This is a genomic window from Plantactinospora soyae (genome assembly GCF_014874095.1).
GTDB classification, from domain to species: domain Bacteria; phylum Actinomycetota; class Actinomycetes; order Mycobacteriales; family Micromonosporaceae; genus Plantactinospora; species Plantactinospora soyae.
Map to the genome: position 1 here is coordinate 5,107,355 of NZ_JADBEB010000001.1, position 115,343 is coordinate 5,222,697.

Here is a 115,343-nt window from a genome sequence, read left to right on the forward strand (position 1 = left end):
GGGTGAGGAACATCAACTACCTCCGCAGCGGCGACTCAGCGGATCGTGTCAGTCAGAGATTTCGATGAGGTTACAGGTCGCGTGGCGGCGCGACCGGCGGCCGGGGCACCGGCCGGAGGATCGCCGGAGCGGCGGGCGCGACGCGAATTCTTGACGAAATCCATACACTTTCAAGTTTTCACAAGTTTGTGAAAACGCCATACCATCGGGTTCATGACTACTGCGATCTCGGTCTCCGGCGTAGTGAAGTCCTTCGGCCGGAGCCGTGCACTGGACGGGCTGGACCTGCGCGTCGACGTCGGCGAGGTCCACGGGTTCCTGGGCCCGAACGGCGCCGGGAAGTCGACGACGATCCGGGTACTGCTGGGGCTGCTGCGCGCCGACGCCGGCCAGGTCAGCCTGCTCGGCGGGCATCCGTGGCGGGACGCCGTGGCGCTGCACCGCCGGCTGGCGTACGTGCCCGGCGACGTCAACCTGTGGCCGAACCTCACCGGCGGCGAGGCGATCGACCTCTTCGGGGCGCTCCGTGGCGGCCTGGACAAGCGGCGCCGGGACGACCTCCTGGAGCGGTTCCAGCTCGACCCGACCAAGAAGGCGCGGACGTACTCGAAGGGGAACCGGCAGAAGGTCGCCGTCGTCGCCGCGTTCGCCTCCGACGTCGAGCTGTACATCCTCGACGAGCCGACCTCCGGGCTGGACCCGCTGATGGAGGCGGTCTTCCAGGAGTGCGTACGCGAGGTCAAACGGGACGGCCGGACGGTACTGCTCTCCAGCCACATCTTCTCCGAGGTGGAGGCGCTCTGCGACCGGGTGAGCATCATCCGGCAGGGCCGGACGGTCGAGTCCGGCACCCTCTCGCAGTTGCGCCACCTGACCCGTACGGCGATCTCGGTGGAGACCGCCCGGCCGATCACCGGCCTGGTCGAACTGCCCGGCGTGCACGACGCCCAGGTGGACGGTGCGCACGCGACGTTCGACGTCGACGCCGGGGAACTGGACCGGGTGCTCCAGCACCTGCACCGGTTCGAGCTGCGTGCGCTGACCAGTTCCCCGCCGACGCTGGAGGAACTGTTCATGCGGCACTACGGCAACCAGGAACCCCGCGCGGAACTGGCCGGCGTGTGATGGGCGGCACCCTCACCGGCACCGCCCGGCTCGCCCGGCTCGCGTTGCGCCGCGACCGCGTACAACTGCCACTCTGGATCCTCGGTACGACGGTGCTGCTCTCCGGCACGTACGCCGCCGCACAGGAGCAGTTCCCGACCGAGGCTGACCGGCTCACTGTGCTGCGTACCGCCGTCGAGACCCCGGCGATCCTGATGCTGCGCAACGTCCCCACCGGGACCAGCAACGGCGAGATGATCGCGTTCCAGATCTTCCCCTTCCTGGTCGTGACGGCCGGCTTCATGAGCACCCTCGCCGTGGTCCGGCACACCCGCCAGAACGAGGAGACCGGCCGTACCGAGATGGTCAGCTCGATGGTGGTCGGCCGGCACGCCAGCCTGGCGGCGGCGATGATCGTCACGGCCGGCGCCAACCTGGTGCTGGCCGGACTGCTCGCGCTCACCCTGCTGGGCAACGGCGAGCCGACCGCCGGCTCCCTCACGCTCGGCCTGGCGGTCGGCGCCGGTGGCCTGGCCTTCGCCGCGATCGCGGCGGTCGCCGCCCAGGTCAGCCAGACCGCGCGGGCGGCCAACGGGATCGCCGCCGCCGCGATCGGCGCCGCCTACCTGGTACGCGGACTCGGCGACGCGCTCGGCGAGATCCAGCCGAGCGGGTACACCATGACCACGGCCTGGCCGAGCTGGCTGTCCCCGATCGGCTGGACGACCCTGACCCAGCCGTTCGCCGGAAACCGCTGGTGGGTGCTCGGGCTGCCGCTGGCGCTCGCCGCCGCCGGAACCTGGCTGGCCTTCGCGTTGACGAACCGCCGGGACATCGGGATGGGCATGATCGCCGCCCGGCCCGGACCGGCGAAGGCCGTCCCCGGACTGCTCAGCCCGCTCGGCCTGGCCTGGCGGTTGCAGCGCGGCACGCTGCTGGGCTGGGCCATCGCGATCGGCCTGTTCGGGGTGACCATCGGCTCCCTGTCCGGCGCGGTCGAGGCGGCGTTCGACGGCAACGAGGGCGCGACCCGGACCATCCGGGAACTCGGCGGCGACGGCAGTCTGATCGACTCGTTCTACTCCGCGATGCTGGCCATCATCGGCGCGATGGTCGCCGGCTACGTGGTCCAGGCGCTGCTCCGGGTCCGCGCCGAGGAGGTCGGTGGCCGGGCGGAACCCACCCTCGCGACCGGCGTCGGCCGACTGCGCTGGCTGGGCAGCCACCTGGTCGTCACGGTGTTCGGCGCGGTGCTGCTACTGGCGATCGCCGGGATCTCCGCCGGCCTGGTGGCCGGAGTCAGCGCGGGGAACACCGGCGACCGGCTGGCCGACCTGACCATCGCCGCCCTGGCGCAGCTCGCGCCGGCACTGATCATGGTCGGGTTCGTCCTGGCGGTCTTCGGGCTGGTGCCCCGGCTGACCGTCGGGATCGGCTGGGCCGGGTTCGCGATCGCCCTGATCTTCGGCCAGCTCGGCGAGCTGCTGAACCTGCCGCAGGCGGTCCGCGACATCTCCCCGTTCAGCCACGTCCCGGCGCTGCCGGCCGGCGAGGCCAGCGTAACGCCGCTGGTGCTGCTGGCCGTGGTGGCGGTGGCGCTGGGCGCGGCCGGAATGGCCCTGTTCCGCCGCCGCGACCTCGCCCTCTGAATGTAAGGAAGGGGCCCTTCTTATCGTTTTCTGTAGAAGAAGGGCCCCTTCCTAACACCCCGCTCCGCACATCGCTGCGGCGACGCGTTGGCTCGGTGACGCGTTGTTGAGGCAGAATTACCCGATCTTCACAAACTAAAGAAGGATGATGATGACCCGAACCGAGGGCCAGCGGGACGAGGAAGCGGTCCGTCGCTTCGTCGAGCAGTTCGCGCTGACCTTCAGCGATCTGGGCGTACCCCGGATGCCGGCCCGGGTGCTGGCCGCGCTGATGGTGACCGACCAGCCCGGACTCACCGCCGGCGAGATCAGCGAGGGGCTCGGGGTCAGCCTGGCCGCCGTCTCCGGAGCGGTGCGCTATCTCCAGCACGTCGGCCTGGCGGTCCGCGAGCCGGTGCCCAACTCCCGGCGGGACCGCTACCGCGCCCTCGGCGACGCCTGGTACGCACAGAGCATCCGGGACGGGCTCTACCAGAAGCTCGCCGACATGATGCACCAGGGCGTACTGGCCGTCGGCGACGAGACCTCGCCGTCGGGCGAGCGACTGGCCGAGATGCGGGACTTCCTGCTCTTCGTCCAGGCGGAGATGGGCGTGCTCTTCGAGCGCTGGGACAAGCTCCGCCAGGCGAGACGGGAACAGCAGGCAGAACACTCCTGAGCCCGACCCGCTCCGATCCACGCCGGCTCCGCCGCCCCGCCGCCCCGCCGCCGAGAGTCGGCACGTCCCTCCGGCGCCCCGCCGCTCAGCCGCCGAGGATCGACGCGTCCTGCGGTGCCGGACGCAGCCCCGGGACGTACGGATCCAGCTCCCCCGGCTCGAACCGGCACAACTTGATGTTCCACCACAACACGTTGCCCGGATTGCCGTTGATCCGGTACGAGCCGTCGGGCAGCAGTACGGCGTACCCGTCGTCGGGCAGGGCGACCAGAACCGCGCACTCCTGGCCGGTGGTGGTGTTCCAGATCCGGACGGTGTTGTCGTAGGAGCCGGTGGCGAGTCGGGTGCCGTCGGGGGAGTAGGCGAGGGCTCTGATCTCGTTGATGTGGCCGGTGAGGATTGTGGTGGATTCGCCGGTGGTGGTGTTCCAGATCCGGACGGTGTTGTCGTTCGAGCCGGTGGCGAGTCGGGTGCCGTCGGGGGAGTAGGCGAGGGCTCTGATCTCGTTGATGTGGCCGGTGAGGATTGTGGTGGATTCGCCGGTGGTGGTGTTCCAGATCCGGACGGTGTTGTCGTTCGAGCCGGTGGCGAGTCGGGTGCCGTCGGGGGAGTACGCCAGCGCTCGCACCCAGCTGGTGTGGCCGGTGAGGGTGAGGGTGGATTCGCCGGTGGTGGCGTCCCAGATGCGGGCCGTGTTGTCCCAGGAACTGGTGGCGAGCCGGGTGCCGTCCGGGGCCCAGGCCGCGACGGACGCGTCGTTGCTGTGGCCGGTGAGGGTGATGGATTCGCGGGTCGTCGGGTTCCAGATCCGCGCCGTGTCGTCGTCGGAGGCGGTGGCGAGGCGGGTGTCGTCGGGGGACCAGGCGACGGAGGCGACCGGCCCCTCGTGCCCGACCAGGGTGGTGGTGCGCTGCCCGGTCGCGGTGTCCCAGATCCGGGCGACGTTGTCCGAGGAGGCGGTGGCGAGGCGGGCGCCGTCGGAGGTGTAGGCGAGACCGGTGACCCACCTGCTGTGGCCGTAGACGGTATCGACGCGGCCGGTGGCGGTGTTCCAGATGCGGACGGTCCGGTCCCTGGAGGCGGTGGCGAGGCGGGTGCCGTCCGGGGACCAGACGACGCCGGTGATCGACGCCCGGTACCCGTCGAGGACACCGGTCAGCGCACCGGTGGCGGTCCAGATCCGGGCGCTGTTGTCGTACGAGGCGGTGGCGAGGTGGTTGCCGTCCGGGGAGTAGGCGACGTCGGTGACCCAGTTGAGGTGTCCGGTGAGGGTGGCGGTGGTCTGGCCGGTGCTGGTGTCCCAGATCCGGGCGGTCCGGTCCCTGGAGGTGGTGGCGAGGCGGGTGCCGTCGGGAGAGTAGGCGACGGACCTGACCAGGTCGCCGTGCCCGGTGAGCGTGGTGATGGGCTGGCCCGTGTCGAGGTCCCAGATCCGGACGGTGTTGTCGTAGGAGCCGGTGGCGAGGTGGTTGCCGTCGGGGGAGTAGGCGACGTCGGCGACCCAGTCGGTGTGTCCGGTCAGGGTGAGGATGGTCCGGCCCGTGTCGAGATCCCAGATCCGGACGGTGCTGTCGTAGGAGCCGGTGGCGAGGTGGGTGCCGTCGGGCGACCAGGCGACGGTGTTCGCGGCCCGGCGGTGCCCCCTGAGGGTGGCGGTGGTCTGCCCGGTGCCGGTGTCCCAGATCCGGGCGGTCCGGTCCCGGGAACCGGTGGCGAGGTGGGTGCCGTCGGGGGACCAGGCGACGTCGGTGACCGAGTCGGTGTGACCGGCGAGGATGCTGGTGGCCTGGCCGGTGCCGATGTCCCAGATCCGGGCGGTCCGGTCCTTGGCGGCCGTGGCGAGGCGGCTGCCGTCCGGCGACCAGACGAGGCGGTCCACGTCGCCGGCGTGGCCGGTCAACAGCGCCAGGGTCCGGTGGTCGTTGCGGTCGACCAGTTCCACCACGTTGCCACGACTCAGCGCGATCAGCGGGCTGGTCGGCGAGAACGCCACACAGTGCAGCGGACCACCCGGCGCCACCGTCGCGGTGGCCCGGTCCCGGCCCGGTATCGACGCGGCCGCCAGGGCGGCCGAGGTCGTGGCGGAATCTGCCGGAAGTTCGGTGCCGAGCAGGGCCGCCCGACTCCACTGGCTGCCCTCGAGTGCCGCCTGCGCCAGTCTGCCGCCGAGCAGGCGGGCCGCCGTGAAGTCGGCAACCCGCAGGTCCGCACCGGTCAGGTCGAGGCCCTCCAGCCGCATGCCGCGTAGGTCGGCACCGCGTAGGTCGGCACCGCGCAGGTCCTGCCCGGCGAGGTCCTGCGACCGCAGGTCGACTCCGGCCAGGCTCTGCCGGGCCGGGCCGGCCGCCGTCGTCGGGCTCATCACGCCGACCCGCTCCCGGACGTCGAGGGCGTTCCGCTTGGCGATCGTCGAGGCGGCCGAGTCCGCCAGGACGGAGCTGGCCCAGGCGGCGGCGGGGCCGTGTCCGGCGAGGTCGCAGAAGAATCCGACCATCAGCGGCGAGAACCGGCGGGCCCCGAGCACCACGGACGGATCACCGTCCGCCAGGGCCTGGGCGGCGGCGTCCGCCACCAGCCATTCCATGATCGACTGATGCACGAAGGCGAAGGCGTCGTCGTCGGCGCGTACCAGCAGACTGCCCGAGGCGACCGAGTGGGCCGCCTGGTCGGCGTCGTAGCCGCGCTCGGCCAGCCGGGTCAGCGTCGCGCCCACCTCGGCCGAGAGGGTGTTGAGCGGAATGGAGGCCTCCGTCGAGGCCCACAGCCGGAGCGCCAGCGCGGTACAGGCGGTGAGTCGTTCCCGGTCGTCCAGCGAGGGCTTGCCACGCCGGTGCTGCTGCCGGTTGGCCTCACCGACCAGCCAGAAGTCCACCAGCTCCCGGTACAGCTCGGCGGCGCTGATCCGCCCCTGGCGACGCTGCACCTCCCGCAGCCGTTCCTCGTCGAGTCCGGCGATGAAGGCGAGCATCCGTGGATTGCGGGCCAGCCCGAGCAGGTCGTCGATCTCGGTGAGCAGACCGTACCGAGCCCGTGCCGCGGCGGCGTCCCCGTCGTAGAGGTTGGTGAGGAACTGCATGATCTGCTCGGGCGTGAAGTCCTCCAGGACCACGACACGGCTCGCGGTCAGCCCGGCGACCCGGTCGCCGAGGGCGGTACGCACCTGGGTGGTCGACCGGAAGTGTTGGGTCCGGCTGGTCAGCACCACCTTGGCCCGATCGGTGACCGATTCCAGCAGGGTCCGCAGATAGTCGGTCGCGTTGTCGTAGCCGAGCCGCAGTTCCAGTTCGTCGAAGCCGTCGAAGAGCAGAGCCAACCGACCGCTGCGGATCATGTAGCGGAGCTTGGCCGGATTGATGTCCTCGACCTGGTGCCGGATCAGATGCTGGGCCAGCAGTTCGTCCAGGGACGGGGCCTTCTCCAGGCTGCGCAACTCCACCAGCACCGGCTGGAGATCCGGCAGCGAGTCCGACAGGGTGTACGCGAGATGGCGGAGCAGGGCGGTCTTGCCCCGGCCGAAGTCGCCGAGCACCATGACCAGGCGGGCGGTGTCGTCGCCGAGCCAGCGGACGACGCGCTGGTCCAGTCCCTCGTGCACCTCGTCGTCGGCGTACGCGTCGATCAGGCGGTACCGCTGCGGCAGGTACATCGCGGGCGGATAGACCTTGTCGCCGACCAGCCGGGCCGCCTGCCGGTCCAGCAGCGGCCCGAGGTCCAGCAGACCCTGGTACGCCACGAAGTTACGCAGGTGGACGCCCTGCCGCCGGGCCAGCCCGACCAGTTCCTTCGGGGCGGGCGGGCCGGGGTGGACGAGTTCGGAACGGGCCTTGAGATCGGCGGCGGCGAAGGTGGCGTGCACCGTACCGGCGAAGTGTGCGATCACCTCGGCGGTGGGTGGCCCGTCGAGCACGCCCACCGCCCACTGCTCGACGCCGTCGCCGTCCGGCAGCGGATTCGAGACCCGGAGGTAGTTGGCCCCGGGGCGGGCGACCACCGTTGCCCGGGGCAGCCGGACCCGGGTGGCCTCCAGCACCCGGCCGAGGAAGTCGTCGTCGGAACGGCCCGGGTCGTAACCGTGGAGATCCGCCGAGACGGCGACGTCGCCGAGTTCCACCCCACGGGGTCCCGACTCCGGCTGATCCTCCACCGATCCTCCGGCCGGGAGGCTGGCGTCCACGTTGGTCAGCTCGTACGGCTGATGCTGGCGCCAGTCCGAACCCGTACGGCTGATCCGGGTGTCGCCGATCCAGCGGCGCTGCCCCACGGCGTACTGCCGGGCGTACCGGGTGAAGCCGGTCCGGCCGATGGTGACCAGCTGGTACTGGTTCGGCACCTCGGCCGGTCGGGCGTCGGCGTCGACCGCCGCGCTGCCGGTGGAGAGGGCGACCAGCCCGGACGGCAGCCGGTGCAGCCGCCCGTCGTGGGTGTGCCCGTGCAGCAGCAGGTTGACCAGTCCCGGTTCGCCGAGGATCCGGTCAAGGTCGTCGGCGTCGCGCAGGTTCTCCTCGTCGTCGACCGCCCCGCGTACGACGTTGTGATGCACCGCCGCGAGCCGCAGCCAGCCCCGCGACCGGTAGTCGGCCAGCCGGTCGGCGAACCAGCGCAGTTGCGTCTCGCCGACCCAGCCGTAGTGATCGGCGTCGCGATGGCTCTCCGCCATCGTGGAGTTCAGCCCGGCGACCACCACCGCCAGGCCGGGTACCTCGAACAGGGTCCACGGCTCGTCCGGGGTGAAGCTCACCCCCGGTACGTCGGCGTAGAAGTCCTCGAACGCCGCGGTGAACTGCTTCCACTTGGGGAAGTACGGCGGAACCGGTACCCGCTCCTCGCCCTCCTCGCTGATGAAGTAGCCCTCGCAGGACTTCCGGTTGACGTCGTGGTTGCCGGGAACGATCACCACTCTGTCCCGGGGCAGCTCGGCCGCCTCGGACAGCGCCGCAAGGAACTCCGTGACCTGGACGAACTCGCTGCCCAGCCCCCACTCCGCGAGGTCGCCGGTGACCAGCAGCAGGTCCGGCAGCAGGCCATGCTGCTCGGCCAGTCCGGTCAGGTCCTGGTGCAGTCGGGTGTGCAGGGTGTCGTACGTCTGGTCGGCCGGGGTCTGGCCGTTGCCGCCGAACAGGTGGTGCCGGCCGAACTGCGGATCGGAGACGTGCAGCACCGTCAGTCGCTCGTCGCCGTTGCGGCTCTGCGTACCGGCCGGCCGAGGGTCGCCCGACCTGCTCGCCGCCCCGCTCCGGCTCCGCTGCCGGACCACGGTCCGGGGATCGAGGACCTCCGGCCAGGTCAACCGGAGCCGGTCGGCCGCGATCGCGTAGCTGTCCCGGTCGCCGGAGTGGGCCGGCGCGGCGAGGGCGAGCATGCCGACCACCCGGCCGGACGTGTCGTCGTACACCGGGCTTCCGCTGTAGCCGGGTTGGACCCGCAGCGCCGCGTCGGCGCCGGAGTCGAGCTGGATCCGGCCGCCGCCGACCAGGCCGCGCAACACGGTCGGTACCCACGCCCCGGACCGCCGTGGCGGGGTGCCCGGATAGCCGAAGACGGAGAGGGCGTGGCCGGCCCGGGGCAGGTTCACCGCCAGCCGGGCCGGGTGGGCGCCGGCCGGTGCGTGCCCCTCCAACAGCACCAGTCCGGCGGTGTCGTCGCCGGGGCTCCGCTCGCCGGGTGGGGGTGTCCAACGCTCGACCCGAGCCTGCCGACCCGGTCCGTCGTCCTCGCCGGGTAGCAGCGGGAACTGCACGAGAACGGGTGAGTCGGGCAGCGGCTGGGACCGCAGCGGCAGGCCGAGGGCGACGTTGACCACGTGCGCGCAGGTCAGGATCTCCCGGGGCCCGACCAGCGTGCCGACGCCGACCGGTTCACCGGCCGGGCCGAGGATCCGGACGACGAACGGCTCCGGTCGGGGTACGGCGCCCGGGAGCGGCGTGTCGGCCCGACTCAGCCTGGCGTCACCGCCGAGCATGGTCGTCCGACACCGCAGGGGCGCCCGCAACCGCCGATTCCGCCGGTCCGGCCGCTGAGGTGGTATCGGGGGCCGGCGGATCGGGGCGCTTCCAGCACAGCGTCACCGTGAAGTGCACCTCCGTGCTGCCCTTGGCCACCACGATGCCGGTCTCCGCCCCGAGCTTGATGCCGAACTCGACCGTCACCTCGTCCGGGGCCATCGCCGCGAGTCCGTTCCGTACCGCCTGAACCGCCGGCCGGAGCTGGTCCAGGGCCTGTTCGAGGGTCTGTCCGGCCCGGGCGAGCACCTCACCGGGACGGGCGGCGAGGACCAGGTCGGCCGGCAGGTCCACCTCGGTCGCCTCGACCAGCAGTTGCCCGCCGCCCTCCACCGGTACGTCGATCAGGTACGTCATGCGTCCGGTCACCTTCCGCTGTGGTCACTGGCCGGCATCACCCTAATCGGCGGGTGCGATCACCAGGAGTCGACGTGACGGTGACGGGTAGACCGAACGCCGATCCGGCCCTGGCAGGACGACGTCCATCAGGGAGGACGGTTCCCGCCCGGGCGGGCGCTCAGGCGACGCCGACGGGTCGGAACTGCACGCTGACCCGGGGGCCGACCGGTCGGGACGTCTTCGGGATGGCGTGTTCCCAGGTCCGTTGGCAGGAACCGCCCATCACGACCAGGTCGCCGTGGCCGAGCGGGAACCGCAGGCTCGTCCCGCCGCCGCGCGGACGCAGCAGCAGGGGGCGGGGCGAGCCGAAGGAGACGATCGCCACCATCGTGTCCTCGCGGGCCGAGCGACCGGTGGTGTCACCGTGCCAGGCGACGCTGTCCCGCCCGGTGCGGTAGAGACACATCCCGGCGGTGACGAACGGCTCGCCCAACTCGGCGGCGTAGTGCCGGGTCAGGGTGCGCCGGGCCGCGGTGAGCACCGCGTGCGGTAGCGGCTCGTCCCCGGCGTACCAGCGGAGCAGGCGCGGGACGTCGACCACCCCGTCGTACATCCGGCGGCGTTCCGCCTGCCAGTCGACGTCGGTCAGCAGCGTGTGCAGTACCGCGTCGGATCCGTGGACCCAGCCGGGCAGGTGGTCGACCCAGGCGCCCCGGGTCAGCACGTGCCGGCGGATCCGTCCGGCGAGTGGGCCGAGTCCGGCGCCGTCGCCGACGATGCCGTCATCCGTGGCGAGGTCCAGCATCGAGGGCTGGTAGGCGCCGGCTGTCATCCGGCCATGGTAATCCTGCTCGAACGCCAGTACGAAGAGGTGGCGATGTGTCGAGTAACCAGCTGTCCACGGGCCCGGCCGCTCCTCGTGGTGGCCGTTCCGTCGGTCATCGGCGCCCTGCTCGCCGGCATCCTCGTCCGGAGCAGGCCAGCACCGGTCCACCGGACGAGTTGACCGGGTGGGACGCCGGGTGGTTCGGGCCGCCCTGACAGAATGTCGGGGCAGCAGTCCGGACCGCCCGGTTACTTGTGAGGAGACAGTTGTCGTGATCCGTACCCATGACGCCGGCACCCTGCGTGCGGCGCACGCCGGCACCACGGTGACCCTCGCCGGTTGGGTGGCCCGTCGACGGGACCACGGCGGCGTCATCTTCGTCGACCTGCGGGACGGCTCCGGCGTGGTGCAGGTGGTGTTCCGCGAAGGCATGGACTCGGCCCACGCGCTGCGCAACGAGTTCTGCATCAAGGTCACCGGCGAGGTGACCCGCCGCCCCGAGGGCAACGACAACCCCGAGCTGCCCACCGGCGAGATCGAGGTCACGGTCAACCGACTGGAGATCCTCTCCGAGGCGGCGCCGCTGCCGCTGCCGGTGGACGACCAGGTGGAGGCCGGCGACGACGTACGGCTCAGGTACCGCTACCTCGACCTGCGCCGGAGCGGTCCGGCCCGGGCGATGCGGCTGCGGTCCCGGGCCAGCCACCTCGCCCGGGGTGTGCTGCACGACCGCGACTTCCTGGAGATCGAGACCCCGACCCTGACCCGCTCGACGCCGGAGGGCGCGCGCGACTTCCTGGTCCCGGTACGCCTCCAGCCCGGAACCTGGTTCGCCCTGCCGCAGTCGCCGCAGTTGTTCAAGCAGCTGCTGATGGTCGGCGGGATGGAGCGCTACTACCAGATCGCCCGCTGCTACCGGGACGAGGACTTCCGGGCCGACCGGCAGCCGGAGTTCACCCAGCTCGACATCGAGATGTCGTTTGTCACTCAGGACGACGTGATCGAGCTCGGCGAGGAGATCGTCAGCACGCTCTGGCGGGAGCTGGCCGGACACGAGATCAGCCAGCCGATTCCACGGATCACCTGGCACGACGCGATGGACCGGTACGGCTCGGACAAGCCGGACCTCCGGTACGGCGTCGAGTTGACCGAGCTGACCGACTACCTGCGCGGCACCGAGTTCCGGGTGTTCGCCGGGGCGATCAACGCCGGTGGGTACGTCGGGGCGGTGGTGATGCCGGGCGGCGCCGGGCAGACCCGCAAGGAGCTGGACGGCTGGCAGGACTGGGCCAAGGCGCGCGGTGCCCGTGGCCTGGCGTACGTGGTGCTGGACGCCGAGTCCGGCGAGGCCCGGGGACCGGTGGCCAAGAACCTCTCCGCGGACCACCTCGGCGGGCTGGCCGACGCCGTCGGCGCCAAGCCGGGTGACGCGGTCTTCTTCGCCGCGAGTACCCAGCGACGGGAGGCTCAGGAACTGCTCGGCGCGGCCCGGATCGAGATCGCCAAGCGGGCGGGACTGATCGACGAGAGCGCCTGGGCGTTCTGCTGGGTGGTCGACGCGCCGATGTTCGAGCAGGTCTCCGACGCCGAGAACGGCAGGGCGGGCGGCTGGACCGCCGTCCACCACCCGTTCACCTCGCCGAACACCGACTGGCTGGACCGGTTCGAGGAGGCTCCCGACCGGGCGCTGGCGTACGCGTACGACATCGTCTGCAACGGCAACGAGATCGGCGGCGGCTCGATCCGTATCCACCGGGCCGACGTACAGCGTCGGGTCTTCGACCTGCTCGGGATCAGCCCGGACGAGGCGACCGACAAGTTCGGGTTCCTCCTGGAGGCGTTCAAGTACGGCCCGCCGCCGCACGGCGGCATCGCGTTCGGCTGGGACCGGGTCTGCATGCTGCTGGCCGGCGCGGAGTCGATCCGCGAGGTGATCGCGTTCCCGAAGACCCGGGGCGGGTTCGACCCGTTGACCAGCGCACCCACCCCGATCACCGCGCAGCAGCGGGCGGAGGCGGGCATCGACGCCAAGCCGAAGGCGGCTGCCGCGCCGACCGGCGGAACCGCCGGGGTCGCGGCTCCGGTCGAGCCCTCCTGACCGACTCGTGCCGGCTCGTCCCCGGCCGACATCTTCTCGGCCGGGGGTGGGCGGCAAAAGACTTGCCTCGGATGCTCATACTCGGACCATGGCGCCCAACCCTGATCTGATTATCGACATAGACCCGAGCGAGGCCGGGTCGGAAATTGTCCGGACCGTTGTCCTGCCGTGGTCCGGACAGAGCATGCCGCTGCGGATCCCCGGCGGACTCAGCGACGGCACTGTCCTCCGACTGCCGGGCATCGGACCGGCGACGATGCCCGGGGGACCACCCCGGGACGCGTACGTCCAGGTCCGGATCGTGCCGGGCGGAGGCGGTGCGGTCCCACCACAGTTCGGTGGCGTGCCGTTCGGTGCGACTCCGCCGCCGACGTCGGCCCCGCCCACGACGCCTTTTGGCGCCACCCCGCCGCCCACGTCGGCCCCGCCCACGACTCCGTTCGGCGCGCCGCAGCCGAACCCGTACGGCGGGCCGCCCACGACGCCGTTCGGTGCGACTCCACCGCCGACGTCGGCCCCGCCCACGACGCCGTTCGGCGCGGGCCCGGTGCCGCCCATGTCGGGGCCGCCCATGTCCGGGCCGCCCATGTCGGGCCCGCCCATGTCGGGCCCGCCCATGTCGGGGCCGCCCATGTCGGGGCCGCCCATGTCCGGGCCGCCCATGTCGCCGTACGGTGCGGGTCCGTTGCCGCCGAACGCCCCGTTCGGTGGGCAACCGCCGCAGTTCGGTGGACCGCCCCAGTTCGGCGCCTTCCCGCCACCGCCCGCCAAGTCCGGCCGGGGCAAGATCCTCGCCATCGTTGGTGGTGCGGTCGCCCTGGTGCTGCTGATCGCGCTCGCCGTGCCGCTGCTGTTCTGGATGAACGGCCGGGACTCGGACGGCCCCGGGAAGAACGCCTCGGGCTCCGGCGGTAACACCCCGGCCGCCGCCCAGCCGATCAGCGCGCAGGAATACCAGGCCCTGCTGGCCGAGGTCGACAAGTCGGTGACGCCGGCCTTCACCAAGCTCAGTGGAGCGAAGAACCCCAAGGCGGTCGGTTCGGCGGTGGACGGCATCGAGACCGCGCTGAACCAGCAGATCGAGGCGCTCTCCAAGGTGGTGCCGCCGGCGAACGCCGCCACGGCGCACGCCGACCTGCTCCGTGGGCTGGAGGGCCTGGGCGACTCGGTGGCCGAGACGGGTTCGGCCGCCGGTGCCGGGGAGGTCTGCCTCGGCTCGTCGGCGCTCGCGCGGCTCAGCCGGGAGGCGGCGAGCGACGACGTGCGGTCCGCGCAGCAGGCGCTCGCGTCGGCGGATCCCGCGCAGCCGTACCAGGTCGGCTCGTTCGTGCCGAAGAAGACCACGGACACCAACCGGCGGATCAAGAACGGTACGTTCCTGAAGCGGGTCCGCAGCGGTCAGGGTCAGCTCAAGATCGAGAACGGTGGCAGCACCGACGCGGTGATCAACGTCGTCCTCGGTAGCGCCAAGACCCCGACGGTGAGCGTGTACGTCCGGGCCAAGGGGAAGCTCACGGTCTCCAGCATCAAGGACGGCACGTACCGGATCTTCATGACCAGTGGTAAGGACTGGGATGCGAAGGCCAAGGCGTTCAGCCGCGACTGCGACTTCTCGCGTTTCGAGGACACCTTCAAGTTCACCACCACCTCCAGCCAGTACACGATCTGGACCATCACGTTGACTCCGGTGGCGGGCGGCAACGCGCGTACCAGCGATGTCGACCCGGACGCCTTCCCGGGCGGCTGAGCGGTACCGGGGTCGCCGGTCGCGACGAGATGAGTACGGCGCCTGCTGACGGTGTGCCGGTCGGGTCCACGGACCCGGCCGGCACGTCCGTGCGGTGCCGGCGGAGGTCGGGCCGGTGACGTTGCTCGTGGTCGGGGCCAGCGGCCACCTCGGCGGCGAGGTGTGCCGCCGGGCGCTGGCCGGCGGGTGGCCGGTGGTCGGGACGTACCACCGGGCGGCCGGCGTCGTCGACGGTGTGGACTGGCGCCGGCTGGACGTCCGGGACTCCCGCGCGGTGCGGGCGCTGGTTCACCGGGTCCGGCCCCGCGCGGTGGTCAGCGCCAGTTACCTGTACGGGGACTGGGCGGTCACCGCCGACGGTGCCGCGTACGTGGCGATGGCCGCCGCCGACGTGGGAGCCCGGCTGGTGCACCTGTCCAGTGACGCGCTGCACGGCGGGCGCCCGGAGCCGTACCTGGACGACGAGCCGCCGACCCCGGTCTACCCGTACGGTGCGGCGAAGGCGGCGGCGGAGACGGCGGTCCGGCTGGTCCATCCGGCGGCGGCGGTGCTGCGCTGCTCGTTGATCGTCGGCGACGCGCAGAGCAAGCAGGTTCGGCTCTGTCTCGACGCCCTCGCCGGGGTGCCCGGGGTGGCGGTCTTCCGTGACCTGGTCCGGTGCCCGGTGTCGGTGGTGGACCTCGCCGAGGCGGTGATCGAACTGCTCGACTCCGACGTTGCCGGCCCGCTGAACCTGGGCGGCCCGGAGGCGGTCGACCGGGTCGAACTCGCCAGGCTGGTCGCCCGGCACCACCGCCTCGATCCCGGTGGACTCCAGATCTCCAGCACCGCCCTGGCCGGGTCGCCCGTGCCGGCCGAGGTACGCCTCGACAGCACCCGGGCCGGGGACCTGCTCAAGACCCGGCTCCGCGGCGTCAGCGAACTGTTTCCGGCCGGCTGAACCCTCCGCACTCTCCGTTCGACAAGACTCCCGTGGGTCGGGGAGCTTCGCCGTGTGCGCCATGCATAACTATTGTGCACAGAGCTTATGCACAAGTATTGTGCAAGCATGTCGAGTTCATCATCGAGCCCCGAAGACAGCTCGTCCCAGGTCCGGCTGGGCGGCGCGCAGATCCGCGTCCTGGCCCATCCGCTCCGGGCCCGGCTGCTGGTCGCGCTACGTGCCGACGGCCCGGCCACCGCGACCGGACTGGCCCAGACGCTGGGGACGAACTCCGGGGCGACCAGCTACCACCTGCGTCAGCTCGCCGACGCCGGGCTCGTGGTGGAGGAGCCCGACCGGGGTGCCGGTCGGCAGCGTTGGTGGCGGGCGGCGCATCAGCTGAGCAGCTGGAGCGCGAGCGACTTCGACGACAATCCGGACGCCCGCGCGGCGGCGGACTGGCTCCACCGGTACGCGCTCCGGACCCACGCGGACCAGGCCGAGCGCTGGGTGGCCGGCCAGCACCGCTATCCCGCGCAGTGGCGGGACGCCGCCAGCCTCTCCGACTTCCTGCTCCGGCTGACTCCAGCGCAGCTCCGGCAGCTCAACGACGATTTGTACGCCGTGGTCGACCGCTACCGGCACACGTTCCCGGCGATCGACACCCCGGCCGAGGCCGATGACGGCACCGAACAGGTTCTCCTCTACTTCCACAGCTTTCCGGTCCGTGGCCCGATCGCGCTGGCCGGCTCCGACGACCTCGCCCGTTCCGACGAAGAGGAGCAGCCGTGACCACACTGACCGGTCGTCAGGCCCGACGCCGCTACCTGGTACTGCTCGGACTCCGGTGGCTGCCGGTCGGATTCATGATTCCCGTCATGACCCTGCTGCTGCTGGAGCGAGGGCTCAGCCTGCCCGAGATCGGCCTCGTCGCCGCCGCGCAGGGCCTGGTGGTGCTGGCGCTGGAGCTGCCGACCGGCGGCCTCGCCGACGCACTGGGCCGCAAGCCGGTGCTGGTCGCCGCCGGGCTGATCAATCTCGGCTCGCTGGCCCTGTTCATGGTCGCCGACTCGTTCGGCCTGTTCGTCCTGACCTTCGTGCTGATGGGGATCTTCCGGGCCCTGGACAGCGGCCCACTCGAGTCCTGGTACGTCGACGCCGCGCTGGCCGCCGATCCTGACACACCCATCGAGCAGGGGCTCAGCGGCGGGGGAGTGGTCCTCGGCGTCTCCATCGGCGCCGGGGCACTGGCCAGCGGCGGCCTGGTCGCGCTGGGCCCGATCGGCCCGGTCAGCGCGCTCACCCTGCCGCTGGTGGCCGCGATCGCCCTGGAGATCGTCTGCCTGGTCGCCCTGCTCCTGCTGCTGGTCGAGGTGCGCCCGGCCGGCGGGGTCGGCACACTGCGCAGTTCGCTGCGGGCGGTACCGGGCGTGATCGGGGGCGCGTTCGGGCTGCTGCGCCGGTCCCGGATCGTGCTCGCGCTGGTCGCCGTGGAGTTGTTCTGGGGCTTCGGCATGGTCACCTTCGAGGTGCTGCTCCCGGTACGCCTCTCCGAGGTGCTCGGTGATCCGGACCGGGCGGCGGCGCTGCTCGGTCCGACCGCCTCGGCGGCCTGGCTCGCCTCCGCGGGGGGCGCGGCGCTGATCGCGTACGCCAGTCGGTGGCTGGGGGTGCCGCTGAGCGCCGCACTGCTCCGGATCCTCCAGGGGGCGACCGTGGTCGGGATGGCCCTGCTGGCCGGTCCGGTCGGGATCATCGCCGCCTACCTCTTCTGTTACGCCGTGCACGGCGCGTCCAACCCGATGCACATGGGACTGCTGCACCGGCAGGTCGACGGCCCGTACCGGAACAGCGTCGTCTCGCTCAACTCGATGGTGGCCCAGCCGGCCGGTGCGCTCGGCGGGGTGCTGCTGACCGCGCTGGCCGGTGCGACCACGGTCAGCACGGCGATGCTGGTCGGCGCCGTGGTGCTGGCCGCCGCCGCCCCGCTCTACCTGCCCGCCTGGTGGGCGGCCCGGCGCTCGCCCGCAGCCGCCGCACCGGACCTGGTCCGCCAGCGGGTCGCCGAGCCGGAGCACGGGGGTGAGTCGGTGAACCCGAGCCGCGGCTGACGCCCCGGCCGGCGCGGGCTCGCCGGAGCGATTCCCGGAGATCCGTTCGGAATCTGGTCCCGCGGGGTGGATTGGCGGACCTCACCGTCGGGTACATCCTGGCCGACCTACTGGAACCCCCGCCGGGAGGAATTCATGCTCGCCTACATCGCCGCCGGCGTCTTCGCCTTCGCGCTGTTGCTGGATCTGTTCGACGAGAACCTTGGTGCCCCTGACCTGTTCAACTTTCCCACTCTGGTGCTGATCGGTCTGCTCTGCCTCGCCCTCTACCTCGCCGGGGTGGGACGTGGCCCGGGCACCGCGGGTGGCGGCGGGCGGTGGCGGGGCCGCCGGCCAGGTCGGGGCTGATTTGCGCCGGATCACGACCGGCCCGGGTATCGGTGCATTTCCGGCACCGATAACCGGGCCGGTAATGTCTTCGTGATGGAGTCCGACGGCCTATTCTCTCTCGTCGATCCCGCCGGCGGACGTACCGCGCCGGCCGGGAGCGGCGCCGACGGCTTCACCGTACCGTCCGCGGACTCACCGCTGCCGGTACGGATGCGTCCGACCAGCCTGGACGAGTTGATCGGGCAGGACCATCTGCTGGCGCCGGGCGCACCACTGCGCCAACTGGTGACCGGGACGTCGCCGATGTCGGTGATCCTGTGGGGCCCGCCGGGCAGCGGCAAGACCACCATCGCGCACCTGGTGGCGAGCGCCACCGAGCGGCGGTTCGTGGCGATGTCGGCGCTGTCGGCCGGGGTGAAGGACGTGCGGGCGGTGATCGAGACCGCTCGTCGCGAGCGCCGGGCCGGCGGCCGCCCCACCGTGCTCTTCATCGACGAGGTGCACCGGTTCAGCAAGACCCAGCAGGATTCGTTGCTGGCCGCGGTCGAGGACCGGACGGTGACGCTGCTCGCGGCGACCACCGAGAATCCGTACTTCTCGGTCATCTCGCCACTGCTGTCCCGGTGCGTACTGCTCACCCTGCAGCCACTGGACGACGAGGCGGTACGCGGACTGCTGCGCCGCGCCGTCGTCGACGCGCGCGGGCTCGGCGGCACGTTGACCCTCGCCCCGGACGCCGAGGACCACCTGGTCCGGCTGGCCAGCGGAGACGTACGCAAGGCGCTCACCGCGCTCGAGGCGGCGGCCGGTTCGGCGCGGGCGTTGGGCGGGACCGTGATCGACCTCGCCACCGCCGAGCAGGCGGTCGACGTGGCGGCGGTCCGCTACGACCGTGACGGGGACGCGCACTACGACGTGGTCAGCGCGTTCATCAAGAGCATGCGGGGCTCCGATGTGGATGCCGCGCTGCACTGGCTGGCCCGGATGCTGGTGGCCGGCGAGGACGCCCGGTTCATCGCCCGCCGGATCGTCATCTTCGCCAGCGAGGACGTCGGGATGGCCGATCCGGGTGCGCTGAGCGTGGCGACCGCCGCCGCGCACGCGGTGGAGTACGTGGGCCTGCCGGAGGTGCAGCTCAACCTCGCCCAGGCGGTGATCCACATGGCCACCGCACCCAAGTCCAACTCGGCGACCACCGCGATCGGCGCTGCCATCGGGGACGTACGCGCCGGTCGGGGCGGCTCGGTGCCCAGGGCGCTGCGCGACGCCCACTACGCCGGATCGCGGGGACTGGGACACGGCACTGGGTACCGCTATCCGCACGACGACCACCGGGGCGTGGTGACCCAGCAGTACGCGCCGGACGACCTGGTCGGGGTCGACTACTACCAGCCGGGCGCACACGGCGCGGAGCGGGCGGTCGGTACCCGGCTGCCGCTGCTGCGCCGGATAGTCCGGGGGCAGCCCACGCCGCCGCCCGACGACGGCGTACGCCCGGCGAACGGGGTACGTCCGGCGAGCGACGACGTACCGACCGGCGAGCAGGCCGGCGCGGGCAAGGTGACGGAAGGGGCCGTGAACGGCACGGTGACGGCAGACGGCGGCGGGACATCCGCGGGGGAGGAACACCAGTGAAGTCGCGCGGTTCGGAGCGGGGCGAGGAAGGCCACGACGAGCGGCGGGAACCACGGGGCAAGGGCCGCCGATGGGGTCGGGGAAAGCCGGAGGCGGCGGCGGCACCCGAGGAGCCGGAGGTAAGCGGCGAGGAGCTCGGTTGGATCGCCGACCTGCGTACCGCCAAGGAGCAGCAGGCCGACATCGGCCCGGCCGGCGGTACCTCCGCCGACCCACCCGTGCGGCCGCCGAGCGCCTACGACCTGTTGCCGGATCTCGGACCCGACGGCGACGGCCCGATGGCGCCGCCGGGGGCGGCTCCGGCGGTCGAGCCCGTCCGGGGCCGGGGTGCCGACCCGTCGCCGCCGCCCGGAGCACCGGCACCCGACCGGCGCGCGGCGGACTCCGCCGAGCCAGGTCTGCCCGCCCGGCCCGGCGAACCCCGGCCATCGGCGGTGCCGCCCGGCCCGCCGGACCGGCCGTCGGTCGTGCCGGCCCCACCACTTGGCCGTCCCGGCCGGATGAACGATCCGGCGGCGACCGAGCCGGGCCGTCCGGGAGCCTGGCCCGGCCCGGCCCCGGACCGGCGTCCACCGGCCGAGCGCGTCGAGCCGACCAGCACCGGACCGGTTGCCGGGCCCTGGCCCGGTGAGCCGGGTGCTTCCCGGCCCGGTGCCACCCCCTGGCCGGGTGAGCCGGGCGGCAACGATCCGGGTGCTGCCCGACCCGGTGCCGCGCCCTGGCCGGGCCAGCCAGCCGGCAACGATCCGGCGGACACCGCCGCACACCGGCCCCGGCACGGGACCGCGCCGGTCGAACCGGCGGGACGGCGGGCGGCGCCACCGCCACCTGCCACCGGGCCGGTCGGCGGTCGGCACGGACGTCCGCCGGTTTCCCCGGCCGGCGACTTCGGTCCGCCGGTCCCACCGGGCGGCGAACCGGGGCTGGGCAGCGGTTCCGCGTCCCCCGGGGGCCGGTTCGGAGTCCCCACCGGACCGGCGGCCGGCGACGTCGTCGTACCCGGTTCGGGAAATGCGCCACCGCTCCCGACCGGACCGGCCACGTCCGGACGGCCGGACCACGACGACGCGGCGGCCCGCTCGGCCGGACCCACCGGAGGACATCCGGCCCGGCCGGCGGACTGGATCCGCAGGGCCGGTCGGGGCGGTTCCCGGTCGGCCACCCCGACTCCGACCGGCGGTTTCGAACCGCCCGTTCCGGGTTCCGGAGCCGGACCGACCGGATTTCCGCCGGCGTCCGGTGTTCCGGCCGGTCCCGGCCAGCCGGCCGGCCCCGGCAGGCCTCTCGACCGGCCCTCGGCCGGCCCGGACGCCGAGCGTCCCGGACGCGAGGGCGGTCGGCACGGGGCACCACCGAACGTCGATCCAGAGACCCTGGGCAGGGTTCCCCGGGGTCGACCGGCCGGCCCACTGTCGACGGACGACGGCCCGGGCGGCGGCCGGCACAGCGGGCCACCGCCGGTCGTACCCGGCCGGCACGGCGCCGTGTCACCGCCCGGCGGTACCGGCGCCCGGGCCGACATCCCGGCGCCCGGCGGTCCCGGGCGGTCGGTTCCGCCGGTTCCGGGCGGTCCCCGGGGCGGCGCCCCGGTGGGCGGTCCGGCCGCCGCCGGCGGCCTGCCGCGTGCCGGTGCCGACCCCCGGGCCGACGTGGCGCCGACGAGCGGCGCCGCGACGCCGCCGGGTGTCGCACCACCTCGTCGGTCCCCGATCGAGCCGGCCGGACGGGATGCCCTGCGGGGTGCCCGCTCGCCGGTCGAGCCGGCCGGACGGGATGCTCTGCGCAGTGCCCGCCCTCCGGTCGACCCCGCCGACCGGGGTGCCGTCCGGCCCCCCGGACCGGGGCGCGTCGACGGCGGGCCCCCCGGCCGCGCGCCAGGCCCGGCCGGTGGTCCGGGCGAGGGTCCGGGCGGACCCGCCCGGGCGCCGGGTGGCCCCGGCGGACCCGCTGGTCCCGTCGGGTCGGGGCGGGCAGCCGCCCCCGTCCGACTTCCGGCGGCCCCGCCCCGGACCGGGCCGGTCTCGGCGCCGACCGGCGGGGCGTCCCCGGCCGGTCCGGGTGCGGCTCCCCGGCCCGCGATGGGCGAGGTCGGCCGCCCGGTGGCCGCCGCGGCCGCCGTCCGGCCCGCCCCGGGGGTACGCCCCGACGGTCTGCTCCGGCCCGACGGCCCAGTCCGACCCGACGGTCCGGGCGTACGCCCCGACGGTCCGGGCGTACGCCCCGACGGTCCGGGGGTACGACCGGACGGCCCAGCACGACCCGACGGCCCGGTACGACTCGACGGCCCGGCTCGCCCGGCGCTGCGGCCGGAGGGTCCGGGGCGGCCCGACGGTCCAGGACGCCCCGAGGGTGCGATCCGGTCCGCTGGCATGCCCGCCCGTACCGAGTCGTCCGTCGGCGTGCTGCCGGACCGGCCGCCGGGCACCGAGGAGTCCGATCCGGCGTCGGCCGGTGTGGAGCCGGTGCGGGGTGCGCGGGCCGAGATCCGCCGTCAGCTCCGGGAGCAGCGGCGGTTGAAGGCCATCGCCCTGCTGCTGGCGAGCCTGCTGGTGCTGGGCGCGCTGCCGATGTACTTCGGTCTCCGGGCCGCCACCCGCGACCCCGTGTTCAACTCCCTCGACGCGTTGGCGGTGCCGTCCTGGGCGGCGACCGACCCCGTCGACGGGGTGAGCGGCAGCCGGTGGTGCTTCATCGAGTGCCGGTTCCGGGAGCGGACCGCGCAGTCTGACCGGGCGTGGGAGGAGACGGCGGAGGTCTACCGGACCGCGCTGGGGCGTGAGGGTTGGCAGCCGTGGAAGGTGGCCTACTGCCCCGAGCAGGAGGTGCAGGGGCACTACACGTGCTGGCGCCGGGACGAGTTGACGCTCGACCTGTGGGTACGGCAGCCCGCCTGTCAGGCCGTCCCGGCGGGGCAGCCCGTTCCCGGTACGACACCGGACGCGGCCGCCCCCGAGGCCGAGAACTGCGACGGATCGCAGGTATCGATCAAGGTCAGGAACGCGATCGCGGACGAGCGGTTCGGTCCCCAACCGAGCACGGATCCGTCGCTCACCGGTGAGGACCCCGATTCGCTCCTCACCGGTGATCCGCTGGGTGGGCTGACGCCCACACCGACCCCGTCGTGAGGCCGGCGATCGTCACCGACGGTAGGGTTGGATATTGGTGCTCCGATGGACGCCCCGGGCCGGTCGCCGGCCGGCGGCGGGTGTCCGGGTGAGACGGTCGCGCGATTCGAGACGGTGCATAGAGGAGGACACGGGTGGACGCTGGAGAGATCGGCCAGATCGCCGCGCTCGTCGCGGCCGGGGCATTCCTGATGCTGGTGTTGGTGCTGGCCAGGCCCATCTGGCGGCTGGGTAGCACCGTGGACGCGGCCACCCGGGCGATCAACGACATCAACGACCGCAGCGCCCCGCTGCTGGCCAACATGAACGTCACCGTGGAGAACGTGAACACCGCACTGGGACAGGTGCACACCTCGCTGGACGGGGTGAACATCCAACTCGCCAAGATCGATACGATGACCGGCCACGCCCAGAACGTCACCGCCAACGTCGCCAACCTGGCCACCGTGGTCTCCGCCGCCGCGGCGAACCCGCTGGTCAAGGTCGCGGCGTTCGGCTACGGCGTCCGCAAGGCCGCCTCGGCGCGCCGGCACGCCGAGCAGGAGCGCGAGGTCCGTACCACCCTCAAGCAGCAGCGCCGGGCCAGCCGACGCGGCGAGCGCTGAACCCGCCGCGCCCGGCACCGGGGGTACGAGGAAGGATGAGGCCATGAAGCGACTGCTCTGGTTGGGCATCGGGCTCGCCGTCGGTGCGCTGGTCGTCCGCAAGGTGACCCGCACGGCGCAGGCGTACACCCCGGGTGGCATCGCCAGTTCGCTGTCGGAGTCCGCCGGCGGCCTGGTCCAGGCGCTGCGGGAGTTCGCCGACGATGTCCGCGACGGCATGGCCGAACGTGAGCAGCAGATCCACGAGGCGTTCGCCGAGGGCGTGGCGTTCGACGACCAGTTCGCCGAACTGCGCGAGGACCCCCGGATCGGCGACCGCGAGTTGTTTCCGGAGGAAGACACCAGATGAAAACGGCGGAAGTCAAGCGGCGGTACCTGGCGCACTTCGAGGCCAACGGGCACACCGTGGTCCCGTCCGCTCCGCTGCCGGCGATCGACGACCCGAACCTGCTCTTCGTCAACGCCGGCATGGTGCAGTTCGTGCCGTACTTCCTCGGTCAGCAGACACCGTCGTACCGGCGGGCGGTGTCGGTGCAGAAGTGCATCCGTACCCCGGACATCGACGAGGTGGGAAAGACCTCCCGGCACGGCACGTTCTTCCAGATGAACGGCAACTTCTCGTTCGGTGACTACTTCAAGGACGGCGCGATCTCGCTGGCCTGGGACCTGGTCACCAAGCCGCTGGCCGAGGGCGGGTTCGGGCTGGACCCGGAGCGGATCTGGCCGACCGTCTACCTCGACGACGACGAGGCCGAGGCGATCTGGCGGAAGATAGGGGTGCCGGCGGAGCGGATCGTCCGGCGGGGCAAGGCGGACAACTTCTGGTCGATGGGGATCCCGGGTCCGTGCGGGCCGTGTTCGGAGATCTATTACGACCGGGGCCCGGCGTACGGCGCCGAGGGCGGTCCGGCGGTCGACGAGGACCGGTACCTGGAGTTCTGGAACCTCGTCTTCATGCAGTTCGAGCGGGGTCCGGGCACGGACAAGGAGAACTTCCCGATCCTGGGCGACCTGCCGGCGAAGAACATCGACACCGGTATGGGCCTGGAGCGGATGGCGTCGATTCTGCAGGGCGTCGACAACCTGTACGAGATCGACGAGGTGCGGCCGATCCTGGACCGGGCGGCCGAGCTGACCGGGAAGCGGTACGGGGCGCACTCCGGGCACGCGGCGAGCGAGTCGCATCCGGACGACGTACGGCTGCGGGTGGTCGCCGACCACGTCCGGACCGCGCTGATGCTGATCGGTGACGGGGTGACTCCGGCCAACGATGGCCGGGGCTACGTGCTGCGCCGGATCATGCGTCGGGCGATCCGGGCGGTACGGCTGCTGGGCTGGCAGGACCGGGTGCTTCCCGAGCTGCTGCCGGTGGCCCGGGACTGCATGTCCCCGTCGTACCCGGAGTTGGCGACGGAGTTCGCGCGGATCTCGTCGTACGCGTACGCCGAGGAGGACGCCTTCCTCTCCACGCTGCGGGCCGGTACCACGATCCTGGATACGGCGATCGCCGAGACCAGGTCGGCGGGGGGTGCCCGGCTCTCCGGGGACAAGGCGTTCCAGCTGCACGACACGTACGGCTTCCCGATCGACCTGACCCTGGAGATCGCGGCCGAGCAGGGCCTACAGGTCGACCAGGACGGGTTCCGCCGGTTGATGGCCGACCAGCGGAACCGGGCGAAGGCCGACGCGCAGGCCCGCAAGACCGGGCACGTGGACCTGTCCGCGTACCGGACGGTGCTGGATGCCGGCGGGCCGGTGCAGTTCACCGGGTACACCGAGGTGTCCCGGGAGTCGTCGGTGCGGGCGCTGCTCGGCGCCGGTGGCAGTCCGGTCGAGGTGGTCGGCGAGGGCGAGACCGTCGAACTGGTGCTGGACGTGACCCCGTTCTACGCCGAGGGCGGCGGTCAGCAGCCCGACGTCGGCCTGATCACGGTCGGTGGCGGCCAGCTCGAGGTGCTCGACGTCCAGCAGCCGGTGCCGGGCCTGATCGTGCACCGGGCCCGGGTGGTACGCGGCGAGGTACGCGCCGGCGAGGCCGGGCTGGCCGAGATCGACGTGACCCGGCGCCGGGCGATCTCCCGGTCGCACACCGCCACCCACCTGGTGCACCAGACGATGCGGAACTTCCTCGGCGAGTCGGCGACCCAGGCCGGTTCACTGAACGCCCCGGGCCGGCTGCGGTTCGACTTCAACACCGCGACCGGGGTCTCGCCGAGCGTGTTGACCGACGTCGAGCAGCAGATCAACGAGGTGCTCCTCGCCGACCTGGAGGTGCACGCCTTCATCACCTCGCAGGAGGAGGCGCGTCGGATCGGCGCGATGGCGCTGTTCGGCGAGAAGTACGGCGAGGAGGTCCGGGTCGTCGAGGTGGGTGACTACGCCCGCGAGCTGTGCGGCGGTACCCACGTCGCCCGCTCGGCGCAGCTCGGCCTGGTCAAGATCCTCTCCGAGTCGTCGATCGGCTCCGGGGTACGCCGGGTCGAGGCACTGGTCGGCCTGGACGCTTTCCAGTTCCTGGCCAAGGAGCACCTGCTGGTGTCCCGGCTGGCCGAGCTGTACCGGGTGCCGGGCGACCAGGTCGCCGACCGGGTCGAGCAGACCATCGCCCAGCTGCGGGACGCCGAGCGCGAGTTGGAGAAGCTGCGGGCGCAGATGGTGCTCGGTGGTGCGGCGGCGCTCGCCGCGGCGGCCCGGGATCTGAGGGGCGTCGCCTACGTCGGTACCGAGGCGCCGGAGGGCGCGGCGGGCAACGATGTCCGGACTCTCGCCCAGGAGATCCGTGGCAAGATCGACCCGGCCCGTCCGGCGGTGGTGGCGGTGGCCGCCCGCTCCGGCGGTAAGGCGTCGCTGGTGGTCGCGGTCAACGCCGCGGCGAAGAACCAGGGCGTGTCGGCGGCCGCCCTGGTCAAGGGGGCGCTCTCCGGTCGGGGCGGTGGCAACGCGGACCTGGCCCAGGGCGGTGGTCTGCCCGCTGGCGAGGCGCCGAGTCTGCTGGCCGCGGTCGAGAAGGCGCTCGCTGAGGCGTGACTTCCCGGTTCTGTTGCTCCCCGGCGGGCCGTTGTGATTGGATCTCCAGCCACGACGGCTCGCCGGTTCGGGCTGACCCTGGCCGTGACCCGGTGAAGCGGAGGATGTGAATGACCGGACCTTCCCGTGGCGTACGGCTGGGCGTGGACGTCGGCCAGGTGCGGGTGGGCGTGGCGGTCTGCGATCCGGACGGGATCCTCGCCACCCCGCTGGTCACGCTGGCCCGAGACCTCAAGACCGGTATTGATGCGGTTCCTGCCGATATCTCGGAAATCGCGCGGCTCGTCGAACTGCACGAGGTGGTCACGGTCGTGGTGGGTCTGCCGGTGACACTCGCCGGTGGACACGGACCCGCGGCGAAGCACGCGACGGCGTACGCCCAGCGGGTCGCGGCGGCGGTAGCCCCGGTGCCGGTGGATCTGGTGGATGAGAGGATGTCGACGGTCGTGGCTTCTCGTAGGCTGGCCGAGCGGGGCGTCCGAGGAAGACGGCAACGGGCGGTGGTCGATCAGGCGGCCGCGGTGGAGATTCTGCAGAGCTGGCTAGACGGGCAGCGGAGGCGGACAGGATGATCGACGACTTGGAGCTCGCGTTCGACGAGCGCGCGGAGAAGGGACGGCATCGACCCGGCGCGCGGCGCAAGCTGAACAAGAAGAAGAAAAAACGTGGTGGACGCGGGAGGACCATCACCGCGCTACTGATGGCGTTCGTGCTGCTCGGCGTGCTGGGCGGGGTCGGCTGGTACGGCTTCGACCGGGTGCAGGGCTACTTCGTCACCCCGGACTACGACGGCGGTGGTACCGGCGAGGCCCAGATCCAGATCCAGCAGGGGCAGAGCATCGCCGAGATCGCCAACACCCTGGTCGTGGCCGGTGTCGTGAAGAGCCCGAAGGCCTTCATCGAGGCGGCCCAGGCGAACTCGCGCAGCCAGAACATCCAGCCGGGCGTGTACAAGGTCCGCAAGGAGATGAACGCCGAGGCGGCGCTGGGCCTGCTGCTGGACCTGAAGAACAAGCTCGTGAACGGCTTCCTCGTCAAGGAGGGCGCCACCTCCACGACGATCTTCAAGGCTCTGGCGAAGGAGACGAAGCTCCCGGTCAAGGACTTCCAGGACGCCGCGAAGGACCTGAAGGGGCTCGGCATCGCGGACTTCTGGTTCAACCGCAACGACGGCCAGCCGGTCAAGAAGTCGATCGAGGGCTTCCTGTTCCCGGACACGTACGAACTCGCGCCGAACGCGACCGCGGAGGCCATCCTCAAGGAGATGGTGCAGCGGTTCATGTCGGTCGCCGAGGACATCGACTTCGTGAAGACGGTCGAGACCAAGCGGGGCGGAATCAGCCCGTACGAGGCGCTGATCGTGGCCTCGCTGGCCCAGGCCGAGGCGGGGAACGAGGTCGACCTCGGCAAGGTCGCCCGGGTGGCGTACAACCGGATCTACAGCGAGAACCACTACTGCAAGAACGGTAACGGCCTGATGAACTGCCTCGAGTTCGACGTCGGGGTCAACTACTACTGGGAGTTGACCGGCAAGAAGACCAAGACCTCCGGGCAGATGACCAACGCCGATCTGTTCGACAAGAAGAACCCGTACCGGTTGCACGGCAAGAAGGGCCTGACGCCCACCCCGATCAACAATCCGGGCAAGAAGGCGTTGGAAGGGGCGATGAACCCGCCGCCGGGCAAGTGGCTGTTCTTCGTCGCGGTCGACAAGGAGGGCCGCTCGGAGTTCGCGGAGACGAACGAGCAACACGAGCGGAACATCGCGAAGGCCAGAGAGAACGGCGTGCTCTGAGGTGACGACGACGTGAGCGTGGAGCGCCGGGCGGCCGTGCTCGGAACGCCGATTGCCCACTCGCTCTCTCCGGTGATCCACAACGCCGGCTACGCCGCGGCCGGGCTGACCGGCTGGTCGTACTCCGCGATCGAATGTGCCGAGGCCGAGCTGCCCGACCGGGTGGCCGGCCTCGGCCCGGAGTGGGCCGGGCTGTCCCTCACCATGCCGCTGAAGGAGGCGGCGCTCGCGGTGGCCACCGAGGTCTCCCCGGTCGCCGCCGCGATCGGCGCCGCCAACACTCTGGTACGTCGTCCGGACGGCACCTGGGCCGCCGACAACACCGACGTTCCCGGCATGGTCGACGTGCTGACCGGGGCCGGGGTGCCGGCCGGAGCCGAGGTGCTGCTGCTCGGCGCCGGTGGCACGGCGCGGGCCGCGCTGGCCGCCGCCCTCGAGTTGAAAGCCAGCGGGGTCACCTGCCTGGTCCGACGACGCGCGGCCGGCGAGGAACTGGCCCGGCTGGCCGATCGGCTCGGGGTGCCGTTCGAGATCAGGGACTGGGTCGACCCCGGTGACCCGGGCCGGGCGGAGCTGGTGATCTCCACCGTGCCGCGTGGCGCCGCCGACGGTTTCGCCGGGGCGGCCGGTTCCTGGCGTCCCGAGACCGTGGTCTTCGACGTCGTGTACGACCCGTGGCCCACCCCGCTCGCGGCGGGCGCGGCGGCGGCCGGTTGCCGGATCGTCTCCGGCCTCGACCTGCTGCTGGCCCAGGCGGTCGGGCAGTTCGAGCAGTTCACCGGCGTCGCTGCCCCGGTGCCGGCGATGCGTACCGCACTCGAGGCGGCCCGCGCGGCGCGCTGAGTCGTCGCCCGTCGGCGCGCGGCGGGTCACCTGTCGCCGCTGACCCGACGGTCCTGCCGTCGACCCCCTGGACCCGGCTCGCGTACGGCTATCCGGAGACGGTGGAGGCGGCCGGGCTCGGCCGGCGGTCCGGTTCCGGATCGGCCGCCGTACGCCCACGGGCGAGGGTGAAGACGACCAGCACCGACAACGCGGTGCTGCCGAGTACGACCATCGCCATCGGCGTCGCGCTGTCGTCGGGTCCGAGCCCGGTCAGCGGCGCGATGGCGGCGGCGATGGCCAGTTGGAGTGCGCCGAGTACCGCGGCGGCGGTGCCGGCGTGCCCGGGGTGGCGGTCGAGCGCCAGGGCCAGCCCGTTGGGCAGTGTCATGCCGACGCAGGCGACGAAGACGAAGAGCGCCGCCACCACCGCCGGCAGGTTGTCCGCGACCGCTCCGACGAGCAGGACGGCGCCGGCGACCAGGCTGGCCAGCAGGGCGGTGCCGAGTAGTCGGCGGGTGCTGAACCGGTCGAGCAGCCGGGCGTTGAGCTGGCCGACCGCGGTCATCGCGGCGGCGTTCACCGCGAAGATCAGGGTGAACACTCCGGCGGAGAGCGCGAACACGTTCTGGATCACGAACGACGATCCGGAGATGTAGGCGAAGAGCGCGGCGAACGCCAGGCCCTGGGTGAGCACGTAGCCGAGGTAGATCCGGTCGGTGAGCAGCGCCCACATCGCGCGGACCGTACCGGGCAGGCCGGCGGTGTTGCGCCGCTGGGCGGGCAGCGTTTCCGGCAGCCACCAGGCGACCGCCGCGAGGAGCAGCGCGCCGATCACCGCCAGGGCGACGAAGGTGACCCGCCAGGAGCCGAACCGGAGTACCAGGTTGCCGAGGGCCGGCGCGGCGACCGGTGCGACCCCGAAGATCAGGATCAGCCGGGAGAAGTACTTCGCCGCCGCCACCCCCGAGTAGAGGTCCCGGACGATGGCCCGGGCGACGACGACGCCGGTGCCGCTGGCCACCCCCTGGGCCAGTCGGAGCGCGGCCAGCGACTCGGGCGACGGCGCGAACGCACAGAGCAGACTGCACACCGTGTACGCGGCGACGCCGATCAGTACCGGCCAGCGGCGGCCCCACCGGTCACTGAGTGGTCCGGTGACCAGTTGCCCGAGGGCGAGGCCGAGCAGGAAGGTGGTGAGCGAGAGCTGCACCTCGGCCTGGGTGGCGGCGAGATCCTCGGTCATGTCGGGAAATGCCGGCAGGTACATGTCCAGCGACAGTGGACCCACGGCGGTGAGGGTGCCGAGCAACAGCAGTAGCGGAACGCCTCCGGTCCGTGCTGCCGTGCGCGGTGTGCCCACCAGTTCCCCCTAGTCTTGGGATAGACGACACAATAGCTCTGTCGACAGAGCTATTGCGATGTGAAGTAGCTGACGCCGGCCCCCGACGCCGCGCGGCTGACCGTGGCGTGACGCGCCATGACGGCGCGTCAGCACAGGACGAGGCGGCGGGAGCCCGAGATGACCGACGACGGTACGGCCGGAGCGGCGGCGGCGCTCGGCAGCGCCCTGGCCGACCTGAACCGGGTGCTGCGTCGCTCCACGAGTCGCCGTACCGGCCGGCCTCCGTTGTCCGACGCCCAGGTCGAGGTGCTGCGACTGGTGGAGCGGTGGCCGGAGATCAGTGTCAAGGAGACGGCCGAACGACTCCACACCGCCGCCAACACCGTCAGCACGCTGGTCGGCGATCTCACCGGAGCCGGGCTGTTGGAGCGCGACCGGGATCCGGACAACCGCCGGGTGGTCCGGCTCCGGCTGACCCCGGCCGCGCGCGGCCGGATCGGCGAGTACGTCGCACACCGCCGCGACCTGCTGCTGGACGCGCTCGACCGGCTCGACGACCAGGCCCGGCGGGACATCCTCCGGGCCGCTCCGCACCTGCACCGGCTGGCCGGTGTGCTCGCCGACCAGGAGGGCGGCGAGCAGCAGCGCACCGATACCGCGCGCCGAGAACCGGAGCGCCGGCCCTGAACCGTCGACGCCACGCGGCCGGCCCTCGGGAGCCTGCCGAAGCGACGTCGTCCGTAGAGCGGGACGGTCCGGGCGGTGCGCAGTGGCGGGCGCGCTCCGTGCCAAACTTGACCGGCGGACGGCCGGCCCGGCCGCGGCGAGGAGAGGGTTGGTCGTGTTGCGCTGGTTGACCGCAGGAGAGTCCCATGGCCCCGCCCTCGTCGCGCTGCTCGAAGGGCTGCCGGCCGGGGTCGAGGTGACCAGCGAGGAGATCGTCCGCGAGTTGGGCCGCCGACGGCTCGGCTACGGCCGGGGCGCCCGGATGGCCTTCGAGCGGGACGAGGTCGAGATCATCGGTGGTCTCCGGCACGGTGTCACCCTGGGCAGCCCGGTGGCGGTCCGGGTGGGCAACTCCGAGTGGCCGAAGTGGCGCACGGTGATGTCCGCCGATCCGGTGGATCCGGTGGAACTGGCCGGCCAGGCCCGCAACGCCCCGCTGACCCGCCCCCGCCCCGGGCACGCCGACCTGGCCGGCATGCAGAAGTACGGCCACACCGACGCCCGGCCGATCCTGGAACGCGCCAGCGCCCGGGAGACCGCGGCCCGGGTCGCGGTCGGCACCGTCGCCCGGGCCCTGCTCCGGCAGGCGTTCGGCATCGAGATCGTCTCGCACGTGGTGGAACTCGGTTCGGTGGCGGCCAAGCCGGGCCTCCAGCCCCGTCCGGAGGACGCCGAACGGCTCGACGCCGACCCGCTGCGCTGCCTGGACCCGGAGGCCAGTGCCCGGATGGTCGCCGAGGTCGACGCGGCCAAGTCGGACGCCGACACGCTCGGCGGCATCGTCGAGGTCCTCGCCTACGGCGTACCGCCGGGCCTGGGCAGTCACGTCCAGTGGGACCGCAAGCTCGACGCCCGGCTCGCCGCCGCGCTGATGTCCATCCAGGCGATCAAGGGAGTGGAGATCGGCGACGCCTGGCAACAGGCCCGGTCCCGGGGCTCGATGGCGCACGACGAGATCGTTCCCACCGCCACCGGGGTACGCCGGGTCACCGACCGGGCCGGCGGTCTGGAGGGCGGAATCAGCACCGGCGAGCCGCTGCGGGTACGCGCCGCGATGAAGCCGATCTCCTCGCTGAACCGCGCGCTGTCCACCGTCGACGTCAGCACCGGAGAGCCGGCGACCGCGATCAACCAGCGTTCCGACGTCTGCGCGGTGCCCGCCGCCGCGGTGGTCGCCGAGACGATGGTCGGGCTGGTGCTCGCCGAGGCGGCGATGGAGAAGTTCGGTGGCGACTCGGTCGCCGAGATCCGCCGCAACCTCGCCGGTTACCTGGACAACCTGGTGATCCGCTGATGGCGCCGGTGTGCGTACTGGTGGGCGTGATGGGCGCCGGCAAGACCAGCACCGGACTGCTGGTCGCCAGCGGCCTCGGGGTCGACTTCCGGGACACCGACAGCGACATCGAGGCGCGGGCCGGCAAGCCGATCCCGGAGATCTTCGTCGACGACGGCGAGGAGCACTTCCGTACCCTGGAACGGGACGCGGTGGCGACGGCGCTGGCGTCCTTCGACGGGGTGCTGGCGCTCGGCGGCGGCGCCATCCTGGCCGAGGAGAACCGGGCGGCGCTGGCCGGACACCGGGTCATCTACCTGTCGGTGGAGCTGACGGACGCGGTCAAGCGGGTCGGTCTGGGCACCGGCCGGCCACTGCTCGCGATCAACCCCCGCGCCACCCTGAAACACCTGCTCGACCAGCGGCGCCCGCTCTACACCGAGGTGGCCAGCCAGACCGTGGTCACCGACGGCCGGACCCCGGAGCAGGTCGCCGAGGAGATCCTGGCGGGGCTCGCCAACGACCGCGTCGGCTGACTGGCCGACCGCCCCGAGGGACGGCCGGCCAGCCAGCCGGGACCGGGCACTACTCGGTGCCGACCGGGACCTTCCGCCCGATCCGGTCCAGCAGCTCGGTCAGACCCTTCGGCTCGCTGAACATCGGCCAGTGCCCGGTCGGCAGGCCGTAGAGGTCGGCACCGGTCAGCCCGGCGAAGAACGGGTTCCCCTGCTCGATCATGTCCCGCACCATCTCGACCGGAAAGGTGCAGGCGATCAGCGCGGTCGGCACCGTACCGTCGCCGGACAGTCGTACCGGGGCGGTGGCGGTACCCAGCGGTTGCCCGGTGGCCCGGCTCCGGAGCAGGTCCAGGATCTCGTCGTCCAGCCCAGCGAGGTTGGTCGGATCCTCGGCCGGATTCCAGGCCGGCGGCGGCACCAGCTGGCCATCGCCGATCAGCGCCCGGAGCCGCTCCTGCTCCTCCGGCGGGTTGGTGTCGAACTGCGCGACGCCGTCCGGCAGCGGCCCGCTGTCCAGGTAGACCACCCGGGCCAGCCGCTCGGGAATCCGGTCCGCCGCCTGCTCGACCGGCATCCCGCCGCCGGAGTGCCCGACCAGCACCACGTCGCGCAGGTCCTCCACCTCGATCAACCGGACGATGTCGGTGGTGTGGGTGTCGAGGTCGACGTCGGGGCCGGCGAGGTGGGCCCGCTCGGCCAGCCCGGTCAGGGTCAGCGGGTGGACGTCGTGCCCGGCCGCCCGCAGCCCGGCGGTCACCTCGCGCCAGGCCCACGCGCCGAGCCAGAAGCCGGGGACGAGAACGAACGTCGCCATCTGTATCTCCTTCGATCTGCCGTTGTGCCCTAACGGTAGAGTCGAATCCGGACGACTTCCGCCCGGATTTGGAGTGTGACCCGTGCCACATCCGGCCGCTCGGGTGCTGGGCATGCTGGAACTGCTCCAGAGCCATCACCGGCTCACCGGCCCCGACCTCGCCGCCCGGCTCGACGTCGACGAGCGGACCGTCCGCCGGTACGCCCACACGCTGGTCGAACTCGGCATCCCGGTGCTCGCCGCCCGGGGCCGGTACGGCGGGTACCGGTTGCAGCCCGGCTACAAGCTGCCGCCGCTGATGCTGACCGACGACGAGGCGGTCGCCGTCGTACTCGGACTGGTGGCCGCCGAACAGTTGGGCCTGGGTACCGCCGCGCCGGCCACCGGGCTCGCCCAGGCCAAGATCCGCCGGGTGCTGCCCGCGCCGCTCGCCGACCGGCTGGACGCCGTACAGGAGACCCTCGGGTTCAGCCTGCGACGGCGGGCGGACAGCCCGAGGCCGGCCACCGCGACCCTGCTCGCCCTGGGCGCGGCAACCCGGTCCCGGCACCGGGTCAGCATCGGCTACCGGTCCTGGGGCGGCGAGCCGTCACAGCGCGACCTCGACCCGTACGGCCTGGTGTTCCACTCCGGCCGCTGGTACGTCACCGGCCACGACCACCTACGCGGCGAGATCCGTACCTTCCGACTCGACCGGATCGGCTCGGTCGACGTCGGCACCACGACGTTCTCGGTGCCGGACGGGTTCGATCCGGTCGGCCACGTCACCCGGTCGCTGGCCGGAGTGGCGTACCGGTGGGAGGTGGAGGTGCTGCTGGAGACCGAGTTGGAGCAGGCCCGACGCCGGGTGCCGCCGAGTGTCGGCGAGCTGACCGCCACCGAGGACGGCATCCTGCTGCGGACCCGGGCCGAGGACCTGACCGGGATGGCGCAGTTGCTCGCCGGCCTGGGCTGGCCGTTCACGGTCGTACGCCCCGACGAGCTGCGCACCGCCGTCACCGGGTACGCCGCCCTGCTCGCCGGCTACGCGCAGCGACCGCCGAGGCCGGTCACGCCCGCCTGATCCGTGGCCGCCGCCCGACGAGTCCGGCCGAGGAGATGGTTCCCGGTCGAACGGCTCGACGGGATCGTCTGCGGGCACGCCGGGGCGACTCCCGTCGGTGCGGGCCACTACGCTCTGAGCCGATGGACGACTTGACCCGCATCCCGGTCGGCGGCGATCGACCGTACGACGTACTCGTCGGCCGGAAGCTGCTGGCCGCGCTGCCGCCGCTGCTGGACGGCGCCGAGCGCGTCGCCGTGCTGCACGCCCCGCCGTTGCGCGCGCAGGCCGACGACCTGGCCGAGCGGCTGCGTGTCGCCGGGATCCGACCGCTGACCGTGCCGGTTCCGGACGCCGAGGCCGGCAAGAGCATCGAGGTCGCCGCGGCCTGCTGGGACCGGCTCGGCGCGGCGGGGTTCACCCGGACCGACGCGGTGGTCGGGGTGGGCGGTGGTGCCGTCACCGATGTCGCCGGCTTCGTGGCGGCCTGCTGGCTGCGCGGGGTGCGCTGGGTGCCGGTGTCGACGTCGCTGCTCGGCATGGTCGACGCCGCCGTCGGCGGCAAGACCGGGGTCAACACCGCAGCCGGAAAGAACCTGGTCGGCGCCTTCCATCCGCCCGCGGGCGTGCTCTGCGACCTGGCGATGCTGGACTCGCTGCCGCCGGTCGACCTGGTGGCCGGCCTGGCCGAGGTGGTGAAGTGCGGCTTCATCGCCGACCCGGTCATCCTCGATCTGATCGAGGCGGATCCGGCGGCGGCCGTCGACCCTGCCGGTCCGGTGGTCCGGGAGCTGGTCGAGCGGGCAATCCAGGTCAAGGCGGATGTGGTCACCGGCGATCTGCGCGAGGCCGGGCAGCGGGAGATCCTCAACTACGGCCACACCCTCGGGCACGCGATCGAGAAGGTCGAGGGGTACCGCTGGCGGCACGGCCACGCGATCTCGGTCGGCCTGGTCTACGCCGCCGGGCTGGCCCGGCGGGTCGGCCGGCTGGACGAGGCGACCGCGGCCCGGCACCGGACGTTGCTCACGACGCTGGGCCTGCCGACCTCCTACCGGGCGGACGCCTGGCCGGAGCTGCTGGCGGCGATGCGGGTGGACAAGAAGACCCGGGGCAACCGGCTGCGCTTCGTGGTGCTGGACGGGCCGGCCCGGACCGGCGTCCTCGACGGCCCGGACGACGACCTGCTGCGCGACGCGTACGCGGAGGTGGCGGCATGAGGGTGTACGTGCTCAACGGGCCGAACCTGGGCCGCCTCGGCACCCGGCAGGTCGACGTGTACGGCGTGACCAGCTACGCCGACCTGGTGGCGAGTTGTCAGGCCGTCGGTCGGGACTGGGGGCTGGACGTCGAGGTACGGCAGACCGACGCCGAGTCGGAGATGCTCGGCTGGCTGCACGCGGCGGCCGACGAGGAGGCGGCGGTGGTGCTGAATCCCGGCGCCTGGTCGCACTACTCGTACGCGGTCCGGGACGCCTGCGCCCTGCTGCGCGGCCCGTTGGTCGAGGTGCACATCTCCAACATCCACGCCCGGGAGGAGTTCCGGCATCACTCGGTGGTCTCCGCCGTGGCCACCGGGGTGATCTGCGGCCTCGGTGTCGACGGTTACCGGCTGGCCCTGATCCACCTGGCCCAGCGTCTGGCCGGAACGTCTGGTCCGGTGCCGCCGACGGGCGGTTGAGCGGCGTCACGGCCGAGGCGATGGCCCGGCGGGAACCCCGGCGAGAACCGAGACAAGATCAACTGGACTCTCCTTGTAGACTTGCCGGATCTCCGTCCGCCTAATTGAAGATCAAGGCAGGAAATGGCCACCACCAACGACCTGAAGAACGGTCTGGTTCTCAACCTCGACGGCGAGCTGTGGGCCGTCGTGGAGTTCCAGCACGTCAAGCCCGGCAAGGGCGGTGCGTTCGTGCGCACCACGCTGAAGAACGTGCTGTCTGGCAAGTCCGTCGACAAGACGTTCAACGCGGGTACCAAGGTCGACACGGCCACCGTCGACAAGCGCACGATGCAGTATCTGTACGCCGACGGCGAGGACTACGTCTTCATGGATCTGGAGACGTACGACCAGATTCCGGTCCCCGGCGGCACGGTTGGCGAGGCGGCCAACTACCTGCTGCCCGAGGCGGAGGCGATCGTCGCCACCCACGAGGGCGTGCCGCTCTACCTCGAGCTGCCGACCAGCGTGGTGCTGGAGATCACCTACACCGAGCCGGGTCTGCAGGGTGACCGGTCGACCGGCGGCAACAAGCCGGCGACGGTCGAGACCGGCGCGACGGTCCAGGTGCCGCTCTTCATCACCACCGGTGAGAAGATCAAGGTCGACACCCGCGACGGCCGCTATCTCGGCCGCGCCTGATGGCGGAGGGCCCCAAACAGCAGATGCCGGCCCGCCGTAAGGCGCGGAAGCGGGCACTGGACGTGCTCTACGAGGCGGACATGCGGGCCCGCCCTCCGGTCGAGGTGCTGGCCGGCTATCTCCAGCGGTTGGAGCAGCCGCGCCCGGAACACCTCGGGTACGCGATCGGCCTGATCGAGGGCGTGGCGGCGAACCAGGCGCGGATCGACGAGCTGATCGACAGTTACGCCGAGGGCTGGACCCTCGACCGGATGCCGGCGGTCGACCGTAACCTGGCCCGGATCGCCATCTACGAGCTGCTCTACGTCGACGAGATCGACGACGCGGTGGCGATCAGCGAGGCGGTCGAGTTGGCGCGGCAGATGTCGACCGACGACTCGCCCCGGTTCCTCAACGGCATCCTCGGCCGGATCGCCGAGTACGCGACCCGGTAGCTCGGGGCGCCCGTCGTTTCCGGCCCTGACGTCCGGTCTGCGGCCCTCCGTCCGTCCCGTCCCGTCTGTCCCCGTCCGGGTGGCTGGCGCGGCGTGGGCGCGGTGGCGGAGGGTCGCGGGCGAGCGGCGACGAGGCGTGCCGGAGTGATCTCCGAGCCGGGGCGTCCGGTGTCGGCGTTCTTCGGAACACGACGGGCGGCCTTCCCGGGCACGATCGTGCGACGTACCGGCCCGAAGCGCGCCGTACCGGTCCGAAGTGCGGCGCATCGCCCCGGAATGGCACAACGGGGCCCGTGCCGGCTCGGCACGGACCCCGACAGTGGGGGATCAGGACGCGAAGAGCGCCCGGGGGTCGGCGACGAGGACGCCGTGTTCGGTGAGCCGCTCGATCAGCCCGGAGGGTGACGAGTCGTAGACGATGGCGAGCGCCCGAAGGTCGTCCGCGCGAATCGACAGCACCCGCCCGTTGTAGTCACCCCGCTGCTGCTGGATGGCTCGGGCATAGCGAGCGACGTACGCGAGGTCCTCGGACGCCTCGTCGTACAGCCGCTCAAGGTCGAGCACGATCTTGTTCGTCGGCTCGTGCCGGACACCGCTGCCGTCCGGCAGCAGTTCCGAGACGGGCACCCGGTAGAAGTCGGCGAGCTCGGCGAGACGCGACACCGTGACGGCGCGGTCCCCCCGCTCGTACGAGCCGACGACGACGGCTTTCCACCGCCCGTTTGACTTTTCCTCCACCCCCTGCAGGGACAAACCCTGCTGCTGACGGATAGAGCGCAGACGCGCGCCCAACGACTTGGCGTATTCAGAGGGCATTCGGCACTCCCAGTGCTGGTCGGGGATCTCCCCAGCGATCGCTACGGAGCGTGACGGTACGGGGATTGCGACACGTGGTCAAGTGCTAGTTACCTACCTATTACAAAGATCGTGTTCTCAAGGGCGGTTTCGTCTCGCTGATCCGACGGTCAGTGACCCGCCACGGCCGGCCCTGTGGCCAGTGGTAACGTGGCTGGAGCCCCGGCCCGCGCCGTCCGCTGGTGAGCGCCGGAATCCGACGTCCTTTAACGACCCGTCCCGTGAGGCGGGGAAGGGGGTCCGCCGTGGCGTACCCGCAGGCTGCTCTACCGCCGCCGGTCTCACCACCGTCCGTGAAGGTCATCCTGACCAGCGCCGAACTGGCCCGGGTGGTGGACCGGATCGCACACCAGATTCTCGAGAAGACCCAGGGCGCCGCCGGCACCGTGCTGCTCGGCATTCCCACCCGAGGGGCCCCGCTGGCCCACCGGCTGGCCGCCCGGATCAACGCCTTCGAGGACATCGACGTACCGGTGGGTGTGCTCGACATCACTCTCTACCGCGATGATCTCCGCCGCCACGCGGTCCGGGCGATCGGACCGACGGAGGTGCCCGCCGAGGGGATCGACGGCAAGCGGGTGATCCTGGTGGACGACGTCCTCTTCTCCGGCCGTACCGTGCGGGCCGCCCTCGATGCGCTCAGCGACATCGGGCGGCCGAGTTCGGTGCAGCTCGCCGTGCTGGTCGACCGGGGCCACCGCGAGCTGCCGATCCGGGCCGACTACGTGGGCAAGAACATCCCGACGGCGCTCGCCGAGAGCGTCAAGGTGACGCTCGCCGAGACTGACGGCGCCGACGAGGTCAAGTTGATCGGAGGCGCGGCGTAGTGCTGAAACACCTGCTCAGCGGGGCGGATCTGGACGCCGCCACCGCCACGCTGATCCTGGACACGGCGGGTGAGATGGCCCGGCTGGCCGGCCGCGAGGTGAAGAAGCTCCCCGCGCTGCGTGGCCGTACCGTGGTCAACCTCTTCTACGAGGACTCCACCCGGACCCGGATCTCCTTCGAGGCGGCGGCGAAGCGGCTCTCCGCCGACGTGATCAACTTCTCGGCCAAGGGCTCCAGCGTCTCCAAGGGCGAGAGCCTGAAGGACACCGCGTTGACCCTCCAGGCCATGGGCGCCGACGCGGTGGTGATCCGGCACCCGGCCTCCGGTGCGCCGCACACGCTGGCGAACTGGGTCGACGGCTCGGTGCTCAACGCCGGGGACGGCACCCACGAGCACCCGACGCAGGCGCTGCTCGACGCGTACACCATGCGGTCCCGGCTGGGTCGGGTCGCCGGGCTGTCGGTCGCGGTGGTCGGCGACGTGCTGCACAGCCGGGTGGCCCGGTCGAACGTGCTGCTGCTGGCCACCCTCGGCGCCAAGGTGACCCTGGTCGGGCCGCCCACGCTGATTCCGGTCGACATCGGCACGGCGCTGGCCCCCGGCACCGAGGTGTCGTACGACCTCGACGCGGTGCTGCCCACCTCCGACGTGGTGATGATGCTGCGGGTGCAACGGGAGCGGATGGCCGACTCCTACTTCCCCTCCGCCCGGGAGTACGCCCGGCGGTACGGGCTGGACGGGCCACGGATGCGACGACTGCCGGACCACGCGATCGTCATGCATCCCGGCCCGATGAACCGGGGGATGGAGATCGCGCCCGAGGTGGCCGACTCACCCCGGTCCACGATCGTCGAACAGGTCACCAACGGTGTTTCCGTCCGGATGGCCGTGCTGTACCTGCTGCTGGGGGGAATGAACCGATGAGCGACTCAACTGCCGGCGGTGGCCGGTCCGCGTACCTGATCCGGGGGGCCAGGGTGGTCGGCGCCGAGCCGACCGACCTGCTGGTCACCGGCGGCGTGGTGACGCAGGTCGGGCGGGGGCTCGACGCCCGCGGCGCGACGGTCGTCGACGCGGACGGGCTGGTCGCGCTGCCCGGCCTGGTCGACCTGCACACCCACCTGCGCGAACCGGGCCGGGAGGACGCCGAGACGGTCGAGTCGGGCTCCCGGGCGGCGGCGCTGGGCGGCTACACCGCGGTGTGCGCGATGGCCAACACGTCACCGGTCGCCGACACGGCGGGCGTGGTCGAGCAGGTCTGGCGGCTCGGCCGCGAGGCGGGCCTGGTCGACGTGCAGCCGATCGGCGCGGTCACCGTCGGGTTGGCCGGCGAGCGCCTGGCCGAGCTGGGCGCGATGGCCGACTCCGCCGCCCGGGTCCGGATCTTCTCCGACGACGGGCACTGCGTGGCGGACCCGCGGCTGATGCGCCGGGCGCTGGAGTACGTCAAGGCGTTCGACGGGGTGATCGCCCAGCACGCCGAGGAGCCCCGGCTGACCGAGGGCGCCCAGATGCACGAGGGCGAGGTGTCGACCCGGCTGGGTCTGACCGGCTGGCCGGCGGTGGCCGAGGAGGCGATCATCGCCCGGGACGTGCTCCTCGCCGAGCACGTCGGCAGCCGGCTGCACGTCTGCCACCTCTCCACCGCCGGCAGCGTCGAGGTGCTCCGGCACGCCAAGGCGCGCGGCGTCCGGGTCACCGCCGAGGTGACCCCGCACCATCTGCTGCTCACCGACGAACTCGTCGGCGGCCGGCGGGAGATCGTCAGCCCCGCCCTCGCCGACCCGGCGGGCCCGGCCCTGCGCAACGCCGGGATCACCGGGGCCGGCTACGACCCGGTCTTCAAGGTCAACCCGCCGCTGCGGACCGCCGCAGACGCCGCCGCGCTGCGGGACGCCCTGATCGAGGGGATCATCGACGTCGTCGCCACCGACCACGCCCCGCACGCGCTGGAGGACAAGGAGTGCGAGTGGGCGTACGCCCGGCCGGGCATGCTCGGCCTGGAGACGGCGCTGTCGGTGCTGCTCTCCGTACTCGGCGAGCGGTGGGACCTGATCGCCGAGCGGATGTCCCGGACCCCGGCCCGGATCGCCGGGCTGGTCGAGCACGGGCGTGACCCGGCACCGGGCGTACCGGCCAACCTGACCCTGGTCGACCCGGCGGCCCGCCGCACGGTCGATCCCGGCGAGCTGGCCAGCCGCAGCCGCAACACCCCGTACGCCGGAATGACCCTGCCCGGCCGGATCGTCGCCACCTTCCTGGCCGGCGAGCCGACGGTACTGGACGCAAAGGCGGTGAGGTGATGCGAGCGAGGAGTGAGCTTGCGAGCCCCGCAGTCCGGATCGGAGGCATGAAGTGAACCGGAGACGACCGGCGATCCTGGTCCTGGAGGACGGGCGGACCTTTCGCGGCGAGGCGTACGGCAGCGTGGGGGAGACCTTCGGCGAGGCCGTCTTCAACACCGGGATGACCGGCTACCAGGAGACGCTGACCGACCCGTCGTACCACCGGCAGGTGGTGGTGCAGACCGCGCCGCACATCGGCAACACCGGGGTCAACGCCGAGGACGACGAGTCCGGCCGGATCTGGGTGGCCGGGTACGTCGTCCGGGACCCGGCCCGGATCGGGTCGAACTGGCGCGCGACCGGAGGTCTGGAGGACCGGCTGGCCACCGAGGGCGTGGTCGGGATCTCCGGGGTGGACACCCGGGCGCTGACCCGGCACCTGCGGGACCGGGGCGCGATGCGGGTCGGCGTGTCCAGCATCGACGACGACCCGTCGGCCCTGCTGGCCCGGGTCCGCGAGTCACCCCGGATGACCGGCGCGGACCTCTCCGCCCAGGTGAGCACCGCGAAGCCGTACACCGTCGCGGCCGAGGGCGAGCACCGGTTCACCGTCGCCGCGCTGGACCTGGGGATCAAGCGCAACGTGCCGCGCCGGCTCGCGGCGCGGGGTGTCACCACCCACGTCCTGCCGGCGTCGTCGAGCATCGAGGACCTGCTGGCCACCGGCGCCGACGCGGTCTTCTTCTCGCCCGGCCCGGGCGACCCGGCCACCGCCGACCACCCGGTCGGGCTGGCCCGCGAGGTGATGCGCCGGCAGGTTCCGCTGTTCGGCATCTGCTTCGGCAGCCAGATCCTCGGCCGTGCGCTCGGCTTCGGCACCTACAAACTGGGGTACGGCCACCGCGGCATCAACCAGCCGGTGCTGGACCGGAGCACCGGCAAGGTCGAGGTGACCAGCCACAACCACGGCTTCGCCGTCGACGCGCCGCTCAACCAGGTGATCGACACCGACTTCGGCGGCGTCGAGGTCAGCCACGTCTGCCTGAACGACAACGTCGTCGAGGGGCTGCGGGCCAGGGACGTGCCGGCGTTCACCGTGCAGTACCACCCGGAGGCGGCGGCCGGCCCGCACGACGCGGACTATCTCTTCGACCGCTTCGCGGAACTGATCGAGGGCCGGCCGAGTGCCGGGCCGACCGAAAGCGGGAACCATGCCTAAGCGGACCGACCTGAAGCATGTCATGGTGATCGGCTCCGGCCCGATCGTCATCGGCCAGGCCTGCGAGTTCGACTACTCCGGCACCCAGGCCTGCCGGGTGCTGCGTGCCGAGGGACTGCGGGTCAGCCTGGTCAACTCCAACCCGGCGACCATCATGACCGACCCGGAGTTCGCCGACGCCACGTACGTCGAGCCGATCACCCCGGAGTTCGTCGAGCTGGTCATCGCGAAGGAGCGGCCGGACGCGCTGCTGCCGACCCTGGGTGGGCAGACGGCGCTGAACACGGCGGTGGCGCTGCACGAGTCCGGCGTACTCGCCAAGTACGGGGTGGAGCTGATCGGCGCCGACATCGACGCGATCCGGCGGGGCGAGGACCGGCAGCTGTTCAAGGAGATCGTCGCCAAGGCCGGCGGCGAGACCCCGCGCAGCCGGGTGTGCCACTCGATGGACGAGGTCCGGTCCACCGTCGGCGAGCTGGGCCTGCCGGTGGTGATCCGGCCGTCGTTCACGATGGGCGGCCTGGGCTCCGGGATGGCGCACAACGACGAGGACCTGGACCGGCTCGCCGGTGGGGGACTGGCGGCCAGCCCGGTGCACGAGGTCCTGATCGAGGAGAGTGTGCTCGGCTGGAAGGAGTACGAGCTGGAGCTGATGCGGGACCGGAACGACAACGTCGTGGTGGTCTGCTCGATCGAGAACATCGACCCGATGGGCGTGCACACCGGGGACAGCGTCACGGTCGCTCCGGCGATGACCCTGACCGACCGGGAGTACCAGCGGCTGCGTGACCTCGGGATCGCGGTGCTCCGCGAGGTCGGGGTGGACACCGGCGGCTGCAACATCCAGTTCGCGATCAACCCGGACGACGGCCGGCTCGTCGTGATCGAGATGAACCCCCGGGTCTCCCGCTCCTCGGCCCTGGCCTCCAAGGCGACCGGCTTCCCGATCGCGAAGATCGCCGCGAAGCTCGCCGTCGGCTACACCCTGGACGAGATCCCGAACGACATCACCCTGAAGACGCCGGCGGCGTTCGAGCCGGCGCTCGACTACGTGGTGGTCAAGATCCCCCGGTTCGCCTTCGAGAAGTTCCCGGCCGCGGACCGGGAACTGACCACCACGATGAAGTCGGTCGGCGAGGCGATGAGCCTGGGCCGGAACTTCCCCGAGGCGCTGAACAAGGCGATGCGGTCGATGGAGACCAAGGAGGCCGGGTTCTGGACCGTCCCGGATCCGGAGGGCGCCACGCTGGACTCGACGCTGGCCGCGTTGCGGGTGCCGCACGACGGGCGGCTCTACACCGTCGAGCGGGCGCTGCGGCTCGGCGCCTCGGTGGCCGAGGTGTCGGCGGCCTCCGGCGGGATCGACCCCTGGTTCCTGGACCAGATCGCCGGACTGATCGAGCTGCGCGCGGAGATCGTCGGTGCGGCCGTACTGGACGAGGAGATGCTGCGTCGGGCCAAGCGGGCCGGCGTCTCCGACCGCCAGATCGCCGCGCTCCGGCCGGAACTGGCCGCCGAGGACGGTGTCCGTACCCTGCGGCACCGGCTCGGGGTACGGCCGGTCTACAAGACCGTCGACACCTGCGCCGCCGAGTTCGCCGCCGGTACGCCGTACCACTACTCGGCGTACGAGGGATACACGGCATCCGACGGCGAGACCGAGGTGACCCCGTCGGACCGGCCCAAGGTGCTGATCCTCGGCTCGGGGCCGAACCGGATCGGCCAGGGCATCGAGTTCGACTACTCCTGCGTGCACGCGGTGATGGCGCTGCGTAGCGCCCCGCTCGGCTCGTCCGTCGCGGCCGGTTCCGAAGGCGTCGGCTACGAGACCGTGATGGTGAACTGCAACCCGGAGACGGTCTCCACCGACTACGACACCGCCGACCGGCTCTACTTCGAGCCACTCACCTTCGAGGACGTGCTGGAGGTCTGGCACGCCGAGGACAGCTCGGGCCGGGCCGCCGGTGGGCCGGGCGTCGTCGGCGTGATCGTCCAGCTCGGCGGCCAGACCCCGCTCGGCCTGGCCCAGCGGCTCAAGAACGCCGGAGTGCCGATCGTCGGCACCAGCCCCGAGTCGATCCACCTGGCGGAGGAGCGGGGCGCGTTCGGCGCGCTGCTGGACCGGGCCGGACTGCGCTCTCCGGCGCACGGCACCGCCACCTCGTACGACGAGGCGCGGGCGATCGCCGAGGAGATCGGGTACCCGGTGCTGGTCCGGCCGTCGTACGTGCTCGGCGGGCGGGGCATGGAGATCGTCTACGACGACCCGACGCTGCGCGGGTACATCAATCGGGCCACCGACATCTCGCCGGACCATCCGGTGCTGGTCGACCGGTTCCTCGACGACGCGATCGAGATCGACGTGGACGCGCTCTGCGACGCCGACGGCGAGGTCTACGTCGGCGGCGTGATGGAGCACATCGAGGAGGCCGGGATCCACTCCGGCGACTCGTCCTGTGCGCTGCCGCCGATCACCCTGGCCAGCTCCCACCTGGACGCGGTACGCCGCTACACCGTGGAGATCGCCCGGGGGATCGGGGTACGCGGCCTGCTCAACGTCCAGTACGCGCTCAAGGACGACGTCCTCTACGTCCTGGAGGCGAATCCCCGGGCCTCCCGGACCGTGCCGTTCGTCTCCAAGGCGACCGCCGTACCGCTGGCCAAGGCGGCGGCCCGGATCATGCTCGGTGCGACCATCGCGGAGCTGCGCGCCGAGCGGCTGCTGCCGCCGACCGGTGACGGCACGACCTCGCCGCCCGACGCCCCGGTGGCGGTGAAGGAGGCGGTGCTGCCGTTCAAGCGGTTCCGGACGCCGACCGGCAAGGGCATCGACTCGCTGCTCGGTCCGGAGATGAAGTCGACCGGTGAGGTGATGGGCATCGACACCTCGTTCGGGTACGCCTTCGCCAAGTCACAGGCGGCGGCGTACGGGTCGCTGCCGATCCGGGGCAAGGTCTTCGTGTCGGTGGCCAACCGGGACAAGCGCGGCATGATCTTCCCGGTCAAGCGCCTCGCCGACCTCGGGTTCGAGATCGTCGCCACCACGGGCACCGGTGAGGTGCTGCGGCGGCACGGGATCTCCTGCGAGCTGATCCGCAAGCACTACGAGGAGGGCGCGGACTCTCCGGACGCGGTGGCGCTGATCTCGGCGGGCGAGGTGGCGCTGGTGATCAACACCCCGCAGGGCTCGGGGGCGAGCGCCCGGTCCGACGGGTACGAGATCCGCAGTGCGGCGGTCGGCGCCGACATTCCCTGCATCACCACGGTGCCGGGCGCGGCGGCGGCGGTGATGGGCATCGAGGCGCTGATCCGGGGCGACATGACCGTCCGTCCGTTGCAGCAACTGCACGCGGCGCTGCGGGCGGACGAGTGACCACGGGAACGACGACCGGGCCGGGGTCGGCCCGGCCGACCGGTGGACCGGTCTTCGACCGGATCGTCCGGCCGGCGCTGTTCCGGCTCGGCGGCGGGGACGCCGAGACGGCGCACGAGTGGACACTGCGACGGCTGGCCGCGCTCTCCCGGCGACCGGCCGCGCTGGCCGTGCTGCGCGCCCGGTACGCCGTGCCGGCCCCACGCACGGTCTTCGGGGTCGACTTTCCCAACCCGGTCGGCCTGGCCGCCGGGATGGACAAGGACGGTGCGGCGTTGCCCGCCTGGCCCGCGCTCGGCTTCGGCTTCGTCGAGGTGGGTACGGTCACCGCGCACGCGCAGCCGGGCAACCCCCGGCCGAGGCTGTTCCGGTTGCCGGGAAGCGCGGCGGTGATCAACCGGATGGGCTTCAACAACGCCGGTGCGGCGGCGCTGGCGGCCCGGCTGGCGGCACTGAACCGTCCGCTGGGGGTGCCGCTGGGCATCTCGCTCGGCAAGTCCAAGGTGACCGAACTGGACGACGCGGTGCAGGACTACCTGACCTCGTACCGGGTGCTGAATCCGTACGGCGACTACTTCGCGGTGAACGTCTCCTCGCCGAACACCCCCGGGCTGCGCGCGTTGCAGGACCGCGAGCACCTCGACGGACTGCTGGCCGCGCTGGTCGGCGAGAAGCCGATCCTGGTCAAGATCGCCCCGGACCTGACCGAGGCGGCCATCGCGGAGGTGCTGGAGGTCTGCCTGAGCCGGGGCGCGGCCGGGATCATCGCCACCAACACCACCCTCGGGCGGGACGGTCTCGCCCCGGCCGACCAGCCCCGGGCCGGTGAGGCCGGTGGGCTGTCCGGCCGGCCGCTGACCGAACGCACCCGCCGGGTGGTCTCGTTCGTGCACACCGAGACGGGCGGCGCGCTGCCGGTGATCGGGGTGGGCGGCATCCTCGACCCGACGGACGCCACCGCGCTGCTGGACGCCGGGGCCAGCCTGGTGCAGCTCTACACCGGATTCGTCTACGGCGGCCCGGGGCTGGTCCGCGCGGTGGCCCGGGCGACCCGGCAGTGACCCGGGGGCGGGTACCGGCGGATCCGGGAAGCCCCCGATGACCCGCGAGGAGGGGCGGTGACGCCGGAGGAGATCGTCGCGGTCGACCGGGCCCACGTCTGGCACCCGTACGCGCCGATGCCGGCCAGCAGGACGCCGTACGTGGTGTCCAGCGCCGCCGGGGTCCGGTTGCGCCTGGCCGACGGCCGGGAACTGGTGGACGGCATGTCGTCGTGGTGGGCGGCGATCCACGGGTACCGACATCCGGTGCTGGACGCCGCGGTAACCGACCAGCTCGGCCGGATGAGTCACGTCATGTTCGGCGGCCTGACCCACGAGCCCGCCGTCCGGCTCGCCGGCACCCTGGTCGAACTGACCCCGCCCGGCCTGGAACACGTCTTCCTCAGCGACTCCGGCTCGGTGGCCGTCGAGGTGGCGGTGAAGATGGCGTTGCAGTACCAGCGCGGCCGGGGGCGCCCACAGCGGCACCGGCTGGCCACCTGGCGGGGCGGCTACCACGGTGACACCTTCCATCCGATGAGCGTCTGCGACCCGGACGGCGGGATGCACTCGCTCTGGACCGACGTGCTGCCCCGGCAGGTCTTCGCCGACGTACCGCCGTCCGGGTTCGACGCCCCCGTCGACGAGGCGTACGCCGCCGCGCTCGCCGACGCGGTGGAGCGGCACGCCGACGAACTGGCCGCGGTGATCGTGGAACCGGTGGTGCAGGGGACCGGCGGCATGCGTTGGCACAATCCCCGGTATTTGCAGTTGCTGCGCGAGTTGACCATGCGGCACGGCATTCTGCTCATCTTCGACGAGATCGCCACCGGCTTCGGCCGGACCGGTGCGCTCTTCGCTGCCGAGCACGCCGGTGTCACCCCGGACGTGATGTGCCTCGGCAAGGCACTCACCGGCGGCTACCTCAGCCTGGCGGCCACGCTCTGTACGCCGGAGGTCGCCGAGGGCATCTCGGCGACCGGGGTACTGGCGCACGGGCCGACCTTCATGGGCAACCCGGTCGCCTGCGCGGTCGCGAACGCCTCCATCGGGCTGCTGAAGACCGGAGACTGGGCGGGGGAGGTCGCGAGGGTCCAGGCGGCCCTGTCGGCCGGCCTGGCGCCGTTGCGGGGCCTTCCCGGGGTCGCTGACGTCCGCACGCTGGGGGCGATCGGGGTGGTGCAGCTCGACCACGACGTCGATCTGGCCGCGGCGACCGCCGCCGCCGTGGCGCACGGGGTGTGGCTGCGGCCGTTCCGGAACCTGGTCTACACGATGCCACCGTACGTCACCGGGGACGAGGACCTGGCCCGGATCTGTACGGCGATCGGCGCGGCCGCCCGGGCCGGCTGAGCGGGCCGACGGGCGGTCTGGGTGTCCTCGGGCCGGGACCCGAGCGGGCGCCCCTCGGGCTCGACCCGACCGGGCGCCGCGACCGGGCGCCGCGACCGGGTTCGGGTTCGGGTTCGGGTTCGGGTTCGGACGTTCCACGACAGGAATCGACCGGCGCGGCAGGACAGGGAACCGACTGCGCGCGGCACGACAGGGAGATCGACCCGGCGCCCCGACAGACGGTCGGGGCGCGCGCGGAGAGGAGAGCCAATGGAGACCTTCGGCAGCCGGCTGCACCGGGCGATGGCGGAGCGTGGACCGCTCTGTGTCGGCATCGATCCGCACCCCGCCCTGCTGACCCGGTGGGGCCTGTCGGACGACCTCGACGGGCTGACCCGATTCTGCCAGATCGCGGTCGATGCGCTCGGTGACCGGGTCGCGGTGGTCAAGCCGCAGTCGGCGTTTTTCGAGCGGTTCGGCTCTCGGGGACTCGCCGTACTTGAGTCAATTATCCGACAGTTACGGGGCGCCGGCACCCTCGTCCTGCTTGACGTCAAGCGCGGCGACATCGGGTCCACCGTCGCCGCGTACGCCGACGCGTATCTCGAGCCATCCAGTCCGATGTATGTCGACGCGGTCACCGCCAGCCCGTTCCTGGGGGTCAACTCGCTCGCTCCGATGTTCGACGCGGCACGCAAGCACGGCGGCGGCGTCTTCGTGCTGGCGCTCACCTCCAACCCGGAGGGCGCGAGCGTGCAGCGGGCCCGTGGCGCGGACGGGCGCACCGTGGCGCAAACGATCATCGACGAGATTTCGCAGCTCAACAGGGGTGCGGAGCCGCTCGGCAGTTTCGGGTTGGTGGTCGGCGCCACCATCGGTCAGACCGGGCACGACCTCGCCGGGGTGGGCGGTCCACTGCTTGCTCCGGGGCTCGGCGCACAGGGCGGCCGTGCCGCCGACCTGCGTACGGTCTTCGGAAACGAGCTCGCCGCGGTGCTCCCGTCGTACTCCCGGGAGGTGCTCGGCGCGGGTCCGGACCCGGCCGCGCTGCGGGCCGCGACGGACCGGGTTCTGGCCGATTGCCGGGCCGCGCTGACCGCTGCCGGTCAGTGATCTCGTGGTCACGCTGACATGATCATGGCGTGCCCACGTTGCCGAAAGCTCCGTTGACCGCTAGTTTTCCCGGCGCTGGGAACCACATACCCCTTTGGTGCCCAGGCACACCACGTTTCACAGATGCGACGGCGCGTCCCGCCCGTCGCGATAGGGACCTGAGGAGAACTGGTGCCGCTCCCCCAACTGAGCCCCGAGCAGCGTGCAGCCGCGCTGGAAAAGGCCGCGGAGATCCGCAAGGCCCGTGCCAAGCTCAAGGAAGAGCTAAAGCAGGGCAAGACCACCCTCGCCGCCGTCCTCGACCGGGCGGAGGCGGACGATGTCGTCGGCAAGCTGAAGGTATCGGCCGTGCTCCAGGCCATGCCGGGAATCGGCAAGATCCGGGCGACCCAGATCATGGAGAAGCTCAAGATCGCCGACAGCCGTCGCCTGCGTGGCCTCGGTGAGCAGCAGCGCAAGGCACTGCTTGGAGAATTCGCGGCGAACTAGTTCCACTCGCCGTGTAGAAACAAGCAGTGGGTACGCATGACGATGTCCGCACTGCGGCTCGTCTCACGGTCCTTGCCGGCCCTTCCGGGGCCGGCAAGGACAGCGTGACAGAACTTGTCCGGGCCCGATCGCCGCGGCTGTGGCGGTCCGTCCCGGTCACCACCCGGCCGGCGCGGAAGTACGAGATCGACGGTGTGCACTATCGTTTCGTCGATCGGGGCGAATTCGCGCGACTACTCGACGACGGACAGTTGCTGGAGTGGTCGGAGATTGGCGTTCACCGCTACGGAACGCCGTGCGAGCCGCTACGGAGCCGTTTGTCGGCCGGCTTACCGGTGCTACTGACGATCGACCTCCGGGGCGCCCGACAGGTGCGGACGGCGATGCCCGGGGCCCGACTGGTGTACCTCGCCCCGCCCGGGACCGACGTCCAAGGCGTCGGTCGAGAATTCGACGCAACGGTCGTCAACGACGTGGTCGGGCGTGCTGCTGATGAACTGGTAGGCTTGCTCGGTTCGTCCTTCTTGACACCGACCTGAGGCCGATACCGACCTGAGCCCGACGCAGACCTGGATCTGACGCGGACCCGATCCAGCTCCGATCCGATCCGATCCGGTTCCGACCTGAAGCTTGATCGAGTTCCGGCCTGACGTCGGTGTCGCCCCGGGCCGACACCAAACCGAGTCAACTCCGACCTGACCGCCTGGCGCGGTCGAGAGACACCGAGGTTTATCTCCGTGGGATCCATCGCCAACCCCGAGGGCATCACCAACCCGCCGATCGACGAGCTGCTCGAGAAGACCACCTCGAAGTACGCCCTGGTCATCTTCGCCGCCAAGCGTGCCCGCCAGGTCAACGCCTACTACAGCCAGCTCGGTGAGGGCCTGCTGGAGTACGTCGGCCCCCTGGTGGAGACCACGCCGCAGGAGAAGCCGCTCTCGATCGCGATGCGGGAGATCAACGCGGGTCTGCTCACCGCCGAGCCGACCGACCAGCCGTAGGGCCGGTCAGGCGTCGTCCGATGACCGCGGTCGTGCTCGGGGTCGGCGGAGGCATCGCCGCGTACAAGGCGTGTGAACTGCTGCGGCTGTTCACGGAGTCGGGCCATCGGGTCCGGGTCGTGCCGACCGCCTCCGCACTCCGGTTCGTGGGCGCGCCGACCTGGGCGGCGCTCTCCGGGCAACCGGTCGCCGACGACGTCTGGGCCGACGTGCACGAGGTGCCGCACGTCCGGCTGGGGCAGGGCGCCGACCTGGTGGTCGTCGCGCCCGCCACGGCCGACCTGCTGGCCAAGGCCGCGCACGGACTCGCCGACGATCTGCTCACCAACACGCTGCTGACCGCCCGCTGCCCGGTGCTGCTCGCGCCCGCCATGCACACCGAGATGTGGGAGCACCCGGCCACCGCGGAGAACGTCGCCACGCTGCGTCGGCGCGGGGTCCTGGTGCTGGAGCCGGCCAGTGGCCGGCTGACCGGGGTGGACACCGGCAAGGGCCGGCTACCCGATCCGGCCGAGATCTTCGCGGTGGCCCGCCGGGTGCTCGCCCGGGGCGTCGAGGCACCTCGGGACCTGGCCGGTCGTCGGGTGGTGATCACCGCCGGCGGAACCAGGGAGCCGCTGGACCCGGTGCGGTTCATCGGCAACCGGTCGTCGGGCAAGCAGGGCTACGCCTTCGCCCGGACGGCCCTGGCCCGTGGTGCCCGGGTGACGCTGATCGCCGCCAACGTCGGGTTGCCCGATCCGGCCGGAGCGGACCTGGTCCGGGTCTCGACCACCGAGGAGCTTCGCAAGGCCACCCTGGAGGCGGCCGAGGCCGCCGATGCCGTGGTGATGGCGGCGGCGCCCGCCGACTTCCGGCCGGCGACGTACGCCGCCGACAAGATCAAGAAATCGGATCGTGGCACGACGCTCACCGTCGAACTCGTGGCCAACCCCGACATCGCGGCCGAGTTGGGCGAGCGTCGGCGCCCCGGGCAGGTGCTGGTCGCCTTCGCCGCCGAGACCAGCGACGCCGAGGCCAACGCCCGGGGCAAGCTGGCCCGGAAGAAGGCCGACCTGATCGTCGTCAACGAGGTCGGGCCGGACAAGGTCTTCGGGGCCGACACCAACACCGCCGTCGTGCTCGGCGCTGACGGTTCGGTGACAGCGTTTTCTGAGCAATCCAAGGAAGATCTCGCCGATGGCGTGTGGGATCTGGTAACAACGCGCTTAACCAGCTCGTCATGAGCGAAAACGACGCCAAGGGTGTTGGCCTTCAGACCAGGCGGCGGTGACTACACTGCCGCGCAACGTGTATTCGAGATCTTAGGAGCACCGTGGTACGCCGCTTGTTCACATCCGAGTCGGTCACGGAAGGCCACCCGGACAAGATTGCTGACCAGATCAGCGACGGTATCCTCGACGCGCTGCTGGACCAGGACCCGCGCAGCCGGGTCGCGGTCGAAACGCTCATCACGACCGGCCAGGTGCACGTCGCGGGTGAGGTGACCACGAAGGCGTACGCCGACATCCCGGCGATCGTCCGCGAGACGATCCTCGGCATCGGCTACGACTCGTCGAAGAAGGGCTTCGACGGAGCCTCCTGTGGCGTCAGCGTGTCGATCGGGTCCCAGTCGCCGGACATCGCGCAGGGTGTCGACAGCGCCATCGAGTTGCGGTCCGGCTCGTCGGAGAGCGCGTTGGACGCCCAGGGCGCGGGCGACCAGGGAATGATGTTCGGCTTCGCCTGCTCGGAGACGCCCGAGCTGATGCCGCTGCCGATCGCCCTGGCCCACCGGCTCGCCCGCCGCCTGTCGGCCGCCCGCAAGGACGCGACCATCGCGTACCTGCGCCCGGACGGCAAGACCCAGGTCACCATCGAGTACGACGGCCTGCGTCCGGTCCGGCTGGACACGGTAGTGGTGTCCTCGCAGCACGCCGCCGACATCTCGCTGGAGTCGCTGCTCACCCCGGACGTCCGCGAGCACGTCATCGCGCCGGAGCTGGAGGAGCTCGGTCTCGACATCGACGGCTACCGGCTGCTGGTGAACCCGACCGGCCGGTTCGAGATCGGTGGCCCGATGGGCGACGCCGGGCTGACCGGGCGGAAGATCATCGTGGACACCTACGGTGGGTACGCCCGGCACGGCGGCGGGGCGTTCTCCGGCAAGGACCCGTCCAAGGTCGACCGTTCCGCGGCGTACGCGACCCGCTGGGTGGCGAAGAACGTGGTGGCCGCCGGGCTGGCCGAGCGCTGCGAGGTGCAGGTCGCGTACGCGATCGGCAAGGCGCACCCGGTGAGCCTGTTCATCGAGACCTTCGGCACCGAGAACGTGCCGGTGGACCGGATCGAGCGGGCCGTGTCCGAGGTCTTCGACCTGCGCCCGGCCGCGATCATCCGGGACCTGGACCTGCTCCGGCCGATCTACCGGCAGACCGCCGCCTACGGCCACTTCGGCCGTGAGCTGCCCGATCTGACCTGGGAGAACACCGACCGCGCCGCCGACCTCAAGTCGGCTGCGGGAGCCTGACCACCAGCAAGCGCAGCGACCGGCAGCCCGCTCCCGGGTTGCCGGTCGCTCGCGTCTGCGTGGATGTGCCGCTGGCCCACCTGGACCGGCCCTTCGACTACCTGGTCCCCGCCGAGCTGGACGAACAGGCCCAGCCCGGAACCCGGGTACGGGTGCGCTTCGCGGGTCAGCTGGTCGACGGGTGGTTGCTGGACCGGGCCGAGATGTCCGGGCACGACGGCAAGCTGAGTTATCTGGAGCGGCTGGTGTCGCCCGAACCGGTGCTGACTCCGGAGATCGCCCGACTGGCCCGTGCGGTGGCCGACCGGTACGCCGGCAACCTCGCCGACGTCCTGCGGCTGGCCGTCCCGCCCCGGCACGCGCGGGTCGAGCGCGAACCGGCTGCCGCTGCCGGGGCCGGGGCAGCGGACGGGAAGGACGCCGGACAGGTGGTTGCCGCCGCCGGGGCCGAGGCCGGGACGGATGCCGGGCCGGTCGGTGCCGATTCCGGGGCGACCACGGGTGGAAGCGGTAGCGGACCGGTGGTGCCGGACGGGGCCGACGGCGGTGTGGGCGACCCGGGCTGGCGGAGCTATCCGGCCGGACCCGGGTTCCTGCGGGCGCTCGCCGACGGGCGGGCGCCCCGGGCGGTCTGGTCGGCGCTGCCGGGGGAGGACTGGGCGGCCCGGTTCGCGGACGCGGCGGCGGCGACGGTACGGAGCGGACGCGGGGTGGTGGCGGTGGTGGCCGACTCCCGCGATCTCGACCGGCTGGACGCGGCACTGACCGGCCGGCTCGGCGCCGGCCGGCATGTCGCGCTGTCGGCGGCGCTCGGACCGGCCCGGCGGTACCGCGCCTTCCTGGCCGCCCGCCGGGGTCAGGTGCCGGTGGTGATCGGTACCCGGGCCGCGATGTTCGCCCCGGTCACCGAACTCGGGCTGGTGGCGATCTGGGACGACGGCGACGACCTGCACGCCGAGCCCCGGGCGCCCTATCCGCACGCCCGGGAGGTGCTGCTCACCCGGGCCCAGCTCGGCGAGGCGGCGGTGCTGGTGGCCGGGTACGCCCGGACCGCCGAGGCACGGCTGCTGGTGGAGACCGGCTGGGCGAAGGAGATCGTGGCCGACCGGGCGACGCTGCGGGCCCGTTCCCCGCAGGTGACCCCGACTGGTGACGACCCGCAGTTGGCCCGGGACCCGGGTGCGGCGACGGCGCGGCTGCCCAGCCTGGCCTGGGAGGCGGCCGGAGCCGCGCTCAAGGCCGACGCGCCGGTGCTGGTCCAGGTGCCCCGGCGCGGCTATCTGCCCTCGGTCTCCTGCGCCGAGTGTCGGGCACCGGCCCGCTGTCCGCACTGTGCCGGCCCGCTCGCCCTGCGCTCGGCGACGTCCATCCCCGCCTGTCGATGGTGTGCCAGGGTGGCCGCCGGGTACGCCTGTCCGCACTGCGGTGGGCGGCGGCTGCGGGCCGCCGTGATCGGCGCCCGGCGTACCGCCGAGGAACTCGGCCGGGCGTTTCCCGGGGTGCCGGTGCGGACCTCGGGTCGGGAGGAGGTACTCGCCACCGTGCCCGCCGGCGCCGGGCTGGTGATCTCGACTCCGGGCGCGGAGCCGGTGGCCGAGGGTGGCTTCGGCGCGGTGCTGCTGCTCGATTCCTGGGCGATGCTCACCCGGGCCGACCTACGGGCCGGCGAGGAGGCGCTGCGCCGGTGGCTGGCGGCGGCGGCGTTGGCCCGGCCCGCCTCGGCCGGTGGTCGGGTGGTGGTGGTCGCCGACGGGGCGCTGGCGCCGGTGCAGGCGCTGCTGCGCTGGGAGCCGGGCTGGTTCGCCGGTCGGGAGTTGGCCGAGCGGCGCGAGCTGGGCTTCCCGCCGGCCGCCCGGATGGCCAGCCTGACCGGGGGCGCGGCGGCGGTGGCGGACCTGCTCGACGCGGCGCGCCTGCCCGAGGAGGCGGAGCTGCTGGGTCCGGTGCCGGCGACCGAGGGGCAGGAGCGGATGCTGGTCCGGGTGCCCCGGTCCCGGGCGGCCGCGCTGGCCGCCGCGCTGCACACGGCGGTGGCGGTCCGGACCGCCCGCAAGGCCGGTCAGCCGGTGCGGGTACAGATCGATCCGCATGACATCTTCTGATCGGATTTCGGGTCGGGAACCTACACGGAGTGTTGTTTTGCCGACGCTGTGAAGTGGGTACCAATGTGCGGACGCACTCCGAGTCCGACTGGCCGGCCAGGATTCGAGTGATACCATCGCCCCTCATGCTCCACTCGGGTGGTGTGACGGTGAGTGATCGCGCCGGTTCGGTGTTCAAACTATTGATCTTGAAAAATCTGGGATCAGGGGTGGGTAGGGCGTGACCGGTCGTCAATCGATCGTCCTCAATGGCGATCTGGGTAGCGGCAAGAGCACCGTCTCCCACGAGCTCGCCAAGCGACTCGGCGTACGGCGGGTCAGCGTCGGTGATCTCTATCGGGAGATGGCGCAGCAGCGGAAGATGACCGCCCTTCAGCTCAACCTGCACGCCGAGCTGGACCAGGCGGTCGACGGCTACGTCGACCAGCTCCAGCAGGACATCGCCGACTCTGGCGAGCAGCTGATCGTCGACAGCCGTCTCGCCTGGCACTTCTTCAAGAACGCGCTGAAGATCCACATGATCACCGAGCCGACCGAGGCGGCCCGTCGGGTGCTCGCCCGGCCGTCCGGTCCGGCCGAGAGCTACTCCTCGGTCGAGGAGGCGAGAGCCAAGCTCCACGAGCGCAGCGAGAGCGAGCGCAGCCGGTTCCTCGTCCGGTACGGCGTCGACAAGGCGAAGCTCCGCAACTACGACCTGATCTGCGACACCACGAAGGCCTCGGCGGCCGAGGTGGTGGAGCACGTGATCGCCGCGTACGAGGGCTCCTTCGGGCAGGAGGTCCTGCGCGACAGGCCGCCGCTGCTGCTGCTCGACCCGGCCCGGATCTTCCCGTCGCAGGAGATCCAGGGGCTGCGTGGGCTCTGGGAGTCGGACTTCGTCGAGCAGATCGGCCAGGCCGGCGAGGAGGCGTTGGAGCCGCTGCGGATCGGCTACACCGGCGAGCAGTTCTTCGTCGTCGACGGGCACCGGCGGCTCAGCGCGGCGCTCCGGAACGGCTTCAAGCTGGTCCCCGGCCAACTCGTCGCCGAGTGCGACGAGCCGGTGGTCGGTGGCCTCAGCGCGATCGACTTCTTCCGGGCCGAGGTCGGGCTGAGCGTGATCTACGACTGGGACGCCGCGCACGGCACCCAGTTGCCGCTACCCACGCACATCCTGGAGCGCACCGACGCCGTACTGGCCGGCGAACCGGGAACCCAGCCCTAACCGGGCAGCGACGTCCCGGCCGGTTCGGCCGGCCGGTTCCGACGCCTCCGAACGCCGCTGGTCGCCCGGCGCCGGACCGTGACCGCCGTCACCGCGGCTGGCATCCGGTCGCCGTACGCCAGCCGGCCCGGCGTTCGCCCGTCAGCCGGCACCCGCGCCCAAGCCCGACGACCGCGCCGAACGGCGTCCGCGCCGGCCCAGGACCACGTCCTCGGCACGACCGTAGACTGGTACGGCACCGCCACTCCCGCCCGTTCGTGAAGGAGCCGTCCCGCGTGACCGTCCAGCCCATCCGTCTGTTCGGGGACCCGGTGCTGCGCACCCCGGCCGAACCGGTCGTCGACTTCGACGCCGAGCTGCGCAGACTCGTCGCCGACCTGACCGACACGATGCGCGAGCAGAACGGCGCCGGCCTCGCCGCGCCGCAACTCGGCGTGGGCCTGCGGGTGTTCTCGTTCGACGTCGACGACGTGGTCGGGCACCTGGTGAACCCGGTACTGGACTTTCCCGACACCGAGGAACAGGACGGCCAGGAAGGCTGCCTCTCGATCCCCGGGCTCTACTTCGACACCAAGCGCCGGCTGAACGTCGTCGCGAAGGGCTTCAACGAGTACGGCGACCCGCTGCAGATCGTCGGCACCGGCCTGATGGCCCGGTGTGTGCAGCACGAGACCGACCACCTCGACGGTGTGCTCTTCCTCGACCGGCTGGACGCCGAGGCGCGCAAGGAGGCGATGCGGGCGATCCGGCAGGCGGACTGGTACGACCAGGACGCGCCGCCGGTGGTCAAGACCAGCCCGCACGATGCCCCGATCGGCCGGCGTCAGGCCCTGGCCAGCCGCCTCGGGTTCGGCTCGGAGCGTTCCGGCAATCCCTTCGGTCTGGGTCGGTGACGGCCCGGTGCGTCTGATCTTCGCCGGTACGCCGGCCGTCGCCCTGCCCGCGCTGGATGCCCTCGCCGCGTCGTCGCACGAACTGCTCGCCGTGGTGACCCGGCCGGACGCCCCCGCCGGGCGGGGCCGAGGGCTGGCCCGGTCACCGGTGGGCGCCTGGGCCGACGAGCGCGGCATCGAGGTGCTGACCCCGGCCCGGCCCCGGGAGCCGGAGTTCCTCGACCGGTTGCGCGAACTCGCCCCGGACTGCGTACCGGTGGTCGCCTACGGCGCGCTGGTGCCGCCGGTGGCGTTGGAGATCCCGGCCCACGGCTGGGTCAACCTGCACTTCTCGCTGTTGCCGGCCTGGCGCGGCGCCGCACCCGTACAGCACGCGGTGCTGCACGGCGACGAGTTGACCGGCGCCAGCGTCTTCCAACTGGAGGCCGGACTGGACACCGGTCCGGTCTTCGGCACCCTGACCGAGGAGATCCGGCCGTCCGACACCTCGGGCGACCTGTTGGAGCGGTTGGCCATATCCGGCGCCGGCCTGCTGGTCGCGGTGCTGGACGCGATCGACGCGGGGACCGCGCGGGCGGTGGCGCAGCCCGCCGAGGGGGTGTCGCTGGCGCCGAAGCTGACCGTCGACGACGGACGGGTCCGCTGGGCGGAGCCGGCCTTCGCCGTGGACCGCCGGATCCGGGCCGCCACCCCGGCGCCGGGCGCCTGGACGGGGTTCCGTGATGCCCGGGTCAAACTCGGGCCGGTTCAGCCGCTTCCCGAAGGTCCGGATCTTAAGCCGGGCGAACTTCTGGTCGAGCGGGGCAGGGTGCTGGCGGGTACGGCCACCGGACCGGTGGCGTTGGGCGAGGTACGAGCGGCAGGCAAACGGGCCATGCCGGCACCGGACTGGGCTCGCGGGGTCCGGGTAGCGGGTGGGGAGCAGTTCGAGTGAGCGAGCGTAGCGGGCAGATCGAGGGCACCGAGCGGGCCGGAGCCGACCGAGGGTGGGTCGACCGGGATCGTGCCGGCCAGAGCGGCGTCGACCGGAGCAGCGGGGCACCGGCCGGCGCAGACCGGGGTCGCAGTGGTGGCCAGGGCGGTGCCGACCGGGGTCGCCCGGACCGGGACCGGCGGGCCGGGCAGGGCGGTGCCGACCGGGGCCGGCCGGACCGGAGCCGTGGCGGTCCGGGTGGTGCCGACCGGGAGCGCGCCGGACGGCCGCCGCGACGGGAGCATCCACCGGTGGATCTGCCCCGGCAGGTGGCGTACGAGGCGATCGAGGCGGTGCACCGCGACGACGCCTACGCGAATCTGGTTCTGCCCGAAATCCTGCGGGAGCGGCGGCTGCACGGCCGGGACGCGGCCTTCGCCACCGAGCTGACCTACGGCACGCTGCGGTTGCGGGGCACCCTGGACGCGATCCTGACCGCCGCCGCCGGCCGGGACGTCGCGCGGATCGACCCGCAGCCGAGGGACGCGTTGCGACTCGGCGCCTACCAGTTGCTCTACACCCGGGTACCGGCGCACGCTGCGGTCTCCTCGACCGTCGACCTGGTCCGTTCGGTGGCCCCGGGCGCGACCGGGTTCGCCAACGCCGTGCTGCGGGAGGTGTCCGGGAAGGATGCCGACACCTGGATCGCGGAGCTGGCGCCGGCGGCCGACGCCGACCCGGTCGGGAACCTGGCGCTCACCTACAGCCATCCGCCGTGGATCGTACGGGCGTTCTCCGAGGCGCTCGGCGGGGACCTGGGGGAGACCACCCGACTGCTGATCGAGGACAACCACCGGCCCTCGGTGCACCTGTGCGTCCGGCCCGGTCGGGCGGACGCGGCCGAGGTCGCCGACGAGGTCGGTGGCGCGCCGGGCGCCTTCTCGCCGTACGCGGTCTATCTGCCCGGCGGTGCCCCCGGCGAGCTGGCCGTGCTGGCCGACGGCCGGGCGCACGTCCAGGACGAGGGTTCCCAACTCGTGGCCGCCGCACTGGTCAACGCCGAGCTGGACGGCACGGACGAGCGCTGGCTCGACCTCTGCGCCGGGCCGGGTGGCAAGGCCGGCCTGCTGGGCGCGCTGGCCGCGCAGCGGGGCGCGACGCTGACCGCGGTGGAGATCGCCGAGCACCGGGCCCGGCTGGTGTCCCAGGCGGTCCGGGGCCTGCCGGTCACCGTGCTGACCACCGACGGCCGCACCGTCGGCAGCGATCCGGACCTGCCGGCGGACTCCTTCGACCGGGTACTGGTCGACGCGCCGTGCACCGGGCTCGGCTCGCTGCGGCGGCGACCGGAGTCGCGCTGGCGCCGCCAGCCCTCCGACCTGCCGGCGCTGACCCGGTTGCAGCGGGAACTGCTCGGCGCCGCGCTGCGGGCGGTCCGTCCCGGTGGCGTGGTCGGCTACGTGACCTGCTCGCCGCACGTGGTGGAGACGCACGTCTCGGTCGGCGAGGCGGCCCGGCGCTCCGGCGTACCGGTGGACTTCGTCGACGCCCGCCCGCTGCTGCCGGCGGAGATGCCCGGCCTCGGCGACGGCCCGACGGTCCAGCTCTGGCCACACCGGCACGGCACCGACGCGATGTTCCTGGCGATGCTCCGCCGCGGCTGACCCCCTGATTGGTTAGGAAGGGGCCCTTCTTCTACAGAAAACGATAAGAAGGGGCCCTTCCTTGCATCTAGGTTGGACGGATGACGACGCCGGCTCGGGCCATCGGCACCCCGCTGGACCGGTTCGACGGGCCGGAGAAGGTCACCGGCACCGCCCGGTACGCCTTCGAGCATCGCGTGGAGCGGCCCGCCTATCTGCACCCCGTGCAGGCGACGATCGCCGTGGGTCGGATCGTCGGGGTCGACACCACGGCCGCGCTGGCCGAGCCGGGGGTGCTGGCGGTGCTCACCCACCAGGACGCGCCCCGGGTCGCCTCGACCGAGGACCTGGAGGTGGCGATCCTCCAGGACGCCGAGGTGCGGTACCGGGGGCAGTTCGTCGGTGGCGTCGTTGCGGAGACCTCGGAGATCGCCCGCCGAGCCGCCGACCTGGTCCGGTTGGACTACCAGGCCCGGCCGCACGACGTCGAGCTACGGGCCGACCACCCCGACCGGTACGCCCCGGAGGTGCTCAACGGCGGGTTCGCCACCGACAGTGTGCGGGGCGACCCGGAGCGGGCGCTCTCGACTGCGGCGGTACGCCTCGACGCCACCTACACGACGCCCAGATACCAGCACAATCAGATCGAGCCGCACTCGACGATCGCGGTCTGGGACGACGGCCAGCTCACCCTCTATGTCGCCAGCCAGGGCGTGCACCGGCTGCGCGACTCGATCGCCACCCTGTTCGGGCTCGCCCCGGAGCGGATCCGGGTGATCTCGCCGCACGTCGGCGGCGGGTTCGGCGGCAAGCTGCACGCCCATCCGGACGTCGCGCTCGCGGTGCTGGCCGCGATGGCCGTCCCCGGTCGGCCGGTGAAGCTCGCGCTGACCCGGCAGCAGATGTTCAGCCAGGTCGGCTACCGCACCCCGACCATCCAGCGGATCCGGCTCGGTGCCGATGCCGACGGGCGACTCGTCGCCGTCGCCCACGACGTGGTGCAGCAGACCTCGCGGATCAAGGAGTTCGCCGAGCAGACCGCCTCATCGACCCGGGTGATGTACGCGGCGGCCACCCTGGGCACCACGCACCGGATGGTCGCGCTCGACGTACCGGTTCCGACGATCATGCGGGCGCCGGGCAAGACCCCCGGGATGTACGCCCTCGAGTCGGCGATGGACGAGATGTCGATCGCCTGCGGACGGGACCCGGTCGAGTTCCGGATCGCCAACGAGCCCGCCGAGGATCCGGAGCGGGGCCTCCCGTTCTCCAGCCGCAACCTGGTGGCCTGCCTGCGTGAGGGCGCCCGCCGGTTCGGCTGGGACGGGCGGGATCCGACGCCCCGGGCCCGTCACAGCGGGGGGTGGCTGGTCGGCACCGGGGTCGCCGCCTCGATGTACCCGGTCTACCGGCTGCCCGGATCGTCGGCCATGATCCGGCTCGGCCCGGACGGCCGGTACGCGGTGTCGATCGGCGCCGCCGACCTGGGTACCGGCACCTGGACGACGCTGACCCAGATCGCCGCCGACGCGCTCGACGTCCCGGTCGGGCGGATCGAGCTGCGGATCGGCGACACCCTCCTGCCACCGGCGATGGCGGCCGGCGGCTCCTCGGGGATGACCTCGTGGGGCTGCGCGGTGGTCGAGGCGGCACGGCGGCTGCGGGCCCGGCTCGCCGACGGGTACGCCGGGGTGGTCCCGGCCGAGGGGATCGAGGTCAGCGCCGACATGCCGGCCAATCCGCACGGGGACAGCTTCGCCATGTACGCCTTCGGCGCCCAGTTCGCGCAGGTCCGGGTCTGCGCGGAGACCGGTGAGGTCCGGGTGCCCCGACTGCTCGGCGTGTTCGCCGCCGGGCGGATCATCAATCCGAAGACCGGCCGGTCCCAACTGCTCGGCGGAATGAGCATGGGGCTGTCGATGGCGCTGCACGAGCGGGCCGTCGTCGATCCGCGGTTCGGGCACGTGGTCAACCACGATCTCGCCGGGTACCACATCGCCACGAACGCCGACGTCGGCTCGGTCGAGGTGCACTTCGTCGAGGAGGACGACCCGTACGTCAACCCGATGGGCTCGAAGGGCATCGGCGAGCTCGGCATCGTGGGTACGGCCGCGGCGATCGCCAACGCCGTCCACCACGCCACCGGAGTGCGGGTACGCGACCTGCCGATCACCCCGGACAGGTTCTTCGCCGAAGGAACTCCGAGCCGGGCGTGAATCCAACTCCGAGCCGGGCGTGAATCCAACTCGGATCCGGTGTGGGGCGGGTCGGATCCGGCGTGGATCTGGTCGGAGTCGGGCGTGGACCCGATCTGAGCTGGTGGGAGGGTGAATCTGACCGGAGGGTGACCGGATCCGTATCCGGCGACGGTCGGGGTGACCGGCATTCGTACACTGGCGCGGTGACCGTACCAGCGCCGATCGTTGCGCCCAGTATTCTCGCCGCAGACTTCGCCCGGCTCGCCGAGGAGGTCCACGCGGTGGAGTCGACGGCGGACTGGCTGCACGTCGATGTGATGGACAACCACTTCGTGCCCAACCTGACCATCGGGCTGCCGGTGGTGCAGAGCCTGCTGGCCGTGACCGCGCTGCCGTTCGACGTACACCTGATGATCGAGGATCCGCGACGCTGGGCGCCGAGCTACGCCGACGCGGGGGCGTACAACGTGACCTTCCATGCCGAGGCGTGCGACAACCCGGTCTCGCTGGCCAAGGACCTGCGCTCGGCCGGGGCCAAGGCCGGGTTGGCGATCGACCGGGACACTCCGATCGAACCGTACCTTGACCTGTTGCCCAGCTTCGATACATTGCTGATCATGACTATCAAGGCGGGCTTCGGAGGGCAACGGTTCATCCCCGAGCTGCTCGACAAGGTCCGTGCCGCCCGCCGGCACGCCGACGCGGGCCACCTCGAGCTGCGGATCGAGGTGGACGGCGGCATCGCGGCCGACACCATCGAGCAGGCGGCGGTGGCCGGCGCGGACGCGTTCGTCGCGGGCACCGCCGTCTATGCGGCGGCGGATCCGGCCACGGCGGTGACGCAGCTGCGACAGCTCGCCCAACGCGCCGTGCCACGGGCATGAGCGATCGCCGCGAGCGAATTGGCCAGTTCAGTGCGGGCATGAGCGAGCGCCGCGAGCGAATCGGCTGGTTCAGTGCCGGGGAGCCTCACGACCGCACGAAGCGAAGCGGAGTGCGGGCATGAGCGTCGACGGGGTCGAGGAGCGGCCCGACCTGATCCTGGTGGTGGACGACGACGAGGACATCGTCCGGTTCGTCGCGTTCAACCTGCGCCTGCACGGTTTCGAGGTCATGCAGGCCGGAGACGGCCAGGAGGCGCTGGAGCTGATCGAGCGGCGGCGTCCGGATCTGGCCGTGGTCGATCTGCGGATGCCCCGGGTCGACGGGCTGGAGCTGACCCGACGGCTTCGGGCCAACCCGATGACCTCCGCCCTGCCGGTGATCATGCTGACCGCCAAGGGCCTGACCGTGGACAAGGTGCACGGCCTCACCGCGGGCGCGGACGACTACCTGGTGAAGCCCTTCGACACCGCCGAACTCATCGCCCGGGTCAGCTCGACCCTGCGGCGCAACAAGGAGTTCCGCGAGGTCTCCCCGCTCACCGGGCTGCCCGGCAACACCCGGATCCGGCGCGAGATCGGCGACCGGGTACGCAGCGGCGTCGACTACGGGGTCGGCTACATCGACATCGACCGGTTCAAGAGCGTCAACGACCGGTACGGCTTCGTCCGGGGCGACGAGTTCATCAGCGCCCTGGCCCGCAGCCTGCACCGCGCGGTGGTCTCGGTCGGGCTGCCCCCGGCCTTCCTCGGGCACATCGGCGGCGACGACTTCGTGATCGTCTGCGCTCCCGAACAGGTCCGGCCACTGACCGAGCGGGCCGTGGTCGACTTCGAGAAGACCGCCGACGAGCTGTACGACCCCGAGGACGCCAAGCGCGGCTACGTCGAGTTGAAGGACCGCCGGGGCAACGTCCAACGCGCCCACCTGGTCACCCTCTCCATCGGGGTGTCCCTGTCGGTGCCGGAGCGGCGGTTCACCGACCCGCTCGAAGTGATCGCGGCGGCCTCGGAGATGAAGACGGTGGCCAAGAGCCAGCCCGGGTCGTACGTCGCGATGGACCGGCGCCGCCCCGGAGGATGATCGGGGTGACCGCGGTCACTCCGCTGTGAGGTGGGTCGCCTCACTGGCACTCGACCCTCGGATCCGTGCAACACTCGACGGTACCCACCACGCGCTGGCGGGACTCGGTGAAATTCCGAACCGGCGGTGATCCGGGCGAAAGCCTGGTAAGCCCGCGACCCGGACGGCTCAGAGCCGCCCGGTGGACCTGGTGAGAACCCAGGGCCGACGGTTGAGTGCGGGCAACGCCCACGCTCAGACAGTCCGGATGGGAGACAGCGCGCGGGACGGACAGGCCTGACGGCCGGCAGCTGCCTGCCGACCGTGCGGGCCCGCCGGGGTCGGCTCTGCCGTCCCCGTGTTCCGCCTCCGCTCGCCCGGCCATCCGGCCGGTACCGCTCCCGCCCCGCCCGCGCGTCTGCGAAGGACGAGCGAGGAAGAGGGCGGAGGATCGGCATGGGGAGCGTCTCCACCGACGAGGCGATGCGCCGCGCGATCGCGCTGGCGGCCCGCGGTATGGGCACGACGAGTCCCAATCCACTGGTCGGCTGCGTGCTGCTGGACCCGAGGGGCGAGGTCGTCGGCGAGGGCTTCCACGCGTACGCCGGCGGACCGCACGCCGAGATCGTCGCACTGGCCCAGGCCGGTGAGCGGGCTCGGGGCGGCACCGCGGTGGTCACCCTGGAGCCGTGCGACCACGTCGGGCGTACCGGCCCGTGCAGCGGTGCGCTGATCCGGGCCGGGGTCCGCCGAGTGGTGCTCGGCGTGCCCGATCCGAACCCGGTCGCGTCCGGTGGCGTCGAGACGCTGCGCGCCGCCGGTGTCGAGGTCGAGATCGGGGTCCGGGCCGCCGAGGCGGAGGCCGGCAACCTGGCCTGGCTGACCGCGGTACGGCGCGGCCGGCCGTACCTGATCTGGAAGTACGCGGCGACCCTGGACGGGCGGATCGCGGCGGCCGACGGCACCAGCATGTGGATCACCTCCGAGGCGGCCCGGATCGACGTGCACGCGTTGCGCGGCACCGTCGACGCGGTGATCGCCGGGGTCGGCACGGTGCTGGCCGACGATCCGAGACTGACCGCCCGGAACCTGCGCAACGGCACCCTGGCCATCCGGCAGCCGCTGCGGGTGGTGGTGGACAGCGACGGCCGTACCCCGGTCGACGCCAGGGTCCGCGACGGTGCCGCGCGGACCTGGATCGCGACCTCGGCGGAGGTCGGCACCGGCCCGGACGGGCGGGTCGACCTGCCCCGGTTGCTCGCGGAGCTCTACCGGCGCGGGGTACGGGCGGCGCTGCTGGAGGGCGGTCCCACCCTGGCCGGTGCGTTCCTGGCCGCCGGCCTGGTGGACAAGGTGGTCGGCTACCTGGCGCCCAAGCTGCTCGGTGCCGGCCCGGCGGCCCTGGCCGACGCCGGCCCCCGGACCATCTCCGAGGTTATCGACCTGGAGTTCACGGATTTCACACCGGTCGGCCCCGATCTGCGGGTCACCGCGTTTCCTCGGAAAACGGAGGGCTGAACAGATGTTCACCGGCATCGTGGAGGAGCTGGGCGAGCTGGTCCGGCGGGTCGAGACGGGTGGGGACTCGGCGCTGGTCGCGATCCGTGGCCCGCTGGTCACCTCGGACGCCCGGCACGGCGACTCGATCTCCGTCAACGGGGTCTGCCTGACGGTCGTGGAATCCGACGACGGCGTCTTCACCGCCGACGTGATGGGCGAGACCTTCCGCCGGACGTCGCTCGGGGCGCTGCGTCCCGGCGACCCGGTCAACCTGGAGCGGGCCGCGACGCTCGGCAGCCGGCTGGGCGGGCACCTGGTACAGGGGCACGTCGACGGCGTCGCCGAGATCGTCCGCCGGGAGCCGGCCGAGCAGTGGGAGACGGTCACGTTCACGCTGCCCGCCGCGCTCGCCCGGTACGTGGTGGAGAAGGGGTCGATCACCGTCGACGGGGTGTCGCTGACCGTCGCCGCGCTGGCCGACGGGCTGTTCTCGGTCGGGCTGATCCCGACCACGCTCGCGGCCACCACGCTGGGGCGCAAGGGGATCGGCGAACCGGTGAACCTGGAGGTGGACGTGCTGGCCAAGTACGTCGAACGACTGTTGACGACCGGCGGGCGACTGCCGGTCGGTGGACTGGAGGCCGTGGCATGACAACCGACTTCGGCACCATCGAACAGGCGGTGGCCGACATCGCGGCCGGTCGCCCGGTGGTGGTGGTGGACGACGCCGACCGGGAGAACGAGGGCGACCTGATCTTCGCCGCCGATCTGGCCACTCCCGAGCTGTTGGCGTTCATGGTCCGCTACACCTCCGGCTACATCTGCGCGCCGCTGACCGAAGAGGACTGCGACCGGCTCGAGCTGCCGCCGATGTACCACACCAACCAGGACAAGCGGGGTACCGCGTACACCGTGACGGTGGACGCACGCGAGGGGGTCAGCACCGGTATCTCGGCGGCGGACCGGGCGCACACCATCCGGCTGCTCGCCGACCCGGCCACCGACCCGACCGACCTGAGCCGGCCCGGACACGTCGTACCGCTGAGGGCCAAGCCCGGTGGGGTGCTGCGGCGCCCCGGCCACACCGAGGCTGCCGTCGACCTCGCCCGGCTCGCCGGACTCCGGCCGGCCGGGGTGCTCTGTGAGCTGGTCAACGACGACGGCACCATGATGCGTCTGCCCGATCTGGAGAAGTTCTCCGCCGACCACGGACTCACCCTGATCACCATCGCGGACCTGATCGCGTACCGGCGACGTACCGAGCAGCAGGTGCGGCGGGAGGCCGAGGCCCGGCTGCCACTGAAGGTCGGACTGTTCCGGGCCGTCGGCTACCGCGTCGAGTACGACGCGACCGAGCACATCGCCCTGGTCTACGGCGAGATCGGCGACGGTCAGGACGTACTGGTCCGGGTGCACTCGGAGTGCCTGACCGGGGACGTGTTCGGCTCGCTGCGCTGCGACTGCGGCCCACAGTTGAACGCCGCCCTCGCCCGGGTCGCCGCCGAGGGCCGGGGCGTGGTCCTCTACATGCGGGGACACGAGGGGCGGGGCATTGGGCTGGTGCACAAGCTTCAGGCGTACCAGTTGCAGGACCTCGGCCGGGACACCGTCGATGCGAACCTGGACCTCGGGCTGCCCGCCGACGCGCGGGACTACGGCACCGGCGCGCAGATCCTGTACGACCTCGGTGTCCGATCGATGCGGCTGCTGACCAACAATCCGGCCAAGCGGGCCGGCCTGGAGGGCTACGGACTGACCGTGGTCGGCCGGGAGGCGATGCCGGTCGGCGCGACCCCGGAGAACCTGCAATACCTGCGGACCAAGCGGGACCGGATGGGCCACCTGCTCAGCGAGTTGGACGAGCCGCTCGAACCGGTCCAGGCGCTCGACCCGGTCGAACCGGTGGAACTGGTGAAGACGACGGAAAGGTTGGCCTGACGATGGCGGGGTTCGGAGAGCCGGGATCGTCCACGGTGGATGCGTCCGGGTTGACCGTCGGGGTGGTGGCCGCCCGCTGGCACGGGGAACTCACCGACCACATGCTGGACCGTGCGGTGAACGCGGCGAAGGCGTGCGGCGTGAACGACGTGCTGGTGGTCCGGGTCGCCGGTTCGGTGGAACTGCCGGTGGTGGCACAGGCGCTGGCCCGGCGGTGCGACGCGGTGGTGGCGCTCGGCGTGGTGATCAAGGGCGCCACGGCGCACTTCGACTACGTGTGCCAGTCGGTGACCGAGGGGCTGACCCGGGTCGCGCTGGACACGGCGACGCCGGTCGCGCACGGCGTGCTCACGGTCAACAACCTGGAGCAGGCCCGGGACCGGGCCGGCCTGGCCGACTCGGCCGAGGACAAGGGCTGGGCCGCCACCACCGCCGCGCTGGAGGCGGCCGTGGCGATCCGCGACATCGCCAGCCGGCCGTAACCGACCGCCGCGCCGATCGACGGCGGTCCTGCCGCTGATGCGGTGGGACCGCCGCCGTCCGCTCTGGTGATCGCAGTGCGGTCCCTGGTTGGCGAACGGGGGAATGGTCGGTCTCAGGTTGCCTTGTGAACCATGGCCAGCCGGGTCAGGTACCGCTTGCTGATCTGGCCGCGGTGGTCGCGGTCGATCAGGTTGGCGATGCAGGCGAGGAGACCGTCGCGTGCCGGTTGAGGCAGCGTACGGTGGCCGGAGTAGGTCATCAGCAGGTCGCGGTATTCGCTGGTGGTGTAGCCCTGCTCCCACTCGTAGCGGCGGAATCGCGCCGGCCCGAAGCGTGTAGAGCGCTCGAACTCGGTCGGGTCGTCGGGAATGTCCGCGGCCGGTGTCGCGCGCAGTCCGGGTGGAGTCCTGGGGTCGAAGGTCTCGTAGCACGCTTGCATGTCTGCGAAGAAGTTCTCCGTGCCGCCAGCGACGTGTTCGCTGTGCACCACGGCAAGAGTTCCGCCTGGAAGGAGCACGTCCGCCGCTTTGTCGACGCGGATATCCGGATCGATCCAGTGGAACGCGGTCGCCGAAAATACCAGGTCGAACGGGGTGGTCGGTGGTGTCCACCGCTCGAAAGGGGACACCTCGACGGTCACGTTCGGGAATTCCTGGAGGTTGCGTCGGGCCACGGCTGCCAGCTCGGGGCTGAGTTCCACCGCGATGATGGTGCAACCGAGCCGGGCCAGTGGTCGGGTGGCCTGGCCGGTGCCGCAGCCGATTTCCAGCACCCGGGACTGCGGGCTCAGACCAGCGAGTAGGACCAGATCGTCGAACAACTGGTCCGGATAGCCAGGGCGCGCGTGGTCGTAGAGGTCGGCGTCCTCGCCGAATGTGGCACGCAGGAGTTCGCGATCCGTCTCGGTCACGGAGGCACGTTACCTCCCAAACTCGGCCGCCGGACGTCACCGGTCCGGCGCTGACCCGGCCGCCCGCCCATCGATGATCAACGAGCGACAGGAGAGAGCCCGATGTGGCTGCGGCCCACCGTCTATCCGATCCCGGCGCCGTCGCCGGTGCGGCTGAGCATCGTGGCGCGTCCGCGCGGGGATGACTGGCTGGACGACGAGATGGCCGGGCTACGCCGTGCCGGGGTGGACGTCCTGGTCTGCCTGCTGACCTCGGCGGAACGCGACGAGTTGGGGTTGACCGGCGAGGATACCGCCGCTGTCCGCGCCGGTCTCGACTTCCACGCCTATCCCGTCATCGACCGGGGAGTCCCGGAACATGCCGCGATTCGTCCGCTGATCGACGTGCTGGCCGGCGACCTCGCCCGGGGACGGCACCTCGCGGTGCACTGTCGGGCGAGCATCGGCCGGTCGTCTCTGCTCGTCGCCGCGTTGCTGTCGCGGCTGGACGTTCCGGTCGATCGGATCTGGGACGTCATCGGCGGGGCCAGGGGATTGCCGGTGCCGGAGACGGAGGAGCAGCGGCGCTGGCTGGGTGAGCATCACCGTTAGGTCGCCTGGTGCGGCGGTGGATGCCGGCGGCGTCGGTACTCAGCCGGTGGGCGCCTGAAGCCGGCCGGCCTCGATGATCCGGCGCAGGAACTGCCGGGTACGGGGCTGGGTCGGCTCGCCCAGCACCTGTTCGGGTGGCCCTTCCTCGATCACCCGTCCACCGTCGAGGAAGCAGATCCGGTCGGCCACCTCGCGGGCGAACCCCATCTCGTGGGTGGCCAGCACCATGGTCATGCCGTCCGCCTTCAGATCCCGGATCATGGTCAGCACCTCGCCGACCAGCTCCGGGTCGAGCGCCGAGGTCACCTCGTCGAGCAGGATCAACCGGGGTGAGTTGACCAGCGCCCGGACGATCGCCACCCGCTGCTGCTGGCCGCCGGAGAGCCGGTCGGGATAGTCCTCGGACTTCTCGGCCAGTCCCACCCGGGCGAGCAGCTCCCGGGCCTGCGACTCGGCCTCGGCCCGGTCCCGCCGGTACACCCGCCGGGGCGCCAGCGTGATGTTGTCCAGCACACTGAGGTGCGGAAACAGGTTGTACGCCTGGAAGACGATGCCGATCCGCCGGCGTACCAGGTCGGGGGAGACCCGTGGGTCGGTGATGTGCTCGCCGTCCAGGTGGATGGTGCCGTCGTCGAGGTCCTCCAGCAGGTTGACGCAGCGCAGCAGGGTGGACTTGCCCGACCCGGAGGCGCCGATCAACGCGACCACCTCGTGCTCGGCCACGTCGAGGTCGAGATCGTCGAGTACGACGTGCCCGCCGAACACCTTGCGCAGCGAGCGGCAACTCAGTACGGGACGGCTCGGCACGGCCACCGGTGGTTCGTGATCGCCTGGTCCGGGCGTCGGCGGCTCCGGTGCGGTCATCGTGCCGCCTGGCGGCGGGCGGCGCGCAACGTCACCCAGTCGGTGACCGCGATCAGTGGAATGGCGAGCAGCACGAAGAGCACCCCCGCGACAATGTACGGCGTGTAGTTGAAGCTCTCGGCGGTGGCTATCTGGGCCGCCCGTACCGCGTCGATCGGACCGGCGAGGGAGACCAGACCGACGTCCTTCTGGAGCGCGACGATGTCGTTGAGCAGGGGTGGGGCGACCCGGCGTACCGCCTGGGGCAGCACCACGTACCGCATCGTCTGCGGGTAGGTCAGGCCGAGCGAGCGGGCGGCGGCGAGCTGGCTGGCGTGCACCGACTCGATGCCGGCCCGGAAGACCTCGGCCAGGTACGCGCCGAAGGTGAGGACCAGGGCGATCCCGCCGAGTACCAGCACCGACGGCATGCCCTCCAGGCGCAGGCCGGGTACGCCGAGGGTGAGCACGTACAACACGATGATCACGGGCAGCCCGCGGAACGTGTACGTGTAGCCGGTGGCCAGCGCCCGGACCGGGAAGAAGACCGGGCCCCGCAGGGTACGCAGCACCGCCAGCAGCAGCCCGAGGGCGAGCGCGCCGAGGGCGCAGAACACGAGCAGTTGGACGTTGAGCCACAGTCCGGTGAGCACGTCGGGCAGGGCGTCGCGGGCGATCCGGGGATCGAGGAAGGACTGTTGCACCCGTTCCCAGCCCGGCGCACCGGTCACCGACACCACGAGCAGGGTGCCGAGCACCCCGGTCGAGGTCGCGGCGATCAGCACCGAGCGGACCGTCTGCCGCTTCCGGTAGGCGGCCCGCTCCCGGGCGATCGTGGACGGTTGGTGGTCGGCCAGCCTCACGTGAGCTCGGGGGCGCCCGCCACCTCGGCGAGCCAGGTCTTCTCCAGCTCGGCGAGTTTGCCACTTTCCCGCAGCGCGTTGACGGCGTTGCTGACGCAGCCGGTCAGCGGAGAGTCCTTGTCGAGCAGCAGGCCGAAGGTCTCCGGCAGTCCCACCTGGGGCAGTTGGCCGACGATGGTGGCGTCCTTGATCTCTGCCGAGGTGATGTAGAAGGCGGTGGGCAGGTCCACCACGATGCCGTCGAGCTGACGGTTCTGCAGGGCCTTCTTCGCGTCGTCGTTGCTGTTGTAGACCTGGGGCTTGACGGTCGGCTTGATCAGGTCGGTGATCGCCTGGTAGCTGGTGGTGCCGACCTGGGCGCCGAGCTTGGCGTTCTTCAGGTCGGCGAGGGTCGACCTGCCGGTGATCTTCGAGCCCTTGGCCGCCACGACGGCCTGCCGGACCAGGTAGTACGGCGAGGAGAAGTCGACCGCCACCTTGCGATCGTCGGTGATGGAGAACTGGTTGATGTCGAAGTCGAACTCCTTCGGCCCCGGGGCGATCGCGTTGTCAAACTTGACCCGCGTCCACTCCACGTCGACCCGGGCGTACCCGAGCTGTTTCGCCACCTCGTACGCCACCGCCGACTCGAAGCCCTTGCCGTTGGCCGGCAGATTCTCGCTGAACCACGGCTCGTACGCGGGATCGTCGGTGCCGATGGTCAACTTGCCCGGTGTCCTGGTTTTCATGTCCGCCTTGGTGCAGGCGGCCGGGGCCGGACCCGGCGGGGGTTGGTTCTGCGGGGCGCAGCCGGCGAGGGCTGCGAGAAGAACGGTAGCGGTCGTGAGCGCGACCGGCAGAGATCGGCTAGCCATGGCCGACAGCATAGGCACACGTCGACGTCCGCCCATAGATTTTCCCAGTGGTCCGATAGGGATATCCGTCGGGTATCGGCCCGTCGAGTGGTGCCGACCGGGCTTCGGCGGTAAACCGGACCGGGGGGTCGCGCGTCACCCTGCTGTGACAATCCACCTGGTCTCCGACCCGCCCGGCGGGAGGATCATGACACAACCCGTGCCCCGGGAGTGGGCGGCGGACGAGGCGGTCACCCGCCTCTTCGCCACCCACTACCGACCGCTGGTACGACTCGCCACGCTGCTGCTGCACGACCAGGGCGCGGCGGAGGAGATCGTCCAGGACGGCTACGTCGCGCTGCACGGTCGGTGGTCCCGGCTGCGCGATGCCGACAAGGCCCTGGGCTACCTGCGGACCAGTGTGGTCAACCGGTGCCGGTCGGCGCTGCGGCACCGGCGGGTGGTGGAGACACACCTGGCCGCGACCCGGCCGATGGCGGACGCGCCCAGCGCGGAGGCCGGCGCGCTCGACCTGCTCCAGCACGACGCGGTGATCGCCGCGCTGCGCGCCCTGCCGGTCCGGCAGCGGGAGGCGATCGTGCTGCGGTACTACGCCGAACTGTCCGAAGCCGAGACCGCCGAGCTGATGGGAGTCAGCCGGGGTGCGGTGAAGAGCCACACCTTCCGGGGGATGGCGGCGCTCAAGCAGACCCTGGGGGCGGAGCGATGAACGAATATCGGCAGTCGAGGGACGAGGACCGGGGCCCGATGGACGAGGACCTGCTGCGCCGGGTGCTCGGGGCCGAGGCCGACCGGATTGAGCCGGCGCCGGGCGCGTTGCCCCGGATCCAACACCGGATCCAGACCGGTGATTCGGGCCGGGCGCGGCCGGGCTGGTGGACCGGCCTGAGGCGGTCACGCCGCCGATTCTGGGTCGGTGGGCCGTCCGCCGGAAACGGTCTCGGCCCGTCGCCCGCCGGACCCGGCGTCCGGGGGCCGGCTACGGAGAACGGCGTCGGCGGGTCGGCGGCCGGTGCCGGCCGGCGCCGCTGGGCCGACTGGTCGCCGCTCGCGGCCGGTGCCGTCACGGTGGCCACCCTGGCCGTGGCCGTGGTGGGGGTCGGCCTGGCCGGCAGCATCGTGCCGACACCGTCGGACCGCCGGACCGGACCTCCGGCCGGCGTGCTCCGCGGGGAGCCGAGCGGGGGGCCGGCGGCCAGCCCGGCCGCACCGTCGGCGGACGTACAACCCGGCCTCACTCCGCCCGGCGCACCCGTACCGTCGATCGGCAGCACCAGCGGTACGGCGACGACGGCCAGCCTCGCCGTCTACTACCAGGGCGGCGACCCGAACCGGCCCCGGCTCTACCGCGAGTTCCACCGGCTCTGGCTGCGGGACGGCTCGGCCGCCGACCGGATCACGGCGGCGGTGCGGAACCTGCTGGACGGGCCGACCGGGATGGACCCGAACTACCTCAACGCCTGGCCGGTCAGCACCGACCTGCGCGGGGTGTCGGTCAGCGGCGGCACCGCCACCGTCGACCTCGCCGGGGCGGCCCGGAACGAGGTCGGCGAGGCCGCGGCGCGGATGGCCGTACAGCAACTGGTCTGGACGGTCACCGCCGTGCCGGGCGTGTCCGGGGTACGGCTGCGGCTCGACGGAACGCCGGTCGACCGGCTCTGGGGCACCGTCGACGTCTCCGGGGTACTGCGCCGAGGAGCGGCCGTGGAGGTGCTCGCCCCGGTGTGGCTGATCGCCCCGCAGCAGGGGGACACCGTCGGGCGTACCTTCCAGGTGCACCTTGCCGGAATCCTGCCCGAGGCGACCGCGCAGCTCCGGATCCAGCGCGACGGCCGTACGGTGAGCGAGCGAACGATCACGTTGTCGATCGCCGGGCCGACCCAGGGCGAGTACCGGCACAGCGTCACCCTGCCGCCGGGCAGGTACACGCTGACGGCGTACGCGATATCCCTGGCCGACGGTCGCGAGCAGCACCTCGACGACCACGTCATCGAGGTGCGCTGACCTGCCCGGCGGTCCACCTGATGGGCGGTACGCCGACCCGGCGGCCAGGCCGGCGCCGGCCGGCTGGGAGAATACGGTCCCGTGAAGACGTTCGAGGAGCTGTTCGCCGAGCTGCAGGCGAAGGCCGCCGCCGGCACCCCAGGCTCGGGGACGGTCGCGGCGCTGGAGCGCGGCGTGCACGCGATCGGGAAGAAGGTCGTCGAGGAGGCGGCCGAGGCGTGGATGGCCGCCGAGCACGAGGGGCCGGAACGGGCCGCCGAGGAGATCTCCCAACTGCTCTACCAGGCGCAGGTGCTGATGCTCGCCACCGGTCTGGAACTCAAGGACGTCTACCGACATCTGTAGTGCCCCGCCGCGTCCCGGCCGCCGCTTCCGGTGGCCGTGGACGCGTCCGTCCGTCAGTCCGACCCATCTGACCTGACCGCGAGGAGCACTTCCGATGCTGCGCATCGCCATTCCCAACAAGGGCACCCTGTCCGGACCGGCCGCCCAGATGCTGCGCGAGGCCGGCTACCAGCAGCGCGGCGACGACCGCGACCTGATCTGCCGCGACGAGGCCAACGACGTCGAATTCTTCTACCTGCGTCCCCGGGACATCGCCACCTACGTCGGCTCCGGCGACCTCGACCTCGGCATCACCGGCCGGGACCTGCTGGTCGACTCGGCGAGCCCGGCCGAGGAGATGCTCGACCTCGACTTCGGTGCCGCGACCTTCCGGTTCGCCGCCCGACCGGAGACCGTCTCCGACGTCGACCAGATCGCCGGCCGGCGGATCGCGACCGCGTACCCGGGCGTGGTCGAGCGGTACCTGGCCGAGCACGGGACCACCGCCTCGGTGATCCGGCTCGACGGCGCGGTCGAGAACGCGGTACGCCTCGGCGTCGCCGACGTGGTCGCCGACGTCGTCTCCACCGGTGCCACGCTGCGCCAGGCCGGCCTGGCGATCATCGGTGAGCCGATCCTGCACTCGTCGGCGGTGCTGATCCGCCAGGGCGAGGCACCGGCCAACGGCCAGGTGGATCAACTCGTCCGCCGGTTGCACGGGGTACTGGTCGCCCGCCGGTACGTGATGCTGGCGTACGACGTCCGGGCCGACCTGCTCGACCAGGCGACCGCGCTGACCCCGGGGATCGAGTCGCCGACGATCTCGCCGCTGCACCGGGAGGGCTGGGTCGCGGTCGAGGCCCTGGTACTGCGTCAGGACGTACACCGGATCATGGACGAGCTGTACGACGTCGGCGCCCGGGCGATCCTGGTCACCGTCCTGCACGCCTGCCGGCTGTGACCCGCCCCCGCGACTGACCGGCCGGGGCCCCGGCCACCGTCTGTCCTTCGGGTCCGCACCGGGACGCGAAGGATCGTCAGACGGTGGCCGCCCCCGTTCCCCCTTCAGCCGCAGGACCACGGTACGGCGGATCGGAACCCGCTGGTGAGAAGCGATCTGCACAGCGATGGCCGCGCCGGTGCTGTCCCGCACAGCGACCGGGCTACCGGGTCCGGAGTCCCGAATGGGGGTCCCGGGGTTCGTGGGGTTCAGGCGGGCAGCATGTCGAGCGCGCGCATGGCGAGCCACAGCTCGTGCCGGACACTCGGTACGTCCAGCAGTGAACGACCCAGCGCCTGCTCGGCCCGGTAGAGCCGCTTGCGGGTGGCCGAGGGGGAGATGCCGAGCACCGCCGAGGTGGTGGCGAGGTTCGTCTCCGAGTCCAGCCAGATCCTGACGGTTTCGAGCGTGTGCGCATTGACCGCCGGCCCGTCGCGCACGGCCGACCGGTCGGCTCGCTCCAGCGGTCGGAGCCGGGCCCTGGCCCAGCTGGTCACGACGGGGGTGGCCAGCAGCCGGTCCAGTGTGCCGGCGGGCGGCGCTGTGCCCTGCGTGCCGGCATCTCCACGTCCGACACCGTCCGCATGTCCGGATCCGGCGCCGGCGGTTGGCGTCCTGTCCGGCGTGCCGGCGGGTGGCATCTGGTCCGGCGTGCCGCGTAATCGCAGGGCCAGCCAGGCGGCCGACTGGTCCCGGATCCGGAAGAGGTCGAGGCCCAGCAGACTGTTCAGCAGCCGCAGCCGGCCGGCGAGGGTGTTGCGGTGGATCTTGAGGTGGCGGCTCGCCGCACGGTCGAAGGTGAGCCAGGAGCTGAGCGTGCCGAGCAGTTCCGGTGCGCCCGGGTCGGCCCGGCGGGCCGGGACGTGGAAGAGGCAGGGGCGCAGGAGTTCGTGTGCCCAGGCGTACCCGTCGGCCCCGGTCAGCGGCACGAGATCCGATTGCCGGTCGAACCGCGCGTAGCCCTCGGGTGTGGCACGCGCCACGGCGAGCGCGTGGAAGGCCTGCTCGTAACCGGTCGCGGTATTGTGCAGCGCGACCTGTTCGCTCATCCCGACGCGGCAGCGGGCCACCCGGGTGGTGATCAGTCGCCCGATCCGGTCCGCCGGATCGACCCGGCCGCCGACCCGGTCGGCCGACTCGGACGGCATCAGCGCGATCAGATGATTCGACCGGACGGGACAGGGGACGACCCAGGCCCGCCCGGAAAGGGCACGTTCGATCTCCGCGGCGATCTCGTACCGCTGGGAGCCGGCACACTCGATGACGCCGACCCGGAGCGCGTCGGGCAGTGGCGGGCGCAGCGCCGAGGCGACCCGCCGGGCCGGTGGAACATCGCCGACCATCAGCAGGTGCAGGACGGCCTCCCGGCCGTGCGCGTCGGCGGTGGCGATCCGCTGCCGGTTCCGGTCCGCCTCCGCGAGTCGCCAGCACAGGGACAGCGTCCGCGCGGCGTCGGCGAGCAGATCGGCGTACCGCTGGTCGGGCCGGCCGACCACCGCGAGGTACGGGGTCTCCGCCCCGAAGAGCACCGAGCGGGGCGTACCGCCGCGATCCGGGGCCGCGCCGCCGAGCGAGATTACATGGATGGCGGACGAATGGTCGCGGTCGAGGACGGCGGCGGTCGCGCCCCGCTCACGCAGTCCCGACACGGCCGTCGAGGCGGCCCGGAGTACGCCGGGATCGGGTTGCTGCCGGCCGACCGGTCCTACGAGGGTCCTGCCGCCGGCACCGATCAGGAAGACGACTCCGCCGGTCCGCTGCCCGAGCCAGTCGAGTACGGCCCGGACGGCGTCGTGCCGGACCGACAGGCGGGCGAGCGTCAGCAGGTCCTGCGTCCGGTTCGCATCCGCGACGTCCATCGACTCCGGGCTCATCAGACGGCGACTCCTCGGTACGTCCTTCCGGCTGTGGGACACTCCGGCACCGGTCCACACCTGCGGAGACCACCGGTCCACACCTGCGGAGACCACCGGTCCACACCTGCGGAGACCGGGCCGGGGAAGGCTAAAGAGTACCGGGCGGCTCCTGGACCCGCTCGTTCTCGGCACGGAGGCCGGACGCGGCGACTACGCTGCCGGAGTGCAGGTTGATCTCACTACCCTCGTCGTCGAGGAGTACGAACCGGCGATCGATTTCTTCACCCAGGCCCTCGGCTTCGACCTGGTCGAGGACTCGCCGTCGTCGACCAACGACGGACGGCCGAAGCGCTGGGTCGTGGTCCGCCCACCGGGGGCCGAGACCGGAATCCTGCTCGCCCGCGCCGACGGGGAACGGCAGCGCGCGGTCATCGGCAACCAGGTCGCCGGACGGGTCGGGTTCTTCCTCCGGGTAGCCGACTTCGACGCCGCGTACGACCGGATGACGGCGGCCGGAGTCGAGTTCGCGACCGCGCCGCGCACGGAGCCGTACGGCCGGGTCGCCGTCTTCCTCGACATCGCCGGAAACCGCTGGGACCTGCTCGGTCCGGCCTGACCGACACGGCGGCCGCCGTACGGCACCGGGTACCCTTGCCGCTTCGAACGCGCCGTGACCGACATCAACGTTCCGGCGCCGAATTCGTACACTCGGTCATGCCCTTCGATGCACAGCCCGTGCTGCTCGGCGAATCGCTCGGGGTCAGGCCACTACGCGCGACCGACTTCGACAATCTGTACGAGGTCGCGCGGGATCCGCTCATCTGGGCGCAGCATCCCGTCAGGGACCGGCACCGGCGCGACGTCTTCACCCGGTTCTTCGTGGAGTCCCTCGCGTCCGGCGGTGCCCTGACGGTCGTCTCCGCCGAGGGCGACGTCATCGGGTCGTCACGATTCCACGGGTACGACGAGCAACGCGGCGAGGTCGAGATCGGGTGGACCTTTCTGGCCCGGTCGTACTGGGGTGGGCAGGCGAACGGAGTGCTCAAGGCGCTCATGCTGGAGCACGCGTTCCGCTTCGTCGAACGGGTCGTCTTCCTCGTCGGTCCGGAGAACCGGCGCTCGCAACGCGCTCTCGAGAAGATCGGTGCGGTACGCGCCGGAACCCGCCCCGACGCCACGGGTCAGGAGTCCGTCCTGTTCGAGGTCCGGCGGGGACGTACCCGATGATCTGTAGCTGGACCGGGGAGCGATCTCCGCGAGGATCAGACGGCCGCCGTACCGCCGGTGGTCCCGGTGCGGGCGTGGTGGACCAGTCGTTCGTAGCAGACGAGCGTGACGAGCAGTGCGGTGATCAGGCCCAGCGCGGCCAGGGCCGGCAGGACCCGGCCCACCGGTAGCAGGAGCAGGGCCACGCCGACGGCGACGAGGTGTGCCGGCGGCGGAGCGGCTCGGACGGCGAACCACAGCAACAGCGGTCGACCGGCGAGGTAGAGGATCACGCCGCCGTACAGGGCGACCGTCGAGGTCCAGCCCAGCGGCACACCTGCGAGGCGGTGGGGATGACCGTGGGCCACGTGCGCCACGACCTGCTCGACACCGAGTGCGAGGTAGATGATCCCGGCGATCAGGAGCATGTAGGCCAGCCCGTACGCGTCGCTGGCGATCCTGTCGCGCCGATCCGTCGACGCCCGCGTCAGTGCGCGGGCTACCGTCGGTCCGAGGTTCTCGAAGTAGAGCCACCACAGACACACCGTCGTCGTGAGGCCCAGCAGGGCTGCCACCAGGACCGGGCCGCGCGTCATGGCGGCTCCGGCACCGGTTCCGAGGGAGATCAGGGACTCGCCGAGCGCGATGATGAGTACGAGGCCGTGCCGTTCGGCGAAGTGGCTCGGACTCCGCAGTCGCCATCCTCCACGGAAGGTGAACGAGGCACGCTGACCGCCGATGTCGATGACGAATGCCGCCGCCCAGAGCAGGGTTTGCGTGTCGCCGCCGAGCAGCGCGCCGAGGACGAGCGGTATCCATGCGAGCGTGATCGGGATCGCGAACAGGCGCAGCCGGGCGCGCAGCACACGGTCCTCGACCGCCGAGTAGTAGAAGAGGCTGAGTTGCACCCCTCGGAGCACGATGTAGGCCAGTACGAGAGTCAGTGGGGCGTCGATGACTGCTTCGCCGGTTCGCCAGGCGTCGGGGATCACCAGGGCGGCCACGAAGGTGGCCGCCATCGCCAGCAGCGTGCCGGCCCGGACCAAGCCCACGTCGGCACGGGCCTGATTACCCAGCCAGGTGTAGGCAGCCCAGGAGAACCACAGCAACACCAGCAGTAGCAGTCCCCGCACCATCGTGCTGAACGTGGGCGGCTGCCCCATGAAGGCGATGATCCGGGTGAGGGCGAAGATGAACACGAGATCGAAGAAGATCTCGAATGGGGTCGCCCGGTGGGTCTCCTCGGTCAACACCGGCCGGGACCGGAAGATACGCCACCGGCCGCTCTTTCCCCCGAGCCAGCAGGGTAAACCGGGCCGGGGTTGTGGGTTCGGGCCGCTCACCCGGAGTCGACCGGGCGGTGGGTAATGCGGTTGCGGACGTACCGGCCCTCTGTTGTCCTGACGACTGCGTCCGGATGGCTCAGGGCGCCGACGAGGGGAGACGACCATGCCGCGAGCGTCGATGTCCAGTCAGAGGGGAATCGCCGTCTACCCACAGAATACGAGGCTCCATGAGTACGTCGATCGAACCGATCACGATGCAGTTGGGCATCGGTAGCGCGGGACTGCGCGAAACGTCCCGTACCGGCTGCCCGAACGGGCGCGAGGATGATCTCTGATGTCCATACTCGACGATCCCGGGCTCTTCGGCCGGCAGTGGGCCGCCGGATACGACACCGGTGCCAATCCTGACCCGAAGCCGGCGGTGGACTTCCTCGCCGAGCTGGCCGACGGCGGTCGGGTACTGGAACTCGCGATCGGCACCGGCCGGGTCGCCGTACCCCTGGCCGCCCGTGGTCTCGTCGTCGAAGGTGTCGAGGCATCCGAGGAGATGGTGGCGTACCTCCGGGCGAAGGCGGGCGGCGAGCAGATCCCGATTGCGATCGGTGACATGGCCGACGTACCGGTCAGCGGTTCGTTCCGTCTGGTCTATCTGGTGTACAACACTCTGTTCAACCTCGTCGACGTCAACCGGCAGGTGGACTGCTTCCGGAACGTCGCGCGGGTACTGGCCCCGGACGGCGCGTTCGTCATCGAGGCCTTCGTACCCGACCCGGCCGATTTCGACCGGGACGAGCAGGTCCAGATGCGCGACGTGACCGAGGACTCGGCCACCATCCGGCTGCACCGGTACGACCGGGAAGCGCAGACGTCCATCCGCCAGACGATCACCTTCGACAGTCGGGGCGTACATCTGAAGCCGTTCGGCATGCGGTACTCCTGGCCCGAGCAGATCGACGAGATGGCCGCCCAGGCCGGTCTCCGGCTCGCCGAGCGGTACGCCGACTGGCACCGCCAGCCGTTCGACGCCGACAGCAGAAACCACATCTCCGTCTACCGTCGGACATAGGCACCGCCGGCTCAGTCAGCGGCTCAGGGACCCGATGCACGCGTCGCAAGCACGTGCCGGCCCCTGGCATGCGGACCTACCGGTACGAAGGATCGGTGGCTCAGGTGGCGCCAGGCCAGAGGCTGGTGGTGGGCCGTTCGGGAGGTGTCACGGGTCAACTCCAGGCATAAGCTACCGATCGGGCCGGCACGACGGGCCGGCCCGATCGGTCAGCCGTTGAGTGAACGACGGCTTCCAGGGCAGTGCTGTAGAGATGCCTTCCGGTGGTTCAGATGTACGGGATGCCAATGACTTCGACGTCAACGTCCTCGTTGCGTAGCGCCTTTACCGCGCGGTAGAGCGCGACTTGGGCGAAGGTGAAGAGGGAGCTGACGGTGAGCGCCTTGCCCGAGCTGAGGGCGATGGCGTAGACCACCTTGCGGGGCCGGAAGTCGAGGTCGATTCGGCGACCCGGGTTCTGCCGTCGCACCATCTCGACCAGGGCCTTTCGGGCGTCCGCCTCGTACTTCAGGGCGTCCATCGAGATCATGCCCTGGGCGAAGAGGTGGCTCAGGGGGGCGCTGCGATCGACTCGCTTGACATGGATCAGCTCGCCGTTCGATCCGAGCAGGTCGCAAGCCTCGATCCCTCGGTGGTGCTGGGCTGTGGTCAGCAGCTTCCGGTCCAGCAGTACGAGCCCGGCTCCGCTCCGCTCCGCCTTCCTGTTGTACGACGCCTCGTCCTCGCCGTGGCGCCATGGCGGCAGGACGAGGCTCGTCGGTCGGGCGAGAATCTGCACAATCTCGTCCCGGAGGAACTCCCGATGCTTGTCGCCGACCTCGAACCAACGACCGTCGTGCAGCAGTAGTTGGCTTTCCCCCGATGCGAGTTGAGCGGTGATCCAACGAGAAACGGGCGCCTCGCCGATTTCCTCGCTCGCCGCCTCGTCGGCATAGGCGGTGAGGCTGCTGCCGCTGCCCAGCGACTTCCACCGTTTACCGGCCGGCACCTGGTTTGTCCGGGTGAGGATGTCGGCCAGGCTGAGGTCGCTGCGGTGGTGTGACCGGCGCGTGGCCGACCTGGGCACGTAAATCTCGTACGACTTCATCAGCGCGAAGTCGCCGGCGAGCCGGTCCGGCACCGCCAGGCCGACGTCGGGCGGGTCGGCCAGCCCGAGTCGTTCGTCGAGCTGATCCTCCAGTTCCGGCAACCGAGGGTCGTGGGACTCGACGGGACGGATCTGGGTGATGAACTCCAGGTCGGTGTGCGGCGCCTCTGTCCGGCAGACCCGGTCGATCTCGCGCAGATCGGCGAGTAGCTGTTCGGGCTCGGTGGCGAGGTGGATCCGTAGGGCGTTGCTGCCCTCGACCGGGGTCGGTCGACCGGTGGACCGGCACGCGGTCAGGTTCGAGTTATGAGCCTTTCCGGAGATCTGACCGACGATCTCGCCCCACTTGTCGATGCCGTACATCCGGATGTGCGTGCCGCCCGGCACCAGATTACGGTCCACCCGGCCGGACGTGCCGAAGACGCGGCGCCGTACCTGTTTGATCGCGTCGGGTGCGAGCGAGCGGACCGCGAAGCCGATCCCGAAGCCGGGGTTGACCCGTTCCAGGTCGATCATGAACCGGCCCAGGGTGCCGTACGTCAGTGCGTACACCTGGTCGTCAACGGCAACGAGCAGTACGGCCCCGCCGCTGCTGAAGCCCAGTTCCACGGGTCCGTCGGTCAGTGAGGTGAGGACATCACACCAGTCGGCCCGCTCGCGTGGCACCGTGCCACGCACCAGCAGCGCCGGCTTGCCGGCAACCAGCCGCGGCTCAGGCACAAACTGGTTCTCGCGAACATAGCGGTGGTTCAGACCTTCCTGCAGACCGTCGATGGTCGACGGCACCCGATCGAGCTGGTAGACCGAGGTTTGATAGGTCCCGGTCGGCTGTTCCGGCACGGCCAAGTCGAACAGCGCGGGCTGCTCGTTCGGGGGTCGCCGGGCGTCCTTCCGGGCCGCCGGGCGGTTGGGTGGTCTTGTCCGGGGGCGGTGTCTTGCACTCTGCATGCCGATCTCCTTCGCGGCGAGAGCCATGCGGCAGTTGGTGCGGATGTGGGAAGCGGACTTCGGGAGGGGCCTGGGGCGGGGCCGGGGACAGGGCTTCGCGGGTCCTGTCCCCGGCCCGTGCGGCGCGCATGGCCCAGCGCGTGCCGGTCCGGTGGCGCGACGTCCGGCAAGGGAGTGCCGGCGCCCGCTCAGGCGAGGGCGACGGTCACGCCGCCGGAGAACGGTGAGTCGTGCAGCTCGAGCTTGCTGAGCTTCACCTTCTTGGGGATGTCGAAGACGAGTACGCCAGCCACCTGATTGCCCGGGTTGATCTCGTTGAACAGGGTGGCGGCGTCCTCGTTGGCATAGATGCCGGCGGTGGAGTCGGTGGAGTATTCGGTGCCGGCTGCGTCGTACGCCTTCTGGCTGCCGTCGCTGAACATCTGCGACTCCTTGCCGATGTTCCTCACGTTGACCGTGACCAGGCAGAACTGGCCCTGGGCCTTTTCGCCGAGCAGGTCGTTGCCGACCTTGGCAGTTCCGCACTTGGCCGACTTGACCGTGAACTCGAACTTCCCGTCCCGCACCTTGTCGCCGAGCTTCGCCGTCTTGGCCGGCTCCTTCTTGTCGTCCTGGCCCGCGTCGTCCTCGCCGCTGGCGTTGCCGCCGGCGGCGCCGGAACCGGCGGTGTCGGTGGTACCGGCGCCGCAGCCCAGAGCCACGGTCGTGGCGAGCAGCAGCCCAAGGATGGTCGTCTTACGCATGGTGGAGTCCTCTGCTATTGGGGGAGCGTGGTGCGACGGCCTGGCTCAGTTCGGCCGGCGCGTCGATGCCGTTTGATGGAAGCAGCGGCAGGGCATCGATGGCGAGCAAGTAACAACATCCGGCCTGATAACCCGGGTTATCAGCCAACAGACTGGCTCGATACCCCGTCATTCCCTTACGCTCAGCGCACAAAGATCAACCGGCTGGGATGGATAGGGGTGTGGTCATGCGGGACGGGGCACTCACCCAACTCATCTCGATGCCGGAGATCGCGGATCTGGTCCAGGTACGCCGACCGGTCGTGACGACCTGGCGCCGCCGGCATCCGGGCTTCCCGACCCCGGTCGAGAACGATCGCGGTCGTCCCTTGTTCGACGCGGGGGAGGTGTTGGACTGGCTGGTGGAGACCGGTCGAGCCAATCGGGCCGAGGTCGAGCCCGATCTCCGGCTCCATCTGCTCGCGTGCCTCACCGGGCCGGCCATCTCCACTCCCCGGGTGGGCGGTCGACGAGCCCCGCTGCCGGCCCGCGAGATGTTCGCGGCGGTCACCGCGCTGATCTGTCTGCGTCACCTCGACGACGAACCGCTGTGCCCCGAGGGCCAACCCGAACGACACATCGTGCCTGCCCTACGGGAGCGGGCAGCGGAGGTCGACTGGGATGACCGCTTGTTGCGCGCGGAGGTTGACGGGCTGTCGGCGTACCCGAGTTGGTTGGCCGGCGTGGTGGACGAGCTGATCGAGGCCGCCTGGGACTGCCCACGGGCGTACGAGCGGGTGCTCGCCGCTCGGCAGCGGTTCGACGTACCGGAGCTCTACGCGGACGCCACCGTCCCGCCGCTCGGCCGCCTGATAGCCGGACTGTCCGGTGCCCGGGAGCACGCGGACCGGTACGGGACCGTACGGGTGACCGATCAGGTCGCCGGTGTCGGCGATCTGCTGATGGCGGTACGGAGTGAGCTGTCCGAGGACACCTCGATGCTGGTACGGGCCGCCGAGGCGGATCCGTTCCTGGCGCGCATCGCGCGTCGTCGGCTGGTTGTGCACGAGCTGCCGGACGCTGAGTGGTCGACCGACGACGCACCCGATATGGCGCCGGACCATTCCGACATCCGCATACTCCGTCTGCCCTACGAGCCGTCGGAGCAGCGGGTCAGGATCGACATCGACCCGCTCGCCGCGGTTGCCGACGCCGCGGGGACGCTCGGGCCGGAACAGACCATGGTGGTGTGGGGGCCGGCGGATCTCCTGGTCGACGGGCTGGCGCCGTACCGGTCGTCTGCCCGTACCCGCAACAAGCTGCTGGCCGCGAATGTTGTCGAGGCGGTAATCAAGCTGCCAGGCGGACTGCTGCCGTTCCGGCCCGGCCACCAGACCGCGCTCTGGGTGTTGCGGGCCGAGAAATCGCCGGAGTCGCAGGGCCGGGTGCTGCTGGCCGATGTCTCCGATCAGCCACTGACCGACCAGGTCGTGGAGACGCTGGTCTGGGACATCGTGACCTGGCGCCGGGACGGCTACCGACCGCGCGATCACCTGCGGGCGTACGCGAGCCAGGTTGCCATCGAAGATCTCCTGGTCGTGCCTCGACTACCGCTGACTGTCAACCGTCCCGTCGGCATCCGGGCCAAGTTGCAAGGCCGGCAACTGATGGTGGCGCAGGTCACCGAGTTGGAGGTCGCGCTCAACCAACTCACTCAACCTCGCGAGCCCTTCCACAGCGGTCTGGCTGCCCAGGAGGAAGATCGTCGGACGCCGACGAAACCCATCGGGGCGCTGATCGGCGAAGGCCAACTGTTGCTGCGCAGCGGCGCGCGGATCGCTGCCGGCGATATCCGAGCCGAGGGGCAGCACCCGGTGCTGGGACCGCCCGAGCTGACCGGGGGAAGCCGGATCGGTTCGCGGCGGATCGACTGGCAGGTGCTCGCCGAGCGGTATCCGCACGTGCGACTTACCGACCCGGACGACATCGTGGTCACCCTGGCGCCCCGGCTCGGTGTCCACCGGGACGAGTCGGGTTTCTCCGTTGTCGAGTTTCCGACCCGGGTACTCCGGGTGCCGAAGACCGAACGTGACCGGTTCACTCCGAGGGTCCTCACCGCCTTGCTCAACGCGCTGAATGGAGCCCGGCCGGCAGGCGCGGTGCGCGGCCCGGCACGCCTGGTCGACCTGCAACTTCCCGTACTGTCACCGGCTGAGGTTGCTCGACTGGACGGCCTGCTCGCCTCGGCCGACGAGCGCCGCGCCCTGGCCCGCCGGGAGTTGGAGCTGCTCGACGAGTTGTGCCAACTCGCCGTCTCGGGCGTCACCGAAGGAAAGCTGACGGTAACGGTAAGCCATCCGACGGATGGACCCTCACGAACGAACCCGAAACACTAACTAACCCGCAACACCGACAAGGAGCACCATGCCCCCCAGGAAGAGAGCCGGCCAGGCCGCGCTGCCCGGCATGCCCACCATGGCCGATCTGCGCGACACGCTGTGGAAGGCCGCCGACAAGCTGCGCGGCTCGATGGACGCCGCGCAGTACAAGGACTTCGTCCTGGGCCTGGTCTTCCTCAAGTACGTCTCCGACGCGTTCGAGGAGCGTCGCGAGCAGATCCGGCAGGAGGTGCTCGACCAGGGCATCGCTGAGTCGCGGGTCGAGGTCTTCCTCAACGACATCGACGAGTACGCCGGGCATGGGGTCTTCTGGGTACCGGACGAGGCTCGCTGGTTGTATCTGGCGGAGCGCGCCAAGGGCGGGAGGATCGGCGAGTTGCTCGACGCCGCGATGGACGCGGTAATGAAGCTCAACGACCCGCTCAAGGGCGTACTCCCGAAGATTTTCAACCGGGACAACGTGGATCAGCGGCGGCTCGGTGAACTGGTCGACCTGATCACCGACGCCAGGTTCACCGGGCACGGCGACCGGCCGGCGCGGGACGTGCTCGGCGAGGTCTACGAATACTTCCTGGAGAAGTTCGCTCGGGCCGAGGGTAAGCGCGGCGGTGAGTTCTACACCCCGGGCAGTGTGGTCGAACTGCTGGTCGAGGTGCTGGAGCCGTATTCGGGGCGAGTCTACGACCCGTGCTGTGGCTCGGGTGGCATGTTCGTGCAAGCGGAGAAGTTCGTCCTCAACCATCGGGGCCGGCGCGACGACATCGCCGTCTACGGCCAGGAGGCCAACGAACGCACCTGGCGGCTGGCGAAGATGAATCTCGCCATCCACGGCATCGGCGGCGACCTCGGGCCGAAGTGGGAGGACACCTTCTACGCCGACAAGCACCCGGACGTGAAGGCCGACTACGTGCTGGCCAACCCGCCGTTCAACATGTCGGACTGGCACCGCAAGGTGGACGACAAGCGTTGGCACTACGGCGTGCCGCCAGCCGGCAACGCCAACTTCGCCTGGTTGCAGCACATCGTGTCGAAGCTCGGGGAGCGCGGCGCGGCCGGGGTGGTGCTGGCGAACGGCTCGATGTCCTCCAAGCAGTCCGGTGAGGGCGAGATCCGCGCCGCGATGGTCGAGGCAGACCTGATCACCTGCATGATCGCGCTGCCGCCGCAACTCTTCCGTACGACGCCGATTCCGGCCTGCCTATGGTTCTTCGCCAAGGACAAGGGACCGCAGGGTGCGAAGAAGTTGGCGGACCGGCGCGGCGATGTGCTCTTCATCGACGCCCGCAACATGGGCACGATGGTCGACCGCACCGAGCGCAAGTTGATGCCCGAGGACATCAAGAAGATTGCCGGGGCGTACCACGCGTGGCGCGGCACGGCTTCGGCTCGAGTCGAGAACCTGAATTACGAGGACGAGGCTGGCTTCTGCTACTCGGCGACTCAGGACGAAATCCGTCAGCACGATCACGTGCTGAGCCCGGGCCGCTATGTCGGCGCCGCCGAGGTCGACACCTCCGACGACGAACCGATCGCTAACAAGATCGAGCGCCTGAAGAAGGAATTGTACGGCCACTTCGATGAATCGTCCCGCTTGGAGCAGGAAGTCCGTACGTGGCTGGAGCGGCTTGATGTCTGAGTGGACGATGCTTCGGCTTGGTGATGCGATTACCGTCAAACACGGCTACGCCTTTAAGGGTGAATATTTTTCCGACGTTGGACCCGGGGGTCTCCTGGTTACTCCAGGCAATTTCGCTATTGGTGGCGGGTTCCAGATAGGGAAGGCGAAATATTACGATGGCCCGATGCCCGATGGCTTCATACTTGACCCCGGCGCCATTGTCGTTACGATGACGGATTTGAGTAAGGGCGGGGATACTCTTGGCTATTCTGCGAAAGTTCCAAATGATGGTAGGATTTATCTCCATAATCAGCGAATCGGCTTGACGCAGATCGTTAGACCCGACCTCGTCGACAGGAATTTCCTTTACTACTCGTTGCAGACTCCGCTCTATCGTTCCCATGTGCTAGCTGGGGCCACGGGAAGCACTGTTCGGCATACAAGCCCATCGCGGATCTACGACTACGTTCTGCGGCTTCCTGGTCTTGACATTCAAAGGATGATTGCTGCGATACTTGGAATAATTGACGAGAAGATCGCCGTAAACGAGCAGGTTGCTAGGACGGCCTTCGGGCTTGCATCCGCCATGTACCGCCGTTATTCGGAGGAACGCTCCAGTTGGCGAGCTATTCGTCTGGCTGATACTGCGCGATGGTACTCGGGGGGCACTCCGACAACATCGGAGCCCCTCTATTGGGGCGGTGCCACTCCGTGGATCTCTGCGGCAAGTCTCAAGAGTTCGTGGATTGATCACTCTGAGCGTCGAATTACGGCGCTAGGTGCGGTTAATGGCACTCGTCTGGTCCCAGCTGGCACGGTGATATTCGTTGTTAGGGGTTCCAGTCTTAAGGATGAGTTCCGAATTGGGATTACGCAACGCGAAGTGGCGTTCGGGCAAGATTGCAAAGCCCTTCTTCCTGTTGAAGGCGTCTCGGCGGACGTACTCTTTCATGCGATTAAGAGTCGCAGCGCGCAAATCCTGGAAATGGTGGATGAAACAAGCATCGGGGCTGGTCGACTGGCGACGGAGCTTATTCAAGAGTTACCGGTGATGCTCCCATCATCAACCGAAGATCGCGTAGTAGACGAGCTCCGCATGTTGAACAGGCTTGCGGCCGCCCGCCAGGGCGAGAGCCGGTTGATGCTGTCTCTTCGCGATGCACTGCTGCCAAGGTTGATGTCGGGGGAGATTCGCGTACGGGATGCTGAGCGGGAGGTGGAGAACGCGTTATGACTGGCGACACCCCTCAACTGCGTGACATGTCCGAGGCCGATTGGGAGGCGTTCGCGCTGGACGCACTCGGAGAACTGGGTTGGGAGCCGCTACCCGGAACGGCGATTGCGCCCGGCACTGGTGAGCGCGAGTCCTGGGCCGAGCCGATCCTGCCGGGCCGCCTCCGCGACGCCATCGCCCGGCTCAACCCGCAGCTTTCGCCAGCCACTGTGGACGAGGCGGCAGGCGTCGTGCTCACTGCCCGCTCCCGAGACGCTTTCGCGGAGAACAAGCGGCTGCACGGGTTGATCGTCGGGGGCATCCGGTCGATCGTCTACACCGACGAACACGGGGCCGAGCACAACCCGACGATCCGGCTGGTTGACTTCCGCGACGAGGGCGCCAACGAATACCTGGCGGTCAACCAGGTGATGGTGGTCGAGGGTGACCACAAGCGCCGTTTCGACATCCTCTGCTACCTCAACGGGCTGCCGGTTGGCTTCATCGAACTGAAGAAGGCCGGCGACGCGTACGCGGATCTGCGCGGCGCGTACCAGCAGCTTCGTACCTACCTGACGGAGCTGCCGCTCGCCTTCCGGGGCAACGTCGTCAGCGTCATCTCCGACGGAATCACGGCACGCTACAGCACGATCTTCGCGCCGCTGGAGCACTTCGCGCCGTGGAATGTGGATGATGCGGGTGAGCGGGTGCCGCAGCCACCGACCCGTAGCGAGGACGTCGCGCTCAACCTCGCGATCTACGGACTTTTCACCCCTCGCCGGTTCCTGGACCTGCTGCACGGCTACGTCGCGTTCGGGGAGGCCGGCGGGCGGCCGGCCAAGCGGATGGCGAAGCCGCACCAGTACTTCGCAGTGGAGAAGGCGGTGCGCAAGACGGTCGAGGCGACCCGGAGCCACGGCAAGGCCGGGGTCGTCTGGCACACCCAGGGCTCCGGCAAGTCGATGGAGATGGAGTTCTACTCGAACCAGATCGCCGCCCATCCGAGTCTCGGCAACCCGACCATCGTCGTCATCACCGACCGGACCGACCTCGACGAGCAGCTTCTCGACTCGTTCCTGGGTAGTGAGTTGCTGCCGGAGGCGCCACGGCAGGCGATGACCCGGGATGAGTTGCGTACCGAACTGACCAACCGTCGGTCCGGCGGAATCATCTTCACCACGTTGCAGAAGTTCGGACTCACGCGTCAGGAGCGGGACGCCAGGCGTCGGCATCCGCTGCTCTCCGACCGCCGCAACATCATCGTCATTGTCGACGAGGCGCACCGGAGCCACTACGACAGCCTGGACGGCTACGCCCGCCACCTGCGGGATGCGCTGCCCTACGCCACCCTGATCGCCTTCACCGGTACGCCGATTTCCGATGTCGAGCGCAACCGCAACACCCAGGACGTCTTCGGCGACTACATCGACGTCTACGACCTGACGGACGCGGTCGAGGATGGCGCGACGGTACGGGTTTATCACGAGAGCCGGTTGATCCCGGTCGACCTGCCCCAGGACGTGGCGCCAGAGACGATCGACGAGCGGGCCGACACGGTGACCGCCGGGCTCGATGACGCCGAGCGCGCCCGGATTCAGCGGGCGGTCGCGGTCATGAATGCGGTGTACGGCGCTCCGGCGCGGCTGGAGACTCTTGCCGCCGACCTCGTCGAGCACTGGGAGACCCGGTCCGGCGAGATGCGTAAGTTCATCGACGGTTCCGGCAAGGGAATGATCGTCTGTGCCACCCGGGACATCTGCGCCCGACTCTACGACGAGATCATCAAGCTTCGCCCCGACTGGCACGACGACGCCGACGACAAGGGCAGGATCAAGGTCGTCTTCACCGGCAATCCGGGCGACGAGGAGCACATCCGGCGGCACGTCCGGCGTCCCTCAAGATCGAAGGTAATCCAGAAGCGGATCAAGGACCCCGACGACGACCTGGAGCTGGTCATCGTGCAGTCGATGCTGCTGACCGGCTTCGACGCGCCACCGCTGCACACCATGTATCTCGACAAGCCGATGCGGGGCGCGGCGTTGATGCAGGCTCTCGCCCGGGTCAACCGCACGTTCCGTAGCAAGCAGGACGGGCTTCTCGTCGGGTACGCCCCGATCACCCAGAACCTGCACGACGCGCTGGCCGAGTACACCGACCAGGACCAGGACAGCAGGCCGGTCGGCCGGGACATCGACGAGGTGATCGGCCTGCTGCGCGACCTCCACTCCGTGCTCTGCGGGACCATTCTCGCCGGCTACGACTGGCGAGCCACCCTGGCGGGCAAGACGAAGGCTCCGGTTCTGGACGCGATCCTGGGCACCCTCGAACACCTGCGCAATCCGAGCCTGCCGGAGAACCAGCCCGAGCCCGGTGTGCTGACCCTCGCCGAGCGGTTCCGCCGGGCCGTGGCCAAGATGGACCGCCTCTTCGCACTCTGCGCCAGTAGCGGCGAGATCAACGACCTGCGCGACGACATCAAGTTCTTCCAGGCCGCACGGGTCTACATGGCCAAGTTCGATGTGGAGGACCGACGCTCGCGTGGCCTGCCCATCCCGGCCGAGATCGCCCTCTACCTGCGGCAGCTCACCGCTGGGGTGATCGAGGCTGGCGGGGTGACCGACATCTACGCGGCTGCCGGGCTGGAGAAGCCGGACCTGTCCCACCTCGACGAGGCGTACCTGGAGCGGCTGCGCGCATCCAAGACCCCGAACCTGACCATCGAGGCCCTGCGCCGCGCCATCGAGGAAGCGATGCGCCGATCGACACGGCACAACGTCGTACGCCGGGAGGCGTTCTCGGCCCGGCTGATCGAGTTGATGAACCGGTACACGAACCAGCACCTCACTGCGGCCGAGATCCTCGGCGAGCTGGTGAAGATGGCGCACGAGGTGAGCGCCGAGGGTGACCGGGGCCAACGGTTCAGCCCGGCGCTCAACGACGACGAGCTGGCCTTCTATGACGCGGTGGCCGCGAACGAGTCGGCGGTCACCGAGATGGGGGAGGGCGCGCTCGCCGACATCGCCCGGGACCTGGTGACCTCCGTCCGCCGGTCCATCACCGTCGACTGGACCTCCCGCGACGACGTACGCGCCAAGCTTCGCTCCACCATCAAGCGGCTGCTCGCCGTGCATGGCTACCCACCCGATGCGGCCGAGGAGGCGATCAAGCTCGTCCTGCGCCAGACCGAAACCCTGGCCGAAGAGTGGTCGACTGATGCCGGCCGCTGAGGTTGCCGTCATCGGCGAGGACCAGGCCCCGGAGCGGCAGAGCGTTCCCTATCGCACGGCCTTCGAGGCGCGGCTCGATTTCAACGAGTCGGTGGCGCGAGTCCGGGAGCAGATCCGGGTCTGGCTCCGCCAGAAGAGGTACGACGTAGAGCGCTTCGACGCGGGCACACCTGAGATTGCCCACCAGGTCATTGCCCTGACAGCCTCGACGACGACCGCTCATGGCTGGCAGTTGCGTGAGCGGCGACCGGACGGCGTCACCTGGGTGAGCACTGCGGCGGTCACCCAGGGCAAGGGGAGAAGGCAGAGCTGGATCTCCCTCAACGTCGAACCGGCAGCACCACCGGGCGTTTCCCTCCCTGCCGCCGCGCACCCGCCGAGGCTGATTCGACTGCTGCTCGACGCCGTTGACGCCCTGGATGGTGAGACTCCACTACGCAGTCGGGCAGAGGTCGTGGCCGTCGCGGGCGTTGACGATCTACTCGAACTCGTCTGTGCCGAGGATCGTCGGCTGCCGCTGGTCGTGGCAGCCGCGCCGCACGACGTCGCCTTCGAGGACTGGCGGCGCGACATCGACCGGTTGATGCAATCTCTCCCTGGCCTGGCCAGCCTGTTCCTCCTCGATCCCGCCGCCGTGTCTGCCTTCAACGCCGGAATAGGCGAAACGCATTGGATCGGATCGGCAAGTATCCGGACGTACCTGCCCGGTGTCGATCCTGCGATCGCTGAGGACGCACTGCGGCATCGTGTCCTCAGCCGTCGCCGAATCGAGGCGGAACCGCAGCGGGCCGGTCGGGTCCTGGCGGCCCTGCCCCGACAGTTGGCGGCGAACTCCCTTCCTCCCGCAGCGCTGCGCGGGTTGGAGCTGTCGTTGCGCGACTTCACACGCGGCACCAGCGAGCGGCGGGCCTCCGAGGACAGGCTGACGGCGCTCGCCGAAGAGGTCGAGATGCTGAACGAGCTTCTCAGCACGGCGGACGACAACGAGCGGCAGATGCAGGCCAAGCTGAGCCGCCACACCGACGAGCTGCTTGATCTGACCTCCGACCTGGAGATTCTCCGGAACGATCTGGAGAGACGTGACGCAACGATCCGTGCGTTGCGGCAGCGGCTGGCGGCACTCGGTCGACATGCGGACGCGTACGTGCCGGTGGAGCAGCCGCCGCCACTTCCTACCTCGTTCTCGGAGGTGCTCGACCGGCTCGACTCGCTCGCACCGTTCGTGGTCTTCACCGGTGACCCCGCCGTCGCGCTCGACCTGGACGAGCATCCGCCCCACTCGAACTGGGCGCAGCTTGCCTGGCAGGCTCTGCTCGCGCTTGCCGACTATGCGCGGGCGAAGCGTGACGGCTGGTCCGGCGGTGACTTCAAACAGTGGTGTGAGTCGCCGGCAGAGGGTGGCAAGGCGATCTCGATCGCGAAGGTGGCTCGGGACGAGTCCACCTCGGTACGCAACAATCGCCGCTTCGCCGCAGAACGGAACCTGCCGGTGCCACGGCAGATCGACCGGTCGGGTTCGGTGTTCATGGGCGCCCACATCAAACTCGGCACCTCCGCAACCGTGTCACCTCGCCTCCACTTTCACGACGCATCTTCAATCGATCAGACCATCTACGTCGGCTACATCGGCCGCCACCTGTCGAATACCGCGACCTCTCGATCTTGACTGGTCGCCTCAACGCCGATGGCATCCCGCCTTGCAGGAGGTGACGAAACTGGCCCAGCGGCCGGGCCGGAAGGTCAGTGCCGGGACCCGCCGGATCCTTGCTGTCACGTACGGCGACCACGTCTGGAAGGTTGTCGGCGATCTCGATGCAGTTGCCGCCGTTGTCGCCGCTGCGGGTGCTCTTGCGCCACTGGGCGCCGGCCGGGTCAGTCATGGCGGGCAAGTCGGCCGGTCTTGACGGCCGTGACGAAGACGCCCCAATTGCTCGGGGCGAGGGTCAGCGCAGGCCCGAGTGGGTCCTTGCTGTCGCGTACGGCGACTACGTCTGGAAGGTTGTCGGCGATCTCGACGCAGTCACCTCCGTTGCCGCCGCTGCGGGTACTCTTGCGCCACTGGGCGCGGGTCAAGTCAGTCATGCCGTATCTCCCCAATGATTCCTTTGATCATTTGCTTCGATTCTGACTCATTAAGGGCCAGTGCATCCAGGCTCTTCCAGGCGTCCTCGTACGCCCGCAGCTCATCCGGCTTCTCAAGGTAGAGCGCCCCGGTCAGCGACTCGCTGTAGAGCACTGAGGGCTCGGCCTCGGCTCGGCCGCCCTTGCCGGCCGGGAAGTCCAGGATCACGAAGGAGCCTGCGACGGCACCGGCATGCGGACCGGCGGCGAGCGGTGTTACCCGGATGGACACGTTCGGCAGCTCGACCATCTCAAGCACATGTTCGAGCTGGTCGGACATTACCCTTGGACTCCCGACGGCTCGGCGTAACACCGACTCGGAGAGCGCTGCCTCCAGCCGGGGCGGCTTGGGCAGTCGACGAGTGAGTAAGGCTTGCCGCTGCAGTCGGACCTCCACCAAGCGGTTCAGCTCCTCCTCGCTGATCGTGGGTCGGTCGAGTCGGTAGATCGCCTCCGCATACTCCTTTGTTTGCAGCGGACCGGGAATCAGGCTCTCGTCATACCGCCGGAGGTGTGAGGCGGCAGCTTCGAGGCCGACGTACAGCTCGAACCAGCTCGGGACGGCGTCCCCGTACGCGTGCCACCAGCCCTTGGACCTGGTCTCGACGGCGAGCCCGCGCATCGCGTTGGTCATCTCTGCTGTCACCCCGTACAGCTCGCACATCGCCTTCACGTCCAGTACCCGGACGGCGCCCATGCCGGACTCGATGCGCCAGATCTTCTGCCGACTGTATTCAAGCTCGTCGGCGGCGGCGTCCAAGGTGACCCCGGCCTCGGTCCGAAATTGTCGGAGCAGTCGGCCAAGCTGTCTGCGGGGCACGGTCGAACCAATGTCCTCTGCCATCTGGACCCTCCCTGGTTCCATCCAGCAACGTCATGACTCGCCCCTCTGCAACATTTAGGGGTTTCAGTAAAAAAAGTCAAGTTCTGGAGGAGAAATTACGGTTTAGAACGTTGCGAAGCTACTCCGGACTGTCACAGGATGGCTACCGGCGCGGCGGTCATCCTTCGACTCCCCCGATTGGCCGCCGCGCTCCGCACCTATCAACCGTGAAGCAGCCCTGCCTCCCATACAGCGGGCGGAGCTGTGGGGCAGAGCGGAATGGGCCGGCCTTCCAGGGGCGGGCGGACCCATCCGATGCGACGACAGGAAGGCGGTCCGGCAATGGGTGAGCACAGCCACCGACCAGCGCGAGGGCGCAGCGGGGTTCCCTACCCCGGCACCGGCCGTCCGACCCTGATGCCTTGGCAGGTGCGCGAGCGGCGGTTCCGGCCGGCGCGGTTCGGCAAGCGCGGACTCGACCCGGCCGAGGTGCGCGAGTTCCTGGAGCGGGTGGCCGTCGACCTGGCCGCCGTGCACGACGCCCTGGCCCGCAGCCAGCAGGAGACGGCCCGACTCGGGGAGACGCTCCGACGGTGGCAGTCCCGGCAGGCCGGAACGGGCAACAGGTGGGAAGGCCGGTGATGCGCTACGTCGTACACCTGCCTGTGGTCGCGGCCGACCTCGGTGCGGCGATCCGGCTGGCCCGGGTGGTGGCCCGGTCGGTGACCTTCCTGCCACAGGTCGACCCGCGCGCCACCACCGTCTCCGAGGAGACGGACCCGGGCGTACGGCATCGCACCTTCTGCGACACGGTGCTGCCGAACGGGCGGCATTGCCTGTTGCGGGCCGACCATGACGGCCCCTGCACCCGCCGGATCCGTCGATGAACGGCACCCGTCGAGCGGAAGGCCACCGGGCGGCACGGCGACGCACAGCGAACTTGTCACCGCACCCGTCCCCGACGGGGGCGGGAGCGGACCGTGCCGCAGCGGGTGGCGCGGGTCTGGTGCCGCCGGTTGACGGCCGAACCAGGGAGGGGACGACAGTGGACTCGTTAATCATGCTGGCGGCGGTCGCGGTGCTTGCCTTCGCCGCTGGTCTGTTCCTGTTCAGGGTGAAGTCGCGCTGGTGCGGGCAGTGTGGGGCCACGCTGAGCTGCCCAGACTGCCGCAGCCGCGCCCACCGACCGCAGCTGCGGAAGAATCGCGGAAGCGGCTGGCGGTGACTCCTTGGCGGCTCCATCGCACATGTGCGTCTCCCCGGGGCGTGGTGGGGCTCTGCCCCGGGGAGACGTCGTTGGTCCACTCCGATACTGCGTCACCGGCTAGGAGAGGCGACCACCGCTCGCAGGTCAGCGGCGGCTGCGTCCCGAGCCACCATTTTAGCTGGAGAGTCGTCCCAGCGTCTTTCCAGAGGCGTCATGAGTCCAGTTGGCCCAACCATTGATGGATGTTCCTAGCAGTTGACCGAGAGCGGGGGACGGGTTTTTGTAGCGGTCGACCTCGGTCTTTATCCAGCCATCTCCCTCGACCACCCCGGAGAACTTCCGGCCCTTGCGTACCTGAACGTGGCTGAGGGTGTCCCCGGGGTTGATTGCTCCCTTCGCAATTAGGTCCGCGAGCGCCCCCGGCACGGATGACGAGGAGGTATGTGCTGGGCGGGGGCGAAAACTGCCAGTGGGTTCCAGCAGTCGACGTCGCAAGACGTCATTGGGCTGCTCGAAACCCCGAGCGTGCTCTTCCAGATGTGCGTAGACCTCGTCGTCGATCTCGATTCGACGCACTGTGAACTCCCAACTCTTCTCCCAGATCTCGGAGATCTGGGAGGCTTGATAGGAGGATAGAGTCGTCGCCGGGATGCATGTCGAGGCCCAGGTCGTCGCGCCGACGTCGTGACCGCAGGGCTTCTTGGCAGTGCAGAGGTGGAAGGGCTGACGTCTGGTACTGCTGAAGACGGCTGTCGGTCAACCCGCCGGGTCGACCAGCGAACCGTTCAACCGGACGCGTAAGGCGATCGCTCGGGAGTCGTCGAACCGGGCCAGGCGCGACCGGGCCTCGCGCCGATGGCGGGCTGCCTCCTCCGACCGCCCAGCGTCGACGAGGGCGATGGCGAGGTGATCGAGCGTGATGGCCAGCTGCCAGTCGTCGCCCAGTTCGCGATGGACCGCCGCCGCGCGCAGGTGGAACCTGACCGCCTCGCCGGGCTGGCCGAGATCCCGGTACGCCTCGCCGGTGCCGTCGAGAGCCATCGCCTCGCGGCCGCGGTCGCCGATCGCTCGTTGCCGCGTCGCCGCCTCGTGTAGGGATTCCAGCGCCTCGGTCGGCCGGCCCAGTGCCCGTAGAACCCGGGCGTACTCCACCAACCAGTGGGCGAGCCAGACCGCGTTGCCGGCCTTCCGGGCGATCAGCAGCGCCGCCTCGATGGCGGTCAGCGCCTCACTGACCCGCCCCTGCTCCCGCAAAGTCATACTCAGGAAGAACAGCGAGTTCCCCTCCTGGCCACGGTCGCCGATCTCCCGCTGTACGACGATCGCGCGGTCCAGCAACTCGCCCGCCTCGGTCAGATCGCCGACCTCGTAGTGGGCCTCGGCCAGGTTGCTGTGCAGCAGCGCCGTCCAGCGTCGCTCGCCGAGCTGCTCGAAGATTCCCAGACTGCCTCGGAAGTGGACGAGAGCGTCGGCGAGTCGGCGGTGCCGCAGGCCGAGCAGCCCAAGAGCGTTGATGGAGACGGCAATGCCGAACCGGTCTCCGAGTTCGCGCCGGATCTCCAGCGCGGCCCGGTGGTACTCGGCGGACTCCGCCAACTGACGCGCCTGGAAGTGGGCCTTCCCGAGGCCCTCTCGCATCTCCGCCTCGGCGTACCGGTCGCGGAGCGCGCGGGCGGCTGCCAGACCGAGGCGGCCGGTCGTCAGCCAGCTGTCGAAGGCGTTCTGGTGCATGAAGACGTTTCGCAGCACGGCGGCGAGCTGCCAGGTGATGTGGTGCAGGTCCGCCGTCGCTGCGGACCGGGTCGAGGCGACAAGGTTGTCGTGCTCCACCTCGAACCAGGCTGCGGCCTCGGCGTTGCCGGCGAAGGTCAGTGCCGTGATGTCGGTGGGAGGAGTCGTGGGCGGCGTCCGGCTGAAGGGCAGGACCTTCGCCAGCGCCGAGTCCGCAGTGTGTAGGTACCAGTCGAGTACCCGTCGCAGGGCGGCCTGCGACGCCTCCTCGCTTTCGTGCTGTCGCACCTGGTCCAAGGCGTAGGCGCGGAGCAGGTCATGTAGTTGATAACGCCCAGGCGCGTGTTGTTCGAGCAGGTGCACTCCGACGAGTACGTCGAGTAGCTGTCGGACCTCGGGGCCCGACGCGCCGCAGAGTGCCCCTGCCGCCTCCGTGCTGAAGTCTGGTCCGGGGTGTAGCCCCAGCAGCCGGAACAGCCGGGCTGCCCCGTCCGGCAGTGCGCGGTACGACCAGGCGAAGACCGTACGAACCGCGTCCGCTTCCTCATCGTCCTCGGCAGTCAGGGCGTCCCAGAGCGCCGACTCGTCCCGCAGATCCCGGATCAACTCCTGAAGCGGCATGAAGGGTCGGCTCGCTGCCCGCTCGGCGGCGATGCGGAGCGCGAGCGGCAGTCGGGCGCAGAGCCGCGCCAGCTCACCCAGGTCGTCGGGATCGTCGTCGCGGCGGTAGTTCGCCGTGACATTGTGGAGTAGGGCGACGGCGTCATCCTCCGGCAAGACACGCAGGGTCAGCCGGCGTCCACCATCGCGGGCCACGAGCCCGGAGAGCCGGCTCCGGCTGGTGACGATTACCAGGCAACTGTCGGTGCCGGGGAGCAGTGGACGTACCTGCCCGACGGTGGCGGCGTTGTCCAGCACCACCAGCACGCGTCGGTCGGCGATCCGAGAGCGGTACAGGGCAGCCCGGTCCTCGGGATCCGGCGGGATCGCCGTAGCGGGGACTCCGAGGGCGCGGAGGAAGCGGTCGAGTACCTGTGCCGGCGTCACCGGTGCCCCAGGGTCGTATCCCCGCAGGTTGACGTAGAGCTGCCCGTCAGGGAAGCGATCGCGGACGCTGTGCGCCCAGCGCAGGGCGAGTGAGGTCTTTCCTACCCCGGCGGTGCCGGCGATCACGAAGAGGGTGAGGTCGGGAGCGTTCCCTTGTTCGTCGGTCAGCACCAAGTCGAGGACCGACAATTCGTCGAGCCGGTTCACGAAGCCTCGTACATCGCCGGGAAGCTGCCGTGGAGGAGGCTCGGATGCTTCCCGCTCCGATCCGTGGAAGTGCACACCGCCGTGGACATCTCGGGCCTGCACCAGATCGGCCGGCCCGGTCAGTTCGGAACGGTTCACCTGATGGGCGTCCCGCTCGTCGCCGCCCGGCGTCCCGAGGCCCATCCGTCACTGCCCGCCGGGTGGCTCCAGGGACGCAACCTCCCGGTCGAAGAACTCGTCCAAGGGCTCTCCGTCGCGGTAGAGGTCGGCGACGAACCGCTGACACCGAACCACCAGGTCTCGGTCCAGCCACCGCTGAGCCGCTGTCAACACCCCGTCATCGTCGTAGATCGCCTCGTACATCACGTCGCTGCCGAGCGTGTAGATCTCCGGCAGCGGCCCGCTCGCCTCGTACCCGGAGACCCGATCTGGGCCGACCACCCGGGTCAGCCCGCCGTACTCATGACGCAGCCGGAGTACGTGCAGTTCCCACTGGAGGTAGGGCGTGAACGGCTTCTCGACCACCCGGACCCGGCGAGTGTGGAATCCACGCTCGGCGATCCCGCGGTAGTAGTCCGCGAACTCGGCACGTCGGCCGTCGAGGATCCCGAGCGATTCCGTCCACCGCCCGGCGGCGAATGCCTGCCAGCCGTCATCGCCGGGTTCCTTGAACGTCTGCTGCCGTTCCAGCTTCCAGAAACCCGGTGCGGTGATCGCCCAGAACCGTTGCTCGAAGTCGGCCCAGTACTCCCCGAGGCTCAGCCGCTCGCCGGGAGCACCGGCAAACAGGTCATGCATCAGGTATGTCCACCTTGGCCGCGATGATCGTGGATCGCGGGATGATAACCAGCCGTTCACCAGGATCGACCGAAACCCCGTCGGGAAGCCTGGTCCGGTATGCCTCCGTCAGGTCCTGCCCGATCACCGCGACGTCACCGTTGGCCAGCTCCCAGATGTCCGGGCAGCTGCCGTCGCCGGACGTGTTCCCCAACTCGTGCGAGGACTTTCCCCAGCGTCGGGACAGCTCCGCTGATGGATCCGCCTCCCATCGCCTTTCACCCATTGCGACCTCCGAGGATGTGTCATTGAGTGAGCACCTAACGTAACATTGATGAGCTGACTGCCCGCGCCGACAGGGCTGTGGTGATGTCCAGGCGGGCCACCCTCCGGAGGTGTTGCGAATGGCAGATCCCGTCACGGTCACCGCAGTCGCAACGCTGGTCTCCTGGGCGACGACCGAACTCGCCGAGGGCGGTCGGTCCGCCGTGCAGTCGTTGATCTCGTACGTACGGGAGCGGTTCCGGGATCGGCCGGTCGAGCGGGCGGTGGTCGACGTCGCGTTCCGTGAACAGCCGACTCCGGCCGCCCTGAGCCGACTCGCCGATCTCCTGGGCCAGGAGTCTGGCGCCGACCCGGCCTTCGCGGAGGAGTTCCGCAGTCGCTGGGTCCGGGCACATGCGGCCGTCACCGTAGAACAGGGCGGCGTGGTCAACTCGGTCTCGGGCGACGTCAGCGGAAACGTGGTGCAGGCGCGGGACGTACACGGCGGAATCAACCTCGGCGGCCCTCCGACACCAGGGAGCCGTCGTACCTGATTAACCGACGGGCGGCCGGTGACGCTCGACGTTGCTATCGTGCCTGCGATGAGCCCAGAGCAACCACGACGTAGCGTAGGGCGACGAGGTTCCAAGTCGGGACAGGACCCCCTCCAGAGGTATCAGCAGGAGGTCGCGGCACTGCGGGAGAGTTCCCTTCGTCTGTTTCGCAACGCGCTCGCGAACGTCCCGATCTTCTTCGCGGTTGTCTCAGGGTTCCTGATTCTCTCGGGCGACGTCACGCCTACGACGCTGGTCCCGATGTCGTTGAGTGTTGTCGGCGGGGCCTTCGGCATCGTCACCTATCTGGTGGGCGACCAACCCGCGCTGGCCCGTCGCCTGCTCGTCGCCGCGGTGGTCTTCGCCGCGATGGGCCTGGCCGGCATGATCCTGGTGAGAGTGGTGATCGAAGCATGACCTGTTTGGATCACGTACGCGGGCTCTGGCCACAACAGCAGACGGGACTGACGGCTGTGCTGCATCGCTGACCCGCCTCAGCACGGTGGCTACGCGACGCCTACACCTCGTCCACCATTGGGTGGAGTTCCTGTCCTGACGTACGTTGCCACGCGGACCACCACCTGATTGTCTTGCCCCGGCTCGAAGGCATGTCCACACGAGACGGGAGATCAATATGGTGGCGGCACGGGAGACGACGCTGCAAGAGTTGTTGGAGGGCTCGAAGCAGTATCAGGTGCCGCTGTACCAGCGTACGTATTCGTGGACCACGGAGCAGTTCGAGCGCCTGTGGGAGGACATCCTCAAGATGGTGGAGGACCGGGCTGCCGGAGCGAGCGGAACGCACTTCATCGGCTCCGTTGTACTGGCGCCCAGCCCCGCGAACGGTCCGGCGGGCGTTCAGGAGTTTCTGGTGGTGGACGGCCAGCAACGGCTCACCACCCTGTCCCTCCTGCTCTGCGCCATCCGCGACCACCGCGCCGAACACGAGCACCCCGAGCACCGGGACCGGATCGACCAGCAGTACCTGATCAACAAATGGAAACCGGAGCAGCACCGCTCAAAGCTCGTACCCACCCAGGCCGACCGGGCCGCCTACCTGGCCTGCCTGGACGCGACTCCACAGGCGGGCGGTAGCGACCAGGTCGGTGCGGCGTACCGGTTCTTTACCGCGCAGCTCGCCGCCGCCGACGACCCGGACGACCCCCTCGACATCGAACGCATCGAGGACGCCGTCATCTCGGGACTGGGACTGGTCTCGGTCACCGCGCAGCCGGGCGACAACGTTTATCGGATCTTCGAGTCTCTCAACAACACCGGGCGGAAACTCACCCAGGCTGATCTGCTGCGCAACTACCTCTTCATGCGGCTGCCCACCCGAGGCGAGGCCGTCTACCACTCCCTGTGGCTTCCACTCCAGAAGAAGCTGACCTCCAACGAGCTTGAGCTGCTCTTCTGGCTCGACCTGGTGCAGCGGGACGCCCGGGTCAAGCAGACGGACATCTACTCCGGGCAGCGGGACCGGCTCAACCGGATGCGATCCGAGGAGGAGATCGAGGCGGAGGTGCGGCGTTTCAGCCGCCTCGGAGCCCTCCTCGGGACCATCCTCCATCCGAGCGAAGAGCAGGACCCCGGCGTACGGCGGCGACTCGAGCGACTGAGCGCCTGGGGTACGACCACCGTCTACCCGCTCCTGCTGCACCTGCTCGACCGTCGGGAGCAGCAGACGGCGACCTCCGCACAGATCGCCTCGGCGATGCTGTACGTCGAGAGCTTCTTCGTCCGGCGTCTCGTCATCGGCCGGGCCACCGCCAACATCAACCGTATCCTTCTCTCGATCGTCACCGAGATGAGCGAGGAACTGCCGGTCGACGAGGCGGTTCGGGCATACCTGTCGGCCGGCCGGAAGCACTACGCCACCGATTCCAGCGTCCGTACCGCAGTGCCGTCGATGCCCTACTACCTGAACGGCCGCCCGCATCAGCGCAATCTGGTGCTCCAGTGGCTGGAGGAGTCGTACGGCAGCAAGGAAGCGGTGGCGCTGGACTCGCTGACCGTCGAGCACGTGATGCCGCAAACAGCCACCACGGAGTGGCGGCAGATGTTGGGCAGCGACCTCGGGCCCGAGGAGAACTTCGCCGAGGCGCATGACGCCCTGGTCCACACGCTCGGAAACCTGACCCTCACCGGCTACAACTCCGAACTGAGCAACAGCTCGTTCGCGGTGAAGCGCGTCAAACTGGCAAAGAGCGGGATCGCCCTGAACCAGGAGATCGCCGCCCAGGTCCGCTGGGGACGCGGCGAGATCCACGCCCGCGCCGATTCCCTGGCCGACCGCATCATCTCGATCTGGCCGGGGCCCAGCACCGAGGAGGCGGACAACAGGTCGGCGGTGCTCTGGGACCTCATGCACAAGGCACTCGCCGAGCTTCCCGCCGGTTCCTGGACCACGTACGGCGACGTTGCCGCACTGATCGGCAGCCACCCGGTGCCTGTCGGCGCCCGGCTCGCCACCTACCCGGCCCCGAACGCGCACCGGGTCCTCCAGGTCGAAGGCACCGTCTCACCCGGCTTCCGGTGGGCAGACCCGACCCGTACCGAGGATCCTCGGGATCTGCTGCGGGCCGAAGGCGTGGAGTTCGACAGGTATGAGCGGGCCAACCAGGCGCAGCGGATCGTCGCCGAGGAGCTGGCGCAGTTGGCCGGCATGACGCCGGGGGATCTGCCCGGTCCGCGCTCGAATCGGGACCTCCCGTACGCCGACCGGTTCGTCGAGCAGCTGACAGACCTACAGAGTCCGAAGGTGGCCAACGCGACCCTCGCCGTTCTCGAGGCCTGGACCGGGATGGGCGGGACCCTTGGCTACGGCAGCGGCGGGGAAACCTCGTGCTTCCTGCTGGCACGGGGCAAGGAGCACGAACTCGGCAACATCTGGCCCGCGGCGATCTACCCGAGCGGAAAGTTCGAGATCGTGTTCCAGCACCTGAGCGTCCGTACGCCGTTCGACGACGTCACCCTTCGGGAGGAGCTTCGGCAGCGGTTGAATCAGCTTCCGGGCGTGGATATCGCCGCCGCGAAGATCGCTCTTCGCCCTGGCTTTCCCTTGGAGGTCCTCGTTGATCCGACGGCCCGCGACGCGTTACTCGAACATCTCGGCTGGTTCTACGAACAGGCCCAGATGCCTACCCCGGACGCATCGGTCGCGGTCTAGGCGGTACGTCCAGCCGCACCCCGTCGGCTGCCCCTTCGGTGACCGTCGGTAGAGGACAGTGACTCTGGACGCCGGCTGCTATCTTTGGCTCAACTCTGACGCAGGGAGCGCTTCATTGTCGGACGAAAGTGAGTACATCCACGCGCTTCGAAGAAGGGCGGCGGATGTTTCAATAGCGTTCGGCCTCTTGATGCTCTACATCATGATCGCCCCGGGCGAGATCTCGCCTGCTCTGCCGGGGCAGATTGCGTGTGTCATTGGCGGGGGACTGGCAATTGGTGTCTACCGTGCACCCGAAACGTCCCAGTCGCGCCTGTTCAGCCTGTGGTCGGCGGTCATGACAGTTGTGGGACTAGTTGGGGTCGCGCTGGCTATATCGCTTGCCAAGTAGGGATACGGGGAGAGGGCATGAGCCTTGCGGTGCAACCGGATTCATTGGACGGCTACGCGAGGCAGGTGAGCCGGGCCGCGGAGGACAGTGCCGCCGTCAAGGACTACCTCGGAGGCTTTCCGACCCCGACTGGTCTCGATGGCGGCGGTCTCATCTATGCGATCGGATCTTCTCACGGCGAAGCTATGACGGCTGCGATCGGTGCGACGACCAGGGTCTCGGAGGTACTGGGGGCTAGTGAGACCGGCTTGATGTCTGCGGCCAGATACTATCGGACTGCGGATTCGGCTTCCGCAGCTCGGATGGACGGCTCGCTCACCGCGGGCCGACCTCCGGCCAGAGACTCCCGGCTCGACCAGCAGTGGGCGGCAGATCCCTGCCCACCGTCCTTCACAGACAGCCGCGACCCGAACGGTCGGCTTATTCCGGTCGCAGACGTCGAATACTCCCACCCGCTGGGGTTCATGGACAACCTCAGTATTTCGAGCTGGGCGCTGAAGGGTTTCCAGGAGGTGCTCGGGTTCAACCCCCTGGAGCGGGTCCTGGAGCACTTCGCCGGTGACTGGCAGTCCATCGCCAGAGGTGGAGTGGCGCTCGGTCGTGCCGGCGAGGCCATGCAGGACCTGGGCTACAACGTCCAGGGCGGGGCGATAGCGCTTCGCGACGACTGGACTGGCCGGGCCGCCGACATGGCCTTCACACACTTCACCCGCCTGGCGCACGGGGCCGCCGACATGCACGATCCGTTGAAAGAAATGGCCAAGAGGTTCGGCGAGATCGCACATGGTGTCTGGAGCACGTGCGAGGCCGTAAGCGGCATTATCAAGTCGATGATCGACGCGGCGATCGTTGCCGGGATCGCGGCGGCGGCCGGAACGGTCACGGCGGTGTCGGGTGTGGGGGCGGTCGTCGGTTACGGGGTGGCCGCCGTCGAGGTGGCCAACATTTTGCATATGTGGGCGCAGGCCACCAAGGCGATACAGGCCCTCTACGGACTTGTACAGGGTGCTGTCGGAATGATCGAGGCGCAGGTCACCCGTCTGCGGGATGTGACGATCCAGAACATGTCCGGATACACCTCCTACCGTCACCCGATGGTCCCCGACTCAGTGGGGGTGCACTGACCATGCATGACAGCGTCTATGAGATCGCCGGTGACGATCCACGGATCGCCAAGTTGCTTCGGGCCAGTCTCACCAAACTTGCCGACGGGCCATCGGGCCCGCTCCGGGAGATGGCGGAGAACGTGCTCAGCGGACAGCAGGATCTACGCGTCGCCGCCACGTCCGACGCGTACGGCTCCGAGTTGGGTGATGCCTTCGGCCGGTTCTGGTCGCACTACGAAACGCTGGACGAGACGCAGCGGCAGGAACTGGTCGAGCAGACCGAGGGGCAGCTCGACGATCTGCTCGCGGAGCCCAGCGACAGATCCCACGGCACCGATCGCTGATCGGTAACGAGGCCCACCTGCCATCTCACCGATTGTCCACAAATTTTTTCCGGGCCAAGGGTGAGCGAGAGCGGTGCCGGCAGTGCGAGGCCGATCGACGTACTCCGACGGGCGCAGCCGCCCCCCCGCCCGTACCCCCGGAACAGTCGCGATAGCTGGTGGTGACCTGGAATCGCATCACCGCACCCCAACTGACGACGGTCCGGGCGGGGCCGGCTGCTGGCCGGACGACCTCAGCCTCAGGGACTGGTACAGGTGGGCGAGGCCGGTGGCGTGTTGCTGCCGTTCCAATTGGCGAGGAAGCCGAACGTGGTGCTGCCGTTCGCGCTCAGGCGGCCGTTGTAGGCGGCGTTGCGAACCGTGACGTCGTCACCGTTGCCGGCGACTGAGCCGTTCCAGAGTTGGCTGATCCGTTGACCGCCGGGGAAGGTCCACCGTACCGTCCAGCCGTCGACCGCGGCGGCGCCGGCCCGCACCGCCACTTCCCCCTGGAAGCCGCCCGGCCACTGACTGACGATCCGGTACGCGACCGTGCAGGCCGAAGCCGGGGCAGTGGTCGGGGGAGTGGTGGGCGGCGTTGTCGGGGCTGCCGTGGGTGGCGTGGTCGGCGGCGTGCTGGGTGGCGTGGTCGGGCCGGCGGGGAGCGAGAATGCGTAGAACGTGGTGCTGGTGGCGCCGAGACGTTGGTAGCCGTTACCCCAGTAGAGCGTGCCGTCGACGATCGCGGGGCCGGCATTCGAGGCGCCCGCGCCCTGGTACTCCCACAGCACCTCACCCGTGGCGGCGTCCAACGCGTACATGTAGCCGTTCAGGGAGCCGTAGTAGACCACCCCGTTCGCCGTGGTGGCGGGACCGACCGCCAGGCCGCCGTGTGGTTCGGGTACCTGCCAGAGGATCTCACCGGTCGCCACGTCCAGCGCCCCGAAGGAGCTGTAGTCGATGGTTTCGCCGTTGGGCAGCTCGTACGGCTCCCGGTCGTAGTCGGTCTCGGCGAAGAAGATCCGCTCGCCGTCGTTGGCGGTGCCCCACTCGATGCCGCCCAGCACCGAACCCGGCCCGACCGACGCGCTCCAGATGATCTCTCCGGTCACGGCGTCGAGCATCCAGAACTCGCCGCTCTTCTGACCGGCGCCGACGGCCCGGCGGGGCTGACCGTCCGGACCGGGAATGGTGAACAGGTGGGTGCCGTCACTGGTGTCGTGGTCCGGGCCGGGGTTCGGGCAGTTGTTCGGCGGAAAGCCGGGTATGCAGGCCAGGTTCCAGGCGTCGAAGCGGGACGGCCCGGTCGACCACTTGATCTCACCCGTGGTCAGGTCCATCGCGAGAATCGAGTCCTTGGCGTTCCATGGCGGCAGGCACTCCTGCGGGGTACCGCCGTTGGTCTGGCACTCCTGGGCGCTCTGCGGGATCGAGTAGTTCTGGCCGGTACCGACGAAGACCGTGTTGCTTCCCGGGTCGATGGTGGGGGTACTGCCCCAGACCGACGCGCCGCTGAAGATGTCGCCGCCCGGGCCCTCCTGTTCCGGGAGGGTGTGGCTCTTCCACAGCACCTCCCCGCTGGCGGCGTCGATCGCCACCAGGCTGCCCCGGAACGTGCAGCAGTCGTACGCCGGGTCGCCGGCCTGGAGGAACTCCAGTGAGGAGACGCCCTGGTAGATGACACCCGCGTAGATGGCCGGCGACGAGGTGAGTATCGCGTCCGGGTGCGGGTCCATCGCGGTGTTCCAGCGCAGGTCGCCGGTCTCGGTGTCGATCGCCAGCAGGCGGCCACCGGCCTGGGTGCCGATGTAGGCGGTGTCGCCCGCCACGAGCGGGCTGGTCCGGGCGAAGGTGTCCGGGATGCCGGCGTACTCGGGAACCGAGCGGGACCAGATCACCTCGCCGGACTCCGCGTCGACCTTCCAGAACGTCCCACCCCAGTCGGGGAAGTAGACGGCGCCGTCGACGACGGCCGGCGTCGCGGATACGTCGCCGCTGGTGGTGGCGGTCCAGTCGACCTCCAGGTCGCCCACGCTCGACGGGTCGAGAAGTTGTTCGGCCGGATTCGACCGGGTGTTGCTGATGTCGTGTCCGCCCATCGCCCATTGTGCGCCATCCTGGGCGCTTGCTGGTGGTGCGTGGACCACCGGTACGAGCGCCACCACGCATGCCATGGTCAGCGCGGACGCGCCCACGGCGCGTCGAATTGTGCTCATCGTAGACCCCCTTACGAGTGAGACATATCCATAGACATATCTCAATGTAGAGGTCGATTCAAGAACGTTGGCGCCGATTTACGCGATATTCACGCACGCAGGGCCGGGCAATGCGCTCTGCCCGGGTTGACGCGTCGACGGGACCCGGCCGGGTCAGGTCCCGTCCGGCAGCCACCCCGAAAGGACGCCAGGATCGGCGACGGCGTGTTCCACCTGCTGCCGCTCCTGCGCGCTCAGCGGGATCTCCCGGAGCTGGGAACCCCATCCGGGTACCCGGTCGGGCTCGTTCAACGCGATCGACAACTCGATCAGCGCGGCCAGCGCCGTGGCCCGTTCGACGGCGGAGGCCGTTCCCGCGTGCCGGCGCAGCCCGGAATTGAGTGCCCGGAACGCGGCCAGGTCGTCGGTCTTGAACTCACGCAGGATCCGCGCGTTGTCCAGGACCTTGGCCAGTCCCGTCAGCCGCTTCGAGCCGCCGTACTCCAGTTCCTGCGGTTCGTCGCGCCGGATGAAGATGATCGAGTTCCCGGAGGGATCGACGATGCTGAATCGGGACGCGCCGGGCCGGTAGCGGGTGATCCGGGGCAACCCCTTGCCAAGAACCTTCCCGTACGTCTTCCGCATCGCCGCCACGAACGCCGCGTGGTACGGGGCGACCGCCCCGACCATCACCATGCAACCACCGGTGTTCTCCAACGACGGATCGAGGCCGGCGGACGCGGACCCGTAGTGCAGCTCGAACCCGCTCCACCGGAACGCCAGATACACGTAGGGCTTCCGCTGCTCCCAGATCACCTCGAACCCGAGCGCACGCCAGAACGCGAGAGTGTCCTCGGCTGACACGCAGGGCAGCAGCGGCACGGTTCTCTCGTCCGGCACCACCAGTTCGTCGGTCGTCATCCTTGGCACCCCATCCGGCTGCAGTGGCGAGACCGGCCATTGTGCCAGCGGCCGGGCCCACCGCGCCTATGGCCGAACCGGTGGCGGGGCTCAGGCGGTGTAGAGGACGGAACCGGCCGGGACCTCGCCGGCACCGGACTCGACGCCCACCGTCGTCATACCCGGTCGCCCGTGCAGCTCGACCGTCCTGATGGTGGTCCGGATGCTCTCCCCGGCCGGTGTCCGGATCGTCACCGCGTCGCCGACCGCGAGATGTCCACCGGCGCGTCGCCCGGACAGCATCAGAAGGTTGCGGCTGGCGAGGCGGTGGACGAACTCCACCCGCAGTTCCGCCCGTTCCTGGTCGCTCACTGGGTGTTCCTCCGCCATTCCTCCACGAACCGGTCCTCGGACGCGTACGCCTCGTCCTCGAGTGGGCCGGTGTTGCTGGTAACCCGCCCCTCGCGGTACTGCTCGACGTGGATGCTCTCATGGCCGAGCGTCCGGACCAGGGTTTCCTCGTCGATGAAGGCGGCGGGGCCGAGTTGCACCCCGTCCGCGTCGGTACGCGCGATCGCGCCCATGAAGTCCAGGTAGGCGATGTCGTCCGGGGTCTCGATGACGTCGATGTTCACCCCGCGCAGGTCGACGCCGGCCAACTCGGCGTACCGCTCGATCGTCTCCCGGTCGCGCGGCAGTCCGAGCCCCTCGTCCATCACCTGCCGATTGGACACCGCCCCGGATCGTGAGTGCAGTACGGGAGGCGTCGCCGAGTCCGTACCGCCGCGATTGCCGAGCCGACGGACCAGGTCGGAGAGTTCGTCGATCAGGTCGCCGAGCCGGGAGAGCATCGGTGCCAGCCGACGCAGGCTGGTGATCAGTGCGGTGACGACCTTGCCGATCCGGGCCACCCACTTCGCCACCAGGCTGCCCACCTGAGCCACCACCAGCGGGGTGGCCAGACCCAGCGTCAGGCCGGCCTCGGCGAGCCACATCGGCAGGCGTACCGCCAGCACCGAGACGAAGTCTGCGATCAGATCCCGGACCATCTCCCGGACCAGCGCCACCAGCAGCCCGGCCGCCTCGACCAGGGTGCCGACCCCGCCGGCTCCGCGCCCGATGCCGTCCATCGCCTGGAGCTGCGTGGCCGCGTACGACCGGTACGCCTCCGCCGAGGCCCCACCCCACTCGCTGATCTCGGTCGCGAGCGCCGCCTGAAACTCGGCGGCGACGTCGGCGGAGTTGGCCGCCACGTTCCGCCAGGTCTGCGCGAACGCGGTGATCTGGTCCGGGTCACCGGCGAGCCAGTCCAGCGCGTCCGACAACGGCTTGACGTGGTCCAGTAGCCATGCCACGCCCCAGCTCACCAGCGAACCCAGTGGATCGAGCACCGCGCCGAGGGCGTCCAGCCCGGCGGAGACGCCGCCGATGGTGGCGTCGATCCAGCTACCGGACTCGATCCCGGCGACCGTGTCGGCGACGCTCTCGACAAGGCCCAGCCCGGTGTACCACTCGGTCGAGTCCTGGCGGGCCGCGATCAGCGGGTTGGCTGCCACGTCCGTCACAGCGGCAGCTCGATCCGCCGACCGCTCGCCGTCACCCGCTGGGCGCTCGCGGTGTCGGTCGATTCTGCCGTACTGGCCACGGTGCGCAGCCGGGTCGCGGTCTCGCGCAGGCCCGAGGTCAGTTCGCCGAGGGCCGCCACCGTCCGATCGGCCAACGGGTTGATCAGGCCGGGCAGGAACGCACAGATCTGCCCGTACGCCTCCGCGCCCATCTGCACATGTGCCGCGGCGGCGCGGCCGTTCTCGATCCCGTCCGCGGCGGTGTCCGCAGATCCTGCGTGCCGTTGCACCGCCGGAACCGGCACCCGCATCTCGCCGTCACCGGTCACGGCGCACGTCCCGACGGTAGTCGTCGTTCCCGGCTTCGTCCGACGGGTCCTGCGGCTCCGGAAAGCGCCGGACGTACGACTCCAGCACCGCCTGCCCGGTCTCGGACTCCACGCCCACCGTCTCCCGTACCACCGAGGTCAGCTCGCCGGCCAGTCTGGACTGGGCCTTGGCGATCGTCGCCATGATGACCCTGGCCAGCGCCGAGGACGTCAACCGCTGTACCCGGTCGTCGAGTTCCAGGCCGGTCAGCACGCCGGACGAGGCCACGGTCACCCGTACGGCTCCGTCCGCGCCGGTCGCCGAGGCGGTGACGGTGGCGACCCGGTCCGACATTTCGGTGGCCGCCGCAGCGCGTGCGGACACCTGGGCCGTCCAGGAGCGGACCCACTCCTGCGCTCCGTCAAGGTCTCGTCCCAGCATCAGCGGCTCCCTGCCGGCCACCGGGCGCCCGCCTGGCGCCACGTGATCATTCCACTCTGCACCATAGCGGCTACCCCGATTCCGATGATCTTCGCCATGGGAATCCTGGGCCGCGATGCGTGGGTGGTACCCGGCACGGCGCTGATCGGCACTCGTCACCGTCGTCGTCACCGGTCGATGACGAGGGACGGGGCTGACGACGACGGGGCTGACGACGACGGGGCTGACGACGGACGGCCGGTGCTGCGGACGGAACCGCCCGCCGCACCGGCCGTTGCCGGGCAGTGGGATCAGGTGGCTCGGCAGGACGGTGTCATGCCCGATCCGCTGCCGGTGCCCTGGAAGCCGAACTCGGTCGACTGACCAGCGGCGATCCGGCCGTTGAAGCTCACGTTGGTGAACGTCACGGCGCCACTGGTGCCGCTGCGTTGGGTGTTCCAGGAGCTCGTGATCGCGGCTCCGGACGGCAGGGTCATGCTCACGGTCCAGCCGTTGGTGCCGGACGAGCCGGCCGTCACCCGTACGGTGGCGACGAAGCCGCCGTTCCAGGAGTTGAGTGTCACCCCGGCGGAGCAACCGCCCTGGGTGGGCGGGTTCGTGGGCGGGTTGGTCGGCGGGTTCGTGGGTGGGTTGGTCGGGGGATTGGTGGGTGGGTTGGTCGGCTGGGTGCCGTCGGGCGCGACGGCACGGCCGGTGCTCGGGGAAATCATCCCGGGGCAGAGGCCGCGGCTGCTGAGGTTGGCGACGATCTGCGCTATCGCGTTGATGGTGGTCTGGTAGCCGTCGTGCATCAGGATCACGCCGCCGTTCTGGAGCGTGGACGCGGCCTGGACGATCTGGCTGGTACTCGCGCCGTTCCAGTCCTGGGAATCCACGCTCCACAGCACCTCGGTGAGGCCGAGCTGGGCTTCGACCGACTTGAGCGTCGCGTTGGTCTCGCCGTACGGAGGACGGAACAGCCGGGGTGCGCTACCGGTGGCCTGCTGGATGGCCTGCTGGGTCTGGCTGAGCTCCGAGGTCATCTGGGCGGCGCTCATCTGGGTCAGGTGCGGGTGGGTCCAACTGTGGTTCCCGATCCACATGCCGGCCGACTGCTGCGCCCGGACCAGCGCCTGGTTCTGCTGTGCCTTCTGCCCGATGTTGAAGAAGGTGGCCCGTGCGCCGGCCGAGGTGAGCGCGTTGAGCAGCGCGTTGGTGGTGCCGGCGTTGGGGCCGTCGTCGTAGGTCAGTCCCACGTAACCGTTGCACGGCGCGGCGGCGACCGGTGGTGCCGCGACGGTGATAGCCACGGCGCCGGCGGCGATGGCCAGGGCGAAGGTGGCGAGCGTGACGCACAGGCGTCTCGGTACTCGACGTGGACGGGGCATGGGGGACTCCTCGGTGCGTGGCGGGGTGGGCCGCCGGTGGTGGGTGTTGAAATGTTTCGTTGATTCGATCGAAACATATCAAGCGACGATAGTCGATATCCGGGACGTGGTCTTCCCGATCGGATCGGCCATCGACCGATCACCGGGCGGCCCGAGTACGAGGCATTCCGATTGCCAGGCGGCCCGATTGGCAGGTGGCCCGGTTACCAGGCGGCCCGGACCGTCATCCGTCGAGCGTCGGCCGGAGTTCCGTTCCGGAGGATGGCCTCGGCGTCCGTTCCCGGGACCGGGCCGGAGAAGAGGTACCCCTGCCCGTGGTGGCAGCCGTAGAACCGCAACTGGTCCCGCTGTGAGGTGGTCTCGATGCCCTCCGCCACCAGCTCGAGCCCGAGGTTGATGCCCATCGACACGATCGAGCGCACCAACTCCCGGCTCTTCTCGTCCGTCGCCAACGGCGCCACGAACGAGCGGTCAATCTTGAAGGCGTCGATGGTCAGATGGTGCAGGGCCTGCAACGAGGAGTAGCCGGTGCCGAAGTCGTCGATGTGGAGCTGTACGCCCATCTCGTGCAGCGCCGCCAACTTCGTCCGGGCCGCCTCCACGTCGTGCACGATCACGCCCTCGGTTATCTCGATGATGAGAGCCGCCGGATCCAGGTTCGCCGCCCGCAGGCTTTCCTCGACGTCCTCGATGAGCCGGGTGTGCCAGAACTGCCGATTGGAGACGTTGACGCTCATCCGCAGTCCGTCCGGGCCGAGCCCGCACGCCCGCCAGGCACTGATCTGCCGGCACGCCTCGGCGAGGACCCAGCGCCCGATCGGCGGCATGAGCCCGCTCTCCTCCGCGATCGGCAGGAAGTCGTTGGGCATCACCAGCCCTCGTACGGGATGGCGCCAGCGCACCAGTGCCTCGAACGCACAGGTGAGGCCGTCGCTCAGTCGTACGATCGGCTGGTAGTGCAACTCGAAGGCCCGGGTCTCCAGGGCCCGGCGCAGCTCCGCCTCGGTACGCAGCCGACCGACCACCCGCTCGTGCATCGCGATGTCGAACACGGCGTGCGAACCCTTGCGCCGCCACTTCGCCGAGTACATCGCGGTGTCGGCGTCCCGGATCACGTCCTCGGCATGCTGGTAGCCGGTCGTGCTGCGCGAGATGCCGATGCTGGCGGAGACGACGAACTCCTCCTCACCGAGCCGGAACGGAAGGTCCAGCGCGGCACGGATCCGCTCCGCGACCGCGACCGGGCCCTCGCCGTCGGCCAGGTGACTGAGCAGGATCGCGAACTCGTCCCCGCCGAAGCGTGCCGTGACGTCGGCCGCCCAGGTGTTCGCCCGGATCCGCTCGGCGACCTGGACGAGCAGCCGGTCCCCGGCCAGGTGCCCCAGGCTGTCGTTGACCAGTTTGAAGCCGTCGAGATCCAACAGCAGCACCGAGTAGTGGCGGTCCGGATGCCGCGCATGGGAGCCGACGGCCTCCTCCAGTTTCTTCAGGAACAGCGTCCGGTTGGCCAGCCCGGTGAGCGGATCGTAGAGCGCCGCGTGCCGGAGAAGATCCTCCTGCGCGCGCAGGGATTTCAGCACCGCCGCGTGGTCGAGGGCGATCGTCAGCAGCGCCGCCCACTGGTTCATCATCTCCCGACCGATCTCCAGGTCGGCCTCGATCGGGCCGACGAGGGCGAGCATCCCCCAGTCACTCGTACCGATCTTCAGCGGCGCCACGTACACCATCTGGTCGGCGTCCAGGTCGGCGAGTTCGACCAGCTCGGCGGGCGGAAACGACCGCAGCGACACCGGCCCGACCGGGGTCGGCACCAGCCCACGGTCGCGCTCGAACATCGCGACGACGTCGAGCTTCCGTTCGGTGCCGTGGTCGGTGTCCGTGGAGTGTGACCACAGGCCGAGGCAGCCGCCACGGGCGTCGGTGTCCTGGATCCAGGCCAGTCCCCGGGGATCCTTCTCGTGGCTGCGCAGCAGGTTCTTGCTGACGGTGTACAGCATCTTGAGGGTGGTCAGGAACTCGTTCTCCTCGACCGTCCGGGTCCGCGAGCGGCTCTGCGCCAGGGCCACGACGATGTCCTCGGTGCCGGCCCGGACCCGCTCGGCTCCGGCCTGGTTGTCGCCGCCGATCCGCTGCGCCAGGCGCAGCCCGAACTGCCGGATGTGCTGCATCATCTGGACGGCGCCCTCCGGATGCCGCTGGTTCAGCATCTGGAGTCCCACCAGGGCCTGTCGGAGTTCGAGGGGATTCGGTGCCGGCGTACCGTCGGCCGCCGCCGCGAGTGCGTCCGCGACCAGGGCACCGGCACCCGCGATCGTGGCCCGGCCCGCCGGATCGGCGGGCCCTGGTGTCAGGACCGCTGTGAGCTGGGCGACCAGCTGCTCGGTGGTCGACCCGTCGGGCGGCGAGGCTGTCGAGGGCGGCCCCGGCATCAGGGTGTCGGGGCAGCCGCACGACTCGCGGGGCCGGAAAGTCGTGGGGACGTACCAGGTGCGGGCCTCGGGTTCGTCGCCGGCGACGGCCTGCAACGCCAGCCGTGCGGCGATCTGGCCCAGGTTCTTGAAACTCTGCCGGACGGTGGAGAGGCTCGGGGTGAGGTACACGACCCCGTCCATGTCGTCGAAGCCGACTATCGCCTGCTCGCGCGGTACGTCAACCCCGGA

At 70.5% G+C, this 115,343-nt stretch carries 101 protein-coding genes, 1 pseudogene and 1 riboswitch (2 of these 103 running past the window's edge); of the genes and pseudogenes, 71 read left to right on the top strand and 31 right to left on the bottom strand.

The window, feature by feature from the left end; all coding sequences use genetic code 11:
* Window positions 1–13, bottom strand: the start of a protein-coding gene (locus H4W31_RS22695) for an urease subunit gamma (RefSeq protein WP_192768490.1). Its footprint begins 290 nt before the window's first position; 13 of the gene's 303 nt are visible here — the first part of the coding sequence; its start codon is at window positions 11–13; the stop codon falls past the left edge of the window.
* Window positions 14–213: 200 nt separating this feature from the next.
* On the opposite strand from H4W31_RS22695, the gene H4W31_RS22700 reads away from it, so the two are divergent.
* The 3 genes from H4W31_RS22700 to H4W31_RS22710 all read left to right on the top strand — a co-directional run bounded on the left by H4W31_RS22700 (window position 214) and on the right by H4W31_RS22710 (window position 3,411).
* Complete coding sequence (locus H4W31_RS22700) at window positions 214–1,125, top strand: ABC transporter ATP-binding protein (RefSeq protein WP_192768491.1); 912 nt, start codon at window positions 214–216, stop codon at window positions 1,123–1,125.
* Window positions 1,125–2,753, top strand: coding sequence for an ABC transporter permease (locus H4W31_RS22705; RefSeq protein ID WP_192768492.1), 1,629 nt, complete (start codon window positions 1,125–1,127; stop codon window positions 2,751–2,753). The genes H4W31_RS22700 and H4W31_RS22705 overlap by 1 nt, the downstream gene beginning before the upstream one ends.
* 145 nt (window positions 2,754–2,898) lie before the next feature.
* The gene (locus tag H4W31_RS22710; protein ID WP_225945637.1) at window positions 2,899–3,411 is read left to right on the top strand and encodes a GbsR/MarR family transcriptional regulator; all 513 of its coding nucleotides are present in this window, start codon (window positions 2,899–2,901) and stop codon (window positions 3,409–3,411) included.
* 85 nt (window positions 3,412–3,496) lie between these two features.
* Here H4W31_RS22710 and H4W31_RS22715 read toward each other — a convergent pair whose 3' ends face one another.
* The 3 genes from H4W31_RS22715 to H4W31_RS22725 all read right to left on the bottom strand — a co-directional run bounded on the left by H4W31_RS22715 (window position 3,497) and on the right by H4W31_RS22725 (window position 10,581).
* Window positions 3,497–9,370 (bottom strand): eIF2A-related protein, encoded by a 5,874-nt coding sequence (locus H4W31_RS22715; protein WP_192768493.1) that lies wholly within the window; start codon window positions 9,368–9,370, stop codon window positions 3,497–3,499.
* Complete coding sequence (locus H4W31_RS22720) at window positions 9,357–9,767, bottom strand: CU044_2847 family protein (RefSeq protein ID WP_192768494.1); 411 nt, start codon at window positions 9,765–9,767, stop codon at window positions 9,357–9,359. The genes H4W31_RS22715 and H4W31_RS22720 overlap by 14 nt, the downstream gene beginning before the upstream one ends.
* Before the next feature lie 160 nt (window positions 9,768–9,927).
* Complete coding sequence (locus H4W31_RS22725; RefSeq protein ID WP_192768495.1) at window positions 9,928–10,581, bottom strand: alpha-ketoglutarate-dependent dioxygenase AlkB; 654 nt, start codon at window positions 10,579–10,581, stop codon at window positions 9,928–9,930.
* A 265-nt stretch (window positions 10,582–10,846) separates the two neighbouring features.
* Between H4W31_RS22725 and aspS the strand changes: the two genes are divergently transcribed.
* Window positions 10,847–12,673 (top strand): aspartate--tRNA ligase, encoded by a 1,827-nt coding sequence (aspS, locus tag H4W31_RS22730; protein ID WP_192768496.1) that lies wholly within the window; start codon window positions 10,847–10,849, stop codon window positions 12,671–12,673.
* A 75-nt stretch (window positions 12,674–12,748) separates the two neighbouring features.
* Here aspS and H4W31_RS22735 read toward each other — a convergent pair whose 3' ends face one another.
* Complete coding sequence (locus tag H4W31_RS22735; protein ID WP_192768497.1) at window positions 12,749–13,336, bottom strand: hypothetical protein; 588 nt, start codon at window positions 13,334–13,336, stop codon at window positions 12,749–12,751.
* Between H4W31_RS22735 and H4W31_RS22740 the strand changes: the two genes are divergently transcribed.
* From H4W31_RS22740 to H4W31_RS22800, 13 genes are all read left to right on the top strand, one after another.
* Window positions 13,320–14,420, top strand: coding sequence for a hypothetical protein (locus H4W31_RS22740; protein WP_192768498.1), 1,101 nt, complete (start codon window positions 13,320–13,322; stop codon window positions 14,418–14,420). The two genes, H4W31_RS22735 and H4W31_RS22740, sit on opposite strands and share 17 nt — an antisense overlap.
* A gap of 115 nt (window positions 14,421–14,535) precedes the next feature.
* Window positions 14,536–15,360: a sugar nucleotide-binding protein gene (locus H4W31_RS22745; protein WP_192768499.1), complete on the top strand. Its 825-nt coding sequence runs from the start codon at window positions 14,536–14,538 to the stop codon at window positions 15,358–15,360.
* A 108-nt stretch (window positions 15,361–15,468) separates the two neighbouring features.
* Complete coding sequence (locus H4W31_RS22750) at window positions 15,469–16,134, top strand: ArsR/SmtB family transcription factor (protein WP_192768500.1); 666 nt, start codon at window positions 15,469–15,471, stop codon at window positions 16,132–16,134.
* Window positions 16,131–17,453 (top strand): MFS transporter, encoded by a 1,323-nt coding sequence (locus H4W31_RS22755; protein ID WP_318783351.1) that lies wholly within the window; start codon window positions 16,131–16,133, stop codon window positions 17,451–17,453. Before H4W31_RS22750 ends, H4W31_RS22755 begins: the two co-directional genes overlap by 4 nt.
* Window positions 17,454–17,588: 135 nt before the next feature.
* Window positions 17,589–17,801 carry a hypothetical protein gene (locus H4W31_RS22760; protein WP_192768501.1) on the top strand — a complete coding sequence of 71 codons (213 nt, stop codon included), beginning with the start codon at window positions 17,589–17,591 and terminating at the stop codon, window positions 17,799–17,801.
* Window positions 17,802–17,876: 75 nt separating this feature from the next.
* On the top strand, window positions 17,877–19,418 hold the full coding sequence (locus H4W31_RS22765) for a replication-associated recombination protein A (protein ID WP_192768502.1): 1,542 nt from the start codon (window positions 17,877–17,879) through the stop codon (window positions 19,416–19,418).
* 2,369 nt (window positions 19,419–21,787) lie between these two features.
* Window positions 21,788–22,543: a hypothetical protein gene (locus tag H4W31_RS22770; RefSeq protein WP_404825728.1), complete on the top strand. Its 756-nt coding sequence runs from the start codon at window positions 21,788–21,790 to the stop codon at window positions 22,541–22,543.
* 134 nt (window positions 22,544–22,677) lie between these two features.
* Complete coding sequence (locus H4W31_RS22775) at window positions 22,678–23,148, top strand: DUF948 domain-containing protein (protein ID WP_192768503.1); 471 nt, start codon at window positions 22,678–22,680, stop codon at window positions 23,146–23,148.
* Between the two features lie 43 nt (window positions 23,149–23,191).
* On the top strand, window positions 23,192–23,497 hold the full coding sequence (locus tag H4W31_RS22780; protein WP_192768504.1) for a hypothetical protein: 306 nt from the start codon (window positions 23,192–23,194) through the stop codon (window positions 23,495–23,497).
* Complete coding sequence (gene alaS, locus H4W31_RS22785; protein ID WP_192768505.1) at window positions 23,494–26,175, top strand: alanine--tRNA ligase; 2,682 nt, start codon at window positions 23,494–23,496, stop codon at window positions 26,173–26,175. Before H4W31_RS22780 ends, alaS begins: the two co-directional genes overlap by 4 nt.
* A 110-nt stretch (window positions 26,176–26,285) precedes the next feature.
* Window positions 26,286–26,747 (top strand): Holliday junction resolvase RuvX, encoded by a 462-nt coding sequence (gene ruvX / locus H4W31_RS22790; RefSeq protein WP_192768506.1) that lies wholly within the window; start codon window positions 26,286–26,288, stop codon window positions 26,745–26,747.
* Entirely contained in the window at window positions 26,744–27,970 is a 1,227-nt protein-coding gene (mltG, locus tag H4W31_RS22795) for an endolytic transglycosylase MltG (protein WP_192768507.1), read from the top strand. The genes ruvX and mltG overlap by 4 nt, the downstream gene beginning before the upstream one ends.
* Window positions 27,971–27,982: 12 nt before the next feature.
* Window positions 27,983–28,813: a shikimate dehydrogenase gene (locus H4W31_RS22800; protein ID WP_192768508.1), complete on the top strand. Its 831-nt coding sequence runs from the start codon at window positions 27,983–27,985 to the stop codon at window positions 28,811–28,813.
* 88 nt (window positions 28,814–28,901) lie between these two features.
* Here the strand turns inward: H4W31_RS22800 and H4W31_RS22805 are convergent, their stop codons facing one another.
* A complete protein-coding gene (locus H4W31_RS22805) occupies window positions 28,902–30,155 on the bottom strand; it encodes a multidrug effflux MFS transporter (RefSeq protein WP_318783352.1) in 1,254 nt (417 codons plus the stop codon).
* 159 nt (window positions 30,156–30,314) lie between these two features.
* On the opposite strand from H4W31_RS22805, the gene H4W31_RS22810 reads away from it, so the two are divergent.
* The 3 genes from H4W31_RS22810 (at window position 30,315) to H4W31_RS22820 (ending at window position 32,672) form a co-directional block, all read left to right on the top strand.
* Window positions 30,315–30,824, top strand: a complete 510-nt coding sequence (locus tag H4W31_RS22810; protein ID WP_192768509.1) for a MarR family transcriptional regulator — start codon at window positions 30,315–30,317, stop codon at window positions 30,822–30,824.
* A gap of 154 nt (window positions 30,825–30,978) precedes the next feature.
* Window positions 30,979–32,157: a chorismate synthase gene (gene aroC / locus H4W31_RS22815; protein WP_192768510.1), complete on the top strand. Its 1,179-nt coding sequence runs from the start codon at window positions 30,979–30,981 to the stop codon at window positions 32,155–32,157.
* Window positions 32,157–32,672, top strand: coding sequence for a shikimate kinase (locus H4W31_RS22820; RefSeq protein ID WP_192768511.1), 516 nt, complete (start codon window positions 32,157–32,159; stop codon window positions 32,670–32,672). Before aroC ends, H4W31_RS22820 begins: the two co-directional genes overlap by 1 nt.
* A gap of 49 nt (window positions 32,673–32,721) precedes the next feature.
* On the opposite strand, the gene H4W31_RS22825 is transcribed toward H4W31_RS22820, so the two are convergent.
* Entirely contained in the window at window positions 32,722–33,468 is a 747-nt protein-coding gene (locus H4W31_RS22825; RefSeq protein ID WP_192768512.1) for an alpha/beta fold hydrolase, read from the bottom strand.
* 82 nt (window positions 33,469–33,550) lie between these two features.
* Between H4W31_RS22825 and H4W31_RS22830 the strand changes: the two genes are divergently transcribed.
* The 5 genes from H4W31_RS22830 (at window position 33,551) to nusB (ending at window position 37,306) form a co-directional block, all read left to right on the top strand.
* On the top strand, window positions 33,551–34,531 hold the full coding sequence (locus tag H4W31_RS22830) for a helix-turn-helix transcriptional regulator (protein WP_192768513.1): 981 nt from the start codon (window positions 33,551–33,553) through the stop codon (window positions 34,529–34,531).
* A 122-nt stretch (window positions 34,532–34,653) separates the two neighbouring features.
* Window positions 34,654–35,730, top strand: a complete 1,077-nt coding sequence (gene aroB, locus H4W31_RS22835) for a 3-dehydroquinate synthase (RefSeq protein WP_192768514.1) — start codon at window positions 34,654–34,656, stop codon at window positions 35,728–35,730.
* On the top strand, window positions 35,727–36,191 hold the full coding sequence (gene aroQ / locus H4W31_RS22840) for a type II 3-dehydroquinate dehydratase (protein WP_192768515.1): 465 nt from the start codon (window positions 35,727–35,729) through the stop codon (window positions 36,189–36,191). Before aroB ends, aroQ begins: the two co-directional genes overlap by 4 nt.
* A 123-nt stretch (window positions 36,192–36,314) precedes the next feature.
* Window positions 36,315–36,872, top strand: a complete 558-nt coding sequence (efp, locus tag H4W31_RS22845; RefSeq protein WP_192768516.1) for an elongation factor P — start codon at window positions 36,315–36,317, stop codon at window positions 36,870–36,872.
* A 23-nt stretch (window positions 36,873–36,895) separates the two neighbouring features.
* Window positions 36,896–37,306: a transcription antitermination factor NusB gene (gene nusB, locus H4W31_RS22850; protein ID WP_192772324.1), complete on the top strand. Its 411-nt coding sequence runs from the start codon at window positions 36,896–36,898 to the stop codon at window positions 37,304–37,306.
* 327 nt (window positions 37,307–37,633) lie between these two features.
* On the opposite strand, the gene bldD is transcribed toward nusB, so the two are convergent.
* Window positions 37,634–38,122, bottom strand: a complete 489-nt coding sequence (gene bldD, locus H4W31_RS22855; protein ID WP_101366736.1) for a transcriptional regulator BldD — start codon at window positions 38,120–38,122, stop codon at window positions 37,634–37,636.
* Window positions 38,123–38,406: 284 nt separating this feature from the next.
* On the opposite strand from bldD, the gene pyrR reads away from it, so the two are divergent.
* The 25 genes from pyrR (at window position 38,407) to ribH (ending at window position 68,168) form a co-directional block, all read left to right on the top strand.
* Window positions 38,407–38,988 carry a bifunctional pyr operon transcriptional regulator/uracil phosphoribosyltransferase PyrR gene (gene pyrR / locus H4W31_RS22860; protein WP_318783353.1) on the top strand — a complete coding sequence of 194 codons (582 nt, stop codon included), beginning with the start codon at window positions 38,407–38,409 and terminating at the stop codon, window positions 38,986–38,988.
* Complete coding sequence (locus H4W31_RS22865) at window positions 38,988–39,914, top strand: aspartate carbamoyltransferase catalytic subunit (protein WP_192768518.1); 927 nt, start codon at window positions 38,988–38,990, stop codon at window positions 39,912–39,914. Before pyrR ends, H4W31_RS22865 begins: the two co-directional genes overlap by 1 nt.
* Window positions 39,911–41,293 (top strand): dihydroorotase, encoded by a 1,383-nt coding sequence (locus tag H4W31_RS22870; RefSeq protein ID WP_192768519.1) that lies wholly within the window; start codon window positions 39,911–39,913, stop codon window positions 41,291–41,293. The genes H4W31_RS22865 and H4W31_RS22870 overlap by 4 nt, the downstream gene beginning before the upstream one ends.
* Before the next feature lie 52 nt (window positions 41,294–41,345).
* Window positions 41,346–42,494, top strand: a complete 1,149-nt coding sequence (carA, locus tag H4W31_RS22875) for a glutamine-hydrolyzing carbamoyl-phosphate synthase small subunit (protein ID WP_192768520.1) — start codon at window positions 41,346–41,348, stop codon at window positions 42,492–42,494.
* Window positions 42,487–45,867, top strand: coding sequence for a carbamoyl-phosphate synthase large subunit (gene carB / locus H4W31_RS22880; protein ID WP_192768521.1), 3,381 nt, complete (start codon window positions 42,487–42,489; stop codon window positions 45,865–45,867). The genes carA and carB overlap by 8 nt, the downstream gene beginning before the upstream one ends.
* Window positions 45,864–46,928, top strand: a complete 1,065-nt coding sequence (locus H4W31_RS22885) for a quinone-dependent dihydroorotate dehydrogenase (protein ID WP_192768522.1) — start codon at window positions 45,864–45,866, stop codon at window positions 46,926–46,928. The genes carB and H4W31_RS22885 overlap by 4 nt, the downstream gene beginning before the upstream one ends.
* Window positions 46,929–46,985: 57 nt before the next feature.
* Window positions 46,986–48,260 (top strand): adenosylmethionine--8-amino-7-oxononanoate transaminase, encoded by a 1,275-nt coding sequence (locus H4W31_RS22890; protein WP_192768523.1) that lies wholly within the window; start codon window positions 46,986–46,988, stop codon window positions 48,258–48,260.
* Window positions 48,261–48,509: 249 nt separating this feature from the next.
* Complete coding sequence (gene pyrF, locus H4W31_RS22895) at window positions 48,510–49,352, top strand: orotidine-5'-phosphate decarboxylase (protein WP_192768524.1); 843 nt, start codon at window positions 48,510–48,512, stop codon at window positions 49,350–49,352.
* Window positions 49,353–49,523: 171 nt separating this feature from the next.
* A complete protein-coding gene (gene mihF / locus H4W31_RS22900) occupies window positions 49,524–49,841 on the top strand; it encodes an integration host factor, actinobacterial type (RefSeq protein ID WP_192768525.1) in 318 nt (105 codons plus the stop codon).
* 26 nt (window positions 49,842–49,867) lie between these two features.
* Window positions 49,868–50,380: a nucleoside/nucleotide kinase family protein gene (locus H4W31_RS22905; protein ID WP_192768526.1), complete on the top strand. Its 513-nt coding sequence runs from the start codon at window positions 49,868–49,870 to the stop codon at window positions 50,378–50,380.
* 198 nt (window positions 50,381–50,578) lie between these two features.
* Complete coding sequence (rpoZ, locus tag H4W31_RS22910; RefSeq protein ID WP_007075826.1) at window positions 50,579–50,842, top strand: DNA-directed RNA polymerase subunit omega; 264 nt, start codon at window positions 50,579–50,581, stop codon at window positions 50,840–50,842.
* A gap of 20 nt (window positions 50,843–50,862) precedes the next feature.
* Window positions 50,863–52,068: a bifunctional phosphopantothenoylcysteine decarboxylase/phosphopantothenate--cysteine ligase CoaBC gene (gene coaBC / locus H4W31_RS22915; RefSeq protein WP_192768527.1), complete on the top strand. Its 1,206-nt coding sequence runs from the start codon at window positions 50,863–50,865 to the stop codon at window positions 52,066–52,068.
* An 89-nt stretch (window positions 52,069–52,157) separates the two neighbouring features.
* The gene (gene metK, locus H4W31_RS22920; RefSeq protein ID WP_192768528.1) at window positions 52,158–53,351 is read left to right on the top strand and encodes a methionine adenosyltransferase; all 1,194 of its coding nucleotides are present in this window, start codon (window positions 52,158–52,160) and stop codon (window positions 53,349–53,351) included.
* Window positions 53,352–53,410: 59 nt separating this feature from the next.
* Entirely contained in the window at window positions 53,411–55,453 is a 2,043-nt protein-coding gene (locus tag H4W31_RS22925) for a primosomal protein N' (RefSeq protein WP_192768529.1), read from the top strand.
* Between the two features lie 220 nt (window positions 55,454–55,673).
* Window positions 55,674–56,657: an AAA family ATPase gene (locus H4W31_RS22930; protein ID WP_192768530.1), complete on the top strand. Its 984-nt coding sequence runs from the start codon at window positions 55,674–55,676 to the stop codon at window positions 56,655–56,657.
* 275 nt (window positions 56,658–56,932) lie between these two features.
* A complete protein-coding gene (gene def, locus H4W31_RS22935) occupies window positions 56,933–57,550 on the top strand; it encodes a peptide deformylase (protein ID WP_192768531.1) in 618 nt (205 codons plus the stop codon).
* Between the two features lie 7 nt (window positions 57,551–57,557).
* On the top strand, window positions 57,558–58,484 hold the full coding sequence (locus tag H4W31_RS22940; RefSeq protein WP_192768532.1) for a methionyl-tRNA formyltransferase: 927 nt from the start codon (window positions 57,558–57,560) through the stop codon (window positions 58,482–58,484).
* The gene (locus tag H4W31_RS22945) at window positions 58,481–60,127 is read left to right on the top strand and encodes an RsmB/NOP family class I SAM-dependent RNA methyltransferase (RefSeq protein ID WP_318783354.1); all 1,647 of its coding nucleotides are present in this window, start codon (window positions 58,481–58,483) and stop codon (window positions 60,125–60,127) included. Before H4W31_RS22940 ends, H4W31_RS22945 begins: the two co-directional genes overlap by 4 nt.
* Before the next feature lie 80 nt (window positions 60,128–60,207).
* On the top strand, window positions 60,208–62,322 hold the full coding sequence (locus H4W31_RS22950) for a xanthine dehydrogenase family protein molybdopterin-binding subunit (RefSeq protein WP_192768533.1): 2,115 nt from the start codon (window positions 60,208–60,210) through the stop codon (window positions 62,320–62,322).
* Between the two features lie 185 nt (window positions 62,323–62,507).
* Window positions 62,508–63,188: a ribulose-phosphate 3-epimerase gene (gene rpe / locus H4W31_RS22955; RefSeq protein WP_192768534.1), complete on the top strand. Its 681-nt coding sequence runs from the start codon at window positions 62,508–62,510 to the stop codon at window positions 63,186–63,188.
* Window positions 63,189–63,306: 118 nt separating this feature from the next.
* Window positions 63,307–64,269, top strand: a complete 963-nt coding sequence (locus H4W31_RS22960; protein WP_192768535.1) for a GGDEF domain-containing response regulator — start codon at window positions 63,307–63,309, stop codon at window positions 64,267–64,269.
* An 89-nt stretch (window positions 64,270–64,358) separates the two neighbouring features.
* Window positions 64,359–64,532, top strand: a riboswitch (FMN riboswitch).
* A gap of 172 nt (window positions 64,533–64,704) precedes the next feature.
* Entirely contained in the window at window positions 64,705–65,766 is a 1,062-nt protein-coding gene (ribD, locus tag H4W31_RS22965; protein ID WP_192768536.1) for a bifunctional diaminohydroxyphosphoribosylaminopyrimidine deaminase/5-amino-6-(5-phosphoribosylamino)uracil reductase RibD, read from the top strand.
* Between the two features lie 4 nt (window positions 65,767–65,770).
* Window positions 65,771–66,400: a riboflavin synthase gene (locus H4W31_RS22970; RefSeq protein ID WP_192768537.1), complete on the top strand. Its 630-nt coding sequence runs from the start codon at window positions 65,771–65,773 to the stop codon at window positions 66,398–66,400.
* Complete coding sequence (locus H4W31_RS22975; RefSeq protein ID WP_192768538.1) at window positions 66,397–67,686, top strand: bifunctional 3,4-dihydroxy-2-butanone-4-phosphate synthase/GTP cyclohydrolase II; 1,290 nt, start codon at window positions 66,397–66,399, stop codon at window positions 67,684–67,686. Before H4W31_RS22970 ends, H4W31_RS22975 begins: the two co-directional genes overlap by 4 nt.
* A 2-nt stretch (window positions 67,687–67,688) precedes the next feature.
* Window positions 67,689–68,168 carry a 6,7-dimethyl-8-ribityllumazine synthase gene (gene ribH, locus H4W31_RS22980; RefSeq protein WP_192768539.1) on the top strand — a complete coding sequence of 160 codons (480 nt, stop codon included), beginning with the start codon at window positions 67,689–67,691 and terminating at the stop codon, window positions 68,166–68,168.
* Between the two features lie 113 nt (window positions 68,169–68,281).
* Here the strand turns inward: ribH and H4W31_RS22985 are convergent, their stop codons facing one another.
* Window positions 68,282–68,989, bottom strand: coding sequence for a class I SAM-dependent methyltransferase (locus H4W31_RS22985; protein ID WP_404825613.1), 708 nt, complete (start codon window positions 68,987–68,989; stop codon window positions 68,282–68,284).
* Window positions 68,990–69,181: 192 nt separating this feature from the next.
* Here H4W31_RS22985 and H4W31_RS22990 point away from each other — a divergent pair, with 192 nt between their 5' ends.
* The gene (locus H4W31_RS22990; RefSeq protein WP_192768541.1) at window positions 69,182–69,670 is read left to right on the top strand and encodes a protein-tyrosine phosphatase family protein; all 489 of its coding nucleotides are present in this window, start codon (window positions 69,182–69,184) and stop codon (window positions 69,668–69,670) included.
* Between the two features lie 39 nt (window positions 69,671–69,709).
* On the opposite strand, the gene H4W31_RS22995 is transcribed toward H4W31_RS22990, so the two are convergent.
* The 3 genes from H4W31_RS22995 to H4W31_RS23005 are packed head-to-tail and all read right to left on the bottom strand — an operon-like array spanning window position 69,710 to window position 72,230.
* The gene (locus H4W31_RS22995; RefSeq protein ID WP_192768542.1) at window positions 69,710–70,534 is read right to left on the bottom strand and encodes an amino acid ABC transporter ATP-binding protein; all 825 of its coding nucleotides are present in this window, start codon (window positions 70,532–70,534) and stop codon (window positions 69,710–69,712) included.
* Window positions 70,531–71,370 (bottom strand): amino acid ABC transporter permease, encoded by an 840-nt coding sequence (locus H4W31_RS23000; protein ID WP_225946998.1) that lies wholly within the window; start codon window positions 71,368–71,370, stop codon window positions 70,531–70,533. The genes H4W31_RS22995 and H4W31_RS23000 overlap by 4 nt, the downstream gene beginning before the upstream one ends.
* A 2-nt stretch (window positions 71,371–71,372) precedes the next feature.
* Window positions 71,373–72,230: an ABC transporter substrate-binding protein gene (locus H4W31_RS23005; protein WP_192768544.1), complete on the bottom strand. Its 858-nt coding sequence runs from the start codon at window positions 72,228–72,230 to the stop codon at window positions 71,373–71,375.
* Between the two features lie 187 nt (window positions 72,231–72,417).
* Here H4W31_RS23005 and H4W31_RS23010 point away from each other — a divergent pair, with 187 nt between their 5' ends.
* The 4 genes from H4W31_RS23010 (at window position 72,418) to hisG (ending at window position 75,519) form a co-directional block, all read left to right on the top strand.
* Window positions 72,418–72,939, top strand: a complete 522-nt coding sequence (locus H4W31_RS23010; RefSeq protein ID WP_192768545.1) for a SigE family RNA polymerase sigma factor — start codon at window positions 72,418–72,420, stop codon at window positions 72,937–72,939.
* Window positions 72,936–74,234, top strand: a complete 1,299-nt coding sequence (locus H4W31_RS23015; RefSeq protein ID WP_192768546.1) for a GerMN domain-containing protein — start codon at window positions 72,936–72,938, stop codon at window positions 74,232–74,234. Before H4W31_RS23010 ends, H4W31_RS23015 begins: the two co-directional genes overlap by 4 nt.
* 81 nt (window positions 74,235–74,315) lie before the next feature.
* Window positions 74,316–74,579, top strand: coding sequence for a phosphoribosyl-ATP diphosphatase (locus H4W31_RS23020; protein WP_192768547.1), 264 nt, complete (start codon window positions 74,316–74,318; stop codon window positions 74,577–74,579).
* A 94-nt stretch (window positions 74,580–74,673) separates the two neighbouring features.
* Window positions 74,674–75,519: an ATP phosphoribosyltransferase gene (hisG, locus tag H4W31_RS23025; protein WP_192768548.1), complete on the top strand. Its 846-nt coding sequence runs from the start codon at window positions 74,674–74,676 to the stop codon at window positions 75,517–75,519.
* A 248-nt stretch (window positions 75,520–75,767) separates the two neighbouring features.
* On the opposite strand, the gene H4W31_RS23030 is transcribed toward hisG, so the two are convergent.
* Window positions 75,768–77,432: a helix-turn-helix domain-containing protein gene (locus tag H4W31_RS23030; RefSeq protein WP_192768549.1), complete on the bottom strand. Its 1,665-nt coding sequence runs from the start codon at window positions 77,430–77,432 to the stop codon at window positions 75,768–75,770.
* A gap of 205 nt (window positions 77,433–77,637) precedes the next feature.
* Here H4W31_RS23030 and H4W31_RS23035 point away from each other — a divergent pair, with 205 nt between their 5' ends.
* On the top strand, window positions 77,638–78,030 hold the full coding sequence (locus H4W31_RS23035; protein WP_192768550.1) for a VOC family protein: 393 nt from the start codon (window positions 77,638–77,640) through the stop codon (window positions 78,028–78,030).
* A gap of 98 nt (window positions 78,031–78,128) precedes the next feature.
* Window positions 78,129–78,641, top strand: a complete 513-nt coding sequence (locus H4W31_RS23040; protein WP_192768551.1) for a GNAT family N-acetyltransferase — start codon at window positions 78,129–78,131, stop codon at window positions 78,639–78,641.
* A gap of 35 nt (window positions 78,642–78,676) precedes the next feature.
* On the opposite strand, the gene H4W31_RS23045 is transcribed toward H4W31_RS23040, so the two are convergent.
* Complete coding sequence (locus H4W31_RS23045) at window positions 78,677–79,873, bottom strand: low temperature requirement protein A (protein ID WP_192768552.1); 1,197 nt, start codon at window positions 79,871–79,873, stop codon at window positions 78,677–78,679.
* Between the two features lie 367 nt (window positions 79,874–80,240).
* On the opposite strand from H4W31_RS23045, the gene H4W31_RS23050 reads away from it, so the two are divergent.
* Window positions 80,241–80,972, top strand: a complete 732-nt coding sequence (locus tag H4W31_RS23050) for a class I SAM-dependent methyltransferase (RefSeq protein WP_192768553.1) — start codon at window positions 80,241–80,243, stop codon at window positions 80,970–80,972.
* Between the two features lie 268 nt (window positions 80,973–81,240).
* Here the strand turns inward: H4W31_RS23050 and H4W31_RS23055 are convergent, their stop codons facing one another.
* Window positions 81,241–83,007, bottom strand: a complete 1,767-nt coding sequence (locus H4W31_RS23055) for a DUF6119 family protein (protein ID WP_192768554.1) — start codon at window positions 83,005–83,007, stop codon at window positions 81,241–81,243.
* 188 nt (window positions 83,008–83,195) lie between these two features.
* The gene (locus H4W31_RS23060) at window positions 83,196–83,750 is read right to left on the bottom strand and encodes a DUF4352 domain-containing protein (RefSeq protein WP_192768555.1); all 555 of its coding nucleotides are present in this window, start codon (window positions 83,748–83,750) and stop codon (window positions 83,196–83,198) included.
* 227 nt (window positions 83,751–83,977) lie between these two features.
* Here H4W31_RS23060 and H4W31_RS23065 point away from each other — a divergent pair, with 227 nt between their 5' ends.
* The 5 genes from H4W31_RS23065 to H4W31_RS23085 are packed head-to-tail and all read left to right on the top strand — an operon-like array spanning window position 83,978 to window position 93,852.
* Window positions 83,978–86,125 (top strand): N-6 DNA methylase family protein, encoded by a 2,148-nt coding sequence (locus tag H4W31_RS23065; protein ID WP_192768556.1) that lies wholly within the window; start codon window positions 83,978–83,980, stop codon window positions 86,123–86,125.
* A gap of 28 nt (window positions 86,126–86,153) precedes the next feature.
* A complete protein-coding gene (locus H4W31_RS23070; protein WP_192768557.1) occupies window positions 86,154–87,764 on the top strand; it encodes a type I restriction-modification system subunit M in 1,611 nt (536 codons plus the stop codon).
* Entirely contained in the window at window positions 87,757–88,980 is a 1,224-nt protein-coding gene (locus tag H4W31_RS23075; RefSeq protein ID WP_192768558.1) for a restriction endonuclease subunit S domain-containing protein, read from the top strand. The genes H4W31_RS23070 and H4W31_RS23075 overlap by 8 nt, the downstream gene beginning before the upstream one ends.
* Window positions 88,981–89,006: 26 nt before the next feature.
* Window positions 89,007–92,186 carry a type I restriction endonuclease subunit R gene (locus tag H4W31_RS23080; protein ID WP_225945640.1) on the top strand — a complete coding sequence of 1,060 codons (3,180 nt, stop codon included), beginning with the start codon at window positions 89,007–89,009 and terminating at the stop codon, window positions 92,184–92,186.
* Window positions 92,173–93,852 carry a hypothetical protein gene (locus H4W31_RS23085; RefSeq protein WP_192768560.1) on the top strand — a complete coding sequence of 560 codons (1,680 nt, stop codon included), beginning with the start codon at window positions 92,173–92,175 and terminating at the stop codon, window positions 93,850–93,852. The genes H4W31_RS23080 and H4W31_RS23085 overlap by 14 nt, the downstream gene beginning before the upstream one ends.
* A gap of 9 nt (window positions 93,853–93,861) precedes the next feature.
* On the opposite strand, the pseudogene H4W31_RS23090 reads toward H4W31_RS23085, so the two are convergent.
* From H4W31_RS23090 to H4W31_RS23100, 3 genes and pseudogenes are all read right to left on the bottom strand, one after another.
* Window positions 93,862–94,066: pseudogene (locus tag H4W31_RS23090) on the bottom strand (DUF397 domain-containing protein).
* Window positions 94,059–94,268, bottom strand: a complete 210-nt coding sequence (locus H4W31_RS23095) for a DUF397 domain-containing protein (RefSeq protein ID WP_192768561.1) — start codon at window positions 94,266–94,268, stop codon at window positions 94,059–94,061. Before H4W31_RS23095 ends, H4W31_RS23090 begins: the two are co-directional and overlap by 8 nt.
* Window positions 94,261–95,151 carry a helix-turn-helix domain-containing protein gene (locus H4W31_RS23100; protein WP_192768562.1) on the bottom strand — a complete coding sequence of 297 codons (891 nt, stop codon included), beginning with the start codon at window positions 95,149–95,151 and terminating at the stop codon, window positions 94,261–94,263. The genes H4W31_RS23095 and H4W31_RS23100 overlap by 8 nt, the downstream gene beginning before the upstream one ends.
* Window positions 95,152–95,559: 408 nt before the next feature.
* Between H4W31_RS23100 and H4W31_RS23105 the strand changes: the two genes are divergently transcribed.
* Window positions 95,560–95,772, top strand: a complete 213-nt coding sequence (locus H4W31_RS23105) for a DivIVA domain-containing protein (RefSeq protein WP_404825614.1) — start codon at window positions 95,560–95,562, stop codon at window positions 95,770–95,772.
* Window positions 95,772–96,017, top strand: a complete 246-nt coding sequence (locus tag H4W31_RS23110; RefSeq protein ID WP_192768564.1) for a hypothetical protein — start codon at window positions 95,772–95,774, stop codon at window positions 96,015–96,017. The genes H4W31_RS23105 and H4W31_RS23110 overlap by 1 nt, the downstream gene beginning before the upstream one ends.
* 494 nt (window positions 96,018–96,511) lie before the next feature.
* Here H4W31_RS23110 and H4W31_RS23115 read toward each other — a convergent pair whose 3' ends face one another.
* The 4 genes from H4W31_RS23115 to H4W31_RS23130 form a co-directional block, all read right to left on the bottom strand.
* A complete protein-coding gene (locus H4W31_RS23115) occupies window positions 96,512–96,913 on the bottom strand; it encodes a restriction system modified-DNA reader domain-containing protein (RefSeq protein ID WP_192768565.1) in 402 nt (133 codons plus the stop codon).
* 180 nt (window positions 96,914–97,093) lie between these two features.
* Window positions 97,094–99,505 carry an ATP-binding protein gene (locus tag H4W31_RS23120; protein WP_192768566.1) on the bottom strand — a complete coding sequence of 804 codons (2,412 nt, stop codon included), beginning with the start codon at window positions 99,503–99,505 and terminating at the stop codon, window positions 97,094–97,096.
* Window positions 99,506–99,508: 3 nt separating this feature from the next.
* Window positions 99,509–100,120, bottom strand: coding sequence for a DUF6879 family protein (locus H4W31_RS23125; protein ID WP_192768567.1), 612 nt, complete (start codon window positions 100,118–100,120; stop codon window positions 99,509–99,511).
* Window positions 100,113–100,385: a hypothetical protein gene (locus H4W31_RS23130; protein ID WP_192768568.1), complete on the bottom strand. Its 273-nt coding sequence runs from the start codon at window positions 100,383–100,385 to the stop codon at window positions 100,113–100,115. Before H4W31_RS23130 ends, H4W31_RS23125 begins: the two co-directional genes overlap by 8 nt.
* Window positions 100,386–100,503: 118 nt before the next feature.
* Here H4W31_RS23130 and H4W31_RS23135 point away from each other — a divergent pair, with 118 nt between their 5' ends.
* The 6 genes from H4W31_RS23135 (at window position 100,504) to H4W31_RS23160 (ending at window position 105,927) form a co-directional block, all read left to right on the top strand.
* A complete protein-coding gene (locus H4W31_RS23135) occupies window positions 100,504–100,917 on the top strand; it encodes a hypothetical protein (RefSeq protein WP_192768569.1) in 414 nt (137 codons plus the stop codon).
* A 48-nt stretch (window positions 100,918–100,965) separates the two neighbouring features.
* Window positions 100,966–101,334, top strand: a complete 369-nt coding sequence (locus H4W31_RS23140) for a hypothetical protein (RefSeq protein ID WP_192768570.1) — start codon at window positions 100,966–100,968, stop codon at window positions 101,332–101,334.
* 217 nt (window positions 101,335–101,551) lie between these two features.
* A complete protein-coding gene (locus H4W31_RS23145; RefSeq protein WP_192768571.1) occupies window positions 101,552–104,086 on the top strand; it encodes a GmrSD restriction endonuclease domain-containing protein in 2,535 nt (844 codons plus the stop codon).
* 115 nt (window positions 104,087–104,201) lie between these two features.
* The gene (locus H4W31_RS23150) at window positions 104,202–104,477 is read left to right on the top strand and encodes a hypothetical protein (protein ID WP_192768572.1); all 276 of its coding nucleotides are present in this window, start codon (window positions 104,202–104,204) and stop codon (window positions 104,475–104,477) included.
* 17 nt (window positions 104,478–104,494) lie between these two features.
* Window positions 104,495–105,601 carry a hypothetical protein gene (locus H4W31_RS23155; protein WP_192768573.1) on the top strand — a complete coding sequence of 369 codons (1,107 nt, stop codon included), beginning with the start codon at window positions 104,495–104,497 and terminating at the stop codon, window positions 105,599–105,601.
* 2 nt (window positions 105,602–105,603) lie between these two features.
* The gene (locus H4W31_RS23160) at window positions 105,604–105,927 is read left to right on the top strand and encodes a hypothetical protein (protein WP_192768574.1); all 324 of its coding nucleotides are present in this window, start codon (window positions 105,604–105,606) and stop codon (window positions 105,925–105,927) included.
* A 239-nt stretch (window positions 105,928–106,166) separates the two neighbouring features.
* On the opposite strand, the gene H4W31_RS23165 is transcribed toward H4W31_RS23160, so the two are convergent.
* The 8 genes from H4W31_RS23165 to H4W31_RS23200 form a co-directional block, all read right to left on the bottom strand.
* Window positions 106,167–108,122 (bottom strand): outer membrane protein assembly factor BamB family protein, encoded by a 1,956-nt coding sequence (locus tag H4W31_RS23165; protein WP_192768575.1) that lies wholly within the window; start codon window positions 108,120–108,122, stop codon window positions 106,167–106,169.
* A gap of 153 nt (window positions 108,123–108,275) precedes the next feature.
* A complete protein-coding gene (locus H4W31_RS23170) occupies window positions 108,276–109,022 on the bottom strand; it encodes a VOC family protein (RefSeq protein ID WP_192768576.1) in 747 nt (248 codons plus the stop codon).
* Window positions 109,023–109,112: 90 nt separating this feature from the next.
* The gene (locus tag H4W31_RS23175) at window positions 109,113–109,373 is read right to left on the bottom strand and encodes a hypothetical protein (protein WP_192768577.1); all 261 of its coding nucleotides are present in this window, start codon (window positions 109,371–109,373) and stop codon (window positions 109,113–109,115) included.
* Window positions 109,370–110,566, bottom strand: a complete 1,197-nt coding sequence (locus tag H4W31_RS23180) for a WXG100 family type VII secretion target (protein WP_318783358.1) — start codon at window positions 110,564–110,566, stop codon at window positions 109,370–109,372. The genes H4W31_RS23175 and H4W31_RS23180 overlap by 4 nt, the downstream gene beginning before the upstream one ends.
* A complete protein-coding gene (locus tag H4W31_RS23185) occupies window positions 110,563–110,895 on the bottom strand; it encodes an ESX-1 secretion-associated protein (RefSeq protein ID WP_192768578.1) in 333 nt (110 codons plus the stop codon). Before H4W31_RS23185 ends, H4W31_RS23180 begins: the two co-directional genes overlap by 4 nt.
* Window positions 110,885–111,316, bottom strand: a complete 432-nt coding sequence (locus H4W31_RS23190) for a YbaB/EbfC family nucleoid-associated protein (RefSeq protein WP_192768579.1) — start codon at window positions 111,314–111,316, stop codon at window positions 110,885–110,887. The genes H4W31_RS23185 and H4W31_RS23190 overlap by 11 nt, the downstream gene beginning before the upstream one ends.
* 290 nt (window positions 111,317–111,606) lie before the next feature.
* Window positions 111,607–112,683: a polysaccharide deacetylase family protein gene (locus tag H4W31_RS23195; protein WP_192768580.1), complete on the bottom strand. Its 1,077-nt coding sequence runs from the start codon at window positions 112,681–112,683 to the stop codon at window positions 111,607–111,609.
* Window positions 112,684–112,886: 203 nt separating this feature from the next.
* Window positions 112,887–115,343, bottom strand: the 3' portion of a protein-coding gene (locus tag H4W31_RS23200; RefSeq protein WP_192768581.1) for an EAL domain-containing protein. 627 nt of this gene lie beyond the right edge of the window; 2,457 of the gene's 3,084 nt are visible here — the last part of the coding sequence; its start codon lies beyond the right edge, outside the window; its stop codon occupies window positions 112,887–112,889.

Coding starts and splice junctions, on each gene's coding strand:
- H4W31_RS22700 (WP_192768491.1), top strand. CDS start 214: ATGACTACTGCGATCTCGGTCTCCGGCGTAGTGAAGTCCTTCGGCCGG.
- H4W31_RS22705 (WP_192768492.1), top strand. CDS start 1,125: ATGGGCGGCACCCTCACCGGCACCGCCCGGCTCGCCCGGCTCGCGTTG.
- H4W31_RS22710 (WP_225945637.1), top strand. CDS start 2,899: ATGATGATGACCCGAACCGAGGGCCAGCGGGACGAGGAAGCGGTCCGT.
- H4W31_RS22715 (WP_192768493.1), bottom strand. CDS start 9,370: ATGCTCGGCGGTGACGCCAGGCTGAGTCGGGCCGACACGCCGCTCCCG.
- H4W31_RS22720 (WP_192768494.1), bottom strand. CDS start 9,767: ATGACGTACCTGATCGACGTACCGGTGGAGGGCGGCGGGCAACTGCTG.
- H4W31_RS22725 (WP_192768495.1), bottom strand. CDS start 10,581: ATGACAGCCGGCGCCTACCAGCCCTCGATGCTGGACCTCGCCACGGAT.
- H4W31_RS22740 (WP_192768498.1), top strand. CDS start 13,320: ATGTCCGGGCCGCCCATGTCGCCGTACGGTGCGGGTCCGTTGCCGCCG.
- H4W31_RS22735 (WP_192768497.1), bottom strand. CDS start 13,336: ATGGGCGGCCCGGACATGGGCGGCCCCGACATGGGCGGCCCCGACATG.
- H4W31_RS22750 (WP_192768500.1), top strand. CDS start 15,469: ATGTCGAGTTCATCATCGAGCCCCGAAGACAGCTCGTCCCAGGTCCGG.
- H4W31_RS22760 (WP_192768501.1), top strand. CDS start 17,589: ATGCTCGCCTACATCGCCGCCGGCGTCTTCGCCTTCGCGCTGTTGCTG.
- H4W31_RS22765 (WP_192768502.1), top strand. CDS start 17,877: ATGGAGTCCGACGGCCTATTCTCTCTCGTCGATCCCGCCGGCGGACGT.
- H4W31_RS22770 (WP_404825728.1), top strand. CDS start 21,788: ATGCCCGCCCGTACCGAGTCGTCCGTCGGCGTGCTGCCGGACCGGCCG.
- H4W31_RS22780 (WP_192768504.1), top strand. CDS start 23,192: ATGAAGCGACTGCTCTGGTTGGGCATCGGGCTCGCCGTCGGTGCGCTG.
- alaS (WP_192768505.1), top strand. CDS start 23,494: ATGAAAACGGCGGAAGTCAAGCGGCGGTACCTGGCGCACTTCGAGGCC.
- ruvX (WP_192768506.1), top strand. CDS start 26,286: ATGACCGGACCTTCCCGTGGCGTACGGCTGGGCGTGGACGTCGGCCAG.
- mltG (WP_192768507.1), top strand. CDS start 26,744: ATGATCGACGACTTGGAGCTCGCGTTCGACGAGCGCGCGGAGAAGGGA.
- H4W31_RS22810 (WP_192768509.1), top strand. CDS start 30,315: ATGACCGACGACGGTACGGCCGGAGCGGCGGCGGCGCTCGGCAGCGCC.
- H4W31_RS22820 (WP_192768511.1), top strand. CDS start 32,157: ATGGCGCCGGTGTGCGTACTGGTGGGCGTGATGGGCGCCGGCAAGACC.
- H4W31_RS22825 (WP_192768512.1), bottom strand. CDS start 33,468: ATGGCGACGTTCGTTCTCGTCCCCGGCTTCTGGCTCGGCGCGTGGGCC.
- aroB (WP_192768514.1), top strand. CDS start 34,654: ATGGACGACTTGACCCGCATCCCGGTCGGCGGCGATCGACCGTACGAC.
- aroQ (WP_192768515.1), top strand. CDS start 35,727: ATGAGGGTGTACGTGCTCAACGGGCCGAACCTGGGCCGCCTCGGCACC.
- efp (WP_192768516.1), top strand. CDS start 36,315: ATGGCCACCACCAACGACCTGAAGAACGGTCTGGTTCTCAACCTCGAC.
- nusB (WP_192772324.1), top strand. CDS start 36,896: ATGCCGGCCCGCCGTAAGGCGCGGAAGCGGGCACTGGACGTGCTCTAC.
- bldD (WP_101366736.1), bottom strand. CDS start 38,122: ATGCCCTCTGAATACGCCAAGTCGTTGGGCGCGCGTCTGCGCTCTATC.
- H4W31_RS22870 (WP_192768519.1), top strand. CDS start 39,911: ATGAGCGACTCAACTGCCGGCGGTGGCCGGTCCGCGTACCTGATCCGG.
- carB (WP_192768521.1), top strand. CDS start 42,487: ATGCCTAAGCGGACCGACCTGAAGCATGTCATGGTGATCGGCTCCGGC.
- pyrF (WP_192768524.1), top strand. CDS start 48,510: ATGGAGACCTTCGGCAGCCGGCTGCACCGGGCGATGGCGGAGCGTGGA.
- coaBC (WP_192768527.1), top strand. CDS start 50,863: ATGACCGCGGTCGTGCTCGGGGTCGGCGGAGGCATCGCCGCGTACAAG.
- H4W31_RS22950 (WP_192768533.1), top strand. CDS start 60,208: ATGACGACGCCGGCTCGGGCCATCGGCACCCCGCTGGACCGGTTCGAC.
- H4W31_RS22960 (WP_192768535.1), top strand. CDS start 63,307: ATGAGCGTCGACGGGGTCGAGGAGCGGCCCGACCTGATCCTGGTGGTG.
- ribD (WP_192768536.1), top strand. CDS start 64,705: ATGGGGAGCGTCTCCACCGACGAGGCGATGCGCCGCGCGATCGCGCTG.
- H4W31_RS22970 (WP_192768537.1), top strand. CDS start 65,771: ATGTTCACCGGCATCGTGGAGGAGCTGGGCGAGCTGGTCCGGCGGGTC.
- H4W31_RS22975 (WP_192768538.1), top strand. CDS start 66,397: ATGACAACCGACTTCGGCACCATCGAACAGGCGGTGGCCGACATCGCG.
- ribH (WP_192768539.1), top strand. CDS start 67,689: ATGGCGGGGTTCGGAGAGCCGGGATCGTCCACGGTGGATGCGTCCGGG.
- H4W31_RS22990 (WP_192768541.1), top strand. CDS start 69,182: ATGTGGCTGCGGCCCACCGTCTATCCGATCCCGGCGCCGTCGCCGGTG.
- H4W31_RS22995 (WP_192768542.1), bottom strand. CDS start 70,534: ATGACCGCACCGGAGCCGCCGACGCCCGGACCAGGCGATCACGAACCA.
- H4W31_RS23005 (WP_192768544.1), bottom strand. CDS start 72,230: ATGGCTAGCCGATCTCTGCCGGTCGCGCTCACGACCGCTACCGTTCTT.
- H4W31_RS23010 (WP_192768545.1), top strand. CDS start 72,418: ATGACACAACCCGTGCCCCGGGAGTGGGCGGCGGACGAGGCGGTCACC.
- H4W31_RS23015 (WP_192768546.1), top strand. CDS start 72,936: ATGAACGAATATCGGCAGTCGAGGGACGAGGACCGGGGCCCGATGGAC.
- hisG (WP_192768548.1), top strand. CDS start 74,674: ATGCTGCGCATCGCCATTCCCAACAAGGGCACCCTGTCCGGACCGGCC.
- H4W31_RS23030 (WP_192768549.1), bottom strand. CDS start 77,432: ATGAGCCCGGAGTCGATGGACGTCGCGGATGCGAACCGGACGCAGGAC.
- H4W31_RS23040 (WP_192768551.1), top strand. CDS start 78,129: ATGCCCTTCGATGCACAGCCCGTGCTGCTCGGCGAATCGCTCGGGGTC.
- H4W31_RS23050 (WP_192768553.1), top strand. CDS start 80,241: ATGTCCATACTCGACGATCCCGGGCTCTTCGGCCGGCAGTGGGCCGCC.
- H4W31_RS23055 (WP_192768554.1), bottom strand. CDS start 83,007: ATGCAGAGTGCAAGACACCGCCCCCGGACAAGACCACCCAACCGCCCG.
- H4W31_RS23060 (WP_192768555.1), bottom strand. CDS start 83,750: ATGCGTAAGACGACCATCCTTGGGCTGCTGCTCGCCACGACCGTGGCT.
- H4W31_RS23065 (WP_192768556.1), top strand. CDS start 83,978: ATGCGGGACGGGGCACTCACCCAACTCATCTCGATGCCGGAGATCGCG.
- H4W31_RS23070 (WP_192768557.1), top strand. CDS start 86,154: ATGCCCCCCAGGAAGAGAGCCGGCCAGGCCGCGCTGCCCGGCATGCCC.
- H4W31_RS23075 (WP_192768558.1), top strand. CDS start 87,757: ATGTCTGAGTGGACGATGCTTCGGCTTGGTGATGCGATTACCGTCAAA.
- H4W31_RS23080 (WP_225945640.1), top strand. CDS start 89,007: ATGTCCGAGGCCGATTGGGAGGCGTTCGCGCTGGACGCACTCGGAGAA.
- H4W31_RS23085 (WP_192768560.1), top strand. CDS start 92,173: ATGCCGGCCGCTGAGGTTGCCGTCATCGGCGAGGACCAGGCCCCGGAG.
- H4W31_RS23095 (WP_192768561.1), bottom strand. CDS start 94,268: ATGACTGACTTGACCCGCGCCCAGTGGCGCAAGAGTACCCGCAGCGGC.
- H4W31_RS23100 (WP_192768562.1), bottom strand. CDS start 95,151: ATGGCAGAGGACATTGGTTCGACCGTGCCCCGCAGACAGCTTGGCCGA.
- H4W31_RS23110 (WP_192768564.1), top strand. CDS start 95,772: ATGCGCTACGTCGTACACCTGCCTGTGGTCGCGGCCGACCTCGGTGCG.
- H4W31_RS23120 (WP_192768566.1), bottom strand. CDS start 99,505: ATGGGCCTCGGGACGCCGGGCGGCGACGAGCGGGACGCCCATCAGGTG.
- H4W31_RS23125 (WP_192768567.1), bottom strand. CDS start 100,120: ATGCATGACCTGTTTGCCGGTGCTCCCGGCGAGCGGCTGAGCCTCGGG.
- H4W31_RS23130 (WP_192768568.1), bottom strand. CDS start 100,385: ATGGGTGAAAGGCGATGGGAGGCGGATCCATCAGCGGAGCTGTCCCGA.
- H4W31_RS23135 (WP_192768569.1), top strand. CDS start 100,504: ATGGCAGATCCCGTCACGGTCACCGCAGTCGCAACGCTGGTCTCCTGG.
- H4W31_RS23140 (WP_192768570.1), top strand. CDS start 100,966: ATGAGCCCAGAGCAACCACGACGTAGCGTAGGGCGACGAGGTTCCAAG.
- H4W31_RS23145 (WP_192768571.1), top strand. CDS start 101,552: ATGGTGGCGGCACGGGAGACGACGCTGCAAGAGTTGTTGGAGGGCTCG.
- H4W31_RS23155 (WP_192768573.1), top strand. CDS start 104,495: ATGAGCCTTGCGGTGCAACCGGATTCATTGGACGGCTACGCGAGGCAG.
- H4W31_RS23160 (WP_192768574.1), top strand. CDS start 105,604: ATGCATGACAGCGTCTATGAGATCGCCGGTGACGATCCACGGATCGCC.
- H4W31_RS23165 (WP_192768575.1), bottom strand. CDS start 108,122: ATGAGCACAATTCGACGCGCCGTGGGCGCGTCCGCGCTGACCATGGCA.
- H4W31_RS23170 (WP_192768576.1), bottom strand. CDS start 109,022: ATGACGACCGACGAACTGGTGGTGCCGGACGAGAGAACCGTGCCGCTG.
- H4W31_RS23190 (WP_192768579.1), bottom strand. CDS start 111,316: ATGCTGGGACGAGACCTTGACGGAGCGCAGGAGTGGGTCCGCTCCTGG.
- H4W31_RS23195 (WP_192768580.1), bottom strand. CDS start 112,683: ATGCCCCGTCCACGTCGAGTACCGAGACGCCTGTGCGTCACGCTCGCC.